At 68.9% G+C, this 112484-nt stretch carries 107 protein-coding genes, 1 tRNA gene and 2 pseudogenes (1 of these 110 running past the window's edge); 66 read left to right on the top strand and 44 right to left on the bottom strand.

Annotation, left to right across the window (positions count from 1 at the left end):
* The 3 genes from ACFQPD_RS01915 to ACFQPD_RS01905 form a co-directional block, all read right to left on the bottom strand.
* Positions 1-804, bottom strand: the 5' portion of a protein-coding gene (locus tag ACFQPD_RS01915; protein ID WP_385897849.1) for an acyltransferase family protein. It extends 507 nt beyond the left edge of the window; the window shows 804 of its 1311 coding nt (coding positions 1-804); it begins with the start codon at positions 802-804; the stop codon falls past the left edge of the window.
* 49 nt (positions 805-853) lie between these two features.
* A complete protein-coding gene (locus ACFQPD_RS01910) occupies positions 854-1309 on the bottom strand; it encodes a nucleoside deaminase (RefSeq protein ID WP_385897846.1) in 456 nt (151 codons plus the stop codon).
* A gap of 261 nt (positions 1310-1570) precedes the next feature.
* Positions 1571-3178: an alcohol dehydrogenase catalytic domain-containing protein gene (locus tag ACFQPD_RS01905; RefSeq protein WP_385897843.1), complete on the bottom strand. Its 1608-nt coding sequence runs from the start codon at positions 3176-3178 to the stop codon at positions 1571-1573.
* 139 nt (positions 3179-3317) lie between these two features.
* Here ACFQPD_RS01905 and ACFQPD_RS01900 point away from each other — a divergent pair, with 139 nt between their 5' ends.
* Positions 3318-4256 (top strand): sugar-binding transcriptional regulator, encoded by a 939-nt coding sequence (locus ACFQPD_RS01900; RefSeq protein WP_385897841.1) that lies wholly within the window; start codon positions 3318-3320, stop codon positions 4254-4256.
* On the opposite strand, the gene ACFQPD_RS01895 is transcribed toward ACFQPD_RS01900, so the two are convergent.
* The 3 genes from ACFQPD_RS01895 to ACFQPD_RS01885 all read right to left on the bottom strand — a co-directional run bounded on the left by ACFQPD_RS01895 (position 4216) and on the right by ACFQPD_RS01885 (position 7206).
* Positions 4216-4713, bottom strand: a complete 498-nt coding sequence (locus ACFQPD_RS01895; RefSeq protein ID WP_385897838.1) for a hypothetical protein — start codon at positions 4711-4713, stop codon at positions 4216-4218. The two genes, ACFQPD_RS01900 and ACFQPD_RS01895, sit on opposite strands and share 41 nt — an antisense overlap.
* A gap of 5 nt (positions 4714-4718) precedes the next feature.
* On the bottom strand, positions 4719-5795 hold the full coding sequence (locus tag ACFQPD_RS01890; RefSeq protein ID WP_385897835.1) for an NADH:flavin oxidoreductase: 1077 nt from the start codon (positions 5793-5795) through the stop codon (positions 4719-4721).
* A 118-nt stretch (positions 5796-5913) separates the two neighbouring features.
* Positions 5914-7206: an ATP-binding protein gene (locus ACFQPD_RS01885; RefSeq protein WP_385897833.1), complete on the bottom strand. Its 1293-nt coding sequence runs from the start codon at positions 7204-7206 to the stop codon at positions 5914-5916.
* 157 nt (positions 7207-7363) lie between these two features.
* Here ACFQPD_RS01885 and ACFQPD_RS01880 point away from each other — a divergent pair, with 157 nt between their 5' ends.
* Positions 7364-7549, top strand: coding sequence for a DUF5302 domain-containing protein (locus ACFQPD_RS01880; protein WP_385897830.1), 186 nt, complete (start codon positions 7364-7366; stop codon positions 7547-7549).
* A gap of 124 nt (positions 7550-7673) precedes the next feature.
* Here the strand turns inward: ACFQPD_RS01880 and scpA are convergent, their stop codons facing one another.
* From scpA to folP, 3 genes are all read right to left on the bottom strand, one after another.
* A complete protein-coding gene (gene scpA, locus ACFQPD_RS01875; RefSeq protein ID WP_385897866.1) occupies positions 7674-9857 on the bottom strand; it encodes a methylmalonyl-CoA mutase in 2184 nt (727 codons plus the stop codon).
* Position 9858: 1 nt separating this feature from the next.
* A complete protein-coding gene (mutA, locus tag ACFQPD_RS01870) occupies positions 9859-11730 on the bottom strand; it encodes a methylmalonyl-CoA mutase small subunit (RefSeq protein ID WP_385897827.1) in 1872 nt (623 codons plus the stop codon).
* A 111-nt stretch (positions 11731-11841) separates the two neighbouring features.
* Positions 11842-12729, bottom strand: coding sequence for a dihydropteroate synthase (folP, locus tag ACFQPD_RS01865; protein ID WP_385897825.1), 888 nt, complete (start codon positions 12727-12729; stop codon positions 11842-11844).
* A gap of 344 nt (positions 12730-13073) precedes the next feature.
* Between folP and ACFQPD_RS01860 the strand changes: the two genes are divergently transcribed.
* From ACFQPD_RS01860 to ACFQPD_RS01800, 13 genes and pseudogenes are all read left to right on the top strand, one after another.
* Positions 13074-13490, top strand: coding sequence for a helix-turn-helix domain-containing protein (locus ACFQPD_RS01860; protein ID WP_385897822.1), 417 nt, complete (start codon positions 13074-13076; stop codon positions 13488-13490).
* Between the two features lie 395 nt (positions 13491-13885).
* On the top strand, positions 13886-15154 hold the full coding sequence (gene urtA / locus ACFQPD_RS01855; RefSeq protein ID WP_385897820.1) for an urea ABC transporter substrate-binding protein: 1269 nt from the start codon (positions 13886-13888) through the stop codon (positions 15152-15154).
* Position 15155: 1 nt separating this feature from the next.
* Complete coding sequence (urtB, locus tag ACFQPD_RS01850) at positions 15156-16040, top strand: urea ABC transporter permease subunit UrtB (protein WP_385897817.1); 885 nt, start codon at positions 15156-15158, stop codon at positions 16038-16040.
* Positions 16037-17113, top strand: a complete 1077-nt coding sequence (gene urtC / locus ACFQPD_RS01845) for an urea ABC transporter permease subunit UrtC (protein WP_385897815.1) — start codon at positions 16037-16039, stop codon at positions 17111-17113. The genes urtB and urtC overlap by 4 nt, the downstream gene beginning before the upstream one ends.
* On the top strand, positions 17110-17916 hold the full coding sequence (gene urtD / locus ACFQPD_RS01840; protein WP_385897812.1) for an urea ABC transporter ATP-binding protein UrtD: 807 nt from the start codon (positions 17110-17112) through the stop codon (positions 17914-17916). The genes urtC and urtD overlap by 4 nt, the downstream gene beginning before the upstream one ends.
* Complete coding sequence (locus ACFQPD_RS01835; protein WP_385897810.1) at positions 17916-18605, top strand: ATP-binding cassette domain-containing protein; 690 nt, start codon at positions 17916-17918, stop codon at positions 18603-18605. The genes urtD and ACFQPD_RS01835 overlap by 1 nt, the downstream gene beginning before the upstream one ends.
* A 15-nt stretch (positions 18606-18620) precedes the next feature.
* Positions 18621-18917: pseudogene (locus ACFQPD_RS01830) on the top strand (urease subunit gamma); the annotation flags it as partial.
* 27 nt (positions 18918-18944) lie between these two features.
* A complete protein-coding gene (gene ureB, locus ACFQPD_RS01825; RefSeq protein ID WP_385897864.1) occupies positions 18945-19265 on the top strand; it encodes an urease subunit beta in 321 nt (106 codons plus the stop codon).
* A complete protein-coding gene (locus ACFQPD_RS01820; protein WP_385897807.1) occupies positions 19262-20965 on the top strand; it encodes an urease subunit alpha in 1704 nt (567 codons plus the stop codon). Before ureB ends, ACFQPD_RS01820 begins: the two co-directional genes overlap by 4 nt.
* On the top strand, positions 20965-21630 hold the full coding sequence (locus ACFQPD_RS01815; RefSeq protein ID WP_385897805.1) for an urease accessory protein UreF: 666 nt from the start codon (positions 20965-20967) through the stop codon (positions 21628-21630). The genes ACFQPD_RS01820 and ACFQPD_RS01815 overlap by 1 nt, the downstream gene beginning before the upstream one ends.
* A complete protein-coding gene (ureG, locus tag ACFQPD_RS01810) occupies positions 21623-22351 on the top strand; it encodes an urease accessory protein UreG (protein ID WP_385897802.1) in 729 nt (242 codons plus the stop codon). Before ACFQPD_RS01815 ends, ureG begins: the two co-directional genes overlap by 8 nt.
* 109 nt (positions 22352-22460) lie before the next feature.
* The gene (locus ACFQPD_RS01805; protein WP_385897799.1) at positions 22461-23135 is read left to right on the top strand and encodes an urease accessory protein UreD; all 675 of its coding nucleotides are present in this window, start codon (positions 22461-22463) and stop codon (positions 23133-23135) included.
* Positions 23132-24115, top strand: a complete 984-nt coding sequence (locus tag ACFQPD_RS01800; protein WP_385897796.1) for a hypothetical protein — start codon at positions 23132-23134, stop codon at positions 24113-24115. The genes ACFQPD_RS01805 and ACFQPD_RS01800 overlap by 4 nt, the downstream gene beginning before the upstream one ends.
* A 17-nt stretch (positions 24116-24132) precedes the next feature.
* Here the strand turns inward: ACFQPD_RS01800 and ACFQPD_RS01795 are convergent, their stop codons facing one another.
* Together ACFQPD_RS01795 and ACFQPD_RS01790 are read right to left on the bottom strand one after the other, a co-directional pair.
* Positions 24133-24504 carry a LuxR C-terminal-related transcriptional regulator gene (locus tag ACFQPD_RS01795; protein ID WP_385897794.1) on the bottom strand — a complete coding sequence of 124 codons (372 nt, stop codon included), beginning with the start codon at positions 24502-24504 and terminating at the stop codon, positions 24133-24135.
* 34 nt (positions 24505-24538) lie between these two features.
* Positions 24539-25966: an alpha-amylase family protein gene (locus ACFQPD_RS01790; RefSeq protein ID WP_385897792.1), complete on the bottom strand. Its 1428-nt coding sequence runs from the start codon at positions 25964-25966 to the stop codon at positions 24539-24541.
* A gap of 172 nt (positions 25967-26138) precedes the next feature.
* On the opposite strand from ACFQPD_RS01790, the gene ACFQPD_RS01785 reads away from it, so the two are divergent.
* The gene (locus tag ACFQPD_RS01785; RefSeq protein WP_068751966.1) at positions 26139-26567 is read left to right on the top strand and encodes a hypothetical protein; all 429 of its coding nucleotides are present in this window, start codon (positions 26139-26141) and stop codon (positions 26565-26567) included.
* Positions 26568-26774: 207 nt separating this feature from the next.
* On the opposite strand, the gene ACFQPD_RS01780 is transcribed toward ACFQPD_RS01785, so the two are convergent.
* Together ACFQPD_RS01780 and ACFQPD_RS01775 are read right to left on the bottom strand one after the other, a co-directional pair.
* Positions 26775-27851, bottom strand: coding sequence for a transaldolase family protein (locus ACFQPD_RS01780; protein WP_385897790.1), 1077 nt, complete (start codon positions 27849-27851; stop codon positions 26775-26777).
* Positions 27852-27976: 125 nt separating this feature from the next.
* A complete protein-coding gene (locus ACFQPD_RS01775) occupies positions 27977-28723 on the bottom strand; it encodes a GntR family transcriptional regulator (protein WP_385897788.1) in 747 nt (248 codons plus the stop codon).
* Positions 28724-28965: 242 nt separating this feature from the next.
* On the opposite strand from ACFQPD_RS01775, the gene iolC reads away from it, so the two are divergent.
* From iolC to ACFQPD_RS01740, 7 genes are all read left to right on the top strand, one after another.
* On the top strand, positions 28966-29964 hold the full coding sequence (iolC, locus tag ACFQPD_RS01770; RefSeq protein WP_353080759.1) for a 5-dehydro-2-deoxygluconokinase: 999 nt from the start codon (positions 28966-28968) through the stop codon (positions 29962-29964).
* The gene (gene iolB, locus ACFQPD_RS01765) at positions 29961-30836 is read left to right on the top strand and encodes a 5-deoxy-glucuronate isomerase (protein ID WP_385897786.1); all 876 of its coding nucleotides are present in this window, start codon (positions 29961-29963) and stop codon (positions 30834-30836) included. Before iolC ends, iolB begins: the two co-directional genes overlap by 4 nt.
* A 20-nt stretch (positions 30837-30856) precedes the next feature.
* Positions 30857-32737: a 3D-(3,5/4)-trihydroxycyclohexane-1,2-dione acylhydrolase (decyclizing) gene (iolD, locus tag ACFQPD_RS01760; protein WP_385897783.1), complete on the top strand. Its 1881-nt coding sequence runs from the start codon at positions 30857-30859 to the stop codon at positions 32735-32737.
* A 31-nt stretch (positions 32738-32768) separates the two neighbouring features.
* A complete protein-coding gene (locus ACFQPD_RS01755; RefSeq protein ID WP_385897781.1) occupies positions 32769-34283 on the top strand; it encodes a CoA-acylating methylmalonate-semialdehyde dehydrogenase in 1515 nt (504 codons plus the stop codon).
* Positions 34284-34306: 23 nt separating this feature from the next.
* Positions 34307-35500 (top strand): Gfo/Idh/MocA family protein, encoded by a 1194-nt coding sequence (locus ACFQPD_RS01750; protein WP_385897778.1) that lies wholly within the window; start codon positions 34307-34309, stop codon positions 35498-35500.
* Positions 35501-35588: 88 nt separating this feature from the next.
* Entirely contained in the window at positions 35589-35969 is a 381-nt protein-coding gene (locus ACFQPD_RS01745) for a phage holin family protein (protein WP_385897776.1), read from the top strand.
* 118 nt (positions 35970-36087) lie between these two features.
* Positions 36088-37215 carry a zinc-binding dehydrogenase gene (locus tag ACFQPD_RS01740; protein ID WP_385897773.1) on the top strand — a complete coding sequence of 376 codons (1128 nt, stop codon included), beginning with the start codon at positions 36088-36090 and terminating at the stop codon, positions 37213-37215.
* A gap of 209 nt (positions 37216-37424) precedes the next feature.
* On the opposite strand, the gene ACFQPD_RS01735 is transcribed toward ACFQPD_RS01740, so the two are convergent.
* Positions 37425-38288, bottom strand: coding sequence for a sugar phosphate isomerase/epimerase (locus ACFQPD_RS01735; RefSeq protein ID WP_068751976.1), 864 nt, complete (start codon positions 38286-38288; stop codon positions 37425-37427).
* 164 nt (positions 38289-38452) lie between these two features.
* Between ACFQPD_RS01735 and iolG the strand changes: the two genes are divergently transcribed.
* Entirely contained in the window at positions 38453-39439 is a 987-nt protein-coding gene (gene iolG, locus ACFQPD_RS01730) for an inositol 2-dehydrogenase (RefSeq protein WP_385897770.1), read from the top strand.
* 24 nt (positions 39440-39463) lie between these two features.
* On the opposite strand, the gene ACFQPD_RS01725 is transcribed toward iolG, so the two are convergent.
* The 7 genes from ACFQPD_RS01725 to ACFQPD_RS01695 all read right to left on the bottom strand — a co-directional run bounded on the left by ACFQPD_RS01725 (position 39464) and on the right by ACFQPD_RS01695 (position 46816).
* On the bottom strand, positions 39464-40069 hold the full coding sequence (locus ACFQPD_RS01725) for a histidine phosphatase family protein (RefSeq protein WP_353080767.1): 606 nt from the start codon (positions 40067-40069) through the stop codon (positions 39464-39466).
* A gap of 79 nt (positions 40070-40148) precedes the next feature.
* On the bottom strand, positions 40149-41144 hold the full coding sequence (locus ACFQPD_RS01720) for an ABC transporter permease (RefSeq protein ID WP_385897766.1): 996 nt from the start codon (positions 41142-41144) through the stop codon (positions 40149-40151).
* An 18-nt stretch (positions 41145-41162) separates the two neighbouring features.
* Positions 41163-42665, bottom strand: coding sequence for a sugar ABC transporter ATP-binding protein (locus ACFQPD_RS01715; protein WP_385897764.1), 1503 nt, complete (start codon positions 42663-42665; stop codon positions 41163-41165).
* Positions 42666-42727: 62 nt separating this feature from the next.
* Complete coding sequence (locus ACFQPD_RS01710) at positions 42728-43756, bottom strand: sugar ABC transporter substrate-binding protein (protein ID WP_385897762.1); 1029 nt, start codon at positions 43754-43756, stop codon at positions 42728-42730.
* Positions 43757-43874: 118 nt separating this feature from the next.
* Positions 43875-44756: a sugar phosphate isomerase/epimerase family protein gene (locus ACFQPD_RS01705; protein ID WP_385897759.1), complete on the bottom strand. Its 882-nt coding sequence runs from the start codon at positions 44754-44756 to the stop codon at positions 43875-43877.
* Between the two features lie 102 nt (positions 44757-44858).
* Positions 44859-45863 (bottom strand): Gfo/Idh/MocA family protein, encoded by a 1005-nt coding sequence (locus ACFQPD_RS01700; protein ID WP_385897756.1) that lies wholly within the window; start codon positions 45861-45863, stop codon positions 44859-44861.
* Positions 45864-45883: 20 nt separating this feature from the next.
* Positions 45884-46816, bottom strand: coding sequence for a TIM barrel protein (locus ACFQPD_RS01695; protein WP_385897753.1), 933 nt, complete (start codon positions 46814-46816; stop codon positions 45884-45886).
* Between the two features lie 314 nt (positions 46817-47130).
* On the opposite strand from ACFQPD_RS01695, the gene ACFQPD_RS01690 reads away from it, so the two are divergent.
* From ACFQPD_RS01690 to ACFQPD_RS01675, 4 genes are read left to right on the top strand one after another with little or no spacing between them, the layout of a single operon-like run.
* Positions 47131-47676, top strand: coding sequence for an ABC transporter substrate-binding protein (locus ACFQPD_RS01690; protein ID WP_385897751.1), 546 nt, complete (start codon positions 47131-47133; stop codon positions 47674-47676).
* Positions 47601-49124, top strand: a complete 1524-nt coding sequence (locus ACFQPD_RS01685) for an ABC transporter permease subunit (protein WP_385897749.1) — start codon at positions 47601-47603, stop codon at positions 49122-49124. Before ACFQPD_RS01690 ends, ACFQPD_RS01685 begins: the two co-directional genes overlap by 76 nt.
* Positions 49121-50014 carry a carbohydrate ABC transporter permease gene (locus tag ACFQPD_RS01680; protein ID WP_385897747.1) on the top strand — a complete coding sequence of 298 codons (894 nt, stop codon included), beginning with the start codon at positions 49121-49123 and terminating at the stop codon, positions 50012-50014. Before ACFQPD_RS01685 ends, ACFQPD_RS01680 begins: the two co-directional genes overlap by 4 nt.
* The gene (locus tag ACFQPD_RS01675; RefSeq protein ID WP_385897745.1) at positions 50011-50634 is read left to right on the top strand and encodes a hypothetical protein; all 624 of its coding nucleotides are present in this window, start codon (positions 50011-50013) and stop codon (positions 50632-50634) included. The genes ACFQPD_RS01680 and ACFQPD_RS01675 overlap by 4 nt, the downstream gene beginning before the upstream one ends.
* An 82-nt stretch (positions 50635-50716) precedes the next feature.
* Here the strand turns inward: ACFQPD_RS01675 and ACFQPD_RS01670 are convergent, their stop codons facing one another.
* Together ACFQPD_RS01670 and ACFQPD_RS01665 are read right to left on the bottom strand one after the other, a co-directional pair.
* Positions 50717-52642, bottom strand: coding sequence for a glycosyltransferase (locus ACFQPD_RS01670; protein WP_385897743.1), 1926 nt, complete (start codon positions 52640-52642; stop codon positions 50717-50719).
* A 21-nt stretch (positions 52643-52663) separates the two neighbouring features.
* A complete protein-coding gene (locus ACFQPD_RS01665; protein WP_385897741.1) occupies positions 52664-53338 on the bottom strand; it encodes a FadR/GntR family transcriptional regulator in 675 nt (224 codons plus the stop codon).
* A 162-nt stretch (positions 53339-53500) separates the two neighbouring features.
* Between ACFQPD_RS01665 and ACFQPD_RS01660 the strand changes: the two genes are divergently transcribed.
* Entirely contained in the window at positions 53501-54043 is a 543-nt protein-coding gene (locus tag ACFQPD_RS01660; RefSeq protein WP_385897739.1) for a gluconokinase, read from the top strand.
* Between the two features lie 94 nt (positions 54044-54137).
* Here the strand turns inward: ACFQPD_RS01660 and ACFQPD_RS01655 are convergent, their stop codons facing one another.
* The 5 genes from ACFQPD_RS01655 to ACFQPD_RS01635 are packed head-to-tail and all read right to left on the bottom strand — an operon-like array spanning position 54138 to position 60905.
* Positions 54138-55388 carry an endo-1,4-beta-xylanase gene (locus ACFQPD_RS01655; protein ID WP_385897737.1) on the bottom strand — a complete coding sequence of 417 codons (1251 nt, stop codon included), beginning with the start codon at positions 55386-55388 and terminating at the stop codon, positions 54138-54140.
* On the bottom strand, positions 55385-57694 hold the full coding sequence (locus tag ACFQPD_RS01650; RefSeq protein WP_385897735.1) for a glycoside hydrolase family 3 N-terminal domain-containing protein: 2310 nt from the start codon (positions 57692-57694) through the stop codon (positions 55385-55387). The genes ACFQPD_RS01655 and ACFQPD_RS01650 overlap by 4 nt, the downstream gene beginning before the upstream one ends.
* A 29-nt stretch (positions 57695-57723) precedes the next feature.
* The gene (locus ACFQPD_RS01645; RefSeq protein ID WP_385897732.1) at positions 57724-58587 is read right to left on the bottom strand and encodes a carbohydrate ABC transporter permease; all 864 of its coding nucleotides are present in this window, start codon (positions 58585-58587) and stop codon (positions 57724-57726) included.
* On the bottom strand, positions 58584-59591 hold the full coding sequence (locus tag ACFQPD_RS01640; RefSeq protein WP_385897730.1) for a carbohydrate ABC transporter permease: 1008 nt from the start codon (positions 59589-59591) through the stop codon (positions 58584-58586). Before ACFQPD_RS01640 ends, ACFQPD_RS01645 begins: the two co-directional genes overlap by 4 nt.
* Positions 59592-59594: 3 nt before the next feature.
* Entirely contained in the window at positions 59595-60905 is a 1311-nt protein-coding gene (locus ACFQPD_RS01635; protein WP_385897728.1) for an extracellular solute-binding protein, read from the bottom strand.
* A 159-nt stretch (positions 60906-61064) separates the two neighbouring features.
* Between ACFQPD_RS01635 and ACFQPD_RS01630 the strand changes: the two genes are divergently transcribed.
* Together ACFQPD_RS01630 and ACFQPD_RS01625 are read left to right on the top strand one after the other, a co-directional pair.
* Positions 61065-62153: a LacI family DNA-binding transcriptional regulator gene (locus tag ACFQPD_RS01630; protein ID WP_385897725.1), complete on the top strand. Its 1089-nt coding sequence runs from the start codon at positions 61065-61067 to the stop codon at positions 62151-62153.
* An 11-nt stretch (positions 62154-62164) separates the two neighbouring features.
* Positions 62165-63100 carry an aldo/keto reductase family oxidoreductase gene (locus tag ACFQPD_RS01625; RefSeq protein ID WP_068751995.1) on the top strand — a complete coding sequence of 312 codons (936 nt, stop codon included), beginning with the start codon at positions 62165-62167 and terminating at the stop codon, positions 63098-63100.
* 79 nt (positions 63101-63179) lie between these two features.
* Here ACFQPD_RS01625 and ACFQPD_RS01620 read toward each other — a convergent pair whose 3' ends face one another.
* Positions 63180-63581, bottom strand: coding sequence for a hypothetical protein (locus ACFQPD_RS01620; protein WP_385897722.1), 402 nt, complete (start codon positions 63579-63581; stop codon positions 63180-63182).
* Positions 63582-63599: 18 nt separating this feature from the next.
* On the bottom strand, positions 63600-64292 hold the full coding sequence (locus tag ACFQPD_RS01615; protein WP_385897720.1) for a hypothetical protein: 693 nt from the start codon (positions 64290-64292) through the stop codon (positions 63600-63602).
* Positions 64293-64461: 169 nt separating this feature from the next.
* On the opposite strand from ACFQPD_RS01615, the gene ACFQPD_RS01610 reads away from it, so the two are divergent.
* Positions 64462-64544: transfer RNA gene (locus ACFQPD_RS01610), tRNA-Leu, on the top strand.
* Positions 64545-64790: 246 nt separating this feature from the next.
* Here the strand turns inward: ACFQPD_RS01610 and ACFQPD_RS01605 are convergent.
* Complete coding sequence (locus tag ACFQPD_RS01605) at positions 64791-65795, bottom strand: ParA family protein (RefSeq protein ID WP_385897861.1); 1005 nt, start codon at positions 65793-65795, stop codon at positions 64791-64793.
* Between the two features lie 157 nt (positions 65796-65952).
* On the opposite strand from ACFQPD_RS01605, the gene istA reads away from it, so the two are divergent.
* Positions 65953-67488, top strand: a complete 1536-nt coding sequence (gene istA, locus ACFQPD_RS01600; RefSeq protein WP_385897718.1) for an IS21 family transposase — start codon at positions 65953-65955, stop codon at positions 67486-67488.
* Positions 67485-68228, top strand: a complete 744-nt coding sequence (locus ACFQPD_RS01595) for an ATP-binding protein (protein ID WP_385897715.1) — start codon at positions 67485-67487, stop codon at positions 68226-68228. Before istA ends, ACFQPD_RS01595 begins: the two co-directional genes overlap by 4 nt.
* A 382-nt stretch (positions 68229-68610) precedes the next feature.
* Here ACFQPD_RS01595 and ACFQPD_RS01590 read toward each other — a convergent pair whose 3' ends face one another.
* Positions 68611-70014 carry a tetratricopeptide repeat protein gene (locus ACFQPD_RS01590; RefSeq protein WP_385897713.1) on the bottom strand — a complete coding sequence of 468 codons (1404 nt, stop codon included), beginning with the start codon at positions 70012-70014 and terminating at the stop codon, positions 68611-68613.
* A gap of 272 nt (positions 70015-70286) precedes the next feature.
* Here ACFQPD_RS01590 and ACFQPD_RS01585 point away from each other — a divergent pair, with 272 nt between their 5' ends.
* From ACFQPD_RS01585 to ACFQPD_RS01565, 5 genes are read left to right on the top strand one after another with little or no spacing between them, the layout of a single operon-like run.
* Positions 70287-71078, top strand: coding sequence for a hypothetical protein (locus ACFQPD_RS01585; RefSeq protein ID WP_385897711.1), 792 nt, complete (start codon positions 70287-70289; stop codon positions 71076-71078).
* Between the two features lie 53 nt (positions 71079-71131).
* Entirely contained in the window at positions 71132-71329 is a 198-nt protein-coding gene (locus ACFQPD_RS01580) for a hypothetical protein (protein WP_385897709.1), read from the top strand.
* A gap of 11 nt (positions 71330-71340) precedes the next feature.
* Positions 71341-72081: a hypothetical protein gene (locus ACFQPD_RS01575; RefSeq protein WP_385897707.1), complete on the top strand. Its 741-nt coding sequence runs from the start codon at positions 71341-71343 to the stop codon at positions 72079-72081.
* A complete protein-coding gene (locus ACFQPD_RS01570) occupies positions 72078-73001 on the top strand; it encodes a hypothetical protein (RefSeq protein WP_385897704.1) in 924 nt (307 codons plus the stop codon). Before ACFQPD_RS01575 ends, ACFQPD_RS01570 begins: the two co-directional genes overlap by 4 nt.
* Before the next feature lie 10 nt (positions 73002-73011).
* Entirely contained in the window at positions 73012-74457 is a 1446-nt protein-coding gene (locus tag ACFQPD_RS01565; RefSeq protein ID WP_385897701.1) for a hypothetical protein, read from the top strand.
* A 207-nt stretch (positions 74458-74664) separates the two neighbouring features.
* Here ACFQPD_RS01565 and ACFQPD_RS01560 read toward each other — a convergent pair whose 3' ends face one another.
* Positions 74665-75780 (bottom strand): DUF4062 domain-containing protein, encoded by a 1116-nt coding sequence (locus ACFQPD_RS01560; RefSeq protein ID WP_385897700.1) that lies wholly within the window; start codon positions 75778-75780, stop codon positions 74665-74667.
* A gap of 137 nt (positions 75781-75917) precedes the next feature.
* On the opposite strand from ACFQPD_RS01560, the gene ACFQPD_RS01555 reads away from it, so the two are divergent.
* Positions 75918-76064, top strand: coding sequence for a hypothetical protein (locus ACFQPD_RS01555; RefSeq protein ID WP_385897698.1), 147 nt, complete (start codon positions 75918-75920; stop codon positions 76062-76064).
* Positions 76065-76074: 10 nt separating this feature from the next.
* Here the strand turns inward: ACFQPD_RS01555 and ACFQPD_RS01550 are convergent, their stop codons facing one another.
* The gene (locus tag ACFQPD_RS01550; protein ID WP_385897696.1) at positions 76075-76596 is read right to left on the bottom strand and encodes a hypothetical protein; all 522 of its coding nucleotides are present in this window, start codon (positions 76594-76596) and stop codon (positions 76075-76077) included.
* A gap of 440 nt (positions 76597-77036) precedes the next feature.
* On the opposite strand from ACFQPD_RS01550, the gene ACFQPD_RS01545 reads away from it, so the two are divergent.
* The 9 genes and pseudogenes from ACFQPD_RS01545 to ACFQPD_RS01505 all read left to right on the top strand — a co-directional run bounded on the left by ACFQPD_RS01545 (position 77037) and on the right by ACFQPD_RS01505 (position 83965).
* Positions 77037-77300 carry a hypothetical protein gene (locus ACFQPD_RS01545; protein WP_385897695.1) on the top strand — a complete coding sequence of 88 codons (264 nt, stop codon included), beginning with the start codon at positions 77037-77039 and terminating at the stop codon, positions 77298-77300.
* Positions 77301-77413: 113 nt separating this feature from the next.
* Positions 77414-78007, top strand: a pseudogene (locus tag ACFQPD_RS01540) (SCO6880 family protein); the annotation flags it as partial.
* A 49-nt stretch (positions 78008-78056) separates the two neighbouring features.
* The gene (locus ACFQPD_RS01535; protein ID WP_385897872.1) at positions 78057-78446 is read left to right on the top strand and encodes a hypothetical protein; all 390 of its coding nucleotides are present in this window, start codon (positions 78057-78059) and stop codon (positions 78444-78446) included.
* Positions 78447-78485: 39 nt separating this feature from the next.
* Positions 78486-79565, top strand: a complete 1080-nt coding sequence (locus ACFQPD_RS01530; protein WP_385897692.1) for an NlpC/P60 family protein — start codon at positions 78486-78488, stop codon at positions 79563-79565.
* Positions 79566-80180: 615 nt separating this feature from the next.
* On the top strand, positions 80181-80594 hold the full coding sequence (locus tag ACFQPD_RS01525) for a hypothetical protein (RefSeq protein ID WP_385897690.1): 414 nt from the start codon (positions 80181-80183) through the stop codon (positions 80592-80594).
* A gap of 43 nt (positions 80595-80637) precedes the next feature.
* Positions 80638-81156 (top strand): hypothetical protein, encoded by a 519-nt coding sequence (locus tag ACFQPD_RS01520; protein WP_385897688.1) that lies wholly within the window; start codon positions 80638-80640, stop codon positions 81154-81156.
* 361 nt (positions 81157-81517) lie between these two features.
* Positions 81518-81976 (top strand): hypothetical protein, encoded by a 459-nt coding sequence (locus ACFQPD_RS01515; protein ID WP_385897687.1) that lies wholly within the window; start codon positions 81518-81520, stop codon positions 81974-81976.
* Positions 81973-83436 carry a type IV secretory system conjugative DNA transfer family protein gene (locus ACFQPD_RS01510; protein WP_385897685.1) on the top strand — a complete coding sequence of 488 codons (1464 nt, stop codon included), beginning with the start codon at positions 81973-81975 and terminating at the stop codon, positions 83434-83436. Before ACFQPD_RS01515 ends, ACFQPD_RS01510 begins: the two co-directional genes overlap by 4 nt.
* A complete protein-coding gene (locus ACFQPD_RS01505; protein WP_385897683.1) occupies positions 83426-83965 on the top strand; it encodes a hypothetical protein in 540 nt (179 codons plus the stop codon). The genes ACFQPD_RS01510 and ACFQPD_RS01505 overlap by 11 nt, the downstream gene beginning before the upstream one ends.
* A gap of 172 nt (positions 83966-84137) precedes the next feature.
* Here the strand turns inward: ACFQPD_RS01505 and ACFQPD_RS01500 are convergent, their stop codons facing one another.
* A complete protein-coding gene (locus ACFQPD_RS01500) occupies positions 84138-84824 on the bottom strand; it encodes a hypothetical protein (RefSeq protein WP_385897681.1) in 687 nt (228 codons plus the stop codon).
* Between the two features lie 160 nt (positions 84825-84984).
* Here ACFQPD_RS01500 and ACFQPD_RS01495 point away from each other — a divergent pair, with 160 nt between their 5' ends.
* The 9 genes from ACFQPD_RS01495 to ACFQPD_RS01455 all read left to right on the top strand — a co-directional run bounded on the left by ACFQPD_RS01495 (position 84985) and on the right by ACFQPD_RS01455 (position 94258).
* Complete coding sequence (locus tag ACFQPD_RS01495; protein ID WP_385897859.1) at positions 84985-86349, top strand: IS1380 family transposase; 1365 nt, start codon at positions 84985-84987, stop codon at positions 86347-86349.
* A gap of 273 nt (positions 86350-86622) precedes the next feature.
* A complete protein-coding gene (locus ACFQPD_RS01490; RefSeq protein WP_385897680.1) occupies positions 86623-87669 on the top strand; it encodes an ArdC-like ssDNA-binding domain-containing protein in 1047 nt (348 codons plus the stop codon).
* Positions 87670-88286: 617 nt separating this feature from the next.
* The gene (locus ACFQPD_RS01485) at positions 88287-89618 is read left to right on the top strand and encodes a hypothetical protein (RefSeq protein WP_385897678.1); all 1332 of its coding nucleotides are present in this window, start codon (positions 88287-88289) and stop codon (positions 89616-89618) included.
* A gap of 165 nt (positions 89619-89783) precedes the next feature.
* The gene (locus tag ACFQPD_RS01480; RefSeq protein ID WP_385897676.1) at positions 89784-90377 is read left to right on the top strand and encodes a nucleotidyltransferase family protein; all 594 of its coding nucleotides are present in this window, start codon (positions 89784-89786) and stop codon (positions 90375-90377) included.
* Positions 90377-90778 carry a HEPN domain-containing protein gene (locus tag ACFQPD_RS01475; protein WP_077343723.1) on the top strand — a complete coding sequence of 134 codons (402 nt, stop codon included), beginning with the start codon at positions 90377-90379 and terminating at the stop codon, positions 90776-90778. Before ACFQPD_RS01480 ends, ACFQPD_RS01475 begins: the two co-directional genes overlap by 1 nt.
* A gap of 772 nt (positions 90779-91550) precedes the next feature.
* Positions 91551-92306 carry a carboxymuconolactone decarboxylase family protein gene (locus tag ACFQPD_RS01470; protein WP_385897673.1) on the top strand — a complete coding sequence of 252 codons (756 nt, stop codon included), beginning with the start codon at positions 91551-91553 and terminating at the stop codon, positions 92304-92306.
* 50 nt (positions 92307-92356) lie between these two features.
* Positions 92357-92800 carry a cupin domain-containing protein gene (locus ACFQPD_RS01465; protein WP_385897671.1) on the top strand — a complete coding sequence of 148 codons (444 nt, stop codon included), beginning with the start codon at positions 92357-92359 and terminating at the stop codon, positions 92798-92800.
* 37 nt (positions 92801-92837) lie between these two features.
* On the top strand, positions 92838-93611 hold the full coding sequence (locus tag ACFQPD_RS01460; protein ID WP_385897669.1) for an SDR family oxidoreductase: 774 nt from the start codon (positions 92838-92840) through the stop codon (positions 93609-93611).
* Positions 93605-94258, top strand: a complete 654-nt coding sequence (locus tag ACFQPD_RS01455; RefSeq protein ID WP_385897666.1) for a flavodoxin — start codon at positions 93605-93607, stop codon at positions 94256-94258. Before ACFQPD_RS01460 ends, ACFQPD_RS01455 begins: the two co-directional genes overlap by 7 nt.
* A gap of 20 nt (positions 94259-94278) precedes the next feature.
* Here the strand turns inward: ACFQPD_RS01455 and ACFQPD_RS01450 are convergent, their stop codons facing one another.
* The 6 genes from ACFQPD_RS01450 to ACFQPD_RS01425 all read right to left on the bottom strand — a co-directional run bounded on the left by ACFQPD_RS01450 (position 94279) and on the right by ACFQPD_RS01425 (position 99982).
* Positions 94279-95163: a helix-turn-helix domain-containing protein gene (locus ACFQPD_RS01450; protein WP_385897664.1), complete on the bottom strand. Its 885-nt coding sequence runs from the start codon at positions 95161-95163 to the stop codon at positions 94279-94281.
* A gap of 5 nt (positions 95164-95168) precedes the next feature.
* Positions 95169-96182, bottom strand: a complete 1014-nt coding sequence (locus ACFQPD_RS01445) for a zinc-dependent alcohol dehydrogenase family protein (protein ID WP_385897661.1) — start codon at positions 96180-96182, stop codon at positions 95169-95171.
* A gap of 90 nt (positions 96183-96272) precedes the next feature.
* Entirely contained in the window at positions 96273-97259 is a 987-nt protein-coding gene (locus tag ACFQPD_RS01440; RefSeq protein ID WP_385897660.1) for an aldo/keto reductase, read from the bottom strand.
* A 43-nt stretch (positions 97260-97302) separates the two neighbouring features.
* Entirely contained in the window at positions 97303-98160 is an 858-nt protein-coding gene (locus tag ACFQPD_RS01435) for an aldo/keto reductase (RefSeq protein ID WP_385897658.1), read from the bottom strand.
* A gap of 74 nt (positions 98161-98234) precedes the next feature.
* Positions 98235-99164 (bottom strand): helix-turn-helix transcriptional regulator, encoded by a 930-nt coding sequence (locus ACFQPD_RS01430; RefSeq protein WP_385897656.1) that lies wholly within the window; start codon positions 99162-99164, stop codon positions 98235-98237.
* Between the two features lie 113 nt (positions 99165-99277).
* A complete protein-coding gene (locus ACFQPD_RS01425; protein WP_385897653.1) occupies positions 99278-99982 on the bottom strand; it encodes a transcriptional regulator in 705 nt (234 codons plus the stop codon).
* A gap of 325 nt (positions 99983-100307) precedes the next feature.
* On the opposite strand from ACFQPD_RS01425, the gene ACFQPD_RS01420 reads away from it, so the two are divergent.
* The gene (locus tag ACFQPD_RS01420; protein ID WP_385897651.1) at positions 100308-101378 is read left to right on the top strand and encodes an alpha/beta hydrolase; all 1071 of its coding nucleotides are present in this window, start codon (positions 100308-100310) and stop codon (positions 101376-101378) included.
* 304 nt (positions 101379-101682) lie between these two features.
* Here ACFQPD_RS01420 and ACFQPD_RS01415 read toward each other — a convergent pair whose 3' ends face one another.
* Both ACFQPD_RS01415 and ACFQPD_RS01410 read right to left on the bottom strand, forming a co-directional pair.
* Complete coding sequence (locus tag ACFQPD_RS01415; protein ID WP_385897650.1) at positions 101683-102132, bottom strand: hypothetical protein; 450 nt, start codon at positions 102130-102132, stop codon at positions 101683-101685.
* A gap of 31 nt (positions 102133-102163) precedes the next feature.
* On the bottom strand, positions 102164-102787 hold the full coding sequence (locus ACFQPD_RS01410) for an alpha/beta hydrolase (RefSeq protein ID WP_385897648.1): 624 nt from the start codon (positions 102785-102787) through the stop codon (positions 102164-102166).
* Positions 102788-102900: 113 nt separating this feature from the next.
* Between ACFQPD_RS01410 and ACFQPD_RS01405 the strand changes: the two genes are divergently transcribed.
* The 7 genes from ACFQPD_RS01405 (at position 102901) to ACFQPD_RS01375 (ending at position 111111) form a co-directional block, all read left to right on the top strand.
* Complete coding sequence (locus tag ACFQPD_RS01405) at positions 102901-103338, top strand: hypothetical protein (protein WP_385897646.1); 438 nt, start codon at positions 102901-102903, stop codon at positions 103336-103338.
* 402 nt (positions 103339-103740) lie between these two features.
* Entirely contained in the window at positions 103741-104811 is a 1071-nt protein-coding gene (locus ACFQPD_RS01400; RefSeq protein WP_385897643.1) for a helix-turn-helix domain-containing protein, read from the top strand.
* Between the two features lies 1 nt (position 104812).
* A complete protein-coding gene (locus ACFQPD_RS01395) occupies positions 104813-105628 on the top strand; it encodes a hypothetical protein (protein ID WP_385897642.1) in 816 nt (271 codons plus the stop codon).
* Positions 105629-106180: 552 nt separating this feature from the next.
* Complete coding sequence (locus tag ACFQPD_RS01390) at positions 106181-106801, top strand: tyrosine-type recombinase/integrase (protein WP_385897640.1); 621 nt, start codon at positions 106181-106183, stop codon at positions 106799-106801.
* On the top strand, positions 106777-107199 hold the full coding sequence (locus ACFQPD_RS01385) for a tyrosine-type recombinase/integrase (RefSeq protein WP_385897638.1): 423 nt from the start codon (positions 106777-106779) through the stop codon (positions 107197-107199). The genes ACFQPD_RS01390 and ACFQPD_RS01385 overlap by 25 nt, the downstream gene beginning before the upstream one ends.
* Positions 107200-107342: 143 nt before the next feature.
* Complete coding sequence (locus tag ACFQPD_RS01380; protein WP_385897637.1) at positions 107343-109085, top strand: hypothetical protein; 1743 nt, start codon at positions 107343-107345, stop codon at positions 109083-109085.
* Positions 109024-111111 (top strand): hypothetical protein, encoded by a 2088-nt coding sequence (locus tag ACFQPD_RS01375; RefSeq protein WP_385897635.1) that lies wholly within the window; start codon positions 109024-109026, stop codon positions 111109-111111. Before ACFQPD_RS01380 ends, ACFQPD_RS01375 begins: the two co-directional genes overlap by 62 nt.
* Before the next feature lie 18 nt (positions 111112-111129).
* On the opposite strand, the gene ACFQPD_RS01370 is transcribed toward ACFQPD_RS01375, so the two are convergent.
* Entirely contained in the window at positions 111130-111549 is a 420-nt protein-coding gene (locus tag ACFQPD_RS01370; protein WP_385897633.1) for a hypothetical protein, read from the bottom strand.
* Positions 111550-112484: the final 935 nt, after the last annotated feature.

Below are 112484 nucleotides of genomic sequence, written 5' to 3'. Positions count from 1 at the left end.
CAGGAGGGCCCACTTGCCCGGGAAGGGTGTCTCGGGCGTGATGGCCATGAAACCCCACACCATCAGAGCCGCCCCGATCACCCCTGCGGCGCGGAGCACCAGCGACGGCAGGCGCTGCACCAGCCCTATGCCCAAGGCGAGCAGGCAGCCGGCCAGAAACTCCCACGCCCTTGTCACGGGGCCGTAGTAGCCGAGCGGGAAGTCGGTTCCCACCTGGATGGAGGCCAACGACCCCACAGCCAGAAGCCCCAGCAGCAGGAGCGCAACAGCCTTGGGCGACCGTCTGCTGAGCCGTCGCCCCAGCACAAGCGAGAGCAGGAGCAGCGCCGGGAGGACCACATAGAACTGCTCCTCGACGGACAGCGACCAGGTGTGGAGCATCGGGTTGCGCTCCGCGGCGGTCCCGAAGTAGTCGCCGGTGTGGTCGGCGATCACCCAGTTCGCGACGCCGACGGTGGCCCCCAGGGCCGTCTTGAACGCCGTCTCCTGGGGCCCGAGCGGCGACAGGAAGAGCAGCGACAGCAGCACCGTGACAGTGCTCGTCACGGCGAGGGCAGGTCCCAGCCGCTTGAGCCGCCTGATGTAGAAGCGGCGGAACGAGATCGTCCCAGTGGTGGCGTGCTCACGCAGCAGCATCAGCGTGATGATGAAGCCGGAGATCACGAAGAAGACGTCGACGCCGGTGAAGCCGCCGGGCACGGGCAGGCCGGCGTGCGTGACCATGACCGCGAGCACGGCGACGGCGCGCAGGCCTTGGAGGTCGCGCAGGCGACCGGTGCCGGGAGTGTCGACGGAGGAGGTCATGATTCCGAGATCGTAGGTGCTGCCGGGGCGGTTGTCGCACTGCCGAGGCTTAGTACGGGCGTCGCCCCTCGTAGCCGATCCAGGCTGCGAACGGCTCCATGGCCCGCGACCGCGGCTCATGGACGCGCGCCATGGCGCGGGGAGAGCCCGCGATCTCGTCGTAGAACGCCGCGTCGTCGAAGCCGGCCGCGGCGGCGTCGTGGCGGTCCGCCGCGAACACCACCCGCGACACCCTCGCCCAGAGCGCCGCCCCCAGGCACATCGGGCACGGTTCGCAGGACGCGTAGAGCACGCAGCCGGTGAGGTCGTGGGTGCCGAGGCCGACGGCGGCCGCGCGGATGGCCTGCACCTCGGCGTGTGCGGTGGGGTCGGGGACCGCGGTGACGCGGTTGACGCCCTCGAAGACCTGCCCCGACGGGGCTACCAGGACGGCGCCGAACGGGCCGCCGCCGTCCGTGACGTTCGCGACGGCGAGGTCGATCGCGCGCTGCAGGTGATCAGTCATCGAGCCCTCCTGGTCCTCACTGTAGTGAGTCTGGGGAGAGGGATCGCCGCCTGCGGCGACGGCTTCGAGACTCGGGCGCGACGGCGTTGCCGTCGGCCCGCGACCTCAGCGAACAGGGAGGCGGCGGCTTCGAGACTCGGGCGCGACGGCGTTGCCGTCGGCCCGCGACCTCAGCGAACGGTGGGGTGGCGGCGGCTTCGAGACTCGGGCGCGACGGCGTTGCCGCCGGCCCGCGACCTCAGCGAACGGTGGCCCGCGACCTCAGCGAGCGGTCGCCAGCAACGCCTCCTCGGCCTCCTTGGTCCACACCCCGTTGTTCAGCTTCGCCGCGACCTCCGGAAGCTTCTCCGGCATGTCGACCAGCCGCGTCAGCGGCAGGTCGTGCAGCGACGGGAACACCATGATCTTCCCGCCGGAGGTCCGGTTCATCACCGACTCGATCGCATCCCGGAACCCCGCCATCCCGGTGACGGCGTCGAGGGAGATGTGCGTGTCGATGATCCCCTCCTCGATCTTGCGCAGCACCGTGCGCATGTCGGAGACGTCCGAGCCGGAGGTGCCGAGCATGAAGATGCGGCGCTCGATGATCGCCTGCAGGTCGAACTCGCCGGTGGTGCCGGCGGGGATGCCGGCGAAGGCGTTGATGATCGCGCCCTCGGCGGCCAGGTCCACGGCCTGCGCAACGAGCGCGGGGACCGGCACCATGCACGAGAGATGCGTGTAGCCGGGCTCAAGCTTGGTGGTCCCGGTGTTGATGATGGTGAGCTCGATGCCGGCCTTCTCCGCGACCGGGCGCGTGAGCGACTCGAGGTGCGCGAGCCGGTCGTCGCTGAGGTCCGTCCCCGCGACCGTGATGCCCGCGATCCCCGACGTCAGCGCCCGCATCGTGTGCATCTGGCCCATCGGCCCGGCGGCGCCGATGATCGCGACCTTGTCGCCCTCACGGATCTCGCCGTTGGCGGGGATCCACGCGTAGCCGTCGGCCGGATCCTCGCCGGTGGTGCCGCAGAAGCGGATGAAGTCGTAGTGGACGCGGCCGATGTCGATCTTCACGGGGCCGTCGATCACCTCGCCGGCCAGCACGACGCACAGCACGCCGCGCATGCCCAGCAGACCGCCGAGCGCCTCCAACGCCGCGACATCGGATCCCCGGTACACGATGTCGTCGAACGCCTGCCCCTCCAGGCCGGCGATCCCGGAGGCGTCGATCCGCACCACCTCGGCGGGCGTGTGTGTCGCGGTGAGCTCGTCGATGCCCGCGACGTCGCCCACCACCAGCATCCGGCCCCCCGCCTTGGGGTGGTTGCGCTCCGCCCAGGCGTAGGAACCCTCGACGGTGGCCCACGGCTCGATGAGGCCGACGGCGGCCGCGGACGGGCCGTCGGAGACGTGGATGAGGAACTTCTCCCCGTCCGGCGCCACGACGCAGCGCTCGTCGACGACGACGTACTCCTGCAGCGCGCCGTCGAAGTTGTAGCCGAACGCGCCGTTCGACTTGGGCGTCTTGAGGTGCTTCCAGTCGGCCTGCACGAGCACCCGGTCGCCGACGGCGAAGTGGGTCACCTGGTCGCCGACGGCGACGATGCGGGCCACGGGCTCGTGCCCGGGAACCACCGGCGCGGCGCCGGGGTGGTAGCTCGGGATCTCGGCGAGCGCGTCCAGATCGATGCCGGAGACGACGTCGGCCTTGCGCGGGTGGGAGTCGAACGCGTGGAGCAGCTTGGTGTCGCTGAAGCAGATGCCGCAGGCCTCCACCTTGAGCAGCAGCTGGGTGGGGCCGACGGGGTCGACCGCCTTGCTCTCGTTGTGGATGAACTCATCCACCCCGGTGATCTGGATGGCGTGCTGCGTGGCCGGGATCTCCGTCACTGCTACTCCTTCGTGGCGCATGGCTCGGGCTTGTCGACACTGAATCTATGCCCGTCGCCACCGCGTGAGAAGCTATCGGCAGACGATTGGGCATCTGCCCACGGCGGCGGGTGCCGCTGGAGGCGACGAGGAGGCGCGCGTGGTACTCACTCCCGGGGCCGGGGACCTCGACCTGGCCGTGCGCGCTGCGTGGCTCTACTACGAGGACGGCCTGACCCAGGCCCAGGTGGCCGCGCGGCTGTACGTGTCGCGGCAGACCGTCGGCCGGCTGCTGGAGACGGCGCGCCAGCAGGGCATCGTGCGGATCGAGATGGACGCCAACTACCTGGCCGCCCTCGGCCTGGCCACCCAGCTGCGCGAGCGGACGCCGCTGACCGACGCCGTCGTCGTGCCCATGCTCAGCGGGCCGATGAGCCGGGAGCGCACCAACGAGCGGGTCGCGGCCGCGCTCGCGGCCTACGCCAGGCGCTACCTGCATCCCGGCGTCGTCGTGGGGGTCGGGTGGAGCGACACCGTCGCACGCGCGCTCACCATGCTCTCGGCAGAGTCGCTCGACGGCGTGACGCTGGCCTCGGCCGCCGGCACCATCGACAACGTCGCGCAGCTGGTCTCGGAGAACCCCGCGGCGGTCCGCTGCCTGCGCACGGTGCCGTCGCCGCTGTTCGTCTCGAGCGCCGAGCTGGCAGAGTCGCTGCGGTCCGAGGACGCCGTCGCGAAGGTCTTCGACCTCGCCCGGAGCGCCACCCTCACCCTCACCGGCGTGGGGGCCGTGCGGCCGGGCGGCTCCGCGGTGCGCACCGGCATGGTGACCGACGACGACGTCGCGGCCTACGCCGCCGCCGGGGCGGTGGGCGACATGATCGGCCAGTGGTTCGGCCGGCGGGGTGAGATCATCGACGGCCCGGTGTCCGGCCGCGCCGTCACCTTGGGCCTCGACGCGCTGCGGGCGTTGCCGAACGTCGTCGGGGTGGCCGCGGGTGAGGACAAGATCGACGCCATCAGGGGCGCCATCGCGGGCCGCTACCTCGACGTGCTGGTCACCGACGAGCCGACGGCGCAGGCCCTGCTGGGCCGATAGCGTGCCCGCCCAACCACGGCTTCCGTGGTGATGACGCAAGGCGCACTGGGTCGAAGGGGGTACGTGTGATGGTCGCGGGGCCGTGCGGCGGGTGCCATGACTGGCCTGGGACCCAGATGGCGCCGACGGCGGCCGCCCATTCCGGGTAGTCGCGCAGGCTCGCCACCGCGACGTGGATCGCCAGCACGCCGATGCCGCGGTCGAGCGCGGCCGCCAGCCCGAGGGGTCCGGGGGCGTCTGAGGGGAGGCGCTGATCGGTGTCCGCCCATGGGTCGCCGGCGTTGACCACGAGCAGGTCCACCCCGTCGAGGCTGGTCATGGCGTGGTCGACGTCGTCATCGACCTCGACGATGAAGCCCGCCTCGACGAGCGCCCCGGCGATCCTGGGCGTGGTCCGGTCGAAGGGGTGCCACGGGTGCGCATACCGGCCGGTGCCGGCGGCGATCAGTGCGCGCACGGCCGTCAGCTGTCCACGAGCTGTGGCCACCCGGTCGAGAAGTACTCGACGAAGGGCTCGCCGACGCAGTTGTCGCGGAGCTGCTGCTTGGAGACGGGGAACGACGGCCCGGGGTAGTGGGCGTCGGCCAGGATCCGTTCGGCGATCCGCTGATCCGCGATGGCGGCGCGCCCGACCACGACGAAGTCGACGCCGGTGGCCAGCGCGGCGGTCGCGGTGGGGCCGCTGGCCACCTTGCCCGCGATCCCGAGCCTGGTGCCTCCGCGGGGAAGGTCGACGAAGTGGCTGACCAGCGGGGCGTCGCCGTCAGCGGCCCCCTCCGGGAGCTTGGTGACGTCCCACAGGGACAGGTCGAGGTGGTCGAGGCCACCCTCGGCCATCAGCTCGCCACTGAGCTGTGCGATCTCGGGGGTGCTCAGGCCGAATCGTTCCGTCGAGAGCCGCAGCCCGAGGTGGAAGTCCGACGAGGTGGCGGCGCGGACGGCGGCGATGGTCTCGCGGATGATCCGCGACCTGCCGTGGAGGTCACCGCCGTAGCCGTCGTCGCGCGTGTTGTGGGCGGCGAGGAACTGGCACAGCAGGTAGCCGTGGGCACCATGCAGCTGGACTCCGTCGAACCCGGCACGCTCGGCTCGGGCCGCTGCGGCGGCGAAGTCTTCGATCGCTGACTCGATCTCGCCCGTGGTGAGCGCGCGGGCGCCCGTGGTGGGGTCGTCGTAGGGGGCGACGGCGGGCTCACCGGATGCGGCGGGGTCTGCCTTCGCGCCGCCGTGGTGGATCTGGACCAGCGAGGCCGCCCCCGCGTCGCGGATGCCAGAGGCCAGCCGCTCCAGACCGGGCAGTTGTGCGTCATCGCTGATCCCGAGCTGCCCGTTCCAGGCCTTGCCCGCCTGCGCCACGTAGGCGGCCGCGGTCATCACCATGCCGAAGCCGTGGCGGGCGCGGGCAAGCAGCCAGTTGATCTCGGTGTCCGAGAGCGTGCCGTCGGGGTTGGACTGCTTGTTGGTCAGCGGCGCCAGCGCCACGCGGTTGCGCCAGGCGGGGCCGTGGGAGAAGTCGAGCGAATCGGAGAGCTGCGTCACGAGACTGAGACTACTGGGCGGCCGGGAGGCCCCCGCCGCGGGCCCACGGTCCTTCCGGGATCGAAGAGAGTGAGAATCCGGGGACATGGCACCGTATGAGCCCCATCTGCCCGGAATCTCACTGGGAGGGAGCCGACGGAGCGGGCCACGGACCAAGCAGGGACAACGGGATCACTGCGACGCCGTCGCGCCGTCGGTATGCCTCCGGACCGGTGTTGAGGATGATCTTGTCGATCACCTTGTCGCCCAGACGCTCGGCGAGCCAGCGGAGGTGGCGCGTGTCGGAGTCGCCGACGGTGGATGAGAGCTTCACCTCGATCGGGAGGACGTGTCCGTCATCGCGCACCACGACCATGTCGATCTCGTGGTCGCCGTTTCTTGTGCGTAGGTGACCGACCGAGGCTCCCACAGCACTGGCGGCCACCCGGACGCACAGTGCGGCCAGTGACTCGAAGAGGTGTCCGAGCATGGTCCCGGAATGGGCGCCGACGATGCTCCCCTGTCCGTCCACCAAGGAGTCGACGGTGAGCCCGAGCAACCGCGCGGCCAGCCCTGGGTCTGCCAAGTGATGTTTCGGGGCCTGCTGAAGCCGGTTTAGGGCGCTGCCCATCGGCTGCCATGCGGGGATGGGGTCGAGCAGCCAGAGTTGAGTCAGGACCTCGCGGTAGGCCACCGATGTGGATCGGGCGGGCTTCTCCGACTCTGAAGGAGTCGCGGCGTCGAGGATCTGGGCGTAGTTGGCCGTGGTCGCGCTCGCCGCGGAGTAGGCGCGGAGCCAACGTAGCAGCGCGTCCGGCCTACGCACGGCCAGCCCTGCCTCGGGCACATCGCGGTCCACGACGTTGTGCAGGTAGGAGTCGAGCTGGAACTTTCGCGGACCGTCAGGAAGGCCCCTCATTGCGGGGAACCCGGTGTTGACGATCTCACGCGCGTAGTCCACCAACCGCAGGTCAGAGGAACCCGCTACCCGCGCACCGCCGTGGAGCAGCTCGGCGAGGCTGACGGCTGTGTGATGGCCGCGTTCGCTCAGGGTCATCGGCCTCATCCTCAACCTCCCGATCCGTCCAGCACCGGAGTGTGCAGTGGCCCCGGGGGCGGGGGAGGCGCTGCCTGCCAGAAGGAATCGGCCTCCGCTCGGGTCGCGGTCCACAGCGCGGCGGATCGTGTCCCACACAGCGGGCACCTTCTGCCACTCGTCGACGAAGAGAGGGGTCTCCCTGAGCAGAATCGATTCGGGGTCGGCCAGGACCGCCTCGCGCTGGGCCGTGTCGTCAAGGTTGATGACGCTCCGCACCCGTTGCTCGGCGGTGGTGGACTTCCCCACGGCCTTAACGCCGTCGATGGCGATGGCGGGGATGTGGGGAAAGAGCTCGTCGAGTTGGTCATCCAGGATTCTGCGCTGGTAGTCCATGGCCGGATCATACATCCAGCAGCACTTGAATCATACATCCAGCACGACTCGAACCATGCATCGAGCAGGCAGCGAATCATACATCGAGCAGGTGCTCGTGGGAGCGAGGGAGACGGTTGGGCCACGGTCCCACCGCTGCCCGCGTACGCTGGGGGCCATGTCAGAGTCAGAACAACCCGCAGAGAAGTTGGATCCCAAGGAGGCCATGCGTCAGGCCCTCGAGCGCAAGAAGCAGGCCGAGCACCTGTCCGCGTCGCAGGGCGTCGACGTCGGCCGCGGGCAGGCGCACGCGCACGGCAAGGTGGGTGGGAAGCGGCAGTTCCGGCGCAAGTCGGGCGGCTGATTCCGAAATCTTCCCCTGGGGCTTCATCTGTGCACATGCACATAAGAAGCCCTGGAGAAGATGAACGTCGATCACATGACTGTGGCCCGCCCCCCGAGGGGGACGGGCCACAGTCATGTCCGGGTCAGTCGGCCAGGCGCTCGTTCAGCTTGGTGAGCAGGTCGATCGCAGCCGCCGGGATGATGGTGCCGGGCGGGTAGATCGCGTCGGCGCCGTGCTCGCGGAGCTCGTCGAAGTCCTGGCTCGGGATCACGCCGCCCACGACGATCATCAGATCCTCGCGGCCCAGCTTGTCCAGCTCCTTCCGCAGCGCGGGCACCAGCGTGAGGTGACCGGCGGCCAGCGAGGACACGCCCACCACGTGGACGTCGGACTCGACGGCCTGGCGGGCCACCTCCTCCGGCGTCTGGAACAGCGGGCCGACGTCGACGTCCATGCCGAGATCGGCGTAGGCGGTCGCGATGACCTTCTGTCCGCGGTCGTGGCCGTCCTGGCCCATCTTGGCGACGAGAATGCGGGGGCGACGGCCCTCCTTCTTCTCGAACTCCTCGACGAGCCTGCGGGCTTCCTCGATGTCGTCGTTCGAGCCGGCTTCGGTGTTGTACACACCAGAGATGGTACGGATCTGCGCGGTGTAGCGGCCGTAGACCTTCTCCAACGCGTCCGAGATCTCGCCGAGCGACGCCTTGGCGCGGGCCGCGTCGATCGACACCTTGAGCAGGTTGCGGTCCGGATCGGTCGGGTCGGGGTTGGCGGCCGCCCAGGTGACGCGCTCCAGCATCTCCTGCGTGACGGTCTCGTCGCGCTCGGCGCGCAGCCGCTCCAGCTTGGCGATCTGCGCCTCGCGCACCGCGCGGTTGTCGACCTTCAGGACCTCGAGGGCGTCCTCGTTGTCCAGCCGGTACTTGTTGACGCCGATCACGGGCTGACGGCCGGAGTCGATGCGGGCCTGCGTGCGGGCCGCGGCCTCCTCGATACGCATCTTCGGGATGCCCTGCTCGATGGCCTTGGCCATGCCGCCGGCCTGCTCGACCTCCTGGATCCGCTCCCACGCCTTGCGCGCCAGCTGCTCGGTGAGCTTCTCGACGTACGCAGAGCCGGCCCACGGGTCAACCGTGCGGGTGGTACCCGACTCCTGCTGCAGGAACAGCTGGGTGTTACGGGCGATGCGGGCCGAGAAGTCGGTCGGCAGTGCGATGGCCTCGTCGAGCGCGTTGGTGTGCAGCGACTGCGTGTGGCCCTGCGTGGCGCCCATGGCCTCGACGCAGGTGCGCACGACGTTGTTGTACACGTCCTGCGCGGTCAGCGACCAGCCGGAGGTCTGCGAGTGCGTGCGCAGCGACATCGACTTCGGGTTCTTCGCCCCGAACTGCCGCACGAGGCGCGCCCACAGCAGACGCGCGGCGCGCATCTTGGCGACCTCCATGTAGAAGTTCATGCCGATCGCCCAGAAGAAGGACAGGCGGGGCGCGAACGCGTCCACGTTGAGGCCCACGGACTCGCCGGCGCGGATGTACTCCACGCCGTCGGCCAGGGTGTAGGCCATCTCGATATCGGCCGTCGCTCCGGCCTCCTGCATGTGGTAGCCGGAGATGGAGATCGAGTTGAACCGGGGCATGTTCGCCGAGGTGTAGGCGAAGATGTCGGCGATGATCTTCATCGACGGCGACGGCGGGTAGATGTAGGTGTTGCGGACCATGAACTCCTTCAGAATGTCGTTCTGAATGGTTCCGGCCAGCTGCTCGGGCTTGACGCCCTGCTCCTCGGCCGCGACGACGTACAGCGCCAGCACGGGCAGCACCGCGCCGTTCATCGTCATGGACACCGACATCTGGTCCAGCGGGATCTTGTCGAACAGCTGGCGCATGTCGAGGATCGAGTCGACGGCGACGCCCGCCATGCCGACGTCACCTGCCACGCGGGGGTGGTCCGAGTCGTAGCCGCGGTGGGTGGCCAGATCGAAAGCGATCGACAGGCCCTTCTGGCCAGCTGCCAGGTTGCGGCGGTAGAAGGCGTTGGACTCCTCGGCGGTGGAGAAGCCCGCGTACTGGCGGATGGTCCACGGCTGGTTGACGTACATCGTCGCGTAGGGGCCGCGCAGGAACGGCGGGATGCCGGGCATGGTTTCCAGGAAGTCCAGGCCCTGCAGGTCCGAGTCGCCGTACAGCGGCGGCACGAGGATCCGCTCGGGGGTCTGCCAGCCGGCGGTGTGGCCGGTGGTGTCCATGATGGCTTCGAACTTGGCCGCGGCGTCGGCCGCGACGGCCTCCGTCAGCTCGATGTCCGTGAAGCGGGGGACGGTCATAATCTCAGGCTCCCAACTTGGTCAGGGTGGCGTCGAGCAGCTCGACCACGTTCATGCCGTCGAACACGTTGCCGTCGACGGCGCCCTCAGCGCCCTCGCCCAGCTCCTTGATCTGGCCGGCGATCAGCACCGTCTCGGCGCCCGCGGCGCGCAGGGCCTCGGCCACCGCGACGCCTTGGCTGGCGTAGACCTTGGCGCTGGAGCACAGCACCGCGACCTTCGCGCCGGACTCGGTGAGCTGGCGCGCGAAGTCCTCGGGCGCCTCGCCCTCGGCGACGAGCGTGTCGATCCCGCCCACGTGGAACAGGTTCGACGTGAAGCCCTCGCGGCCGCCGAAGTCGCGGCGGGCGCCGAGGCAGGCGAGCAGCACCGTCGGGGCGCTGCCGGCCTCGCGGGCCGCGGCGGAGCGGTCGCGGAGGTCCTCGAAGACCTGCGCGTCGCGGACCGGCTTCAGCCCGCCGAGCTCGGGAGCCGCGGGGCGGGCCTTGCGTTCCAGCGCGGCCTCCTCGTGGTTCGGGAACATCGACACGCCCGTCAGCTGGATCTTGCGGGTGGCCAGCTGCGCCGCGCGGGCGGCGTTGACCTCATCCAGTTGAGCCTTGACGGTGCCGTCGGCCAGCGCCGCGGCGAAGCCTTCGCCGTCGAGGCCCTGGAACACGGCCCACGCCTTGTCGGAGAGCTGCCGGGTGAGCGACTCGACGAACCACGAACCGCCGGCGGGATCGTTGACCCGGCCGACGTTGGACTCCTCGGCCAGCACCACCTGCGTGTTGCGGGCCGTGCGGCGCGAGAAGTCCGTGGGGAGGCCCGCGGCGGCGTCGAACGGAAGCACGGTCTGCACCTCGGCGCCGCCCGCTGAGGCGGCGAAGCAGGAGATCGTGCCGCGCAGCATGTTGACGTAGGCGTCGTCGCGCGAGATCTGCCGCTCGGAGGTGACCGCGTGCTGGATGGCGCCGCGCTTGGCCTCGGCCACGCCGAGCACCTCGCCGACCCGCGACCACAGGCCGCGCAGCGCACGCAGGCGGGCGATGGTGGCGAACTGATCCGTGGTGGCGGAGACGCGGAACATGATCGCGTCGAACGCCTCGTCGACGCTCAGGCCGGACTCGGTGAGCGCGCGGACGTACTCGACGCCCACCGCGACCGCGTAGGCCAGCTCGTGCACGTCGCCCGCGCCGGCGTTGTGGTAGATGGTGGCGTCGACCACGATGGGCCGCACGCCGGGGTAGGGCTTGGCGAGCTCGACAGCCTTCGCCAGGACGCCGAGGTCCGCGTCGGTGCCGGCCAGGGCGGCCGCGCCGATCGGATCGACGCCCAGGTTGCCGGTCAGAGTCGCCGCGTCCTTGCCGGAGGCCGCGAACACGTCGGCCAGCGCCATGGCGGCGTCGAGCTGCTGCGTCTTCGAGGTGACATACACCGGTGCCAGGTCCAGCAGGACGTCGCTGAGCACCGCGGCGACGTCGCCGACGGCGATCGCGTCGGGATCCACGCGCAGGTAGACCGCCGTGCCGCCGCGCTCCAGGTCCGTGATGACGGCGCGGCGGGTCTCCGCGACGTCCGGGTCCTCGTGCAGCTGCGCGATGTGCCAGGCGTCCATGTCGCCGTCGCGGACCGTGGTGCCGCGCACGAACGGCGCGACGCCCGGGTAGCCGAGCTCCTCGACCCCGTCGTCCTTGGTGTACAGCGGCTTGATCTCGAGCCCGTCGACGGTGGCGCTCGTCAGGCGCTTGTACGCGGCCTCGACACTGAGCTCCTTGCCCTCGGGGCGCTTTCGGTTCAGGACCTTCAGGACCTCCTTCTCCCAGTCGCCCCGGGAAGGAGTGTCGAAGTCTGCGGCCAGGCTGATGTCGGCCGCACTGGTGGCTTGATCGCTCATCGCTCTCCGTCTTGTCTCAAGGGGTGTGCACCCACGGCTCCACACTAAACCAGCGACGGGGGCCGCGGAGTGCGGGGCGGTGAAAGGTCGGACCGAAGCGCGGTGGTACTATCAGCGACCGCGATCGGCGCGTGCCGGAGGCCGGTCACCGCGGATCGAGGCCACCATGTCGAGGACGCGCCGCGTGGCGCGCACGTCATGGGCCCGGAACACCGTCGCACCTAGCCACGCCGCCACCGCCGTAGCTGCCAGGCTTCCTTCGAGCCGGTCGTCCGTGGGCAGGTCGAGGGTCTCCCCGACGAAGTCCTTCCTGCTGATCGCCTGCAGCACCGGAAAGCCCAGCGCGACGACGCGGTCGGTCGCGGCGACCAGCGCGAGCGAGTTGGGCGTGGTCTTGCCGAAGTCCAGCGTCGGGTCGACCAGGACGCCGTCGGGCCTGACCCCGGCGTCCACCGCGCGACGGGCGCCGTCGGCCAGCACGCGAAGGACGTCCTCGACGACGGCGTCGCCCGGCCCGTAGCCGACCCCGACGGGATCGGTGCGTGGCGGGAGGCCCCCGGTGTGCGAGACGACGTAGCCGGCGTCGAGGCGGGCCGCGACGTGGACGAGGTCCGGGTCCGCGCCCTGCCAGGTGTCGTTGACCAGGTCGACGGCGCCCTCGCAGGCGAGCGCCACCTCGGCGCGCCAGGTGTCGAGGCTGATCGGGAGCCTGGGGTAGCGCTCGCGGAGGGCCATCACGAACGGGCGGACGCGGGCGATCTCGGTGGCTTCGTCGACCCACTCGCCCTCCTGCCCGGCGCGCACGCCGCCGACGTCGATGAGGTCGACGCCCTCGTCGACCATCTGCTCGGCGCGGCGGAGGGCGGCGGCGTCGTCGAGGTAGCGGGCGGAGGCGTAGAACGAGTCCGGGGTGCGGTTGATGATCCCCATCACGGCGGGGCGGGAGGTGTCGAAGCGAAGTCCGCGCAGGACGAGCGGGGCGGGCTGGGGACGGGTCACCCCGGAAGTCTAGGTGGGCGTCGCGGGGCTGCTTCGTGCTCGGACCTGCGTTGAGCTCGGAGCCGGGATCCCGTTGAGCCGGACACGGCTGTCGGCGAACTGGTTTGAGCCGGACACGGCTCTCGTTGGACTGGGTTGAGCCTGAACCCGCCTTCGCTGGGGCTTGAACGTTCGAATGTGGCCGGGAGTGCAGCGACCCCGGGATCAGGCTCAACGTCCCCCGCCGAGAGCCGTGTCCGGCTCAAACCAGTTCACCCATCTGGGCCGCTGCCAAGGAAGTGGGTGTCTCTCGGACCGCGGGGAACAACTGGGCCCGGGGCTACAAGACCTACCGAGGCGGTGAGGTGGTGGGATTCGTGCCCGCCGTGGAACGACTCGCAGTGCGTCAGATCAGCAGCCGCTTCCTGCCCCAGGACGAGCGGATCGAGATCGCCGACCTGCGGGTGCAGGGTCTCAGCGTCCGCGAGATCGGCAGGCGACTGGGACGGGCCCCGACCGTCCGTGTTGCGACGTTGACTGGTACCCGCCCCGTCGAAACCGACCAGTTCGGGCGTCGTCCACAAGCGGCCCGGTATGTGCCCAATCAGAAGCGGGCTGGCAGCGACGAGGGGGTGCGCTCACGCTTCCTGACCAGCGCCACCCGGCATGCCCAATTCGTCTCGCCGTGCTCCAAGACACGAGCCGGTCCGGCTCCATCAGAGGTAGTTCGTTGCGGTGGTGGCAATGTGAATCACAGCGAAGAGGGTTGCCGGCACGAGTGATGGACAATTCTCCAGGTAGCGCCACAGGCAGATGAAGTACTCAGCATTCTCGAAGTCTGTCACGGGCCACCATGCGCGCCACGGGTGACCCGGACAGGTCCTACGCGAACGACTCCGCGGGATCGCGGGGGCCCGATCATGCCGCATCTCCCTCGGGCGCCGTCCGGGTCCGCCAGAGACACCCCCGCCCGAGAACTTCGACGGCTCAGCTGGGTGGAGGGCAGACCCGCGGAAGGTCGTAACAGATCTTAACAAGCGGTAACACCCTTGGAACAGGACCGAGACTGCCCGGACACCTGACACTCATAGCTTCTGGATGAAGGGACGGCGTCAGTCCCGGGGGACTTCCCCCGGCCGGCCGTCCCTTTTCTGTTCAGGCACCTGAAAGGACAACCATGTCTGTGTTCGGCACCCCCCAGGCGCGTACGTCGATAGTCGCTCTCTCCCTCGTCTCCGCTCTGGCGCTCGCCGGCTGTGGTGCGCGCGCCTCGGGCACCGACGACTCCGCCGCCTCGGCTGAGTCCTGCGTCGACACCTCCGCCGACTCCATCAAGGTGGGCTTCCTCAACTCTCTCTCCGGGACCATGGCCATCTCCGAGAAGACTGTCAACGACTCGCTCAACATGGCCGCGGAGGAGATCAACGCTGCTGGTGGCGTCCTCGGCAAGCAGCTCGAGGTCATCACCGAGGACGGCGCCTCCGAGCCCACGACCTTCGCCGAGAAGGCCCGCAAGCTCATCTCCTCGGACTGCGTGGCTGCAGTCTTCGGCGGATGGACTTCCGCCAGCCGCAAGGCCATGCTCCCCGTCTTCGAGGACCAGGACTCCCTGCTCTACTACCCGGTCCAGTACGAGGGCCTCGAGGCCAGTCCCAACATCTTCTACACCGGCGCCACCACCAACCAGCAGATCATCCCCGGCCTGGACTACCTGCGCGAACAGGGACACACCAAGGTGTTCCTGGTGGGCTCCGACTACGTGTTCCCCCGCACGGCGAACCGCATCATCAACGCCTACGCCGAGGCCCACGACATGGAGATCGTCGGCGAGGAGTACACCCCCCTCGGCAGCACGGACTTCGCCACCATCGTCGGCAAGGTCCGCAACTCCGGCGCCGACGCCGTGTTCAACACGCTGAACGGCGACTCCAACGTGGCCTTCTTCAAGGAGTACACCAGCGCCGGCCTGTCTGCCGACGCGATGCCCGTCCTGTCGGTCTCCATCGCTGAGGAGGAGGTCCAAGGCATCGGCGCCGCCAACATCGCAGGTCAGCTCACGGCGTGGAACTACTACCAGACCGTGGACACCGAGGAGAACGCCACGTTCGTGACCAACTTCAAGGCCAAGTTCGGCGACGACCGCGTGACCTCCGACCCGATGGAGGCCGCCTACACCTCCCTGTACCTGTGGAAGGCCACCGTCGAGAAGGCGGAGTCCTTCGCCGTGGCCGACGTTCAGGAAGCCGCCGACGGGGTCACCTTCGCCGCACCCGGGGGCTCCGTCACCCTCAACGGGGAGAACCACCACATCGCCAAGACCGCGATGATCGGGGAGATCTCCGAGGACGGCCTCATCTACTCGGTGTGGACCTCCGAGGGCCCCATCGAGCCCGACCCGTTCCTCACCACCTATGACTGGGCCGAGGGTCTGTCGGAGACCTCCTGACATGCAGATCTTCGCCGAACAGTTGTTCGCAGGGTTCAGCCTGGGGTCGGTGCTTCTGCTCACCGCCCTCGGGCTGGCCCTGACCTTCGGCCAGTTGGGCGTCATCAACATGGCCCACGGTGAGTTCGTCATGGTGGGCGCCTACACGGCGTTCGTCATGTCAGGCATCATCGGCCACGCCGGAACCTCGTTCCTGGTTTCACTGCCGGTGGCGTTCGTTGTCGCGGGCCTCCTCGGAGTCCTGCTCCACGCCACGATCATCAGCCGCATGCGGGACAGACCTCTGGACACCCTCCTGGTCACGTTCGGGGTGGCGCTGCTGCTGCAGCAGCTGGCCCGCGACATCTTCGGCGCCCCGAACGTCGACGTCCCCGCCCCGGCCTGGCTGTCCGGCCCCGTGGTGCTGGGATCACTTGTCATGCCGAAGAGCAGGCTGATGATTCTGTTGATCTGCGTCGTCGCCGTCGGGATCGTGGCCTACCTGTTGGCCAGAACGCCGCTCGGACGCCGGATCCGTGCAGTGGTGGGCAACCGTGCGCTCGCGGAGACCAGCGGCATCGACTCGGGCGGCATCGACCGCGCGACGTTCTTCATCGGTTCCGGGCTGGCCGGGCTGGCCGGAGTGGCGCTCACCCTCCTGGGCTCCGTCGGTCCCACCGTGGGCCAGAACTACATCGTCGATGCGTTCCTGGTGGTGGTCGCCGGTGGCATCGGCAAGATCAAGGGTGCAGTCCTGGCCGCCTTCACGCTCGGCATCCTGCAGTCGTTCTTCCAGCTGATGACAGACGCGAGTTTCGCCAAGGTGCTGCTGCTCGTGGTGGTCGTCGGCTTCCTTCAGATCCGCCCGCAGGGCCTGTTCACCGTCCGCACCCGGAGCCTCGCATGATCGATCGACTCAAGTCCCCCCTCATCGCACTCGTGCTCGTCGCCGCCCTGGCGGCAGCCCCGCTTCTGCTCAGCAGCTTCCGGCTGTCGTTGCTGGCCAAGTTTCTCTGCCTGGCCATGGTCGCCGTGGGGATCGGGCTGGCATGGGGGCAGGGCGGCATGCTGACCCTCGGGCAGGGCCTCTTCTTCGGGCTGGGCGGCTACATCATGGCCATGCACATGAAGCTCGCCGATGCCGGCCCGGGCGGGGTTCCCGACTTCATGATGCTTTACGGCACAGGCGTGGTGCCGGGGTGGTGGGAACCCATGCGCTCGGGCTCCCTCACCCTCCTCCTGGTGGTCCTGATTCCGGCAGCCTTCGCGCTCGTGCTCGGCATCGGTGTGTTCCTGCGCCGCGTCCGGGGCGCGTACTTCGCCATCCTCAGCCAGACCCTCGTCGCCGCCTTCGCGATCCTCCTGGTGGGCCAGCAGCAGACCACCGGCGGCACCAACGGGCTGACGGGGTTCAGCTCTTTCTTCGGCTTCGCCCTGTCCGACCCGATCAACCAGACCACCCTCTACTACGTGGTCGCCGGGACGCTCGTCGCCATGGTGCTGATCGTCCGCCAGCTCATGCGCAGCCGCTTCGGCGAGCTCCTGGTGGCGGTGAGAGATGAGGAGAACCGGGTCAGGTTCCTGGGGTACAACCCTGCGGTCATCAAGATCGTGGCCTTCGTCATCGCCGCAGTCTTCGCGTCCATAGGGGGGGCGCTGTTCGTGCCGGTGGCCGGCATGATCTCGCCCGCCGACGTCGGGGTCGTGGCCTCGATCGGTTTCCTCGTCGGTGTGGCCATCGGCGGGAGAGCAACGTTGTTGGGCCCGGTGCTCGGTTCCATCGCGGTCTCCTGGGCCCGGACCAGCCTTTCGGAGACCTTCCCGGGGGCCTGGACCTACTTCCAGGCGGCCCTGTTCATCGTCGTGATCGCGGCGCTGCCAGCCGGTCTCGCGGGAATCTGGGCTGTGGTGCGACGCCGGATGCGTTCCCGGGAACCGCACCCCCTCGCCCTCACCACACCTCAGGAGGCACCGGCATGAGCCGCACCATCGACCCGGGCTCGGCCACGCTCGTCAACGCGGGCACGGACCCCCGCCAGGAGTATCTCGAGGTCCGGCACCTGACCGTGTCGTTCGACGGGTTCGTCGCCGTGAACTCGGTGGACCTCACGGTGACCAGCGGGGACCTTCGATTCCTCATCGGGCCCAACGGTGCAGGCAAGACCACGATCATCGACGCGCTTACCGGACTGGTCAAGGCCAGCGGCTCGGCCCGGTTCGCCGGGAACGAGCTCATCGGTCGCAGCGTCCACCGTGTTGCCAGGATGGGCGTCGGTCGCACCTTCCAGACAGCCAGCGTGATTGAGGAGCTCAGTGTCCTGGCCAACCTCGACATCGCCAGCGGCGCCGGTCGTGGCCCGCGCACGCTGCTCCGGGCCCGGGGCCCACACGTACCCGACGACGTGGCCGAGGCGCTCGAGATCATCGGCCTGACGGAGCTCCGGGAGAAGCCCGCAGGCACGCTGGCCCACGGCCAGAAGCAGTGGCTGGAGATCGGGATGCTGCTGGTCCAGAAGGCCCACCTGCTCCTCCTCGACGAGCCCGTCGCCGGGATGAGCCAGGCCGAGCGGGAGCAGACAGCGATCCTGCTCCGTGCGCTCGCTCCTCGGCACACCGTCGTTGTGGTCGAGCACGACATGGAGTTCATGCGGCAGGTGGCGGACTCGGTCAGCGTCCTTGCCCGCGGCGAGCTCATCGCCGAGGGAAGCGTCGCAGACATCCAGGCCAACCCGCTCGTCCAGGAGGTCTACCTGGGCACCCCCACCACTGAAGGAGGCCGCTGATGCTGGAGATCGACGGTGTCACCTCCGGCTACGGCCGGACCAGCGTGATTTTCGATGTGTCGCTGCGCGTTCCCGACAGGGGCATCGTGGCCGTCCTCGGCAACAACGGGGCAGGCAAGAGCACGTTGCTGCGCACGGCGAGCGGCCTGCTGAAACCCACCGCAGGCAGGGTCCGCTTCAACGGCCAGGATGTGACTCGGATGAGCGCCCACCGACGGGCCAAGCTGGGTCTGGGATACGTCCCGCAGGGCCAGCAGTCGTTCGGCGACCTCACCACGCGCGAGAATCTGCAGTTGGTGGCCGACCACAATCCCCGCGGCCACGCCAAGCTGAGCGAGGTCGTCGACCTGTTCCCCGCACTCGGTGAGCTGATGGGACGCCGGGCTGGGCTGTTGTCCGGCGGCCAGCGCCAGCAGCTGGCCCTGGCTCGCGCGCTCCTCCTGGAGCCGTCGCTGCTCATGCTCGACGAGCCCACCGAGGGAATCCAGCCATCCGTGGTCCAGCTGATCGAACGCACCATTTCGGCGCTGGCGGCCGATGGACTCGCTGTTCTCCTCGTGGAACAGCACGTAGGGTTCGCGCTGGAAGCGAGTGACAGCTACGTCGTGCTGGCCTCCGGCCGGATCCGCGAGCGCGGTGACAGCGACTCTCACTCAAGCGCCGCCGTGCGTTCCGCCATGGCCATCTGAACGGGAGACCCAGACATGCACCTCATCGGCTCCGATACGGAGAAGCTTCTCATGGCTGTGGCAGGGATGGTCGCGCGCGACCGCCTGGCGCGTGGCGTCCGGCTCAACCACCCCGAGACCGTCGCCTACCTCAGCTGCTGGGTGATCGAACGGGCGCGCGACGGAGCCTCCGTGGCCCAGCTCATGGAGGAGGGCGCCCAGGTCCTCACCGCCGAGCAGGTCATGCCAGAGGTGCCGGCCATGTTGCACGACGTGCAGGTGGAGGCCACCTTCCCCGACGGCCGGAAACTCGTCACCCTCCACCACCCGTTAGGCCACGGCGACGACGAGCCGGGCGCCGTGCGTGTCGGGGAGGGCGTTGTCGTGCTCAACGGCGATCGGCGCGAGGATGAGCGCCTGAGCCTCACGATCACCAACACGGGTGACCGCCCCGTGCAGATCGGCTCCCACATCCACCTCCCCGACACCAACGGCGCCCTCGACTTCGACAGGGAGGCCGCCCACGGATTCCGGCTGGACATTCCGTCGGGCACTTCGGTGCGATTCGAGCCCGGCGTGGCGCGAGACGTCGACGCCGTGGCGTTCCGCGGCCGGCGTCGGGTCCCCGGCATCCAGCGCAAGGGCTCCGAAGCCGCCAACCTTGATGGAGGACAGTCATGAGCTCGATCACGCGCAGCCGATACGCGGCCCTCTTCGGTCCCACCCGCGGGGACCAGGTGCGCCTAGGCGACACCGACCTGTGGATCGAGGTGGAACGCGACCTCACCGTCGGCGGCGAGGAAGCCGTCTTCGGGGGCGGGAAGTCCATCCGCGAATCCATGGCACAGGGCACCACGACGCGAGCCGACGGTGCACTGGACACGGTGATCACCAACGCCGTTGTCCTTGACCACTGGGGGATCGTGCGCGCCGACGTCGGACTCCGCGATGGCCGCATCGTCGCCATCGGGCACTCCGGCAATCCGGACATCGCCGACGGCGTGACCCCCGGCATGGAGATCGGCCCCAGCACTGATGTCATCTCCGGCGAGGGGAAGATCCTGACCGCGGGCGGCATCGACATGCACGTTCATTTCCTGTCGACCAGCCAGGTGCACGAGGCCCTGGCCGCGGGCCTGACGACGCTCGGAGGGGGCGGCACCGGGCCTTCGGAGGGGTCCAAGGCGACGACCGTCACCCCCGGCGCCTGGCATCTCGAAACCGTGCTGCGCGGACTCGATCATCTGCCCATCAACCTGCTGCTGTTCGGCAAGGGCAACACGGTCAGCGCCGAGGGGCTGGCGGAGCAGGCGCGGGGTGGGGCCGCCGCCCTCAAGATCCACGAGGACTGGGGCGCAACCCCCGGCGCCATAGACGCGGCGCTCCGCGCGGCCGACGAGTTCGGCCTCCAGGTGGCCCTCCACAGCGACAGCCTCAACGAGGCGGGCTACGTGGACTCCACCATCGGCGCCATCGGCGGCCGCAGCATCCACGCGTTCCACACTGAGGGGGCCGGGGGTGGACACGCACCAGACATCCTGTCGATCGCGTCGCTGCCCAACGTGCTGCCCGGCTCCACCAATCCCACGCTCCCGCACACGGTCAACACGGTGGCAGAGCACCTCGACATGCTGATGGTCTGCCACCACCTCAACCCGGCCGTCCCCGAGGACCTGGCATTCGCCGAGTCGCGGATCCGCGCCACGACGATCGCCGCCGAGGACATCCTCCACGACATGGGTGCCCTCTCCATGACGTCCTCCGACGCCCAGGCCATGGGTCGCATCGGCGAGGTCATCACCCGCACCTGGCAGGTCGCGCACGTCATGAAGGCGCGGCGAGGCCGGCTGTCGGAGAGCCTGCCCGCCGATAACGAGCGGGCCCGCCGCTACGTCGCGAAGTACACGATCAACCCGGCCATCGCCCACGGCATCGACCACGAGATCGGCTCCGTCGAGGCAGGCAAACTGGCAGATCTGGTCCTGTGGGAACCCAAGTTCTTCGGGGTCCGACCCTCGGTGGTGCTCAAGTCAGGGATGATCGTCTGGGCAGCACTGGGCGACCCGAACGCCAGCATCCCCACCCCGCAACCGGTCCTGATGCGCCCCGCACTCGTCGCCGACGCCGCACCCAACTACTCGCTCACGTTCGCTGCCCCGGCGGCTCTCGACGCCGGACTGGCTGGGAGGCTCGGCCTGCGGCACGAGCTCGCACCCGTCAGGCCCACGCGGGGGGTGGGCAAGGCGGACATGATCAACAACTCGGCAACGCCGGCCATCGACATCGATCCGGAGACCTTCGCCATCACGATCGACGGCGAGACGGTGGTGCCCGCGCCGGCGGACCGGCTGCCGCTGGCGCAGCTCTACTCGCTGTTCTGATGGGCCCGGCATCGGACGGCGCGTTCGGCGCGCTCCTCCTGGGTGACGCCCGGCTGCCGGTGGGGGGACACACCCAGTCAGCCGGCCTCGAGCCGGCGATCCTCGCGGGCCTCCAGGCCCGCGACGTGCCCGGGTACCTGCGGGTCCGGCTCATGACAGTGTCCCGCGTGGACGCCGCGACCCTCGCGCTGGGCATGCGCGCCCTCCGCGGGGCCGACTACGGACTGGACCTGGTGCACGCCCACTGGTCGGCCCGCACCCCGAGCCATGTCCAGCGGCGGGCGGCGGAGCATGCGTCCCACGGGTACCTTCGGTTGGCGAAGCGGCTGGATCCCCGGCGGTCCGCGGCCGCCGGTGTGCCCGCGACCCGACCCCTGGCGATGGCCCTGCTCGCCGACATCCTGGCCTGCGACCCGCTCCAGGCTGTGCGGGTGCTGCTGCACGACGAGATTCAGACCATCACCTCAGCCGCCCTGAAGCTGCTCCCGCTTGACCCCGCCAAGTCAGTGGAATGGGCCATCGCCGCCCATCCCCTCGCGGAGACCATCGCGGCAGAGGCCGCAGCGGTCTCGCACCCGAGAGACATCCCGAGCCCATCCGCGCCCGAGACCGAGGCCTGGATCCATGCCCACGCCACTACCCCACGGAGGTTGTTCAGTGCCTGACCACACACATCCCCAGCGTTCGCTGCGGCTCGGCGTCGCCGGCCCGGTCGGAACGGGCAAGACGTCCCTCATCGGGCTGCTGTGCAGCAGGATGAGCGACGAGTTCTCGCTGGCCGTCATCACCAACGACATCTACACCGACGAGGACGCCCGCATGCTCCGCGGCGCCGGAGTGCTGGCGCCCGAACGCATCCGGGCCGTCGAGACAGGGGCGTGCCCCCACACCGCGATCCGTGATGACGTCACCATGAACCTGGTCGCCGTCGAGGAGATGGAGGCTGCCTTCGACCCGGTGGACATCACCCTGGTCGAGTCGGGCGGCGACAACCTCACTGCCACGTTCTCGCCCGCCCTCGTCGACGCCCAGCTCTTCGTCCTCGACGTGGCGGGAGGTGGAGACGTCGTCCGCAAGGGCGGGCCCGGCATCTCGCGGGCCGACCTGCTGATCGTGAACAAAACCGACCTGGCTCCCTACGTCGGGGTGGATGCGGAACTGATGGTGGAGCAGGGTCGCGAGGCCCGCGACGGACGCCCCGTGCTCCCCCTGAGCCGGACCGACGAGGCGAGCGTGGACCTGCTGTGCGGCTGGGTGCGAGAGACCCTGGAGCACGTCCGCAGCGGTCATCACGTCGCCGTCGATCCGGGCCCCATGGCCCCGCACTCCCACGGCGGCCTCCCCCCGCACACGCACGACGAGGGCGAGGCGCATCATCACCACTGAGGTCACCAGGATCACGGCCGCCCGAGACGGCAGCGGGCGCCCGCGGCTGCTGGTCCGGACGGGGCCGGTCAGCGCCCGGATCACCGCCGCCGGCTCGGATCATCTCGAGGTGTCGCTGCTGGCGACGGTGGCGACCCTGCTCGGTGGGGACGACGTGCGTCTGGTGGTGGAGGTGCGTGACGGCCTGTCGCTGACGCTGAAGGACATCGCGGCAACGGTGGCCTACGACGGTCGCGGCCAAGGGGCATCGTGGATGGCTGAGCTCAACGTCGGACCCGGGGCGTCACTGGTGTGGGCGGCAGAGCCCTTCATCGTCAGCGACGGTGCGGAGGCCATGCGGATCCTGCGCGCCACGCTGGCCGACGGGGCCGGGCTCCGGCTGGATGAGACTGTGGTCCTGGGGCGCCACGGCGAACGTGGTGGCCGGGTGCACAGCCACACCCTCGTGCAGACGGCTGAGGCTCCGCTGCTGGTCGAGGACGTCGTCTACCAGGGTGCGGGGGAGGACCAGAGGTTCATCCGGGGCGGGGCGCGTTCGATCAGCACAAGGCTCGCGTTCGGCACCCAGACCCTTGTCCCAGCACCGGACGAACTGGTGATGGAGCTGGCGTGCGGCGGGCAACTGGCGCGCACGATGCATACTCGTGATGTCCGCGGGCGCACGCGGCCGTCCCTGACCGTCGACGGCATCCGGCAGGCGGACACGAGGGGGAGTGAGATGCCAGTGGGAGAACAGGTCCACACCGATGCCGCACCGGCGTACGCGGAGGGGGCCGTGGGATGAGCCTGCAGGGGGTGACCGGCAGCAGGGCGACGGTGGGTGTCGTCGCGTCGCTCCATGCGGTGGGGCTGGCGCTCCTGGCACTGGGGGTGGCCTCGGGAGGGGCCGGGCTGGTGGCCTCCGCCGTCGTCGCCTATGCACTGGGTCTGCGCCACGCCGTCGATGCAGATCACATCGCCATGATCGACAACTCCACGCGTAAGTTCGTCGCCGAGGGGAGGCGGTCGGCCGCGGTGGGATTGGCGTTCTCAGCTGGACACTCGACGGTGGTGCTCGTCGCTGCTGCGTTGGTCATCGCAGGGACTGGGTGGATCGGGTCGACGATCGACGAGGACTCAGTGACGCGGCACTTGCTGGGAGTTGTCGGTGCGGGTGTCGCGGCCACGTACCTTGCTGCCATCGCCGTGACCAATCTCCCGGTCCTCGCGCGCGCGTGGGCTGATCTTGGGCGGGCGGGTCCCGCCGGCCCGGGCGTGCATGGGGGAGTGTCGCGGGTGCTGCTGGCGCCGCTGGCGAGGGTCCGTCAACCATGGCACGTGTACGGATTCGGGCTCCTCTTCGGGTTGGGGTTCGACACCGCGTCGTCGGTGGCCGTGCTCGTGCTGGCAGTCGGCCTCCCAGCGGGCACGGCCCTGCTGGTCCTGCTGTCCCTTCCGCTTCTGTTCGCCGCGGCGATGACGCTGGGTGACTCCCTCAACGGTTTCCTGATGCTGAAGATGTACTCGTCAGCCCAGCACCGGAAACGCGCACGCTACAACGTGGTGATCACGGCGGTGTCGATCGCCGCCGCCGTCGCAATCTCATTGATCACGTTCGCGGGCCTGGCGAGCGATCTCGGAGTCCGCTGGCCTGGCATCGACGCGCTGGCCGGCGTGGATACCGACTGGGCGGGCATAGGGCTGCTGGTGTTCTTCGCGCTGATCGGCGTGGGTGCGGCGGCGGCCGTGCGGTGGCGGTCCCTCGGCCACCCGGTAGACATCTGAAGACCGTGCCGGGGGCATCACAGCCATCCCCGGTTGCGTGCCTGGCGGGCCGCCGCCACTCGGTTGGAGGCTCCGAGCTTGCCCATCGCTTCGGACAGGTAGTTGCGCACGGTGCCCTCGGACAGGTGCAAGTGCCCGGCCATCTCGCCGTTGGCCAACCCGTCTCCGGCCATGCGCAGGACCTGGCGCTCCCGGTCGGTCAGCGGGTCCGGCTCATCCCACGCGTCGGCGGCGAGCTGGGGATCGACGGCGCGGCCTCCGGCGTGGACGTCGCGGACGGCCTGCGCCAGGGCGCTGGCCGGCGCGTCCTTGAGCAGGTTGCCGACGGCACGGTCCGGGCGGCGATCGACTCCGAGTGGACGCCGACTCCCCTGCGCATGGAGGTCCACCTGCGCGCCAGCACGCCGCCCGTGTCCTGAGGCGTCAGCCGGCCCGGAGATTCACGTGGAGAGCGACGGCCCCCATCGCCGGCAGCTCGAGTTCCGCAGCTCCGTCTTCGACGACGACGCCCCCCTCGGCGCACCTGTCCCGAGTCGTCGGTGGCGCCACGGGTCCGGCGGCATCGCAGTACTCGCCATCGGGTAGCCCCGTGCTCACGCGGACCGTCGCGGGCCGCGAACTGTCGTTGACGGCGATGAGGCCCAGCTCTCCGCGGTCCCACCCCACGGCGTAGCCCTCGCGCCACATGTTCGCGACGGGGACATCGCCGACGACGGCCGCCCACTCCGCCAGCCCCAGCACGTCGCGGTGCTGGCACAGCCATGCCCCGTCCGCGGGATCCTCCGACGGCTCGGCGCACTCCACGTCCTCGACACGGCCCTCGCTGGAGGGCGGCCCGGCGTCCCGGTCCGAGAAGGCGTAGCCGGAGTACAGAACCGGCGTGCCGTAGTCGATCCCGATCAACAACGCCGTCGCGACCCGGAACTCGTCCGGGTCCTTCGAGCTCAGCGTCTGCCCGTTGCGCTCGGTGTCGTGGTTGGTGACGAAGGTGTACGCGTCGTCGGACGGTACCTCGCCGTCGCGCAGCTCCACCGCACGATGCACCGAGCCGCCGGGCACGATCCCGGCCAGGTCCTTGGCGACCTGGAACGCGAAGACCGCGCCCGCGTCGAGGTAGTCCTCCGGCTGGATGGGCTCACCCGAGCCGCGGATGACCTCCGAGATGATCCGGGGGTCGCCCTGCAGCCGGCCGACGATCGCCTCGACGTCCCCGGCGGACATGTGCTTGGCGGCGTCGATGCGGAACCCGTCGACGCCCAGGGAGGTGAGGTCGTCGAGGTAGGCCGCGATGGTGTCGCGGACGGTGTCGCTGCCGGTGTCGAGGTCCGCGAGGTTGACCAGCTCGCACTCCTGCACCTGCTGCTGATCCAGGTAGTTCTCGATGTCACCCGACACGGTGAGCGAGCACGTGTGGAAGTCGTCGCGCTCGTACAGCCCCGGATACGCGTAGTGCTCGAACTCCGTGCCCGCGACACCGACCCCGCCGTCGACGCCGGCCATGTGGTTGATGACCGCGTCCGCGATGACGTCGACGCCCGCGTCACCGCACGCCTCCACCATCTGGGCGAACTCCTCGCGGGTGCCGAGCTTCGACTCGAGCTGGTAGCTGACGGGCTGGTACGAGGTCCACCACTGGTCGCCCTCGATGTGTTCCTGGGCGGGGGAGAGCAGGACGAAGCCGACGCCGTGGGGACCGAGGACGTCGGTGCACTCCTTCGCCACCGACCGCCACGGCCACTGGAACAGCTGGACGCCGACCGTGGGCGTGGTGTCGACCGCGGGCGGCGTGGCAGGGGAACAGGCCGCCATGGCCAGGGGCAGGGCCAGCAGCAGGGCGAGGGGGCGTCGCATGGCGCCAGCCTAGATGTCCCGAAGCGGCCCGCCGGACTAACGCGGGCGATCTCGTCGGGATGGCCGCCATCTACGCCCATCCCGACGCCATCGTCCGGGTTATGAACGCCACCCCCGGCGCGTGGCCCCGGATGGGCGGCCCCGGCGTTGGTGCCGAACCTAGACTGGCCGCATGAGCAAGCTCAGCCTGATCCTCAAGACCGCCGGTGGCGCCGTCGCCACGACCGTGACGCTGGTGACCGCGCTGCGCGAGAACCCCGAGATCGCCAAGAGCCTCGACGGCCTGCTGGGCAAGCTGAAGGAGGCAGCGGCCGGGGACCACCCGAAGCGTCGCTTCGACGCCAAGATGGCGGCTATCGACACGGCGGCTGACGCCGTCGCGCAGGCGTTCCCGGAGGCGACGGAGCCCGCGGGTTGGCGTCGCCAGGCGCAGGCGCTGCGCGTGCGGGGCGAGCTGGCCTGGAGCGCGAACCGTGGCGCGGTGCGCCGCAAGGCCATGAAGTCGCTGGACGCCGAGACGGGGGAGCTGCTGCAGCAGATCAACACCCGGCTGGCCGCGCTGCAGACCGCGCTGCCGCCCGAGGACCCCCGCGCCAGCTGATGGGCGGGCCCCGGCCGGGCTCGGGGTTTGAGCAGATGGCACGGTTCGACGGACGGGTCACGCTCAGCGCGAGCGGAGGCGGCTCCGCGAACCGTGCCATCTGCTCAAACCTTGCCCCCCCGTCGCCCGGGCACGCGATGGCCCCGGTCCGTCAGGAGCGGACCGGGGCCATCGGGCGTGTCGTCTACGGCCGGATCGGCCGTCGGATCAGGGGGCGGGGATGAGGAAGTCGCGCACCAGCGAGTCGAGATCCGCGTCAGCGGCCAGGAACTGGCGCAGCGTCTTGCGGGTGGGGCCGAACAGCTCGAACTCCTCGATGCTGAGCCCGTCCACCTCGTAGGCGCGGTTGAAGTCCTCCAGGCGGCGCAGCGACTCGATGATCCGCGGATCGACGGGGACGTCGATGCGGCTCTCGGCCACGTAGTCGGAGTTGTTGATCCGCTTGGCCCACTTGAAGGGCGGGGAGATCACCAGGTCGCCGCCGACGAGCTCGCTGTACTGCAACACATTGCGGAACGCGGCCGACAGGACTCGCGAGCGGAAGCCGCGCTCCTTGAAGATCTGGTAAGCCTTCTTGATGGCCGCGACACCGGCCCACTCCAGGTGGCCGGGATCGATGAACAGCTGCGTGCGCTCGGCCTCGGACTTCAGCCAGTCGTCGAGGCGGCCGACCATGAGCGTCACCACAGGCCACATGTCGTCGATGGACTTGCCCTCGGCGACGCGGCGCTGCAGCCCGCGCTCGATGGCCTCGCCGGAGCGGACCACCTGCGCGACTGTGAACGACACCGTCACGTTGATGACGACGCCGCGGTACGTGGCCTCCTCGATGGCCTCGATGCCCACCTTCGTCGCGGGGATCTTCACGATGATGTTGGGGGCGAGGTTGTGGAACTCCTCGGCCTGGTCGGCGAGCGCCTGGGCGTCGCGGTGGAGGCGGGGGTCGGTCTGGACCGACAGGCGGCCGTTGCGGCCCTTCGACTCCTCGAAGATCGGCAGGAGCAGCTCCGCGGCCTCCACGGACATGTCCTTGATGGCCTGCCACCCGATGGCCGACTCGCCCCAGGTGGGGTGCGCCTCGGCGATGGCCTTGATGCGCGGGCCCCAGACGTCCTTGTGCTGGTTGATCGTCGTGTAGCCGATCACGGGGTTGCAGGTGGCGCCGACGCCGCCGAACGCGATGGACTGGCGGAGCTCATCGAGGTCCGCGGAGTCGTTCCAGAGGGCGGTGGGCGTGGTCCGGGCCGCGGTCAGCAGCGGTCCTTCGGTGTACTCGATGGTCATGCCATTTCCTTCTTCGACGGTGGTGCGGTCTCGACGATGAGGCCTGACACCATTGGACACCTGTATGGTTTGTCCTGTCAAGGATATGTCAGAACAAAATTCAATGCAAGGGCGGGGTGCGCCCGTCAGGCGACGACCGTCTGGTCGTAGGAGTACATGGAGGCGCGGTAGACGTGCATCCCGAACTCGACCGCGCGGTGCTGCTCGTCGTACGCCGTGCGCTGCATGGTCAGGAGCGCGGCGCCGGTCGGCTCGTTGAGCAGGCGCGCCTCCTCGGCCGTGGCCAGGCGGGCGCTGATCTGCTGGAAGCCCACCGCGACCTTCACGCCGCGCGCGCGAAGGTTCGAGTAGAGGCCGCCGCTCTCCAGTTGTTCGCGAGTCGGCGCGATCGACGCCGGCAGCCAGTTGCTCATGATGGCCAGGGGTTCGTCGCGCACCATCCTCAGGCGCCGCATGTGCACCACCTCGGCGCCGGGCTCGAGACCGAGCGCCGCGGCCACGCCGGGCGTGCACGTCTCGAGTTCCCAGTCCAACACCGTGGTGCGCGGCTCGACGCCCGACTTCTCCATGTCGTCGGCCAGGGAGGTCAGGGTCATGGGTCGGTGGACGCGGGTCGGCGTGACCTGGGTTCCGGCCCCGCGACGTCGGACGATGAGCCCCCGGTTCGTCAGCGTCTCCATGGCGCGACGGGCCGTCGGCCGGGACACGCGCAGGCGCTCGGCCATGGACACTTCGTCCTCGAGCCGGGTGCCGGGCTCTATGGCGCCGCTCTCGATCAGGCTCGCCAGGGGCTCGGCGATCTGCGCGTGCAGCGGTGTTGGGCTGGACCGATCAATCTCGATCTGGGGGATGTATGGGGCGGTGTGCGGCATTGCAGTCTCTCACTCACTAATTGACAGCATTGTAGGGGCCGGACGGCCCGATTTGCTAGGGTCATTGTCAGGAGTTTCGTGTCATTCGCCCGCGCCGCTGCGGGCGGTGACGCTGCGGCTCCCCGTTAATCCGGACGCCCTGCCGCCTGCCGGCAAGGATAACCGGGTCCGCAGTTTGTCTTGACAAATGCTCCCGCCGCGTTACGATGGGTGGGCATCACCTCGAAGAAGCGGGTTAACTCATGGGACTATTCGGCACGCGCACCGTCGATGTGCTGACGATGGGGCGCATCGGCGTCGACATCTACCCGCTGCAATACGGGGTCGGCCTCGAGGACGTCGAGTCGTTCGGTAAGTTCCTCGGTGGCAGCCCCACCAATGTCGCTGTGGCTGCCGCCAGACTGCGCAGGTCCGCGGCGGTCGTCACCGCCGTCGGCGACGACCCGTTCGGCCGGTTCTGCCGGGCGGAGATGGGCCGCCTCGGCGTCTTCGACGACTACGTCAAGGTCGACGACGACCTCAACACCCCCGTCACCTTCTGTGAGATCTTCCCGCCCGACAACTTCCCCCTGTACTTCTACCGTCGCCCCGTCGCGCCGGACCTGCGGCTGCGCCCGGACGACCTGCCGATCGACGCCATCGTCCAGGCCCGCGTCTTCTGGATCACGGCCACCGGGCTCAGCCGCGAGCCCAGCCGCTCGGCGCACCTGGCCGCGCTGGAGGCACGCGGACGGCGCCCCTTCACCATCCTCGACCTCGACTACCGCGAGCAGTTCTGGGCGTCTCCGGAAGCGGCGCGGGAGGCGATCGCCGAGGCGCTGCCCTACGTCGACATCGTCGTGGGTAACCGCCGCGAGTGCGAGGTGGCGGTGGGGGAGTCGGATCCGGAACGCGCCGCCGAAGCGTTGCTGGCGCGCGGCGTGGACCTCGCCGTGGTGAAGCGCGGACCCGACGGCGTGCTCGCGATGGATGCGGACCGCGTGGTTGAGGTCGCCGGCACCCCCATCGAGGTGGTCAACGGGCTCGGATCCGGGGACGCCTTCGGCGGCGCTCTGTGCTTCGGCCTCATCAAGGAGTGGCCGCTGGTCGACACGCTCGTCGCCGCCTCCGCCGCGGGGGCGCTGGTCGCCACCCGCCTCGAATGCTCGACCGCCATGCCCAGCGAGCCCGAACTGCTCGCCAGCGTGCGTCGGCACCCCGTCGCCACCAAGACCCGCCACCGCGTCAAGGAGAACTCATGACCGACCATGTCCTGCCCGCCGGCACCACCGGCGCCGCGCCGCTCACCGTCGACGTCACGCCCCAGAGCGCGGCCTGGACCTATTCCGGGCTGCAGATCGCGACCCTCGGCGCGGGGGAGTCGTACACGTTCGCCACCGGCGACGCCGAGTACCTCGTCCTGCCGCTCGAAGGCGCCGCCACCGTCAGCGTCAAGGACGGCAACCAGTTCGAGCTGGTCGGGCGCTCCACGATCTTCGGCGAGGTCACCGACTACCTCTACCTGCCCCGCGGCGTCGAGGCCACCGTGACGTCGGTCGCCGGCGGGCGCTACGCGCTACCGAACGCGGTGGCGTCCGAGACGCTGGAGCCGCGCTACTGCCCGGCCGACGAGGCCATCGTCGGCCTGCGCGGCGCCGGCGTCATGTCGCGGCAGGTCACCAACTACGCCATCGGCAACCCGCTCCACACCGACCGGCTGCTGGTCTGCGAAGTCATCACGCCCGGCGGCAACTGGTCCAGCTACCCACCGCACAAGCACGACGAGATGAGCGAGACCGAGCGCGAGCTCGAGGAGATCTACTACTTCGAGATCAAGGGCGACGAGCACGGCCCGGGCATGGCGTTCCACTCCACCTACGGGACCCCGGAGCGCCCGATCGACGTCGCGCTGCGCGTGTCGACGGGCGACACCGCCCTGGTGCCCCACGGCTGGCACGGGCCCTGCGTCGCGGCCCCCGGCTACGACCTGTACTACCTCAACGTCATGGCCGGCCCCGGTGGATCCGAATGGCTGTCCGTCGACGACCCCTGCTACGGCTGGCTCCGCCAGACCTGGGACGACACCGATGTCGATCCCCGCCTCCCCTACGCCACCACCCGGCACGACGCCTGAGAAAGCGAGTCTGAACCCCTATGAGCACCATCCGACTGTCGGTCGCCCAGGCCGTCATCCGCTACCTGGCCCATCAGTACACGGAACGTGACGGCGTCGAGCAACGCTTCATCGCCGGCATGTTCGGCATCTTCGGCCACGGCAACGTCGCCGGCCTCGGCCAGGCGCTCCTGCAGAACGAGGTCGCCCCCGACTTCGACGAGCCCTTCGACTACTGGATGGGCCGCAACGAGCAGGGCATGGTCCACGTCGCCGCCGCGTACGCCAAGCAGTCCGAGCGGCTCCGCACGCTGGCCGTGACGTCGTCGATCGGCCCCGGCGCCCTCAACATGGTGACCGGCGCCGCGCTGGCCACGACCAACCGCGTGCCCGTCCTGCTGTTCCCCTCCGACATCTTCGCCAACCGCGCCCCGGACCCGGTGCTGCAGCAGGTGGAGGACCCCACCAACCCCGACGTCAGCGCCAACGACGCGTTCCGGCCGGTGTCGCGGTTCTGGGACCGGGTCAACCGCCCCGAGCAGCTCATGGTGTCGCTCCCGCGCGCCATGCGGGTGCTGACGGACCCGGTCGAGACCGGCGCCGCCGTCGTCTGCCTGCCCGAAGACGTCCAGGCCGAGGTCTACGACTGGCCCGTGGAGTTCTTCGCCAAGAAGGTCTGGCACATCGACCGCCGGGTCCCCGACCGCGCTGCCCTGGCCCGCGCCGTCGAGGCGATCCGCGCCGCGAAGAAGCCGCTGGTCATCGCCGGCGGCGGCGTCAAGTACTCCGGCGCCTCCGAGGAACTGCGCGCCTTCGCCACGGCCACAGGCATCCCGGTCGCGGACACGCAGGCCGGCAAGGGCGCCATCAACTGGGACCACGAGCGCGCCGTCGGCGGCGTGGGCGCCACGGGCGCCGGATCCGCCAACGCGCTCGCCGACGAGGCCGACCTCATCATCGGCATCGGCACCCGCTACTCCGACTTCACCACCGGGTCGCAGACCCAGTTCAAGAACCCCGACGTGCGCTTCGTCAACATCAACGTCGGCTCGTTCGACGCCGCCAAGCAGGGCGCCGAGATGCTGCTGGCCGACGCCCGCGAGGCGCTCGTCGCGCTGACCGAGGCCCTCGAAGGCCACCGTGTCGACGACGACTACAGCGCGCGGATCGCCGATGAGCGCGCCGCCTGGGCCCGCGCCACCGACGAGTGCTACCACCGCGACCAGACCCCGCTGCCCGCGCAGACCGAGGTCTTCGGAGCGCTCAACGAGATGATGGGCGACGAGGACGTGGTCATCAACGCCGCCGGCTCCATGCCCGGCGACCTGCAGTGCCTGTGGCGCGCCCGCACCCCGGGCCAGTACCACCTGGAGTACGCGTTCTCGACGATGGGGTACGAGATCCCCGCGGCGCTCGGGGTGAAGATGGCCAGCCCCGACTCGGAGGTCGTCGCGATCGTGGGTGACGGCACGTATCAGATGCTGCCGATGGAGCTCGCCACCATCGTCCAGGAGCGCGCGAAGGTGATCTTCGTGCTGCTGCAGAACTACGGCTTCGCCTCCATCGGCGGGCTGTCCGAGTCCCGGGGATCCCAGCGCTTCGGCACGAAGTACCGCATGCGCGCCGAGGACGGGGGCCGCAGCGACGACCTCATCCCCGTCGACATCGCCGCCAACGCCCGCTCGTGGGGCATCGACGTCATCGAGGTGTCCACGATGGCCGAGTTCCGCGAGGCCTACGCGGCCGCCGTCGCCTCCGACACGGCGACGATGATCCACATCGAGACCGACCTGTACGGGCCCAACCCGCCCGCCACCGGCTGGTGGGACGTGCCGGTCACCTCCGTGTCCACGCTCGAGTCCACCCAGCAGGCCTACCGCGAGTACGCCGAGGCCATCAAGGCCCAGCGCCGCTTCTTCTGACCCAAGCCCCCATCGGCGAAAGGAATCCGATATGTCCACCATCACCATGCCCCACTGGATCGACGGCGAAGAGTACGTCGAGGAGGGCGTCGAGGTCCTCACCATCGACAACCCCGCGACCGGCGAGATCGTCGGCGGCGTCGCCGAGGCCAGCACCGAGCTGCTTGACCGCGCCATCGCGTCCGCCCGCAAGGCCCAGGCGGTCTGGGGCCGCACCTCGCTGGCCAAGCGCACCCGCGTCATGTTCAACTTCCGCCAGCTGCTCATCGAGCGGCAGGACGAGCTGGCCGACATCATCGTCCGCGAGGGCGGCAAGACCCGTGGCGACGCGCTGGGCGAGATCGCCCGCGGCCTTGAGATCGTCGAGTTCGCGTGCGGCATCCAGAACGCGTTGAAGGGGGAGCACACCATCGAGGCCGCCACCGGCGTCGACGTGCACACCATCCGGCAGGCCGTCGGCGTCGTCGGCGCCATCGTGCCGTTCAACTTCCCGATGATGGTCCCGATGTGGATGCACCCGATGGCGCTGGCCACCGGCAACGCGGTCATCCTCAAGCCCGCCACGCCCGTCCCGACGGTGTCGCTGACGGTGGCCAAGCTGTACCAGGAGGCCGGCCTGCCCGATGGGCTGTTCCAGGTCGTCGCCGGCGACAAGCAGGTCGTCACGCACATGCTCAACCATCCCGGCATCGACGCCATCTCGTTCGTCGGCTCGACGCCCGTCGCCAAGATCGTCGCCGCCGGCTGCGCCGCCACGGGCAAGCGGTACCAGGCGCTGGGTGGGGCGAACAACCACGCGATCGTCATGCCCGACGCGAACCTCGACTTCGCCGCGCAGCACATCGTCTCCGGCGCCTTCGGTGCCGCGGGCCAGCGCTGCATGGCGCTGCCGGTCGTCGTCGCGGTCGGCGAGGCCCACGACCCGCTCATCGAGCGCGTCAAGGCTCGCGCCGAGGCGCTCAAGGTCGGCCCCGGATCGGACCCGGCCAACGAGCTCGGCCCCGTCATCTCGTCGAAGTCCCGCGAGCGGATCATCTCCTGGATCAACGACGCCGAGGCCAAGGGCGCCAACGTCGTCCTGGACGGCCGCACCTTCCGTCCCGAGGTCGAGGGCACCGACGGCGGCTACTGGGTCGGCCCCACCATCGTCGACAACGTGCCCCTGGAGACGCAGCTCTACTGCGAGGAGGTCTTCGGACCGGTCCTCGTGGTGGTGAAGGCCGAGAGCTACGAGGAGGCCATCGAGATCGTGAACTCCGGCGCCTTCGGCAACGGCTCGGCGATCTTCACCGAGAACGGCGAGACCGCGCGCCGGTTCCAGCTCGACGTGCAGGCGGGCATGGTCGGCATCAACGTGCCGATCCCGGTGCCCGTCGGCTACTACTCGTTCGGTGGCTGGAAGAACTCACTCATCGGCGACCACAAGATCCACGGCCAGGAGGGCGTGAACTTCTACACCCGGACCAAGGTCATCACGACCCGCTGGGCCGGCGGTGGGAGCCACGGCAAGATCGGTCTCGACTTCGTGGCCAGCCACAGCCGCTGACCCGGGACGAGGAGAACACCACCATGGTCAAGCGCATCGGAGTCGGCGTCATCTCGCTCGGCTGGATGGGGCGGCTGCACACCCGCAGCTACAAGGCGCTGGCGGAGCGCTACCCCGAACTGGGGCTCGCCTGCGATCTGGTTGCCGCGTGCGATCCGGTCGACGCCACCCGCGAGTGGGCGGTCGACGTGGCGGGCTTCCAGCGCGCCTACGCCGACTACCAGGATCTGCTCGCGGATCCCGACGTCGACGTCGTGTCGATCTGCGCCCCGAACTACCTGCATCGCGAGATCGCGCTGGCGGCCGTGGCGGCCGGGAAGCCGTTCTGGATCGAGAAGCCGATGGGCGTGAGCGCGACCGAGTCGCGTGAGATCGCCCAGGCCGCGGCCGGCGCCGGATTGGCGACCGCCGTCGGGTTCAACTACCGGCATGTGCCGGCGATCCAGTACGCCCGCCAGCTCATCCGCGACGGGAAGCTGGGGCGCATCACGAACTGCCGCGTGTGGTTCATCGCCGACTACGCGTCGAGCCCAGACGGCCCGCTGACCTGGCGCTACGACCGTGCCCGGGCCGGGGCCGGCGTCGTGGGCGACCTGCTCTCGCACGGCGCCGACCTCGCTCAGTACCTCGTGGGGCGGATCTCCTCGGTGTCCGCGCTCACCGACACCTTCATCCGGGAGCGCCCCATCCCGATCGGCTCCGGAGGCGTCGGGCACTCGGGGTACACGATCGGCGAGGAGAAGGGCCCGGTCGGTAACGAGGACTGGGTCGCGGTGCTCACCCGCTTCGACGGCGGCGCCGTGGGCGTGCTCGAGGCCAGCCGCGTGTCGGTGGGGCCGCGGGCGGAGTACATCGTCGAGGTGTACGGCACGGATGGCTCCGTACGGTGGAACTTCGAGTCCCTCAACCATCTCGACGTGTGCCTCGGCCACGGCGAGGCGCCGATCCAGGGCTACACCCGGGTGATGGCCGGCCCGGGCATGCCGGACTTCGACCGGTTCCAGCCGGGCGCGGGCACGTCGATGGGCTTCGACGACCTCAAGGCGGTCGAGGCGGCGCAGTTCCTCACGTCGGTGACGACGGGGGAGCAGGTCGCGCCGTCGGCCGGCGACGGCTGGGCCGCCGCCGAGATAGACGAGGCCGTGGTGGCGTCGGCCGCCGACGGGCAGTGGCACGAGGTGCCGACCGTGGACGCGGTCACCACCTTCGGACGCTGAGCGTCCACATCGAACCGCTGACGGGCGGCTCCCCTCTACGCACCCGGGGAGCCGCCCGTCAGTTCATCGGGCGGGATAACCTCGAGCTATGAAGCTCCTCCTCCGGCTCCTCGCCTCCGCGGCGGCCACCGCGGTCGCGGTGTGGCTCGTCCCCGGCATCACCCTGACCGCCGACACCGTGCAGGACCAGGTCCTGACGCTCCTGGGCGTCGCGGTCATCCTGGGTCTCGTCAACGCGGTCGTCAAGCCGTTCGCCGCCGCGCTGGGGACCTGTCTGATCGTGCTGACCTTCGGGTTGTTCCTGCTGGTGATCAACGCGCTCATGCTCATGCTCACGTCCTGGGTGGCCGGCCAGGTGGGCCTCGGCTTCATGGTCGACGGCTTCTGGGCGGCGCTGCTCGGCTCCCTCGTCATCTCGCTCCTCAGCGCCGTGGCGGGCGCCGTGCTCGGGCTGCGCGACTCCGACTAACTCCCATTTGTACAAACAAATAAGGTCGGGTGGTGGATTAATCCGCCCCTAGTGACAGCGGTGCTCCGCAGGGCTCATACTGTGATTGTCCACACAAACTTTTGCTGAGGAGCACCCCATGGACATCCCTGCAACGATGCGAGCCGCAGTCCTCCGGGCCCCCGGTGAGCCATTGTCGATCGAGACCATCCCGACCCCCCGCCCCCGCGCCAACGAGGTTCTCCTCAAGGTCTCCGCGTGCGGCCTGTGCCATTCCGACCTGCACGTGCTCGGCGGGGCCATCGCGTTCCCCACACCCTGCGTCCTGGGCCACGAGGTCTCGGGCCAGATCGTCGAGCTCGGCCCCGCCATGCTCAACGCGGACCTCGCCGTCGGGCAGCAGGTCGCGGGCGCCTTCCTCATGCCGTGCGGGCAGTGCAAGGCCTGCCGCGCCGGCCGCGACGACCTCTGCTACCCGTTCTTCCAGCTCAACCGCCTCAAGGGCGTCCTGTACGACGGCGAGACGCGGCTGCAGGACGCCGACGGCAGCCCGATCTGGATGTACTCCATGGGCGGCCTGGCTGAGTACTGCGTGGTGCCGGCGACATCCGTGACGCCCATCCCCGACACCCTGTCGCCCAAGAACACCGCGATCCTCGGCTGCGCGGCCATGACGGCCTACGGCGCGGTCCGGCGCGGCGCGGACCTGCGCTTCGGCGAGAGCGTCGCCGTCGTCGCGACCGGCGGCGTGGGCAGCATGATCATCAAGTTCTCGAAGGTCATGGGGGCGCGGCAGATCATCGCCCTCGACGTCGACGACGACAAGCTCGTCGCAGCCACCGCCATGGGCGCCACCCACACGGTCAACCTCGCGCATCGCGATGCCCGCGAGGCGGTCATGGAGATGACCGACGGCTACGGCGTCGACGTCGCCTTCGAGGCGCTGGGCCGTGCGCAGACGTGGGCGACGGCGCTCGACATCCTCTCCGACGGCGGACGCATGGTCCCCATCGGGCTCGGGGCCGGGGTGCAGTCCGCCGAGGTGCAGATCAACCGCACGGTGCGGCGCAGCCAGTCCATCATCGGGTCGTACGGCGCCCGCACGCGGGTGGATCTGCCCGCCGTCGTCGACATGGCGGATCGTGGGCTCATCGGCGTCGACGATGTCGTCAACCAGGTCTTCAGCCTGGAGGACGTCAACGTGGGCTACCAGAAGCTGCGCGACGGGACCATGTCGGGCCGTGGCATCGTCGACATGAGCCTCTGACCCGCGTCGTTGGACGGAAGATGAGCCTGAAGCGAGGGTCGACGAGCGATCCGGGGAATATGAACGTTCCAACCGCCGCGACACCCGTCCCAGGCTCAACGCCGGTCCGCAAGCCGCGTGTCAGGCTCATCGCGAGCTAGGGCACGCGCGCGAGGGGGCGGTCACCGAAAACTGGTGACCGCCCCCCTCGTTGTCCGCGGGGACAGCGCTCAGGACGCCAACGCCTTCAGCGCCTCGAACGACGCCGCCGCATTGCTCACCGGCCCACCGTCGGCCGGAGGCTCCTCGTCGATCATGATGTCCTGCTCGAGGACCCAGTAGCCGTCGAAGCCGGCCTCATCCAAGAGTCGCGCGATCGTGGCGAAGTCGACGTCCCCCTGCCCGATCGGCACGAACATGCCGGCCTTGATGCCCTCGGACCAGTTGATCTCGCCCGGCAGCAGCTTCTTCGCCAGGTCCAGGCGCACGTCCTTCGCGTGCACGATGCCCACGCGATCGGCGTACTTCCGCACGAGCTCGACGACGTCGGCGCCGCCGCACGTGAGGTGGCCCGTGTCCAGGCAGAGGCCGACGGTGGAGTTGTCGAGGACCCGCTCCACCTCGTCGACGTTCTGCACCATCGTGCCCCAGTGCGGGTGCAGGACCGCGGTCACGCCCTTGGCGCGGCACACGTCGCTGATCCGGCTGAGGTTGGTGAAGAGCGTCTGCCATCCCTGCTCGTCGAGCACGGGGCGCGCGTCGTAGCCCTCCTGGCCCGAGTCGGCGGCCAGGACGAGGACCTCGCCGCCGGCGACCTCGAACGCCTTCAGCTCCGCCTCGACCATCGGGATGGGGTCGAAGTCGGGGTCGTGCATGACCGCGAGGAAGAACGAGCCGACGGGCTTGAGGCCGAACTCCGCGACGGCGGCTGCGCGGGCCTCGGGCTCCACGGGCAGCCAGCCCTGGGGGCCGAACTCGGTGGCCGTGAGGCCGATCTCCTTCATCTCCTTCAGCACGCGCTCGGGGCTCATCTGGTAGCCCCAGCCCGGTACCTCACACACACCCCAGCTGATGGGTGCTCCGGCGATCTTCATGTGCAGCTCCTTCGCAGCATTCTCAGCCGCCATGTGCGGCCCTGGCTCCCATTATGTCCTGCCAATATCGCCAGCACCACAGGGGTGTCGTAGGCTTGTCCCGACACTGGACAACGGGGCCCATCACCTGTTCACCCCGCGTATGTGCTGACAAGGAGACCACTATGATCCGCTTCGCCATCATCGGCGCCGGCCGCATCGGCCAGGTCCACGCCCGGGCCGTCGCCGCGCACCCCGAGGCCACCCTCACGCTCGTCTACGACGCCTTCGAGGCCCCCGCCAAGGCCCTCGCAGAGGCGCGTGGTGCCCGCTACACCCTCGACATCGACGAGGTCTACAACGCCGCCGACGTCGACGCCGTCATCATCGGGTCGCCGACCGCGATGCATGTCGAGCACATCCTCGGCTCGGTGCGCGGCGGCAAGCGCGTGCTGTGCGAGAAGCCCGTCGCGCTCGACATGGCGGAGGCCGTCCGCTGCATGGAGGAGCTGGGCGACGAGGCCCGCCGCGTCATGCTCGGCTTCAACCGGCGCTTCGACCCGAGCTTCGCCGAGATCAACGCCCGCGTGGCCGACGGCGAGATCGGCCAGCTGCAGCAGCTCACCGTCACCTCCCGCGACCCCCAGGGGCCCCCTGCGGAGTACGTCGCGGGCTCCGGCGGAATCTTCAAGGACATGACCATCCACGACTTCGACATGGTCCGCTTCTTCCTGGGCGACATCGTCGAGGTCAGCGCGTTCGGCACCAACGCCGACGAGGCCATCAAGGCGGCCGGCGACTTCGATCAGGCCATGGTGCTGCTCCGGAACGCGGACGGCGCGCTGGCCACGATCGTGAACTCCCGCACGTGTGCTTACGGCTACGACCAGCGGCTCGAGGCGTTCGGGGCCGACGGCGCCCTCAACGCGGAGAACCTCACCGCGACGTCGGTGCGGAAGGCCAGCGCCACCCAGACCCAGGCGCAGGGCCCCGTCCTCGACTTCTTCCTCTCGCGCTACGAGGCCGCCTACAGCCGCGAGCTCGACGCGTTCATCGCGGCCGTCGTGGAGGACCGGGAGATCAGCCCCAACATCGTCGACGGGGTCGAGGCACTGCGACTGGCCGAGGCCGCGACGCAGAGCGCCCGCGAGGGGCGCACCGTCCGGCTCTGACGCGGAGGCCGGGCGCGGGCCGAATCAGCGCATTTGAGCGGTGGGGCGGATGTGGTCGCCCCACCGCTCAATCGTCCAGCCCTCCGACGTCGACCCGTTCAGGACGATCCACTGCGTGTTGTGCAGGGGTGCGGCGTTCTCGAACCCGATCGACGGGTCCTGCGAGATCGCCCAGACCCGCAGGGCCGCCCCGTGGCTGACGAGTGCCACTGCGTCGTCGCCGGCCTGCTCCATGGCCGCGACGGCGTTGCTGAAGCGCGTGAGGAACTGCCGTGCCGTCTCCCCGCCGTCCAGGCCGACGTCGAGGTTGTGCGGCGCCCAGGAGTTCAGCATCCCGACGTAGACGGTCCAGTCGGTGTTCATCTCCTCGACGCCGGCTGCGATCTCCTGGATGCCGTCGACGACGACGACCTCGAGTTCCCTGGACCGGGCGAGCGGGGCTGCCGTCTGCTGCGCCCGCGTGAGGGTCGACGCGTAGAGGGCGTCGATCCGCTCGTGCGCCAAGGCCTCGACGAGCGCCTCCGCCTGAGCGAGGCCCCGGTGGTTGAGCGGGGCGCCGGGGTAGGCCGTGTCGAGCTGACGGTTGACGTTGCTGTCGGTCTCTCCGTGGCGGATCAGGATCAGGCGCATGGTTCCACCGTACCGGGGGAATGCGACAGGGGCGGGGCCGGTGGCCCCGCCCCTGCGGCGGTGAGAGGTGAGCGTGAACCTAGCGGTTCTTGCGCTCGTCGATGATGATCGCGATGACGATGATCGCGCCCTTGACGACCATCTGCATGAACGGGGAGACGTTCATGAGGTCCAGGCCGTTGTTGATGACGCCGATGATCAGCGCGCCGACCACGACGCCCCAGACCGTGCCGACGCCGCCGTTGAAGGAGGTGCCGCCGATGACGGCCGCGGTGATGGCGTCGAGCTCGAGCATCACGCCGAGGGTCGGCTGACCGGAGCCGATGCGAGCGGCCAGGATCATGCCGGCGAGGCCGGCCAGCAGCCCGATCAGGGTGTAGATGAAGAACTGCACCTTGCCGATGCTGATGCCCGACACGCGGGCGGCCTGGTCGTTGCCGCCGATGGCGTACGTGTGGCGACCGAAGCGGGTCCGGTTCAGCACGACCCAGATCACGACGGCCACAAGGATGAAGATGATCATCGGGACCGGGACGCCGAGGATGTTGCCCTGACCCATCCAGTTGAAGCCGGGGGCGAGGTTCGAGACCGGGCGGCCGCCCGTGTAGATGTTCGCCAGGCCGCGGGCCGCGGTCATCATGCCGAGGGTCGCGACGAAGGGCGGGATCCGGAAGTAGGCCACGAGGCTGCCGACGATGGCACCGATGATCGCGCCCGTGAGGAGGCCGGCGAGCACCGACACGAAGACCGGCATCGGCGGGAGGCCCGGGAACATCATAGTGTCGCTCTGGACCTGCGCCAGGCTGGCGGAGACGACGGCGACCAGCGCCACCGTGGACCCGACGGACAGGTCGATGCCCTTGGTGATGATGGCGAACATCATGCCCAGCGCGACGATGCCGATGGGGGCCACCTGCACGACGACGTTGATGAGGTTGCGCGGCTGCAGGAACGTGCCGCCGGTCACGATGGCCAGGATGATCATGAAGCCGACCAGGATCAGCAGGATCGCGTACGTCTTGGTGAACGTCTTGGCGTCGAATTTCGCCCGGGGTTCAGCTGCGGTGTCAGACATGGGTGTGGTGATTCCTTCCTAGGCGGCGGCCGCGTCGCCGCCGGTGGCCAGATGCATGATGGATTCCTGGTTCGCGTCCGCACGGGACAGCTCGCCGGAGATACGGCCCTCGTGCATGACGATGACCCGGTCGCTCATCCCGAGGACCTCGGGGAGCTCGGAGGAGACCATGACGATGGCCTTGCCCTGCTGCGCAAGCTGCGACATGAGGCGGTGGATCTCGCTCTTGGCGCCGACGTCGATGCCGCGGGTAGGCTCGTCGATCATCAGCACATCCGGCACGGTGAGCAGCCAGCGCGAGATGAGCGCCTTCTGCTGGTTGCCGCCCGAGAGGTTCTTGATCAGCTGCTCCAGGTTCGGCGTCTTGATCCGCAGCGCCTGCCGCTGCTCCTCGCTGACGCGCTTGAGGTCGCCCATCTTGAGGAAGCCCTTGGGGCTGAACTTCGGGAGGGCGGCGATCGTGATGTTGTCGCGCACGGACAGCACGCCCATGATGCCGTTGTGCTTGCGGTCCTCGGTCAGCATGCCGATGTTGGCAGCGATGGCGTCCTTCGGCTCGCGGATGCGAACCTTCTTGCCCCGGATCTCGATCTCGCCGCTCTCGGCCGGGTGGATTCCGAAGACGGTCTCCAGCACCTCGGTGCGACCCGCGCCCATGAGACCCGCGAAGCCCACGATCTCGCCGGCGCGGACGTCGAAGCTGACGTCGCGCACGAGCTTGCCGCGGTTGAGGTTACGCACGGACAGCACGACCTCGCCGATCTCGGCCTCCAGCTTGGGGAACAGGCTGGTGAGCTCGCGGCCGACCATGAGCTGGATCAGCTTGTCGCGGGTCAGCTCCTTGGCTGGCACGGACGCGACGTGCTTGCCGTCGCGGAAGACGGTGATGTCGTCGGAGATCTTGAAGACCTCGTCCATCTTGTGGGTGATGTAGATGATGGCCACGCCGTAGTCGGTGAGCCGCTTGATCATCCCGTGCAGGTGCTCGACCTCGCGCTCAGGGATGGCCGACGTCGGCTCGTCCATGATGATGATCTTCGCGTCGTAGCTGATCGCCTTGGCGATCTCGACCATCTGCTGGCGCGCTACGGTGAGGTCCTTCATCTTCGCGCGGGGATCGATCTTGATATCCCACTCGTCGAACAGTTCCTGCGTCTTGCGGATGATGAGCTTCGGGTCCAGGAGGCCGAACTTGCCCCGCTGTTCCCGGCCGAGCCAGATGTTCTCGGCCACCATCATCTCCGGCACGGGGGAGAGCTCCTGGTGGATCATCGAGATCCCGTGTTCCAGGCCATCCTTGGTGTCCTTGAAGCTGACCTGGTCCCCCGCCAGTTCGATGGTGCCGGCGTCCGGGGTGTACATCCCGATGAGGCACTTCATCAGCGTCGACTTGCCTGCTCCGTTCTCGCCCATGAGCGAGTGGACCGTGCCGCTGCGCACGTCCAGCTGGACCCCGTCGAGGGCGACCACGCCCGGGAACGTCTTGCGGATGTCGCGCATCCGCAGAATCACTTCTTGCATCTCGTTCCTCCCTGCCGAAGCCGGTGGCCGGGGCGTTCACCGCACCCGGCCACCGATGTTCGTCACTTGAAGTCGGCCATGTTCTCCGGCGTCACCAGCTGGTACGGCACGTCGATGACGGCCGGAACTGCGTCGCCGTTGTACATGGTGATGATGGCGTCCACGCCACCGGCACCCTGGCCAGCCGCATCCTGGAACACGGTCACCTCGAGCTCACCGGCCTCCATGGCTGCCAGCGCGTCCGCGGTGGCGTCCACGCCGCCCACGAGGACGTCCTCAAGCATGCCGGCGTTCTTCAGCGCCTGGATGGCGCCCAGCGCCATCTCGTCGTTGTTGGCGCAGATGATGTCGATGTCGTCACCGGACTGGATCCAGTTCTCGGTGATCTGCAGGCCCTTCTCGCGGTACCAGTTGCCGGCCTGCTCGCGCACGACCTCCATGTCCGGGTACTTGGCGACGACGTCCTTGCACCCCTGGGTCCGCAGGCGGGCAGCCTCGTTGGCCGGGTCGCCCTGGATGATGCCGACCTTGCCCTTGCCACCGGCGAGCTCAGCGAGAGCCTCCATCTCCAGCACGCCGGAGACCAGCGAGTCGGAACCGACGTAGGGAACGCCGGCCGGGAGGTCGGCGGGACGACGGTTGACGTAGGCCAGCGGGATCTCGGCATCCTGGGCCTTCTGGGTCATCGGGCCGGCCGCGTCGGTGTCGACGGGGATGACGATGATGCCGTCGACGCCCTGCGAGATGAAGTTCTCGACCTGGCCGAGCTGCGTGTCGGCCTTCTCCTGCGCGGACACGATCGTCACCTCGACGCCGGCCTCCTCAGCGCGGGCCTCGATGCCGTCGGCGACCTTCTGCAGGAACTGGTCGAGGATGGGGAAGGTCACGCCGATCTTCAGGCTCTCGCCGTCGTTGGGCTTGACGACCTCGCTCGGGGCGAAGGTCACGGTCGCGCCGGCGGAGGCCGCGGGGGCGCTGGAGTCGCTGCCCGCGGGGGCGCTCGTGGTGGGGGTGCTTGCGGTGGTGCCGCAGGCGCTCAAGGCGATGGCCGCGCTGGCCAGCAGGCCCGCGAGCTTGATTCCTTGCTTCATTGCAATGCTCTCTTCCGTGGTGGGTGCGGTGGTCGGGCGACTCCGCAGGGAGGGAGTGTCGCATCTTCGCGACACGCCAATGATGACCAGTTCCTCCTATCTATGTCAAGACAATTGCTCAGTTGTTATCGCTCCGTTGTGAAAATTCTGCCTCGAGGCGCTCCCGCATCCGGACGTGGATGGCGTCGGCCTCCTCCTCCCAGCCGAACACGCAGACCGACAGGCGGCCGTCGTAGTCGACCTCGCGCAGGTAGCCGAAGACCTCGTCCCACGGGACCTCGCCGTTGCCGATCTCGTTGTGCTGGTGGATGCGCGCGTCTACGCCCGGAGGGTTGATGATGTAGCGGTTGCCCACGTTCGCCAGGTGGTTCCAGACGTCCGCGACGTGCACGTGGCGCAGGCGCTCCCCGGCGTACTCCATGAGCTCGCGGGGGTTGCTCTTCCCCAGCGAGAGGTGGAACAGATGGGGCAGACAGAACTGGTAGTTGAACCAGTCCTTGTCCACCCCGCGCACCACCTGGACGGCGCGGTCGTTTGTCTCGACAAAATCATAGGGGTGAGCCTCGACGACGCACTCGATGCCACGCTTCTCGAAGTCGGGGATCAGCTCCTCGATCGACCGGTAGAACTGGTGCTCGCTCTTCAGCGGCTGGTTCGGGTCCCCGGAGAACTCCGTGGCCATGAGCGGCACCTCGAGCTCCTCGGCGATCTCGAGCAGCCGTCGCCAGTTGCGGACTTGGGCCTGGCGCTCCTGCTCGTCGGGGGAGCTCCAGTTGAAGACCGGGTTGAACGTCTCGATCTTCACGCCGGTGGTCTGCATGGCCTTCTTGACGCGAGCGATCTCCGCCTTGTCGACCTTGGGGTAGTGGTGCCACTCGTGGAAGTCGGCGCGTGGCGACAGCTCGATGTAGCTGTAGCCGAGGTCGGCGGCCTTCTCGCACTCCTGAGCGACGCTGAGGTGGGGGTGGTACATGGAGGGGTCGAGCAGGATCTTGACCATGGGGGCTCCTCGGGTCTGTGGGGGATGCGTGTGCCCGCCCGGGCGCGACGCCGCGGTACACTGCGGGCCGGTCCGGGCGCGCCCGGGCGGATACGTGAGAGGTCAGGCGTACAGGGCGGGGCGCTCGATCATCGTGATCGGGACCTCGCCGTCCGCGGTGAGTGCAGCGACCCCGGCGTCGCAGACCACGGCGGCGGCGTAGCCGTCCCACGAGTCCGAGCCGGTGTGCCGGTCCTGCGACACGGCGGTGATCCACTCCTGCACCTCGGTGACGAAGGCCTGGCCGAAGCGCTGGTTATGGTCCATCGTGAGCCGGTTGCGGCGCCCGAGCTTGTCGGCGCGGTGCACCAGCTCCTGGTCCCCGAGCCGCACCACGCCCTGTTCGGCCACCAGTTCGCACTGGATGTCGTAGCCGTACTGGCAGTTGACGAACACCTCGTCGTCGACCCGCACGCCGGACTCGGAGGTGAGGATCAGCACCAGCGGATCCTGCAGGTGCTCGAAGCGCAGCGAGGTTTTCTTCGGCTTGTCGACGCGCGCCGAGACGAACTCCTCGCCGAGCAGCCAGCGCATGGTGTCGATCTCGTGGATGGCCGTGTCGTTGATGGCCATATCCCACGTATACATCTCGGGGACGGTGGGGTTGCGGTGCGCGCAGTGCACCATAAGGGCCTCGCCCACCTCGCCGTCGTCGAGGATCTTCTTCATCTCGCGGTACGAGGCGTCGAACCGGCGCATGAAGCCGACGGTGACGAGCTTCTTGCCGGCCTTCTGCTCGGCCGCCATGATCTCCTCGCACTCGGCCGCGGTGGGAGCGAGCGGCTTCTCGCAGAAGACGTACTTGCCGGCCTCGATCGCGGCGATGACGTCGGGCTTGTGGGCCGGGCCGTAGCTGGCGATCATGATCGCGTCGACGTCGGGGGAGTTGATGAGCTCGGCGCTCGTGGCGTATGCGGTGCCGCCGATCTGTTCGGCGACGGCGTTGGCGTTGTCAGGGTTGACGTCGCTGACCGCGACGACGCGGCCACCGGAGATGACGGTGTGGATGCGCTCGATGTGCGCCTTGCCCATGCCGCCGGGGCCGATCATTCCGATCCGGAGAGTCATGTCCTGTGGATCCTTCCGGGTCAGAGGAGGCCGAGGCCGACGGAGGCCAGGTACTCGCGTGTCTTGATGGCGTTGGGCAGCGGGTAGGACGGGTCGCAGCCGTACATGTCCTGCTCGCAGATGACGTAGAGGTCCTTGTTGAGGTCGGCCAGCGCCTCGACGAGGGTGGGCATGTCGGGCTCGCCCTCCGGCGGCGCCACGGAGCAGCCGGCCTTGACGGCCTTGACGAACGGCCAGTCCTCGTCGTGGGCCTGCTTGACGAGCTTCGGGTCCATGGCCTTGATGTGGACGTAGGAGATCCGCTCGGGGTAGTCCTTGATGAGCGCGATGTTGTCGGCCATGCCGTAGACGATGTGACCCGTGTCGAGGCAGAAGCCGACGTACTCGGGATCGGTGGCCTGGAAGATGCGGTCGATGTCCTCGCGGGTCTCGATGTGCGAGTCGCCGTGCGGGTGCAGGACCATCTGAAGGCCGTAGTCCTCCTTCATCATGCGGCCAAGGCGGTTGGCGTTGTTGATGTAGAGGTCCCAGGCTTTGCCGTCGAGGTGACGGTCGTCGGTGAAGGCCCCGGTGTGCTCGTCGCGGAACATGGGTGGCAGGTGGACGACGTACTCGGCGCCGACGGCGGCGTGGGTCTCACCCACGGCGCGGAAGGTGCGCTCGGTGTCCGCCCAGGCCTCCTCCTTGTGCAGGATGCCCCACGCGGTGCCGGCGACGACGCGGAAGCCCCGCTTGCTCATCTCCTCCTGGAGACGCTTGGGCTCGGTCGGGAAGTAGCCGAAGGGTCCCGTCTCCATCACGGAGAAGCCGGCCTCGGCCATCTCGTCGAGCGCCTTCTCCCACGGGATCTGCGCGGGATCCTCGGGGAACCACACGCCCCACTGATCGGGGCAGACGCCGATCGTCAGGCGGGAGTATCGCGGATCGGTGTTGCGGCTCTTGTCGACAGCCATCGTCATCCTTTCGGGTTGCTCATCGTCGAGCTGACCTCAGTCTAGGTTTGTGAGGTTTGTACTGTCAATAGCTCGGGTAAGACTGTCGGATGCGTCGTTGAGTGGATCAAACCGTTGGGGCCCGACGGCTTGTGAGGACAATTCAGCCCGCCGTGGCCTGCCTGATCAGGCGGTCGAGGACGGCCACGTCGAACCCCGGTCGCTCTGGGCCTCGGGCCGGTTCGGCCGCGCGCCTCGAAGAGCTGGATGCCGTCGCTCGACGCTACCCCGATGACGGCGGTGGGGAGCGCTTCGGACTCGACGAGGGCGGAAACGTGGTCGACGACGGCGCGGGCGGTGGGCTGCCGGACGTGTGGCAGTTCTCCGACAGCTACCTGCGGCAGTACGCGGAGCCCGGCTACCTCCTCGACCTGGGGACCGTGGCCGACTACGTCGACATGGACACCTTCGAGGACGGGTTGAAGGGCACCGGCCAGCTCGACGGCGTGCAGTACTCGCTACCGACCGGCTACTCGACGTGGGCCAACTTCGTCAACGAGGATCTCATCGCCGAGCACGGCCTCGAGATGCCCGAGGGCGGGACCACCTTCGCCGAGTTCGGCGAGTGGATGTCCGGAGTCACGGAGAAGACCGGTGGGGCCGTCTACGGCGGAACCGACATCACCCAGCGCATCCAGACGTTCGAACTCGCGCTCCGGGCCGAGGGCAAGAACCTCTACACCGACGACGGCGAGCTCGGCTTCACCAGGAGGAGCTCAAGGCCTTCTGGGAGTCCGGAGCCGCGATGCGTGACGGCGCCGGCATCCCGCAGAGCAAGCTGGAGGAGATCGCGCCCAAGTCCGGCTTCGGTGCGGGGATGACCGTCAGCGAGACCAGCTGGAGCAACTTCCTGGGCGGCTATCTGGCCGACTCGGGAGCCCAGTCGATCGCGATGGTCGCGCCGCCCACAGCGAAGGAGGGCGCGAAGGACCTCTACCGTCAGGCCGGCCTGCAGATGGCCATCTCGGCCGACACCGAGCATCCTGAGGCCGCGGCCCTGTTCCTCGACTATGTCGTCAACAGCGAGAAGGCCGGCGAGATCTTCGGCACCACGCTCGGATTCCCCGCCTCCAGCAGCAAGCTCGACGGCGCCGTGCTCGTCCGGACAAGCAGGTCGCCGACTTCCTCGACTCGGTCGCTGACCGCATCGGCGACGCCCCGCCCGTCCCCGTCGTCGGCTACGGCGCGCTGGAGCAGAAGTTCTGGGATCTCGGCAAGGCCCTCGGCCTGGGTGCCGTCACCGTCGACGAGGCTGTCGAGCAGTTCTTCGCCGAGGCCGACGTCATCCTCGGGTGACCACGGAGCACCCCATGACGATCGCAACCCACGCGGCGCACCCGCCGGGGCGGGTGGCTCGACCCCCGCCCCCCGGCGCAGGCGTGCCCTGCAGCGGCGCGAGGACGCCGCCGGCTATCTGTTCCTCACCCCTTGGCTGATCGGGTTCTTCCTCCTGACCGCCGGGCCCATACTCTTCTCGCTGTACCTGGCCTTCACGAACTACAGCATCTTCGGCAAGACCGAGTTCATCGGCCTCGACAATTTCTCCCGCATGATGGACGACGAGGTCTGGTGGGGATCTGTCCGCATCACCCTGCTGTACGTCCTTGTCGGCACCCCCATCAAGCTCCTGGCCGCGTTGGCCGTGGCGATGCTGCTCAACTACCGCTCGAAGGGCACCGGGTTCTTCCGGTCGGCGTTCTACGCGCCGTCGCTCATCGGCGCTTCGGTCAGCATCGCCATCGTGTGGCGCGCCATGTTCTCCACGGGTGGCCCCGTCGACAGCTCGCTGCGCATCTTCGGCATCGACATCGGCGGCTGGGTCGGGATCCCGGCCCTCATCCTGCCCATGATGATCCTGCTGGCCGTCTGGCAGTTCGGCGCCCCCATGGTCATCTTCCTGGCGGGCCTCAAGCAGGTCCCGGCAGAGCTGTACGAGGCCGCCTCCGTCGACGGTGCCGGCCCGCTGGGCAAGTTCCGCAACGTGACGCTGCCCATGCTCTCGCCGGTGATCTTCTTCAACCTGCTGCTGGAGATGATCCACGCGTTCCAGGTCTTCGCCTCCGCCTACATCATCGGCTCGGGCACCGGGGGACCGGCGGGCGCGACCAACTTCTACACCGTCTACCTCTACACGCGAGCCTTCACCAACACCCAGATGGGCTACGCGTCGGCGATGGCCTGGGTGCTGCTGATCGCCGTCGGCATCATCGCGGTGATCATGTTCCGCACCTCGAACTCGTGGGTGCACTACTCGGGAGACAAGCGATGAGCGCCACCACCGTCGACCGCGACCGGACCGCCACCCGCACCGGCAGCCTCCGCCGCCGGCGCACGTGGACCACGGTCGCCTGGGTCGTCGCCATGGTGGCCCTCACCGCGGTCATCCTCTACCCGCTCGCGTGGATGGTGTCGGCGTCGTTCAAGCCCACCGCCGAGTTCGGCGCCAACAAGGCGTTCCTGCCCGAGAACCCGACGATCGGCAACTACTTCAAGGTGATGGAGGGCGTGGGAGGCGTGCCGCTGTGGCGGTTCTTCCTCAACTCGTTCATCCTGGCTTCGCTGTCGGTGGTGGGGATCGTCATCTCGGCCTCGCTGGCCGCCTACGCGTTCGCGCGCATCCGCTTCCGGGGCAACGGGGCCTGGTTCGCCGTCATGATCGGCACGCTCCTGCTGCCGTTCCACGTCCTGATCATCCCGCAGTACATGCTGTTCCGCCGGCTGGATCTGGTCGACACGTTCGTCCCGCTGCTGCTGGGTAAGTTCCTGGCCGTGGAGGCGTTCTTCGTCTTCCTCATCGTCCAGTTCATCCGCGGCCTGCCGCGCGACATGGACGAGGCCGCCCGGATCGACGGATGCGGCCACTGGCGGATCTTCTGGCTGATCATCCTGCCGTTGATCAAGCCCACACTCGTGTCGGCGTCGATCTTCGCGTTCATCTGGAGCTGGAACGACTTCCTCGGACCGCTGCTGTACCTGAACTCGCCCGACAACTACCCGCTGCCGCTCGCGCTGCGCGTCTTCAACGACCAGACCAGCTCGTCGGACTACGGCGCCACGGTCGCGGTGTCGGTGCTGGCGCTGCTGCCCATCCTGCTGTTCTTCATCATCTTCCAGCGCTTCCTCATCGAGGGGGTCTCGACCCAGGGGCTGAAGGGATGAGTCGGAGGTCGCGGTTCGCGATCGCCGAACCCGCGGACGGGAGCGTGCTGCGCTGGCCCGGGGCGGCGTCGAAGTTCGCGCTGCTGGGCGAGGCGCTGTGGGTCGGCATCCTCGTGGCCGTCGCGAGCCTGCCGGTGGTGACCTGGCCCGCCGCGTTCGCGGCCGGCGCGTCCCACCTGCGCAGGTTCCTGCGCGGTGAGAGCGCCACGGTGGGACAGTTCGTCGACGACGTGCGCCGGGCAGTGCCCGGGGGCGTCGTCGTCGGGGCGGCGTCGCTGCTGGTGGCGCTACTGATCGTGTTGGACATCGCCATCGCGCGCGACGGCGGGCTGCCGGGTGCGGCGGCGGTGGCGGTCGTCCTGAGCGTCGCGGCCGCGGCTGCCGCCCTCGTGGTGGTGACGGCGGCCGCGTCGTGGCGGCCCGGGCGGACGTGGTGGGCCGTGGTGGCCTCGTCGCCCGGGCGCCTCGCCCGCGATCCGTTCGCGGCGGTGATGACCGCGGTGGCACTGGGGCTCGCCGCGGTCATCACGTGGCAGTACGCGCTGTTGGTCGTGCCAGCGGCGGGGATGCTCGTGTTCGCGGTGGTCGCGGTACAGGAGAGTCGCGGCGTTCCGGCGTGACACAACTCACAGCAGCGGGCTGAAAGACGGCTGACGACGGCGAAATCGGCAACTGCTGTGAGTTACGTCACGCCACCCGGGTTCACGGCAGGTGCGGGACCTCGCCGCGCAGGCCCGTCGACGTGACGATCGTGTCCGGCTGGCCGCCGCTGTGCGTGATCGAGCGGTCGTCGTCGTGCACCGTCAGCTGGGTCCGGTGGTGGCGCAGCGCCTTGGCCACCCGCGGGCGGTACCCCTCCAGGTCGAACCAGCGTGCCGCGAGCTCACGGTTGGTGGTCAACGCGGCGAACGGGATCCCGACCTCCTCGGCCGCGGCGCGGCTCAGGTGGTGGGCGCGCACGTGGTCCGGGTGGCCGTAGCCCCCGTCGTCGTCGTAGCTGACGACCAGATCCGTGTGCATCTTCCGGAGGAACGCAACGATGTCCGCGGTCGCCTCCGCCTCGTCGGCGGACGTCAGGGACCGTTCATCGGCCTGCTCGCCCGGCCCCGCGACACCGTCGGCGATCCACCGCATGCCGGAGTCGAGGTAGCGGCGCGGCTCGTCCGCGGCGCGGGCCGGCGGCATGCCGAGATAGGCGTGGGCGTGGACGCCCAGGGAGTCGAGGGCGCCCGCGAGCTCGGCCTCGCGGCGCTGCTCCAGCGCCGGGGTCCCCGCGAGATGTGACAACGGCCCGGGGACGACGGCGCCCATCTCGCCGCGCGTGCACGTCAGCACGGACACCTTCAGGCCCTCGTCCACGAGGTGCGCGATGAGGGCGCCCGAGGCGAGCGTCTCGTCGTCGGGGTGGGCGTGGATGAAGGTGACGTGCTTGACCGCCCCGTTGGCGATGGCGCGTCGGTAGGCCTGAAGCGTGCGGTCCGCCACGTGCGCCCACGTCATCGTCTCGGCGCGCTCCCTGGCCGTCACGGCCATGCGTGCGCGCCGCTCCGGGTCGCGGAGGAGACGCAGCAGAGCCTCGGCCCAATCCCGAGGATCGTGCGTGGGGACGAGGTCGCCGGTGTGGCCGTTGCAGATCGCCTCGGTGAGCCCGCCTGCGGCGGCCGCCAGGGTCGGGACGCCCGAGGACGACGCCTCCAGCGCGACCAGCCCGAAGGTCTCCGAGTGCGACGGCACGAGCATGATGCTCGCGTGCCGCATGATGCGCGCGAAGGACTCGCGGTCCTGGCCGGGGAGGAACGTGACGTCGGAGGTCAGGTCGAGGTCTGCGACGAGGCGGTGTAGTTCCGCCTCGTAGTCCGCGAAGTCCGCGGACGCCTGGCCGACCACCACGAGGTGCGGCCGTTCCGCCTCCGGAAGGAGCGCGAGGGCGCGGATGGCGACGTCGGGCGCCTTGAGCGGCTGGAGCCGGGCCGCGAAGAGGAGGTAGCCGGGCGCGACGCGCGGGTCCGGCGTCCAGACCTCGCCGTCGGCCGGGTGGAACAGCTCGGTGTCGACGCCGGGCCGGACGATCATCACCTGCTCAGGGTCGGCCTGGCAGCGGCCGATAACGACCGCGGCTTCGTGCCGGCTGACGGCGAGGATCAGATCGGACTGCGTGGCGCAGTAGATCTCGCCGTCGAGGCGCGCGGGGGATTCCGCCGGCTCGCCGTCGCGGAGCGAGGAGTTGGGGTGGGCGGCCACCGAGTGGAAGGTCATGAGGTGCGGGATGCCCGCCTCGCGGGCGAGCGGGATGGCGGCGACGCCGGACATCCAGTGGTGGGAGTGCACGAGGTCGAAGCGGTCGAGGGACCCCAGGTTGGCGCGGAACTCGTCGATGTGCTGGTCGATCTGGCTCTTCGGCAGGGGCCGGGGCGGTCCGGCGTCGACGTGGTGGAGCACGATGCCGTCTTCGAGCACGTGCGTGGCCGGCTGGCCTGGCGACGAGCGGCGCGTGAAGAACTCCACGTCGATCCCCGCCTGCCGCAGCGCGATGGCCAGGGCCCGGATCAGCACGTTCATCCCGCCGGCATCGGCCGTACCGGCACGCTCGGCGGGGGAGGTGTGGAGCGAGATGAAGGCGACACGCATGGGGCGGAGGTTACACCCCGGTCATCGCCGGGCGAGGGCGTCGCGGACCTCGTGGACCAGGGCCCGGGCGTGCCGTTCGGCTGCCGCGCGGTCGCCGTCCGCCACGGACCTCGCGAGCAGCAGGTGCAGGTCGAGGGCGTCGGCCTCGGGCGGGCTGGGCTGCAGGCCGAGGCGGATGCGGCCGTCGAGCACCTCCGCGACGGCGCCGGTCAGCGCGGCGAACATCTCGTTGTGGGAGGCGGCCAGCAGAGCGGTGTGATAGTCGATGTCGATGCGCGCCAGGGTGGCCCCGTCGATCGTCGTGGCGGCGTCGCGCAGGTCGTGGGCCAGGCGCACGAGCCGCTCGCGCTCCGCCGGGGTCGCGCGCTCGGCGGCCAACCGGGCCGCCGCCGGCTCGACGGCCTCCCTGAGCTCGGTGAGGGACCGGAGTTGCTCGTCGCGGTGCGGCGAGTCGAGGCGCCAGCGGATGAGGCGGGGGTTGAAGCGGTCCCAGGCGTCGGGTGGGAGGACGGTGATCCCGACGCGCGGCCGCGCCGCCACGAGCGACATCTCTTCGAGCAGTCGCATCGCCTCGCGGGCGACGGTGCGCGAGACCGCGAATCGATCGATGAGGCCCTGCAGCGTGAACCCGTCCCCCGGTCGCAGCACGCCGGCGACGATGTCGGCGCCGAGCCGGTCGGCGACGACGTCGGCCATGGACGCGCGGGGAACGCCGGGCGCATGGCAACCGGGGGGCGGCGGTTGCCGTCGTGGACTGGGCCGCATGCGCCAATAGTATTACCATTGCGCCATGCAGGATCTCACTCTCCGCAGGGTCGCGGCCCGACGCGAGGCGCCGGGCGTCGAGGTGGACGCGCGATGACCTCTCCCACGACAGGGCCGGTGCACCTCGTCGTCATGGGCGTGGCGGGCACGGGCAAGTCCACCATCGGACGAGGACTCGCCGAGGTGTTCGGCCTGCCCTTCGCCGAGGGGGACGACTTCCACAGCGACGCCAACCGGCACAAGATGGCGTCGGGCGAGCCGCTCACCGACGAGGACCGCTGGCCGTGGCTGCAGTCGCTGCAGGACTGGATGACGGAGCAGGCCGCGGAGGGGCGCTCCACCGTCGTCGCCTGTTCCGCGCTGAGGCAGGCGTACCGCGACGTGTTGCGCAAGGCCGAGGGAGAGACCTTTTTCGTGCACCTCGTGCTGCCGGAGGAGGTGAACCTCGAGCGGCTCACGCTGCGCCAGAACCACTTCATGACCGACCGCATGCTGGGGTCCCAGCTCGCGACCCACGAGGTCCTGGCCGAGACCGAGGACGGGATCGAGGCGCTCAACGTCGGAGACCCGCGGCACGTGATCGCCGAGATCTCCTGGCTGCTTGAGGGGCGCTTCGGGGCGCGTCTGCACGGCTAGGGCGCCGTCGGCCGGCAGCACGAAAGCACAAAGAACTCGACCCCCGAGGCCCGCTACGGGCCCGGGGGTCGAGTTCATCGGCGTGTCGTGCAGGTCAGGGGGTCGGAGGCTCCCCGGCCGCGATCGAGAAGGCCGTGACGCGGCCGTCGACGACGAGCTCGTAGTCGCCCGCGAAGCCCTCGACGACGACGTCGCCGTTGTCGTCCGCGACCACCTGAGTCTCCGGAACCCACCACTCGCCCTTGATCAGCCCGTGCAGGGCGTGGAACGACGGCTTGGGGGAGCCGTCGGCGCGCAGGAACCCGATGGGCGCGCCCAGCCAGGCGCCGGCGTCGGTGATGCCCCAGTAGGTCACCGATTCGACGGCGGGGTGGGCCACCAGGGTCCGGTAGTGCCGCGACACCTCGTCCGCCTGCCGCGCCTCCCCCTCAGGGGTCGAGGGCCACGACGGGATCTGGTAGTCGTTGAGGTCCACGATCTCGGGCGGCATGATGTGCCCGGACACGAGGCTGGTCTCCGACATCTGGATCGGCAGCCCGAAGCGGGCGAACCGCTCCAGCACCTCGAGCGTGCGCTCCTCGCCCCAGTAGCCCTGGTGCATGTGGCTCTGCAGGCCGATGGAGTCGATCCGGATCCCGGCGGACAGGCACTCCTCGATGAGCCGCTCGTACTTGACCGACATGTTGAAGTCGTTGAGCACCAGTTTGAGGGTGGGGTCGGCCTCACGGGCGGTGTCGAACGCGAGCCGCACGATCCCCACCCGTCCCAGTTCGCGGGCCAGGGGCGTCACGGCGTTCTCCTCGGCGGTGAACTCCGGCATGATGACGACCTCGTTGATGGCGTCCCAGAGACCGATCAGCCCGGCGAAGTCGCGCACCTCCCGCCGGATCCGCGCCTCGATGAGGCGGCGCACCTCGGCGGTGGAGCGCCCGAGCAGCCACTGCGGCGCGAGTGTGTGCCACACCAGGGGATGGCCCTTGACGGTGACGCCGCGCTCCACGAACCAGCGGGCGGCGGCCTGGAGCCGCGCCGTGTCCGGTTCGCCCTCCACGGGCTCGAAGGTGCGCCAGTAGAAGGGGAGCGTCGCGGTGTTGAACACCTCCAGCCACCGCTCGGCGACCGTCTCCGCCAGGGCGGCGGGTGCCTGCCCGAAGCCCGTCTCGATCGAGTGGTCCTCGCGGTTGGCCAGCCCGATGAGGTCGAAGCCGATGTTGCCGAACCCGAAGGCGTGCCGGGTCTGCCGCACCGTGACCTGCGCGCCGGCACGACCGACGCCCACCACCGCGCTGCCCATCCGGGCGCCGTAGCGGCCCGGGTCGGCCGCGGCCGTCACCCGTGCGCTCATGCCGGCACCACCGTCGACGGCGTCACCAGCACGCGACCCTCGCCGACCACCCGGCGCTCGCCCGTCATCTCGACGGAGAGCGCGGGCAGCCGGTCCTCGGAGGACCGGCCGGCCGACAGCTGGATCTCGCCGGGCTCGACGACGCGGGCCATGTCGACGCCGGTGAAGGACAGCCGGTCCGCGTGGACCTCGAACGTCACGCGCGCGGATTCGCCCGCCGACAGGTCGACCTTGCGGTAGCCGATCAGCTGCTTGAGGGGGCGGACCACCTCGGCCCATGGGTCGCTCGAGTAGAGCTGCACCACCTCGGCGCCGTCGCGATCGCCGGTGTTGGTGACCGTCACGGAGTACTCGACGACGCCGTCGACCGGCATCGTCGGCGCCGAGACCGCGGCGTCGCTCAGCTCGAACGTGGCGTACCCGATGCCGTGGCCGAACGGGAACAGCGGCGTCGGATCGAGGTTCGAGATGCCGTTGGAGAACCAGCCCAGCGGGGGAGCCAGGTAGGTGCCCGGCTGCCCGCCGTGGTGCGACGGGATCGCGATCGGGAGGCGACCCGACGGGTTGAGCGTGCCGGTCAGCACGCCGGCCAGCACATCGGCCGCCTCGACGCCGGGCATGAACGCTTGGACGATCGCGGCGCAGCGGTCGGCGTATTCGCCGAGGGCGTACGGCCGGCCGGTGACGAGCAGCAGGATCGTGGGCGTGCCCGTGGCGAGGACGGCGTCGAGGAGTTCGCCCTGCCGGCCGGGGAGCTTGAGGTCCACGACGTCGCAGCCCTCGCCGGAGGTTCCCTCGCCGAACATGCCGGCGATGTCACCCAGCGTGACGACGGCGACCTCGGCCGCGGCGGCGGCCGCGACGGCGGCGGCAAGGTCCTCGTCGGTGCCGGAAGTGAAGCCGGTCCCGGTCGCGAACGTGACGTCGTCGCCGAGGGCTGCCCGCAGCGCGTCGTCCAGCCTGCGGATGTCCAGGCCCGTCTCGGTCCCACTCTTGGCGAGGACGTGGTTGGGGAAGGAGTAGCAGCCCATGAACGCGCGCACGTCGTCCCACGTCGGGCCGACGACGGCGACCTTGCGGCCCGCGGCGAGCGGCAGGATGCCGTCGTTGGCCAGCAGCGTCACCGACTCCTCGGCCACGCGGCGGGCGATGTCGCGGTTGCGGGGGGAGTCGAGGTCGGCGGCGGGGTCGGCCGGCGGCTGCCAGCCGTCGTCGAGGAGCCCGAGCTGCAGCTTCTGCCGGAGCACGCGCCGCGCGGCGCGGCGGACCTCGTCCTCCGAGAGGAGCCCGCGCCCGATCGCCTCCTCGATGGCCCAATAGGCGCCGGTCGAGGGCAGTTCGATGTCAAGCCCGGCGCGCAGGGCCAGGGCGGCGGCCGTGGCGTCGTCGGGGGCGACGCGGTGCATGCGGGTGAGGAACGCGATGCTCCAGTAGTCGGACACGACGGTGCCCTCGAAGCCCCACCGGTCCCGCAGCACCGTGGTGAGCAGCTCGTGGGAGGCGGCGGCGGGCTGTCCGTCGATGTCGCAGTAGGAGTTCATGATCGAGCCGGCGCCGCCGACGCGGACCGCCATCTCGAACGGCGGCAGCATGACGTCCTCGAGCTCGCGGCGACCCATCGACACCGGCGCGTGGTTGCGGCCGGAGCGGCTGGCGGGGTAGCCGACGAAGTGCTTCGGGGTCGCGACGACGCCCGCCGACTGCAGGCCGCGCACGTAGGCGGTGCCGAGCGTGCCGACGAGGTACGGGTCCTCGCCGCAGGTCTCCTCGACCCGGCCCCAGCGGTAGTCCCGCACGACGTCGAGCAGCGGCGACAGGCCCTGCTGCACGCCGACGGAGGCGAGGTCGGCGCCGATGGCCGCGGCCATCTCCTCGATCAGCTCGGGCCGCCAGGTGGCGCCCCAGGCGATCGACGCCGGGTACACGGTGGCGCCCAGGGCGGTGAAGCCGGTGAGGCACTCCTCGTGCGCCACCGCCGGGATCCGGTGCGGGTTCGCGGCCCGCACGTCGTCCTGGAAGCTGGTGAGCTTCGCCACGCCGTCGGCGACCATGACGGGGTCGGTGCCGAACACGCGGGTCAAGTGGCCGAGTCCGCCGTCGATCGCCTCCTTCCAGGGCTTGAGTTCCTGGGAGAACTCGCTCTCCATGGGGGCGACGTCGTGGTGGTCGGGGTCAGGGGCGGGGGCCTCGGTCTGGCCGGGGTGCCAGTAGGAGCCGAGCTGGTGGACGAGGTCGGTCAGGGTGAGCTCGTCCATGAGGGCGTCGAGGCGCTCGTCGATGGGCAGGGTGGGATCGGTCCAGGTCATGGGAGGTTCTTTTCCGCGCAGATGTGGGCTCAGCCCTTGACCGCGCCTTGGAGACCGCCGACGATGCGGCGCTGCATGGTGAGGAAGAAGACCATCGCGGGGATCATGCTCAGCGTGGTGAACGCGAAGACGCCCGCGGTGTCGGAGGAGTGCTCGGTGGAGAAGTCGGCCACGCCCAGCGGCAGGGTGCGCATGTCGCCCTGGAGCAGCAGCAGCGGCAGCAGGTAGGCGTTCCACGAGCCGACGAACGCGAGGACGCCGACGGTGATGAGGCCGGGCGCCGACAGCGGCACCATGATGCGGGTGAACACGCTCATGCGGCTGGCGCCGTCGATCATGGCGGCCTCCTCCAGTTCGCCGGGGATGGCCTGGAGGAACGGGCGCAGGATGACGATCGTGGTCGGCAGGGCGAACGCGGCCTGGGGGAGCGCGACGCCCCACCAGGTGTTGCTCATGCCGAGGTCCTTGCTGATGATGATGAACAGCGGGATCACCGCGACCGTGGCGGGGAACAGCAGCCCGAGGACGAAGATCATGTAGATCTTCTCGCGGCCGGGGAACTGGTAGCGCGACAGCGGGTAGGCCGCCATGAGGCCGAACGCCACGACGACGGCGGTCGTCAGGAGCGCGATGATCATGGAGTTGAGGCCGTAGCGCCAGAAGTTCGGGTTGGTGAGGACTCCGGCGTAGTTGCTCCAGACCCAGGGGTCGGGCATCCCGGCCGGGGACTCGGCGAGCTGGGCGTTGCTGCGGAAACCGCCGAGGATCGAGTACAGCACCGGGCCCAGCGAGAACGCCGCGACGACGAGCGCGATGAAGTAGACGACGGGGTTGGTGGTGCCCAGGCGACGGCGGCGCGTCGCGGCCGGTGCGGCGGCGGTGGCGGCGGTCATCGGCGGACCTTTCGCTTGTCGGAGTCGGCGGTGTCGCGGCTGAGGATGAAGCGCTGGTACAGCAGCGCCATCGTGAGCGCCACGACGAAGAGGACCACCGAGGCGGCGCCGGCGATGCCGTAGTTGCTGCGCTTGGTGCCCTCGTTGATGAGGAACGTGGCCATGGTCGTGGTGGCGTTGGCGGGGCCGCCGCCGGTGAGGATCCACACCATGTCGAAGAGTTGGAGGGCGCCGACCATGGACAGGAAGGCCCAGGTCCGCAGGGTGGGGCCGAGCAGCGGGATGGTGATGTAGCGCTGGGTCTGCCACCAGGAGGCGCCGTCGATCTGGGCGGCCTCGTCCAGCTCCTGCGGGACGCCCTGCAGGCCGGCGAGGAACAGGATGATCGCGAAGCCCAGGTACTTCCAGGTGAGCACTACCATGACGGTCCACAGGGCCAGGTCCGGCGTTCCGAGGAAGCCCTGGGCGGGCCCCTGGATGCCGAGGCCGGCGAGGATGGAGTCGATGACGCCGTAGCGGGGCTGGAGCAGCTGGAACCAGACGACGCCGGCGATGACCTCGGCGAGGATGTAGGGGATGAAGACGATGGTGCGCAGCAGCCCCTGGAACTTCATCTTGCGGTTCAGCAGCAGCGCGACCGCGATGCCCAGCGGCAGCTGGATGGCCACCGAGGCGACGACGATGAACAGGTTGTGGCCGAGCGCGCCGAGGAAGACGTCGTTGGTGAGGACCGAGATGTAGTTGCGGAGACCGACGAAGTCGGTCAGCGGGCCGAAGCCCTTCCAGCGGTACACCGAGAACTGGACTGCGCGCAGCATGGGCCACACGACGAACATGAAGAACAGGACGAGGGCGGGGAGGACGAAGACGGCGATCTCCAGCCCCATCCTCCAGTTGACGGACCGCGTGGAGCGCGGTGAGGGCGAGCGCTCGGCGCGCCCGCCCTCACCTGCTGTGGTGACCGCGGCCGCCGCCCGCTTGCGCGTGGTGGTGGCGTCGGTCATGGGTTACTTCTCCGCGTCCGCGGCCGCCTGGGTGGCGTCGACGATCTCCTGGGCGGTGGCCTGACCGGCGAAAGCGAGTGCGATCGCGTCGTTCATGGCGCCACCGACGGAGGTGCCGAAGGCGGTGTCGAAGTACAGCTGGACGTAGCCGGCCTCATCGCGGACCTCGAGGAGCTTGGCGAGAGCCGGGTCGGCCACGTACTGGGACGCGGTCGGGTTGGTCGGCAGGCCCATGTCGAGTTCGGCGAAGCCCTTCTGGATCTCGTCGGACAGCAGGTACTCGACGAAGTCGACGGCCTGGTCGGGGGCGTCGGCCGGGACGGCCCACGCGTCGCCGCCGCCGAGCGCGGCGCTCTGGTCACCCTCGCCGCCCTCGACCTCCGGGAAGGCGAACCAGCCGGTCGCCTCGCCGAGGCCCTGCTCGTCTTCGGTCAGGCCCTGCATGACGCCGGGCTCCCAGTGGCCGGCCAGCTCCATGGCGACCTTGCGCGTGGCCAGGAGGCCGGAGGCGCTGGTCGGGCCGGACTGCGCCGGGGTGGTCAGGAAGCCGGGGTTGAACGGCTCCTTGGCCACGAGCTCGGCCAGATCCTCGCCGGCCCGCACGAAGCACTGGTCCGTGAAGTCCAGGCTCGTCACGGCGTCGGAGAGCACCTCTTCCGAGCACTCGCGCAGCGCGAAGTAGTACCAGTAGTGCGCGGCGGGCCACTTGTCGCCGGCGCCGACGGAGATCGGGTCGATGCCCGCGGCCTTCAGCTTGTCGATGGCGGCGTAGAGGTCCTCCATGGTGGTGGGCGCCTCGGTGATGCCGGCCTGCTCGAAGAGCTCGGTGTTGTACCAGAAGCCGACGACACCCAGCGAGAAGGGCAGGCCGTAGGTCCTGCCGTCCACGGTCCAGCCGTTGACGGAGCCGCCGAGCTTCTCGATGGTCTCGCCGGCGGCTTCGGTCAGGTCCTTCACCAGGCCGGCCTCAACCTTGTCGGCCAGCTCGCCGCCGCCGCGCTCCATGTAGACGTCCGGCACATCGCCGCTCTGCCAGGCGGCCTCGAGCTTGGTGACCATGTCCTCGTGCTGCATGGCCTGCACGTCGATGGTGACGCCGGGGTTCGCGGCCTCGAAGTCGGCAGCGACCTTGTCGTAGTAGTCCTTGCCTTCACCGGTGTTGGAGTTGTGCCACCACGTGAGAGTGACGTCGCCGCCGCCGGACGCCGAGGCCGACGCGCCGTCGGTGGCCTCTTCCGTCGTTCCGCCGCAGGCGGACAGGGCGAGCGCTGCGCCGGCGACGAGCGCGGCGAGCTTGGGCAGTGCACGGGTCATCGTTGATCCTCCGAATCTTGTTCACGAAACTTTTCGTGAAACTCTGACTGACGAATGTCGAGCATAAGCGTAACCCCAATTAGTCTGCAAGAGCAACCAAATAGTGGTTATCGGTTCGTTAAGAAGCGGTCGAAACTTTTCGCTGCTAGGCTGTGCCGCGTGAGAACGGGCAAGGCGGTGCGGCTGCAGGACGTTGCGCGACACGCGGGTGTGTCCAACGCGACGGCGTCCAAGGCCCTCAACGACCGGGGCGGGGTGTCGGCGGAGACCCGGCGCCGCGTGCTCGCTGCCGTGGACGAGTTGGGTTACGAGCCGGTATCGGTCGAGTCGACGCCCTATCCGCAGATCGCCCTCGTTGCCGACGACCTCTCGACCAGCTACACCCTCGAGATCCTCAAGGGAGCGATCACCACCTCGATGTCGCACGGGGTGGCGCTCAGCACGTTTTACGTACCGGAATCCGCGCCGGCGACCACCACCCCGGTGCCGCTGGGCGACGACTGGCTCCAGCTCATCAAGGCCAAGGGCTTTCTCGGCGTCATCGTCCTGACGGCACGGCTCTCGGAGCATCAACTCGCCAAGGTGCGCGAGCTCGGGCTGCCGCTCGTGGCGATCGATCCGGCGAACGCGCTTCCGCCGTCGGTCATGAGCATCGGGGCCACGAACTGGAACGGTGGCGTCGAGGCCACGCAGCACCTCATCGAGCTGGGGCACCGCCGGATCGGGTTCATCCAGGGGCCGTCCGAGTCGGTTCCCGCCTCCGAGCGCCTCCACGGGTATGTGTCGGCGCTGCACATGAATGCGGTGCCGATGGACTCCACGCTCGTCGTCCCCGGCGGCTACACGCACGAGGAGGGTTTCGAGGCGGCCCAGCGCCTCCTGTCCCTCCCCGAGGCTCAGCGCCCGACCGCGATCTTCGCGCCGTGTGATCCCGCGGCCATGGGGGTCTGCGAGGCCGCCCGCCAGCGGGGCATCGCGGTCCCGGAGGAGCTGAGCGTCGTGGGCTTCGACGACACCTTCCTCGCCGGGCTGGCTGTCCCGGGGCTGACGACCGTGCACCAGCCCCTGCAGCGCATGGGCGCCGCCGCCGTGCGGCGCCTGCTGGACATCCGGTCGGGTCGCGCCGTCGAGACCGGGCACGTCCGCCTCGCCACCCGGCTCGTGATCCGGGCGTCCACCGCCCCGGCAGCGGAGCCAGGACTAGGCTCGAAGGGAGCCCGGCCAGCGGGCCGCGCGACGACCCGATGAAGGAAGCGACGATGAAGACGTTCAACCTCGGCCCCACCGATCTCTCCGTGCCAGCGGTGGTCACCGGCGTGATGCGCATCCAGGACAAGACCGACGACGAGGTGCGCGCCCTGTACGACGCCTCGCGTGAGGCGGGGGTCGACTTCTTCGACCACGCCGACATCTACGGCGACGGTGCGTACCACGGCTGCGAGACTCGCTTCGCCGAGGCGCTCCGGCTCTCCCGGGCGGAGCGCGAGGAGATCACGCTCCAGACCAAGGCAGGCATCGTCAAGGACGGACCGTACTTCGATTTCTCCTATGAGCACCTGGTGGCGCAGGTCGACGGATCGCTGCGCGCGCTCGACACCGACTACATCGACGTCCTGCTGCTGCACCGCCCCGACGCGCTGGTGGAGCCCGAGGAGGTCGCACGGGCGTTCGACGAGCTGTCGGCCGCCGGAAAGGTGCGGCACTTCGGCGTCTCGAACCACACGCCCGGCCAGATCGACCTGCTCAAGCGCTACGTGACGCAGCCCATTGTCGCGAACCAGCTCCAGCTGTCGATCACGCATGCGCCGATCGTGGCGCAGGGCGTCGCGGCCAACATGGCAGGTCTCGACCAGTCCATCTCGCGCGACCTCGGCATCGTCGACTACTGCCGCCTCAACGACATCACCGTCCAGGCCTGGTCGCCGTTCCAAGCGGGGTTCTTCACCGGGGTCTTCCTCGGCAACCCGGACTACCCCGAACTCAACGCGGTCATCGACCGGCTGGCGGCGAAGTACGACGTCCGGCCCGAGGGGATCGCCACTGCGTGGATCACCCGCCACCCGGCCAACATGCAGGTGGTGCTGGGGACGACGACGCCGGAGCGCGTGACCTGGTCCGCGGCAGGCGCGGACGTCGCGCTGACCCGGCCGGAGTGGTACGAGCTGTACCGCGCCGCGGGCTACGTCGTTCCCTGATCGACGTCGAAACGACACGGGAAGCGCCCGACCCTCCCGAGGGTCGGGCGCTTCCCGTGACCGGCGCCGGCTGTGGCGGTCAGCGGGTGTTCGGCGGGATCGGTGGCACGATGCCGATGGGGCCGTCGGTCGGGTCGATGCGCTCGCCGTCGGCGCCCACCGGGTTCCCGTCCTCGTCCACGCGCCGGCCCTCGTGGTCCACCCGGTTGCCGAACTCGTCACGCCAGTAACCGTCGGCGTCGGGCTCGTGCTCGATGTCCATCCCGGCCATCGCGTCCGACCCCAGGGGCTCGGGCTCGGGCGGGCTGGCGGGGCTTGCCGGCGAGTCGGGGGAGTCCGGCGACTCGGGGGAGTCGGGGCTGGAGACGGCCGGGGCGTAGGGATCCGGCGCGACGGCCGCGGCGCTGGGGTCCGGGCGGGTCGCGGGGTCGGCGAACTCGTTGGAGGGAGCGGCGATGAAGTCGTCGTTCGAGCTGGTCATATCGGTACTCCTTCTCGGTCAGCGGTCTTCGGGGACAGGGTTGCCGTAGGGGTCGAGGCGACGGCCGTGCTCGTCGCGCGGCACGTCGTCGGCGGCGATGTCGCCGACGCCCCGGTGCCCGTGGCGCTCACGATGGTCGTCGGTCTGGGGCACGTCGTGATCTGGGCGCGCGGCGTCAGGCGTGCCGTGGTCGTGGTGAGCGGTGTGGTCCGCCTCGTCGTCGAGGTGGACGTCGTCGCGCCGGTCATGGTCCTGGGGGGCGTGGCGTTCGTGATCTGCGTCGTGTTGGCCGGAGTCGCGCACACGCGGGTCGATCTCGTCAGCTTTGCGGAGCTTCTCCTCGCGCTCGCGCTCCAGCTCATCCAGGGCGTGCCGGCTGTGCCTGGCCTCGTCGTCGCGAAGTTCCGCCTCCTCGGCGGCGAGAGCCGCCCGCTCCTCCGCCTCCGCTGCGGCCTGTCGGAGCTCCTCCGCGCGCTCGGTCTCGGTCAGGGCGTCCTGGCGCACGGCCTCCGCCCGGGTCGTCAGGTCCTCGGCGCGCTCCTGGCGGGCCGCCAGCAGTCGGTCGTTCTCGTGGGCGCGTTGGCGCAGGTCGTCGGCCCGCTCGATCCTCGCGCCCTCGCGTCCCCGTGTCGCCGCAACGATCGCGGCGATGATCACCGCGAGCACCACGACGATGATGATCACCCATACCCATAGTGGCGATTCCGGCATGGTCGTCCTCCTTCAGGTAGAACTGATGGTCTATCCACACTAGACACCGCCCGGTGCTGGCAGGTGGAGTTCGGGAGATCCGTGGCCGGTCGCCGACGGGCCGCAGGTGCGATTTGCGGTACGTGGCGGAGGCCGTGCTAATCTTTGGCGTCGGGTCGCAAGGCCCGTTGCGCGAGTGGCGGAATGGCAGACGCGCCGGCTTCAGGTGCCGGTGCCCGCAAGGGCGTGGAGGTTCAACTCCTCTCTCGCGCACAACGATGTATGGTCCCCTGGCTACATCAAATCCCCTCTGACAAGGACTTCGGTCCTTCTCAGTTGTGGACTCCCATGGACACGGATGGCCTTCGGAGGCCTCCCATTCCCCACGGTTCCCCACGTATTCCCCACGACATCCCGGGCGTGGGGAACGTCGTCGGCGTCGCCCACTGTCCGTCGGCTCTCAGCACGTTGGACTGGGGCGACCAGGGCACGCTGAGGATCTTGGAGGCAACGGTGCGGCTACAGCTGCGCTACTAGACCGTTGATCGAGTCGACGCAGTTCTGCAAGTACTCGGCCTTTACCTGAACCCTTCGCCCCATGACGTCCAGCCGGCCCGGCTGTTGCTTGTAGAAGGGACATCCGCGGGCAAAGGAGACCACGCCAGCGGTCTGAAAGTCCCTGATCTCCACCATGACGTCGCGAGTTCGGTTGGCCGTGAACATCTCGGGATTCTGAGCCATGAGAGCATTCACGTCCAAGTCGATCGACCGAAGGACCGCGCTGTAGGCCGACGCCGCGACGACGTACTGAGTCAGACGGTTCTTCGCAATGACGTGCACCTGCGGAAGGGTCCGGCCTTGGGCAGCGAGCTTCGTGGCGAAGGCATACTGCGTGTAGATCTCCGAAGGCAGCTTCAGCCCGTACACCAGAGAGAACGCGTTCTGGATCGCCCTCCGCGAGGAGTCGTCCGCCATCACGGGTAGAATCAGGCGGTCCGCCGTGGCGAGTGCAATTTGCGTGTACATCGAGAACGACGGGTTGGCGTCGATGAAGATAGTGTCGTAGCGGCCCTCAAGCGTCGCAACGAGATCCTTGATCCAGTCGATGACCCGAACCCAGGTCGGCGTGTTGGGGATTTGGGTGTTTGCCAAGGTCGAGACCGCGTTTGCCTGGAGCTCAAGGATCGGGTCGCCCGCGATCAAGTCGATGTTCTCCGGGACAGCAGCGTTGTAGTCCGAGGGATGTGAGATGTAGGCATCCGGATCGATCGCCGGAGCGGTGTAGGGGTTAGGAAGGCGGGCTTCGAAGTAGCCACCGAGCGTCCGGCGGGTGGGTTCGTTCTGCCTGGCGAGAAGAGTTTCGCTGCCCTTGCCCGTAAGTCCACCGAACAGGAGCTCGGACAGGTTTGCCTGCGGGCAGACGTCGATAGCCAGCACGCGCTTGTCCGGATTCTGGTGGGCGTAGAAGGTCAGGGACTGGAAGCAGAGACTGGTCTTACCAGTACCGCCCTTGTTGCTGCATATTGCGCTGGGTGAGAGCCGGTGTTCCGCTGTGGGGTGAGCCAGTGTTCCGTTGACGGCTGGGCCATGGTGACGCCGCGGTCGGCCGCGGTTTCGCGTGTGGGAGGTTCGTCGGGTCCGTGCCGTTGGGGCACGGTCGTGACGAGAGGGGTCGCCTTCGATGGTCGACTACAAGAGGATTCTTCAGCTTCGTGCTGAGGGGGTGAGCCAGCGCGGGATCGCTGACGCGTTGGGGTGTTCACGTAACACGGTGGCGGGGGTGTTCGCTGCGGCGGACTCGGCTGGTGTCGGGTTCGGGCAGGTTGCGGACCTCGGGGCTGACGAGGTCCGCGCCCTGTTGCTGCCGGAGCCGGTGAGGCCGGACTCTGGGCGGGCTGCACCAGATTTCGAGTATGTGCACCGGGAGTTGGGTCGGCCGTCGGTGACATTGCTGGTGTTGTGGAACGAGTATGTGGCGAGGTGCCGTTCGACGGGCGAGGTGCCGTACCAGTATTCGTTCTTCAACGAACAGTACCGCCGCTGGATGAAGTCGACGGGGGCGTCGATGCGGATCCAGCGCAGCCCCGGGGAGTCGGTCGAGGTCGACTGGGCCGGGGACCCGATGTGGTTCGCTGACCCGCTGAGCGGGATCCCGACGCAGGCGTGGGTGTTCGTGGCGGCGTTGTCGTTTAGCGCCTACACGTATGTGGAGGCGTTCACCGATATGACGCTGTCGTCGTGGATCGAGGGCCACGTGCATGCGTTCGAGCAGTTCGGCGGGGTGGGTCGGCTGCTGGTGCCTGACAACCTCCGCACGGGTGTGTCGCGGGCGGATCGGTATGAGCCGGCGTTGAACCCGGCTTATGCGCAGTTGGCGGAGCATTACGGCACCGCGATCGTCCCGGCCCGCGTGAAGCGTCCCCGCGACAAGCCGGTGGTCGAAGGCAGTGTCCGGTTCGTCGCCGGGCAGGTCGCCGCGGTACTGCGTGATCGTCAGTTCGTCGGGTTGGCGGAGCTGAACGAGGCTATCTTCGACGAGGTCGCCGCGATCAACGCCCGCCCGTTCCAGAAGCGGGAGGACTCCCGGCTGGTGGTGTTCGAACGCGACGAGAAGCCGCTGCTGGTGCCGCTGCCTGCGATCGGGTTCGAGCTGGCCGATCTCCGCAAGGCGAAGGTGGGGCCGAACTATCACGTCCAGGTCGACCGGAACTTCTACTCGGTCCCCGCGAGGCTGATCGGTGAATCGCTGGATGTCCGGGTCACCTCCAGCATCGTGGAGGTGTTCGACGGTGTCGAACGTGTCGCGTCCCATCCGCGGTTCAAGGGGGTCAGGGGCCGCTACTCGACCCTGCCCGCGCATATGCCGGCCTCCCACGCGAGCCGGCTGGTGGACTGGTCACCGGAACGCTTCGAACAGTGGGCCTCGACAGTCGGACCGAACACGCAGGCCGCGATCCTGGCGATCCTCGGCTCACGCAAGATCGTCGAGCAGTCCTACCGGTCATGCCTGGGAGTGATGTCTCTGGCCAAGAGAGCCGGAGGCATGGCGAGGCTCGAGGACACCTGCGGCCGCGCGTTGGCGGCCACCCCGGCGCCGTCCTACACGCTGATCAAGAAGCTGTGGGCCGGCTGGACACCCGCCCCGACCCCGCCGCCGCCATCGCTGGGTGATGCCGGGTTCGTCCGCGGCGCTGACTACTACGGGAGCCGGGCATGATCGACATCGAAACCCTCACCCGGCTCAAGACCATGCGGCTCTCAGGGATGGCCGAGTACTTCGAGAACCTCGCCGACACCACCACCGCGGCCTCGTTGAACGGCCCAGAGCTGGTCAAGCAGGCCGTCGACTGGGAATACGAACGGCGCCGCGACAGCAAGCTGCACCGACTCCGTCGGCAGGCCGGCCTCGCGCAACCCGGAGCCGACATCGCCGACCTCAAAGCCATGCCCGGACGCAGCGTCGACGCCGAGTTGATCAGCCGGCTGGCGATCGGCTCCTACCTGGTCAAACGCCAAGACGTCATCCTGCAAGGACCCACCGGAGCCGGGAAAACCTACGTCGCCTGCGCCCTGGGGAACAAGGCCTGCCAGCAGTACCGCAGAGTGCTCTACCTGTCCGCCGATGAACTGTTCGACCGGATCACCATCGCGGAGCGCACCGGCGACAAGAAACGCTGCCTCGACACACTGGTCAAGGTCGAGCTGCTGATCATCGACGACTGGTTCCTCACACCGCCGAGCCGGCCCCAGGTCCAGCAACTCCACACCCTGATCGACCGACGCCACAAGAGGGCCTCAACGATCTACTGCACCCAGCTGCCGCCCGGTCAATGGCACGACCGGATGGAAGAGAAGATCCTCGCCGACGCCATCGTCGACCGGATCACCACCAACGCGCACGCCACCGTCCACAATTGCGACGACTCCATGCGCAAACACTTCACCCAGCTCGAGTGACCAAACGTTGGGGGCCGACCAGCCGTCGGCCCCCAACGCCCCACGGTCCACCCAGGCCCGTCGCAGTGGCTCAGCGCCCCCCGGAACACTGGCTCACCACACAGCGGAACACCGGCCCTACCTGAGCGCAATATCCAGTTGTTCCAGAACGCGTAGGACAGGGTCATCTCGTGCCTCTCATGGACGCTGGGTACTCGTGCAGTGTACACCATGTACGTACGGACAGTACTCAATGGCCGATCTGGAAGGCTTGCCAAGCGGAGCGAGCGGCGAGAGGCGTCCGCGCAGCGCTACATCCAGGGCGGCGAGCACCGCCAGAAGCCGCAAGTGGGGCCCGGGGCAGTCTCGGCTGAACCCTGCGCTTCAACGACTTCAGCGTGGGTCAGGAGGGGAGTCCGGCCTGGTTCATAGCCGACATGAGGGCGGGGCGGCGGCGGTAGGCCTCGCGTAAGCGGATGATCTCGGCGTCCGCCTCGGCTCGGTGGCCTGCCGTGTCGTGGAGGGCGCGTGCCTTGACGAGGAGATCGACGATGGCCGGGTACCGCTTGGAGTCGGGTGTGGTGAGGGACTCCAGTACCTGAGCCAGGCACAGGCGGCCCGCCCGGAGTGGGAAGTCGTCTTCCGAGGCGTCCACGAGTTCGCGCCACGCGTGGCCAGAGCCGAAGGCGTCCGCCGCCTCCCACGCGTGTGTGACGTTCCCGTCGGCGAGGTGGAGCCTGACGAGGTGGGCGCCGCCGCTGCGACGTGCCCGCTGGGTGGCCTGCTCGAACGCCCACGTGCGTAGTTCCTCCTGGCGCCCGGACCGTTCGGCCACGGAGCTCAGCAATCCGAAGGCGTCCACGCTGAGGTCGCGGTCGAACAGCGTCCGCGCGATCGCGAGGGCGGCGTCCGGACGCCCACCCTCCAGGTAGGCGTCGACGGCGTCCTGGACGGGCACGATGGTGGGTCCCGCCCGCCAGGCGACGTCCACGCAGCCTTGGGTGACGGCTCGGTCCAGCCAGGCGAGGACGTCAGTCGTCCGTCCGGCGTCGCGCAGCCGGCGGAGGATCTCCGGGTAATACGGGTGGTCACCTCCGGACAGCAGCGCGACGGCCCGTTCGATGTCGCCGTCGTGGTCGGCCAGTTCCAGCAGCATGCGGTCGGTCTCGCTGCGGTAGGGGTCGGCTGCCGGTCCACCGCCGCCCAAGGTCGCGACGCTCGCGCGGTAGGCGTCCCAGGCGGGCTCGTCGAACGCATGGGCCACGGCGTCCAGCGCGAGCGACGGCCAGCCGCCGGACTCGACCCGGAAGCCGACCAACCAGCGGGCGAGGCTGACCGGGTCCGGGTGCCCTGCGACCGCCCGTCCGAACAACGTCGACGCCCGTTCGGCCACCTCGAGCAGGGCGTCGGCGTTGTCGGCGTCCCGTGCCAGGTCGCCGAGCCGGGTGAGCAGGTGCTGGAGTACTCGGCGCACCACGGGGTGGGCGCCGTCGTCGAGGTGCCGCTCCAGTTCGTCGACGACCTCCTCGACCGCTTGGACGCCGTCGTCGACGTCTTCGTAGAAGGGGTCGTGGTAGTCGAGGTCGACTCCGGCCAGCGCAGCGTCGACGGCCGCCAGGAGTTCGGAGGCGGTCGGTTCGTCCTCGGGTGTGGCGCGCAACTGTAGCGAGCGCATGGCCTCGGGGCTGTACCCCGCCATCTCGAGCACCAGCGACTGCAGCGCATCACGGTCCATCGAGCGCAGGAACCGCTCGACGTCTGGCGTGACCGGATACCGCACGCCGCCGGGCCCGATCACGTTCTTCACCCGCTGATTATCGCGAATCGTCCGCGCGTGGCCGGCGCGGTCCGCGTCGCTTCCGTGATGTCAAGAGGCGGACTTCGCGAGTGCTGGCGCATCGCCAGCCTCTGTCAGATGTGTCAGGGGCTACGCGGGGCAACACGGGGCCGACTGGGCGCTTTGGCCGGTGTTGGCCGCGTCGTGGGTCGCGGTTCGATGCCGCGAAGCCCTGTGGACTACGAAAGGAACAACGTCCGATTGGTGATCTTCCCGCATACCCACGCGGAAGGACCACGGCCATGAACATCACCGAGATGTTGGGTTTGCAGGACGAGCGGATGGAGTCCGTCGTCAAGGAACACTGGGCGGGATGGGTCGCCTTCGAGCCCCGGCTGGGGGTCGTCCACGACCCCGCCGGGCTGGACGCCTGGAGGCGAGCGGCCGATCCCGCAGTGGCCAACGGCGTCCTGCTAGGCCTGGCCCGGCTGGCGGCGTTCGACGGCGCCGACGACCGGGACGCCGCACTGGTGCTCGCGTGGCTCCTGCTGCCGACCGCCTTGCGCGTGCGCCGACGGTTGGGTCTGGCCGACGACCGGGTCGACGAGGTCCTGGCCGCCCAGCTGTGGGTGGAGGTCCGGGGGCTGCCGTGGCGGCGTCCGCACTGGGTGGCGGCGAAGGTCGCCGGTCAGCTGCGTGAGGGCGTCCTGCTCGACTGCGGCGCCGCGACGCACCACCAGCCGCGCCGGCTCTCGACCGTCTCGCTGGGCCCCGTCGACCCGGCCGACGACCGGCTCGTCGACGAAGGCGATCCGGCGGCCGAGCTGGCCGAACTGCTCGCCTGGGCGTGCGCCGAGGACGTCATCACCGACGAGGACCGCGAGCTGCTGGTCAGTCTCATCGAGACCGCGAAGACCCTCCAGGCCGATGGCCGCGCCCGCGAGGGCGGAGTGGCCGGCCTATCGAGCCGCCAACTGAGCGCCGTCGTGGCCCAGGAGTGGGGCGTGTGCGCCCGGACCGTGCGGCGTCGCACCGCTCGCTGCGTGGCGGCCCTCAGCGAAGCCGCCGGCGATTACCTGAACGCCGTTGGCTGACTGTCCACCGATGACGGGCGCGGCCCGTTAGGGATGGCGGAGGTGATGCCGAGATGACCAGCACCCCGGCCGACGTGGCCGCCCTGTTGAAGATCGCGGCCATGGAGCCGGAGACCCTGGACGACCTGGACGGCTGCCTGCGCAGACTCCGCGACGTGCAGAAGGCCAGACGCGAGCTGGCCAAGGTGCCCCCGGACATGCTCTTGTCCGGACTGCTGGATCGGCGGCCTCGGGGCGGTGATCCGTCGTGACCGCGCACAGCGTGGCAGAGCTTCGTGAGGCGTGGCGCGCGATCGAGGGGGGCGAGTTCGCCCACCGGCCCCGATCCGCGCCCACAGCCCGAAGCGCCGCGACCGTCTGGACGCCGGCGCCAAGTGAGCGGGTGGTCGCCGTCGTGGGCTGCGCCGGCGGAGTGGGGGCGTCCACGGTGGCGCTGGCGCTGGCCACCGCAGCCGCAGTGCCGGCGCGGGTGGTGGAATGCTGCCCGCCGTTGGCGTCCGGCTTCTCGGCCGCGGCCAATGCCGAACTGGGAACTTATGGCCCGTGGCGCCGCGGCAGTCGTGGCGACGTCCTGTTGGAGCGCCCTATCGCGGACGAGGCGATCGTGCCGGTTCCGACCGAGTCATCGGTCGAGTGGACGTTCGTGGACACCAACTGGACTTCTGGGTCAGGAACGGGCACGGGGTGGCTCGGGTCAGTACTGCGCACACTGGACGACGTCATCCTCGTCACGGATGCCACGGTGCCCGGGGTCCGCCGCCTGGAGTCCTGCGCCGAGCTCTTGGGCCGCGACGCGTTCGGGGTGGTCCGGGGACCCACATTCAAGCGGTGGCCGCGTCCGGTCAAGGTCGTTGCGGCCGGGATACCCGCGCTCGTGCACCTGGCGGACTTTCCACTCGACTCTCGCCTGCAGGTCACCGGCCTGACTCCCGACCCGCTGCCCGCCCCGCTGCTCGAGGCGGCCCAGAACGTACTCGCCCTCCTCCGAAAGGAACCGACATGAACCCTCTGCTCGTCCCGCTGAAGATCTGCCCGGTGGCGCCCACGGGCGTCGCCGCCTACACCGACCAGATCTCCGGCATGGTCCTGTGGTCCGTGCTGTGGCTGTTCCGGCGTCGCCCGCCCCGCCCGACGAGCTCAGCCGAGGTCGTCCCTCTCTCGCGCACTCAGATGCTGGGCGTCCTCGCGGGGCTGCTGCTGGTGGGCGGCGTCCTGCTGTACGGGTTGGGCTACACCTTGGTCTCCGGCTTCTCGGCGGGAACCGCGCGCGACGGCGTCCAAAGCAGCGCTCATTCAGACGTCGACCCTGCCCAGCGGCGAGACCTCATCGCCGCAACGCCGATGGCCGAGGTGGCCCAGGACGCCGGCCTCACGCCGGGGGTGGCGATCTCCCTGACTCCCGCGATCAGGCTGCCCGATGCCACGACAGTCGGCGCGAGCGGTGTGCCGTCCGGCTTCCCGCACACCCCCGAGGGTGCGGCCGGCCAACTGGCGGCCATCGAGGTGCGCGTGCTGTCCGCGATGTCGCTCCCGTTGGCCACCGAGGTCTACCGCGACTGGGCGATGCCCGGCGGAGTCGGCGCCGCCGACTGGTCCCAGACCCGCAACGTGCAGTCCTTCCTGACCCACGCCCGACAGTCGTCGAACCAGTTGGACCCCGGCACCCTGGTCAGCGTCACCCCCGCGGCTATCCAGATCAAGGGGACCGACGGCCCTGACTGGGTGGTCGCCTGCGTGCTGCTCGACGTGCGCGCCGCACTGAAAGCGGAGGCCCGCATGGGCTACGACACCTGCGAACGCATGCAGTGGACCGGCGGCCGATGGCTGATCGGCCCAGGCGCCCCACCCGTCCCGGCCCCCTCGACCTGGCCCGGTTCGGACGCCTCCGTCGAGGCCGGCTGGCAGCCGGTCGCCTCCAACTGAAGGAGCACCCATGCCCATCGATCCGTTCGGCCTGCTCGGCTCGGCCATCGCCAACGTGGTGACCGACAGCTTGACCGCGGCCATGCTCGCGCTGTGGAACGCTGGCCTGTGGGTGCTCCGTGCCGTCCTCGAACTTGAGGACGCGATCCTCACCCCGAGCCTCGGCGAAGACGGACCCGTCGGCGAGCTGTACGCGACCACCTTCTGGATCGCCCTCGCGCTGGTCGGGATCCTCATGCTCGTCCAGGTCGGCGTCGCCCTCGGCAAGCGGGACGGGCACAGCATCGGCCGGCTCCTCGTCGGCGCAGCCCAGTTCGGCTTCGTGTGGTTCGCGTGGGTGGGCTACGGCGTCACCCTGGTCGCCGCCTGCAGCGGCCTGACCAAAGCCCTCATGCAGTCACTGCTCAACGTCACCCGCTGGAGCGAGTGGGAACCCTGGGAACCGTTCACCGCCAGCGACATCACCAACGGCACCGTCGCCGTCATCCTCGGCATCATGGGGATGCTGCTGTGGCTCGCCGCGATCGGACACACCCTGGTGATGGTGGCCCGAGCCGCCTCCCTGCTCGTGCTGGCCGCGGTCACCCCCATCGCGGCGGCCGGGCTGGTCACCGACTTCGGACGCGGCTGGTTCTGGAAGTCGTTCCGCTGGTTCCACGCCGCCGCCCTCACCCCGCCCCTGATGGTGCTCGCGCTCGGCATCGGCGTGAGGATCACCACCGAGGTTGCGGTCGGCGGTGAGGACGATGTCCTCAAGTCGATCGGGACGGCGTTCGTCGGCGTCGTGCTCATCTGCGTGTCGTCCTTCTCCCCGTTGGCGCTCTACAAGCTGTTCGCGTTCACCGATCCGGGCAGCACGTCCGGGTCCGCCTTGCGCGCGGGGCTGGCAGCCGCCGGTGGCATCGGCGGCGTCCTCGCCGGACGCCAGACCGGCAGCAGCGCCGCCACTACGACCGACGAGGCCGGACGCACCGCGGGCGAGGATGGAGCCGCGGCGACCACGATCGGCCGATTCGCTGCCGGCATGGGCCCCGTCGGTCAGGCGTTCTCCACCGGCATCGGCGTCATGACCGCCGTGGGTGGGACCGCCGCCGCCATGGGCGCCGATCAGACCAACCAGATGGGCGTCGGTCACAACAACTTCCCGCCGGACTACTCGCGCCGCGGGGTCCGGGACGCCTCCGGCCAGCCGAGCAACGGCGGCGGCGACAATGCGCCGGGCGATCCCTTCAACCCGGACGATCCCACCGTGGACAACTTCACCAATGGCCTCGACGGCGGAGACTGGGGAGGCCCACCCCCGGACGTCGCCGCGGCCGGCTCGGCCCCCTCCGGGGCGGGCGCGTCACCGCACGCTGGCAAGCTTGCAGGCGCCGGGTCTGGCGGCGGAGCGGCCGCGAAGGACGCCATCAGCGGCCCCGAAGCGGTGGAGGCCGCCGAGGTGGCGGCGCTATAGCAATCCGAGTGTCGGTGAAGCTTGAGCGGCCTGAAATGTCGCTCTCTCTTGAGCGTCGACCGGCCCCTAATGTCACTCACGAGTTCAGATCCCCGTGGTTCTGAGGGAACTCCTTCACCTTGGTTGGAATGCCCTTGCCAACTGTCTGCAGTGCCGCCCTCAATTCCACTTGGGCGTGGTGATGGCCGCCCCTGGCCTCCAAGCGATCTACGATCGCCGGCGAAATGCGTCAAGCAGTGCGTGTGCGAGCGAATTGGCGACCTCGTCGGCGCCGCGGTCCAATGCCGCAGTCGATACCGCCTCGTCCGGCTCAACGCGAACCGGCTGCGACCCGAACCCTGACATCGATGCGGAAGTCCGGGCGACACCAGTCACCCTGCCCTCGGCCACCATGGAAGTAGTCCCCCCGAGGGCAATCCCGATCGCGACGTCACCGCCGGGCACCATACGAAGGGACCCGATCAGCCGGAGCCCCCCGGCCACAGTCGACCTGAGTGCCGCCTGGTCGAGTATGGAGCCGAGTCCGTCGGCAGGCAGTGACCAAAGCAATGACACTTGTCCAGCGGCGTCAACGCGTGCTGTGGTGAGCGCACCATCGCGTGGCTCGCCCCACCGGCGGTTGTCCGGCTGGGGCAGTTCCACGACAGCAGCGTCGTTGTCGATGAAGGGTTTGGCGCCTGCCGTAATTGACAGCGTCCCTGCGCTTCGCAGCGACGAGACGAGGAGATCGGGCAATTCCCGCAGCTGTCGCATGGACCGGGTTTCGGCGTTCAGCGGTACGACATGCAACTCGAGCCAAGGCGCTGATGTGCTGCTCGTGCCTTGACTTCCCTCCGGGTGCCAGCGGACCTCGACCGGTGCGCGCAGTGGGGAGTACGTGAGCGCTGGCGGCTGCGACTCAAGGCTGCGAAGCGCCTGCACAACCTTGGTCTGCAGATCCGCTACGTCGGTGAACTCAGCATAGAAAGCGCCATGACCGTAATCACCGACAACCCTCGCGAACTGCTCCTGCTCCGGTTCAAACTCGACGTTCTTCTTCCGAAAGACGAGCCGCGGAAGGCCCTTGGCGACGGCCGCCACCCACTCGTCGTGTGTCGCGGACTGCCCTGTCTCCGGAAAGACGTGCCCGTAGTGGGGACCCAGCACGAGCAAGTAGGCGTCGCTGTCGTCAACGCCGCGCAGGCATGCCTCGCGGCTTGGCATCGCCTTCGCCCCGAAGTCCTCGAACCTTCTGGGTTCGTGCCCCAGCGCCATGACCAAACCGGGGAGTGCATCCCGCTCTGCCTCGAGGCCGCGTCGTACGCTGCTGATGAACACCTTCATGAGGCCTCCTGACCGAGCCCGGCTGTCTAGGATGGTGGACTGTTGAAACCGCCACCCTATTGCGGGCAATGACTTTGACGTGGGTCTATCGATGGACGGGAGCAGTTGTGGACGACTTGACGCCCAAGCATGTAAGAGTGCGGGATCGGGACGACATCGGTGACGTGATCCAGTGGGGTAAGAATCTCGGGTCGAACCCAGCGATCTACTGTGCGGTCATCTACTTCCCGGAGACGGGGGAGTGCCGCTTCTACGCAATCGACCAGGTGTCGCGGGTTGAGTAGCGGCCAGTTGTCAACGTCGTGCTGATGCCGACCGCCACGCCGCAGTCAGAAGGGCTATGACTGGAGCCGGATCCGGCGCTCGACGCGACCGGCGTGGGCTCCGCAGCGGGATCTCTATGGCGTCTTGGCCGAACTTGAGCGCGTAGACTGGCGGATCGCCTGTACTCGCGATGTCGACCCAGTGCCATGTGTCGCCCCCCATGCCGACCTCTGTCACGAGAGTCAACGGGCGACGCCATGCGACGAGCGTCCTTGGAGTCATTGACTCCGACTTTCGGTTGAAGCTGACACGCGGCTGATCCCAGACATCGTCGTCGTGCTCCGCGTGCAGGTAGCAAACCGCCGCCTCGGTGACAGCGACGAAGACGTAGCGGGTGCCAGGGACCCCTGCGCCGCTCTCGAAGGCGACGTCCAAGTACAGGTGATCCTCATCGGCAAGAAGTGCTAGCCACCTTGTCACGAGGACGTGCGGCGGCCTGGAGGGGAGTCCGGCTGCCATAAGCACCTCCGCAGCACTGTCCGTATCAATCATTTCGTTCCCCCTCGCTTGTCATGTTCCCGCAAAGCCCCTGGTGTGCACCGTCGGCGCGCCGACTTCGCATGAGGAGCGCACTGAGCTCACACACGGCGGCCTAGATGTACTGACCGCCGAGATGCTCCCGCCGAACCCCCTAAGGGCGGTGTCTGGGGCGTCCAGTGGGACCGTGTCATGTCAGGTTGTTCGCTCGTGAGGTAGCGCGTGGCCGCATGACAACCAGGCAAGGGACGTATCTCGAGGATCGTAGAGACCCCGGATCGTGCACCGCTCAGATGACTTCGTCGGCCACTCCGACCACTGAACGTGACGCTCGTGACTGGCGGACGCATTGCCCACACCCCGACCGGGCACTGAGGTTGTCCACGAGACGGCGCCAGCCGCCGTTATGCCGGCGAGTGGCCTCGTGGTCACCGGACCTGACAGGAAGGCCTCGCATGGATGACTGGACCGACCCATACCCCAACTCCGATGACCTTGACTTGCTCTTGTCGCAGCCCGTGCTTCTGGACGAGGTGTGGGGCGCAGTTGAGGACCGCCTGCGCGTCGCCCGCGCCGGGGCTGCTGCGCAGGCGGAGGCCCCCCGAGTGGGGACGGACATCGAGCAATCCCAGATCTGGGACAGCGTCGACGACGGTCGGGACGCCCTGCATGTCCCGCTCCCGTTCGCGACGCCGCCCGGCGTCGCGCTGACCTTCTGAGCGACTGGCCACGTCATGGCAGCGGTGTACGACGACTACGGCCCGGACCGGGTCGGCTTCTTCTTCGGCTTGACCGGCCCCCGGCTGCCGGCCTGACCCTCGCAGTCATCCCCGTGTTCGTGGCCGCCAACCAGCAACGCTGGCTGCTCGCAGCCCAGCTCGCCGCGATCGCCACCGTGGTGACGGTGCTGGTCGTCGTCCCCGTTCGCGGACGCTCGGCCACCGGGTGGCTCCTCGCCAGCCTCAGCTTCACCGTCGGCAGGGCGTTCGGCTGGACGTCGTGGCGCAGCAAGGCCGCCACCGGAAGGGCCGAAGCCCTTGAGCACGCGGACCTGCCCGGGGTGATGACCGGCATCGAGGTCCACGACGGCGGCCCGAAGGGTCCGGCGCAGACCCGGTACGCGATCATCCAGGACCACGGCCTGCGCACGTGGGCGATGACCGCCGCAATCAGGCACCCCGGCGTCGGCATGGCTGAGGGCGACCGCCGCGACCAGTACGGCCGCGGCCTCACCGAACTCCTCGACGTCGCCGCGCGGGCGTCCCTGATCAGCGATGTCGTGTTCCTGGTTCGCACTGTCCCCGACGACGGGGCAGAGCGGCAGCAGTGGATCGCCGCGCATCGGCGTCCCGACGGCCCCGAGCTGGCCCGGCGGATGAACGACGAGCTCGCCACCGCCTTGACGCGCGCCGCGGTGCGCACTGAGGCGTTCGTCACGTTCGTGGTCCCTGAAACGCGGATCGCGAAGCAGGCCCGTGAGCGGCCTCGAAGCCGTCAAGAGCCTGGACGCCGACATGCGGTTCTCGCGCCGCGACGGCGAGATCCAGTTCGTCGTCGGCCACAAACCCGGCGACATGCTCACCGTCGGCGAGTCGACCTCGGCCGCGACCGCGATCGCCAAGGAACTGCTGAACCTGGCCGACCTCAAGATCCTCCACGGGCAGGACCCCAGCGTCGCCCGCGAACTCGCCGACCTGCTCGAGCTCGGCCCCATCGCGGAGCACCTGATGGCCGACTGGGCCACCCAGCGCAAGGGTCGCGCCCTGTGGTGCGTCGGCAAGCAGATCTACAAGGTGCAGACCGTCCTGCATCCCGCGGCCGCCGCGTTCACGTACACCAACCAGGCCATCGACGGTGCACGGTAGGCGTCGAAGTTCACCAAGGATGACCGAAACGAGCTCACGATGAAGGTTCTTGCCTGGGCACTCGCACTCGCACTCTCACTCGGCGCCCTGCTCACCGTCCCGCTCGCGTTGGTGTTGTTCTTCGCCACGCTCGCCACCCCGGCGGTCGCAGCGAACGCCTGCACCCCGCCTGCGTCCGCGATCGGTCTGCCGCAGCCCGGCAGCCCTCGTCAAGGGAGCCTTCACAACCCTCCGTCCGAGATCCCGGCCGCCGTCCAGGCGCTCTACGAGGCAGCCGCAAACCGGTACGGGCTGCCCTGGACCTTGCTCGCGGGTGTCGGCATGGAGGAGACGAACCACGGCCGCAACAACGCGACGTCCAGTGCCGGCGCTCGCGGCCTCATGCAGTTCATGCCGGCCACTTTCGCCTTCTACGGTGTCGACGGCAACGGCGACGGACGGGCGATCATCACCGACAACGCGGACAGCGTCCACTCCGCGGCCAACTACCTGGTCGCCTCGGGTGCGCTGTCGGGTCCCGACGGCGTCCGGAAGGCCCTGTTCGCCTACAACCATGCGCTTTGGTACGTCAACGACGTCCTCTACTACGCGGCCGCCTACAGAGGTGGCGACGTCGCTGAGAACCCGTGCGTCACCGACGACACAGCCACCTCCGGCACCCCGCTGACCGGGACCGGCCCGGCGACGGACGCCGTCCACGCCGCCCTCCGCTGGATCGGCACCCGCTACAGCTGGGGCGGCGGCACCCCCAGCGGACCTTCAACCGGCATCTGCTGCTCACCCGGCGGCCAGGACGGGCGTGTCGTCACCGGGTTCGACTGCTCGGGACTCGTCTTGTACGCCTACGCCCAGATCGGCGTCCGATTGCCGCACTTGGCTCACGACATCACCTACAACTCGGGCGGTCAGGTCATCCCGAGGGACTTCGCGCAGATGAGGCCGGGAGACGTGATCGGCTTCTCCTACACACCCGGAGGCCGCGTGTTCCACGTTGGTATGTATCTGGGTGACGCCCGCATGGTGAACTCCGACGGCAGCGGCGTCTCCATCGACAGCCTCACCACTGGGTATTACAGCCGCCTCACCTGGCGCGTGGTCCGTCTCTCTGGCGCCCAGTGATGGATCGTGGCGCATGGGCTCAAGGTCACGCGTACGACAACTGCGGATTACCCGGCGGACATCAGCACAAGGATGTCTGGGCGCCGCTTGCCCCAAGGAAGCTCACCTCATGGCCGCGCACGGAGCGTTGAGCTCCGCGAGTCACAGAAGTCCAAGCTTTGCTGCATGGCGGCACCGGAACCGACCGGTGCACTGTCCAATGGCAGCGGCCAGCCTCGTCGCCACCACTCGCGCCCGTTTGCGCGAGATCGCCTCTGGCATCTCTGAGCTGCGGCAGCCGCTGTGGAAACCGCTCCAGGACCAGCCAAGGTGGCCGGAGTGGCTCCCGCGGCGGGATGGACGCTCCCACCTCGCCCGAACGCGCATCAGAGCGCACGCCTCGGCGCGTTGAGATCCCCAGCAACCTTGAATGCTCCAAGGCTAAGTCGACACGCCTGCTCAGCGGTTAGGTCAGCGCTGGCCAGATCTGCACAGACACTGATGAGTGCCCAGTGAGACGCATCACGAGGCGACGAGGGCCACGACCCAAATCGCCCAAGCTTTCAAAGCTTTCAATGGCGCGAGAGGGGTGTAGAGTGATCGCAACCAGTGTCCATGCCCCAAGAGGAGGCAACCATGGCGTTCGAAGTCTTCCAGAAGGGAAGCGCTCCGCTTCCCAGCGTGCCCAGCGTCACGATCCAGAAGAAGGGCCTGTTCTCCCTGAACGAAGCGGCACAAGTCATGCTCGGCAACCCGAAGGCCGTTCAGTTCATGTGGGACCCTGAGCGTCGCGTGATAGGGCTGAAGAGTGTTCCAATCGAAGATCCGAACGCCTATCCAACCAGGCACCAAGGCACGGTTGGAGGACGATCCGGCCGCGGCCCCGTGCTTGTGGCGGGCACGCTCTTCACGAAGTTCATCGATCTGGACACCTCAATAGCGCGAAGGTGGGTTCCAGTGATGGAGGGCGAGGTGTTGATCATCGACTTGAACCAGCCGGGGCAGACGGTGATCGCCAACCGCAACCGAAAGCAGATGGAACAGGAGTAGTCGCTCAATGGCTTCGGATCCACCTTGGCCGAGGGGCAGCCACGTGTTCGTCGATGAGTCAAAGTCTCGCGACTACACCCTCGTGGCGGCCATCGCTGTGCCTAACGACCTGACAGCGGCGCGTAGCGGCGTCTCGCGCCTTCGCCACAAGGGCTCAAGTTCCATCCACATGACCAAGGAAAGCCCTGGTACTAGGAAGCGCATCTTGGCTGGCCTGGGCGCACTGCCTGTCTCGGCGTATGTGGTGCAGTGCGCCAATCCGGGGTTGAGCGAGCTCGAGCGCCGCTTCACTTGCTTGGAGCACCTGCTCGAAAGGTGCGACGAGGCCAGTGTCGCCAGCCTCACCATCGAACTGGACGAGTCCATCCGTAAGCACGAAGAGCAGTTCCTTCTGGAGGCGCGCCGACGGATGGGCCTGTCAGACGAGTTTCGATACCATTGGAGGCGCCGAAACGAGGAGCCGCTGTTGTGGGTGGCCGACGCTGTCGCTTGGAGCTACGTACAAGGGGGTGACTGGCGCAACAGGGCGCGGCCCCTGCTGAGGGGGGCATTCAGGATCTGAACGCGCGAAACCCGGCTCACCAACCTCCGGATGGCTGCCGGGTTCACTTCACCGGAGCTCAACGCTCCGTGCACTCTTAGGGTACTCGTTTGTCGGCCCTTCCGCAACGAGTCTACGAGAGTCGCTGGGCCTTCATGCGCATCTCGCAGGAGGGTCGTTCCTGGAGCAAGGTTGGAGCCCACGCGGAGTCGGACACAGGCGCCAACGCCATGCTAACGGAGGGCTCCGCTTCGCTGCCCTTTGGCAAGCAGCGTCCCACCGGGAACCCCTTATCTAGGTCCTTCACTGTGGTAGTCGTGCAACCCCATTGTCCCCGAAGGCATCCCTCATCCCGTTAGGGAGGGTGAGCATAAGGAGCGACATGCAGCGGGAGCGCGTGCAAGACCAGTACCCATGGACGTGGGAGATTCCCTTGGCCGTCGTCTGCGCGATCGTCGTGCTTGGGGTCGCAGTCTGCCAGGCGGGCCGGTCGTTCGCGAACTGGTTCGCCGGCGCTGGGTGGCGATGGCCCGCCGCGGGCGATCTCGTCACGAGTCTCCCGGGCTTGTTGGCCGGTGACGCGGCCGCCGGAATGTCCGGCGTCCAGCACGCGGCCAGCACCGCCTCCCTTTGGGGGTGGATGACCGTCGTCGGTCTGCTTACGATCACGGCGTCCACCGTCGTCTGCGTGTGGGCGTGGCGCCAGTGGGGGCCGGGGCGGATGCGCGGCATGGCGACGATCACCGAAGCCCACGAACTCCTCGGCGAGTACCGGCTGTTCAAGGTGCGGCACGTGGTCCGACCTGACCTGTACCCCTCAGCCAGGAAGGCCAACAGATGACCGCCGCCCCAGCCGTCGTGCCCCGAACGAACCGGGCCAAGCGCTTCGATCCCGCCCAGGTCGGGTGGCGCATTGGCGTCGGCCACCAGCCGAGGTCGGGGGCGTTGTGGTGCCCTTGGGACCGGACGGCCGGCGTCATCGGCCCGCAGGGGTCCGGCAAGACGCTGGACCTGCTAACGCCGGCGCTCATCCACGCCCCCGGCGCCGCCCTGGTCACGCTCACCAAACCCGATGACCTGCTCCTGTCGCTGCCAGCGCGCTCCAAGGGCGGCCGGCCCTGCGTGGTGTTGGATCCCTTCGGTCTCGTCCCTGGCCTGCCCGAGCTGGTGTGGGACCCGATCGCCGGGTGTGTCGACCGCATGGTGTCCGAACGCCGAGCGAAGGCGTTCACGGCGGGGACCATCCACGGGACGAGCCACGGGTCGGGTGACGCCGCGGCTCGGTTCTACGCCGCCGAGGCCGCGAAGGTGCTGATGGCGTTCTTCCACGCTGCAGCGCTCACCGGCAAGACCCTGGATGACCTTCTGGCGTGGGTCGCCAAGCCGTTGTCGACCTCCCAGCCGGAGGAGATCCTGCCCCGACACCCCCATTCCGATCCCTTGTGGGCGGGTCTCCTGCAAGGCGCGCTGCGCGGAGACGAACGCACGAGCGCCAACACGATCACCACAGTCCAGCAAGCCATGTCGCTCTTCTTCCAGGACGACATTCGGCGCCGCTGTGTGCCGTCAGTGCGGCGTCCGGCCACGAACGTCGCCGACATCATCCGTGAGCGTGGGACCGTCTACTTGCTCGGTCGTGAGGATCCGTACGCATCGGCCTCCCCGTTGATGACCGCGGTGGCCGAGCATGTCCTGGACACAGCGCTCCAGCAGGCCAATGCCAGCCGGCACGGGCGCCTGTGCCCACCCATGCTGGCCTGCCTGGACGAGTTGCCGTCGACCGCGCCGCTTCCGACGCTGCGGACGCGGATGGCGAACGAGCGTGCGCTCGGGTTGTCGTTCATCTATGCGGCCCAGACATTCCGGCAGTTGGCGGCGATCTTCGGCGAGCAGGAAGCGCGAGCCCTCGTGGGTCTCACCAACGTGTTGGTGTGGTTCGGCGGCTCGAAGGACGTGTCGTTCAACCAGGAGGTCTCTGACCTGGTCGGCCGCGTCCGTGTCCCTCGATCCTCGTGGCAGATGGGAGCGGGCAGGGGACGGACGATTCACTCCGAGGAGATCCCGATTCTGCGTCCCGAAGAGCTCCGGCAGCTGCCCAACAAGCAGGCGCTGGTGATCGCGGAGAACGCCCGACCGATCATCGCCCGGCTGCACCGGTGCATCGAGGGACGCGACGGACAACGACTCCTCGCCCAGCAGCGAGCGCTTCGCGAGCAACTCGCCGCGGGAGACACCGGAGTGCGCGACGTGGAGGCGCGGACCGCCGCCGCCCTGGTGGAGGCGCAACGCCATGGCTGGTGACCCGACAAGTCCGGCCGGGCCGCTGGTGTTGGGCTTCCCGGCTCCGGGCAGTCGGGTCCAGAAGGCGTACCACGATCTATGGGAGGCCCAGAACGGCAGCGAGGAGCGCAAGAAGAAGCTGGGCAACCCCGCCAACCTGCCGCGCCCGTGGGACCCGACCACCTGCCTTGACCGCGGCCTGCGCTGGGAGGTCTGGCTGTGGCTCGACCAGGTCGCGGAGTGGATCAACACGGAGTACGTGTGGGAAGGCTCGGGAGGCGGGTGCATCCCTCACTGCTGGCCGCTGCATCCGCACCTCGTCCACGAGCTGGCCGTGGTGGCCGACCAGCGCCGGCGAGCCGGCCACGCGCCGACGTCGGACGTCCTAGAGAACTGGCACCGCTACGTCCTGCCCGGGTTCATCGACCGGATGCGGCAGCGGCTCAAGCAGTCCTGCGACGACGAGCACCAGCCCTGGCCCGCCCGCAGCCACTACACCCGCCACACCAGCGAGGACGCGACGGCGCAGCGGGTGCGCGCCTTCGAGTGAGACTTGGTCGCGTTCGCCCGCGACGAGGATGCACGGTCTCCGCGGCAGCAACCCACACTCCTCGAGGGCGGGGACCTGATCGACCCGGCGACGGGCGAGGTCCTTTACTAGAGCGGCTCGACAACCCCCCGTGCAACGTCTGCCCGGTCGTGGGCCGAGACGCTTTCCGGCATCAAGGGGTTGCGTGCGGGGAGGGTGCTGCTGTCGTCGTGGGAGCCACCGTGGTGGACACTGTGCTCGGTGTCGGGGCGAGTACTCCGGTGTGATCTGCCAGCAGGACGCCAACCTGCAGTGCGACGGCTCCGATGATGAAGGTGAACGCGCCGACGCGATAGAACCACCGGAGCTTGTGGTCGGAGTGCATCACTGCGCCCCCGGCGACCCGCTCGGTGCCGGTGCGGCCAGCCAGGAAGGCGATAAGTCGCCCGACTTTCTGCGGGCTCCGCTGGGTGATGCCTGCGGTCATGTGTGCCTCGGGGAGGTACTGCGCGATGGCCTTTTCGAACTCCTCACCTTCCGAGACGGCTGCCTTCAGCAGGGGGTGGTACCACAGGCGATCTACGAAGTAGAAGGCGTACCAGAGGATCAATCCGAGCACCAGGACGGCGCTGCCGAGGCTGATCGGGCCGAGGGTCGAACCGTCTTTGGCTGCAACTCCTGCGGCCCCAAGTGCGAAGGTGGCGACCGTGAGGGCGAGCCCTCGGATGCGCCACTCGATGTCGTTGAAGTGCTGCTGAACCTCCACTGACGTCTTCCACAGCGAGACGTAGTGCCCCAGCGCCTCGTTGGGGCTCAGGCCCACGGGGTCGGGGGTGGGTCGGCAGCGCCGTCCGGGACACAGACGCTTCTTGTCGGCCATGAGGTGAGCCTAGCCTCGATCGTTCATGGCGGAGTGAGCGACGCGTGCTGTAGATAGGCCGGAGTGCCTTCTGACTACGGGATACTTGGACATGCGACTGTTCAAAACCCCTGAAGCGGAAGGCACTCCGTAGGTGAAGCGTACTTCGTGGTCCACCGGTATGTCCGTGACCGGCGATGGTGGCGCGGTGATCGCCCACCCCGGCAGCATCGGGCTGAGGATGCTGGCCGAGAACACCGGCCTGACCGGAGCCCTGTCGACGGCGATGGCCCGGCGTTCGTTCATCCCCTCGGTGCATGACCGTGGCCAGGTACTGACCGATGTCGCGGTGCTACTCGCCGACGGCGGCGAGGCGATCTCCGACATCGACGTCCTGCGCCACCAGAGGCAGATCTTGGGGCCGGTCGCGTCTGCTCCGACGGTGTGGCGGGCGTTGGACGAGGTCACCGACGCCAGGCGCAGGAAGATCCAGGCGGCCCGGGCCCGCGTCCGTCGCCACGTCTGGGCCCAACTGACAGCCGCTGGCGGTGTCCCGGCCTCGAAGGTCGCCGGGACCGATCTCGGCAGCACGGTGGTGTTGGATGTCGATGCCACGATCGTGGTGACGCATTCGGAGAAGGAGTTGGCGTCGCCGACGTTTAAGAGGACGTTCGGGTATCACCCGATCGGTGTGTGGTGCGACAACACGGGCGAGTTCCTCGCCGCCGCGCTGCGGACAGGCCGGGCCGGGTCGAACACCGCCGCCGACCACATCCAGGTCCTGGGCGAGGCGATCACCCAGATCCCGATGCCGTATCGACGCAACCTGTTGATCCGCTGCGACGGTGCCGGCGCCTCTCACCAGTTGCTGGACTGGCTCCATGCGCAAGGCCAAGTCAGAGGCAGGACGCTGCACTACAGCGTGGGGTTCACGATCGGCGAGAAGGTGCGTGCCGCGATCACCGAACTTCCCGCAGGCTTGTGGTCCCCCGCGCTCACCGCTGAAGGTGAGGTCCGAGAAGGCGGGGACGTCGCCGAACTGACCGGACTGCTGGACCTGACCAGTTGGCCGGCCGGGATGAGGGTGATCCTGCGCCGCGAACGCCCCCATCCCGGGGCTCAACTGTCGCTGTTCGAAGCCCACGACGGGTGGCGGTATCAAGCGTTTGCCACCAACACCACGAGCGGCACTCTGCAGTTCCTGGAGGCCCGGCATCGGGCGCATGCCCGGGTCGAGGACCGGATCCGTCACGCCAAGGATTCTGGGCTGGGACGTTTCCCGTCTCGCGAGTTCGCCATCAACCAGACCTGGCTTGCACTGACGATGATCGCCGCCGATCTGGTGGCCTGGCTCAAGATGCTCGCCCTCGACGGCGACCTCGCCAAAGCCGAACCAAAGGCACTCAGGTATCGGCTGCTGCACGTCCCGGCAAGACTCGTTCACGGCGCCCGACGGCGACGACTGCGTCTACCCAAGACCTGGCCCTGGGTCGAGCACCTGGTGGCCGCGTTCGCCCGGATCGCCGCGATCCCACCACCGCACTGACCCCACCCCGTCCGCACCAAGCCGAGGAAACCTGGAGAACCGCCCACCGGCAGCGTCAGCCGGCCAACAGTCACGCCCTCACCCGGCCCAGTGTTCAGATCGGGCGCCGACAGCCCAGCTGGCAGCTCTCAAGCCGCCTCATGAAAGAGGGAGGCTTATAGGGGCCATGCAGCTTGTCGACTCAGGTGCACCGAATGAGTCGGTCGAGGCTCTACTGGACCACATCGCCAGTTTGCGCGAAGGCCGCGACTGATGGCCGGGTACCGAAGGCCTGTGAGCGAGGCAGAGAGGGCCACGGCTGCGGAGGCTCGGCAAGCGACGCTGGACAAGCTCCACACCAAACTGAGCGATGGAATCCTCGCACTCAACGACCCGCAGGCCTGGCAGGCATGGCTGAAGTTCTCAAGCCAGTTTCACCGCTACTCGTTCGGGAACTCGCTACTGATCATGCTTCAGGACCCGAACGCCACTCACGTCGCCGGCTATCAGGCGTTCAAGGCGATGGGACGCCAGGTGCGCCGGGGGGAGACCGGCATCAAGGTCCTCGCCCCGATCACTCGCCGAGAACCCCGCCTCGACGACGCCGGCCAACCGGTGCGCGACGACCAGGGCCGAGTCGTGCACCGGACACACGTCGTCGGGACGAAGCCTGTCACGGTGTTCGACATCCGGCAGACGGACGGTCCTCCTCTGCCTGACCCCAAGATCGGTGAGGCGACCTTTCTCACCGGGCAGGCCCCCGTCGGACTGTGGGATCGCCTCCAAGGCCTCCTCGAGGAACGGGGATTCGACGTACGTCGCGGCGCGGACCTCGGGGGGCCGAACGGCTACACCGACTTCGGCCGCCGGCTCGTCATGGTCCGCGATGACGTCGACGACGCCCAGGCCGTCAAGACCCTCGCCCACGAAGCCGGTCACGTGATCCTCCACCCAGACCAGCAGGGCCGCGACTGCCGGGGCATCCTCGAAGTGGAAGCCGAATCGGTCGCGTACATGGTGACCAGCGCCCACGGGCTCGACTCCAGTCAGTACACCCTCAACTACGTCGCCGGCTGGGCACTCAACGCGGTTACCGAGCAGCGTGACCTCGCCGACATCCTCCGCAGCACGGGCCAGCGTGTCATTGGCGCCGCAGACCTCATTCTTCAGACCACCCAGCCGGCTCCGACCATCACCGATAGCGCGCTCGATGCTCTGGAAAGTGACATCCGAGTTCAGACCGACCCCACGCGCTGGGAGGCAGCCTCCATCGGCCATGCCATCACCCCGGAGCCGCCGACCGCGCCTTCGCCGGCACTGGTCCCCTCAGTGGGCCGCTGACCATGACGATCGCGATGGACGCGCTCTCCTCACCTGGCCCATGCGACCGCGTTGTGTCCTCGACGCGCCTCTTGCCGCACGATCTCAAGCTGAACGTTGCCCGCGCCTTCTTGTTGCTGCGAGCGGTCGGTGTCGGACTTGCCAGGCCTCACGGCGCCCAGGAGGGAGCCGGACCTGCACGCGTCCCGATCCGCTGGCTCGCCAGTGATCCCGGGGTGGGCCCCGCCTATGCTGAAGGGCAGCGATGGACCCGAGATCCGCGCGGATCTCGGGTTCGGAGCGATTCCCCACGTATTCCCCACGACAAGGTGACGACATGGCGAATGCCCATCATAACTCCTTGTCAGGAGGTCATTATCGGCTGACAGAAGAGCAGCTTCAACTCCTCTCTCGCGCACAAAAGTGCCTCTGACTAGGGCAAATACAGGAGATCGGCGAGAGGTGAGAACCTCTCGCCGATTCTCTGTATCTGGGGCTGGTTCGCCTTTGGCAACGGGTGACACTCGGGGACGCGGTGCCGATCGCCGTCGCGGACAGGCTTCGTACCTGGTTGGGGGATCGTGTTTCCCCACGGGTTCCCCTGGGGAATGACGATCCCATCTCGGTAGGGTGGTTCCATGACCAGAGCCTTCGATGATCCGCACGCAAAGGCAGCGCTGGCGGCGGCGGGCGTCGTCCACAAACCAGGAATGGCCCGGGATGTGCTGCGCGATCTTGCGCCGTTTCTCGCCGAAGAGGGCGTCGATCTGGACCGCCCAGTGGTCCCGGACCTCGAGACCCTCAACGCAGCGCTCGCTCGGGCGACGGCGAGCTACAACCAGAGCCTCCCGGCCGCCCGTCTCCCGAAGCTGACCCAGGCCGATCGCTCCCTTGTGCGCGAGTTCCGGCAATGGCTCCATCGGCAGCCTGAGAGCGCGGCCCCGAGCCCTGGGGATGAGGCCGACCTGTTCAGCGAGCTGCTCCGGGTTGCCCGGCAGCAGAGCATCCGGCTACGCACACCTGCCGGTGTCGAAGATCTCGTCGCACTGCTCCTCGACGATGGCCCGGTGCAGGACGACGCCACGGCTGCCGCCGTTGAGACTCTCCACGACTATGTCCACTTCCAGCGTGAGACCAGCGTGGATCCGGTGGCCTGGGAGGAGATCCACGACCTCTTTGACGATCCGCTTCCGGGAGCCGAGATCCTTGAAGCGGCCATCGTCGAGGGCGATGAGCTTCCTCTGGATGAGCGCAGGGCGGCGCTCGCGGCGACGCAATTGGTTGCGAAGGTGACGGAGCTGTTGAGCTGGGTCGGGTCGGGACGGAAGGTGGCTCCGTCGGGCGGCGTCCGGCGGGCCGACATTGCCACCGCCGCCGGGTTCCTGGGCATCGCGGCGGTGGGCGTAGACAGGATGCCCCGGCACGCTCCCGATACCCCGGCGCTGATCGAGATGGAGCCCGATCCCTCGGCATCCTCTGCCATCCACGCCCGGTCGATGAAGGATGTTCCCCTGTTGCCTTCCTGGTGGCGCGCGCTGATGGTCGCCGAACTGATCGAGGTGAGGGGGACGATGGTGGGGCCGGGACCGTCCGCGGCGGGGTGGACGGCCGAGCCAACTCCACCGCTGGAGGCTGCAGAGACTGTGGTCGGTGTAAGCCTCTGCGAGTACGTCTGTGAGGATATGGGGAACCGATCGGCGATCCATGCGGGCCCCGTGGCCGCGATGACGGTCGCCCGACTGCTCGCGGCCTTGGACTCACAGGTCACGCTTACGCTCGACGACGGAGACGACTTCGACAGGCACATTGACGCTCGGGCCAGGAAGGATCTGGATCGGCTGGCGCGTGTCGGCCTCCTCACGGGGGACACCGATCAGGGATTCGTCGTCCCCGCCGCACTCCGTAGCACTGTGGCCCGCGGCGTCCTGGCGGCCATTGCCGTTCTCGGTGGCGCAACCGATCTCGACTGAGAACTGGGCGTGGGCCGATCGCGAGGGTCCTGTCTCGCTGGGGGTTGGCCTCAGGTGGGGGCGGGTCTTCGGCTTGACGAGCCGGTCGCTTGGGTCTCAGTGGCCTAGCCGCGTGATCACCCCAAGTGACTGGAAGCACAGTCATGTGACAGGTAGACTGGTCATATGCGATTTGAGGCTGCGTTCGGGGGCTTGATCCCGGGTGCGAGCGGGGCGGTGCTGGCCGTGCTGCTGCGTACGGGTGTTCCGCTGACCGGGCGGCAGGTGCATGGCCTGGTCCGCGATCAGTGCAGCCTGTGGTCGGTTCAGCAGGCGCTGGCCTCCCTCGCCGATCTCGGTGTGGTGGAGAGCCGCGCTGTGGGTCGGGCGATGGTTCACACGATCAATGAGGACCACTACGCCATCCAGCCTTTGCGGGTCCTGCTCGATCCGATTGCTGCGCTCCGGGAGGCGGTTCGGGCTGTGGTCGGGTCGAGTGTCGATGCGGTGGTCCTGTTCGGGTCGGTGGCGCGGGGGGAGGCAACGGCCGAGAGCGATGTCGACTTGGCAGTCCTTGCGCCCTCGGGCTGGGAGGGTCGGACGGAACTGGAAGACGCGGTCCGCACTCGGCTGGGCAACGACTGCGATGTGCTGGTGTTCACACCGGAGGAGTTCGGGCGGCTCGCGGGCAGCGGCGAGGAGCCGGTCGTCGCTCAGATCGTCGCTGACGGGGTGGTTCTGCTCGGGTCGCTCCCGCAGGCGACGGTTGGTGTGGCGTGATGGCGACGCTCGAACACCGCAATCACGCACGCAGCTTCCTGAGGAAAGCCGAGGAGTACCTGGCCTCCGCGGAGGCCAATCTGAATGCGGAGCGGTACACCGTTGCTGCGGGGGATGCCATTCACGCGGGCATCTGCGCCAAGGATGCCATCGTCACTCAACTCACCGGTTCGACGGTGAAGGGCAAGGATCACGCGCTTGCCGCGAAGGAGCTTCGTCGGGCACTGGGGCAGCGACCGGACGCCGCCGGTGCCGAGAAGGGACTCCGTGAACTGGTGTCGAACAAGGCTGACGTCGAGTACGGCGTCAGCCTCATGTCTGCTGTGAAGGCTGAGGCGCTCGTCCGTCGCGCTCGGAGCCTGGTCGAGATCGCCGTCCGCGTCGTCCGCCTCAACGGGTGACGGTCGCCGCGCCGATGCCGAACTCCCGTGCCGGCTGCACGGTTGCTACGCTTCCGCCTGTTCCGTTCCATGGCGCCGAGGATGCAGCCGTTGTGCGCCAATCTCGGGATTGCCGTTGACCGCAACGCGCGCAGTGGCGGCTCTACACAATTCCCCACACATTCCCCACGACAAGGTGACGACATGGCTCAGGCCCATCAAAAGACCTTGTCAGGAGGCCATCATCGCTGGATAGCAGAGAGCTTCAACTCCTCTCTCGCGCACAAAAAGCACCTCTGACTAGGGGTTATACAGGGAAAAGGCGGGAGGCGAAAACCTCCCGCCTTTCTCATGTCCCGATGTTGTGACGTGCTGCTGGCAAGGGGGAATGCGTTGCTGAGGTGAGCGGCGGCGCCTCGGGCGGCGCGTTCGTCCCCCACGCGTGGGTCGTGTTCCCCACGCATTCCCCACGTGTTCCCCACGGAATGGCCCAGCCGGCCGTATTGCACGTGACCCCGACGAGGGTTGTCCGGCGGCGTGCGGGTTTCGTGTGGACGACATCCAGGAATTCAGGTGGAGTCAGCCGGCCGCTGGTGGTGGCGGCATGGGGCCCGCCGGGGAGGTCAGCACCGGCGAGGGGCGTACTTGCGACGAGTCTGGGGGGTACTGGCAGTACCCGCACCAACGTGAGCTTGTTCGGCTCGACGGAACCGCGTTGCATGGGAACTGTACGAACGATGAGAGGACCGTGACGCCTGCGGCTCCCACAATCGTTCTGACCAGGAGGAGACCCATGCCCATCACCGACGCCGCGCACACGAAGCACGCGGTGCTGTTCGGTTCCCACACCTCCTCCCTTGCTCGGACGGACCCCGAGTTCGTGGAGGTGTTCGACAACTTCGCGTTCGACGAGGTCGCCTCGCGCAGCCTCCTGCCGGTCCAGCTGCGGCTGGAGGTCACCCTCGCGGCGCTGATCGCGCTGGGCGCGGTGGCGGAGTACCGCGTGATGCTGTGCGCGGCCCTCAACGTCGGGGTCACCCCCGTCGAGGTCAAGGAGGTGGTGCACCACGCCGTGCCCTACTGCGGGCAGGCCCGGGTCTTCGACTTCCTGCACGCCACCAACGACGTCCTGACCGAGCGGGGAATCGAGCTGCCGCTGGAGGCCCAGTCGACCACTACGCCCGCGACCCGCCGGGAGGCTGGCTTCGCCCTCCAGACGGCCATCTTCGGCGACCGGATCCAGGCCGGCTACGACAACGCGCCAGCCGACGAGGTTCACCTCCATGAGTTCCTGAGCGCGAACTGCTTCGGCGACACGTGGACCCGCGGTGGGCTCGACGTGCCGACCCGGGAGCTGCTCACCTTCGCGATGCTGAGCGCCCTCGGCGGCTGCGAGTCGCAGCTGAAGGGCCACATCGCCGGGAACGCCAACGTCGGCAACGGCCGCGCGCTTCTCATCGATGTCGCGACCCAACTGTTGCCGTGGATCGGGTACCCGCGCACGCTCAACGCGCTCGCCTGCGTGCGCGAGGTGCTGCCCCCGGCCTGACCCACCCGGGGGCCCACCACCCCCACCGTCACCCGACGAGAAGGAAGACCATGGAGAAGTACCCCACCCCGACGACCCGCAAGGGACCGGCCGACACCTTCACCGGTGACGTGTTCGTTGACGGCATCGCCGACGGCGGCGACCCGTCCCGTCTGGTCGCCGCCCATGTCCGCTTCACCCCCGGTGCCCGGACCCACTGGCACAGCCACGCGCTCGGCCAGACCCTGCACTGCACCGACGGCGTCGGCTTCGTCGGCACCCGCGACGGACGCGTCCTCGTCCTGCACCCCGGCGAGACGATCTGGACGCCGCCCGGCGACGAGCATTGGCACGGCGGCACGACCGACCACCTGATGTGCCACCTCGCGCTCCTCGTCGCACCCGAAGAGGGCGACGCCACCACCTGGCTCGAAGCGGTCACCGAGGATCAGTACCACGCTGCCCACTCGCTGCTCGGCGCGGATCGCGCTGCCGCCGGCATCGACCAGCCCTGACCTTCGACCGCGATCGGCGTCCCATCAAGGAGAACCCATGAGCCCCATCACGACTGTTCTGGTTGTCGGCGCGACTGGCAGCATCGGCCGGCACGTCGTCGCTGAAGCGTTGAACGCGGACTACACGGCGCGGGCGCTGGTCCGCGACCCCGCCCGCGCGAGCCTCCCTGCCGGCGTCGAGGTCGTGGTCGGCGACGTGACGCGCCCCGAGACCCTCGCCGCTGCCGTCTCGGGGGTGGACGCCATTGTCTTCACCCTCGGCTCGAACGGCCAAGGCAGCCGCGGCGCCGAGACCGTCGACTACGGCGGCGTCCGCAACGTGCTCGAAGCGCTCGGCGACGCCCGCCCGCGGATCGCGCTGATGACCTCCATCGGGGTCACGAACCGCGCGGGTTCGTACAAAAGGTCGACGCAGTCGGCGGACTGGAACCGTCGCTCCGAACGGTTGGTGCGGGCGAGCGGGCTGCCCTACACCATCGTGCGGCCGGGCTGGTTCGACTATCACAGCCCTGATCAGCAGCGGATCGTGATGCTGCAGGGCGACACCCGACACACGGGCAGCCCCGCCGACGGGGTCATCGCCCGCCGCCAGATCGCGCGGGTGGTTGTGGCCGCCCTCGCCTCGCCGGCGGCTGAGCGCAAGACACTCGAGTTGGTCGCCGAGACCGGCGTCGAGCAGGTCGAGCTGGAGCCCGTGTTCGCCGCCTTGGAAGCCGACCCCGCTGGCTCGCTCGACGGAGTCCGAGACGCCGCGAACCAGCCGCTCGAGGACGAACCGGACCGCGTCCGGAAGGACCTGGCCCGATGGTGACCCGACGCGACCTGCTGACCGGAGCCGTCCTCGGTGGCGTGGGCATGGGCCTTGCCGGCTGTGCCCCGGTGACCCCCGTCGTCCCTGCCCGAACCTCGGGGAACCCCACGCAGGCTGACCCAGGATCGCGGACGCTCGTCGCGGTCTTCTCCCGCGCCGGCGAGAACCACTTCTACGGGGGGCGCACGTGGCTGGAGGTGGGCAACACCGAGGTGGTCGTCAGCCTCCTGGCCGAACTGGTGGACGTGGACGTCTACCGGATCGTCCCGGCCGAGCCATACCCGACCGACTATGAGGAGACGGTCGCCCAGAACACCCGTGAGCAGGACGCCGACGCTCGGCCTCGGATCGCCGACCCTCTGCCAGATCTCGCCGGCTACGACCGAGTGGTGCTGGCCAGCGGTGTCTGGAGCGTGCGGCCGCCCATGATCATGCGGACGTTCACCGAGGCCCTCGACTTCACCGGCAGGACGGTGTACCCGTTGACCACCCACGCGGGCAGCGGGCTGGGGCGGGCGGTCGAGGTCTACCGCCAGACCTGCCGTGGGGCGACCCTCGGTGAGGGGCTCGCCGTCCGGGGTGAGGAAGCCGGAGCTGCCGAGCCCGAGGTGCGGGCCTGGCTACAGCGGGTCGGCCTGCTGGGCTGATCGTGGCCCGCGGCACTCCATCAGTCCTGAGTGGCCGTCGCGGGGTTCGTGGCCGGCTCGGCGGTGCGGGTCGGAGTGGTGGCCCAGCTGGCGAGCAGGCTGAACGCCTCGGCGGAGGGGGTGCCGGGTTCGGCGACGTACGCGTTGAGGCGCAGGCCGGCGTCGGCGGCCAGGTCGAGGGCTTCGTAGGCGAGGGTGAGGTCGCCGACGACGGGGTGGTGGAACTTCTTGACCCCGGTGCGGTGCAGCCGGACGTCGTGCCGGGCCCACAGCTGGGCGAACATCTCGCTGCGGGTCGACAGTTCGCCGACGAGTGCGGCGAGGCCCTGGTCGTAGGGGTTCTCCCCGGCCAGCGAGCGCAGCAGGGCGGCGGCCTCGGCGGCGACCTTGTCCCACTCGATGAAGAACTCGCGGGCGCGGGGGTCGAGGAACACGAACCGGGCCACGTTCGGGCGTCCGGGCATGTCGTACACCGGTGCGTACAGGGCGCGGCCCAGGGCGTTCGCGGCGAGCAGGTCGGTGCGGTGGTTCCGGACGTACGCGGCGGTGCCGGTCATCGAGTCGAGCAGCCACTGCACCGCCGGCCGGACGGGACGCCGCGGCGTCCCGGCGGGTTTGCGCGCGGACGCCGTGCGTGCGAGTCCGAACAGGTGAGCGCGCTCGGCGTCGTCCAGCTGGAGGGCGTTCGCGACGGCTTCGAGGACCTGCTCGGACACCCCGGCCAGGTTGCCGCGTTCGAGGCGGACGTAGTACTCGGCGCTGACCCCGGCGAGCAGGGCGACCTCCTCGCGGCGCAGCCCCTTGACGCGCCGGTTCGTCCCCCAGGCGGGCAGGCCCGCCTTCTCGGGGGTGAGCCGGGCCCGCCGCGACGACAGGAAGTCGCGCACCTCGGTCCTGATGTCCATGCCCGTCACGGGCGGAGCAGGGTCTTGATGGCACGGCGTTCGTCCATCGCGGCGTAGGCCTCGGCCACCTGCGACAGGGGCAGGTCGAGGTCGAACACGCGGCCGGGGTTGATCTGCCGGGTCCACACCAGGTCCAGCAGGTGCGGCAGGTACGCCCGCACCGGCGCGGGACCGCCCTTGAGGCCGACGTTGCGCCAGAACAAGCTGTCCACGGGTAGATCGCCGTGGGGGACACCGAGCAACCCGATCATCCCGCCGTCCCGCACGCTGGCGACGGCCTGCAAGCGGGCGTCCTCGGTGCCGACGCACTCGATCACGGCGTCCGCGCCGATCCCGCCGGTCAACTCCTTCACGGCCGCCACGCCCTCTTCGCCGCGCTCGGCGACCAGGTGGGTGGCGCCGAACGCGGTCGCGATCCGCTGGCGGTCGGCGTGCCGGCTCATCGCGATGATCGTGGTGGCGCCCAGCTGGGCGGCGGCCAGGACGGCGCTCAACCCGACCGCCCCGTCGCCGACCACGACCACGGACGAGCCTTCCGTCACCCCGGCGGAGATCGCGCCGTGCCAGCCGGTGCACATGACGTCGGACAGGGCGAGCAGGCTGGGGATGAGGTCGTCGTCGGGCTGTCCGGGGGTGGCGAGCAGGGTGCCGTCGGCGTTCGGGATGCGGATCTTCTCGGCCTGGCAGCCGTCGTAGCCGCCGCCGTGCTGGCAGGAGGCGTGCATGCCCTTGCGGCACAGCGGGCAGGTGTTGTCGCTGTGCAGGAACCCGCCGACGACGAAGTCGCCCGGCTTGACCGTGGTGACGGCGTCACCGACGGCCTCGACGATCCCCACGTACTCGTGGCCGATCGGGGTCGGCTTCGCCACCGGGCTGATGCCGCGGTAGCGCCACAGGTCCGACCCGCACACGCACGCGGCGACCGTGCGGATGACGGCGTCCGTGGGTTCGACGATGACCGGGTCGGGACGCTCCTCGTAGCGGACGTCGCCGGCGGCATGAATGATGGCTCCTCGCATGGCACCCATCTCACCCCATCCCGGGGCGATCAGGGAGTTTCCCGCGTGAGGGGTACTGGCAGTACCCCCGAGCACCGGCGTAAGCGCGGGTCAGCGGTCGATCCAGCGTTGCATCTGTTCGGGGTAACGGTCGCCGTGGAGGTCGATGCGGTCGGAGGCCTGGGCGAGGTCGGCGAGGTCGTCGGCGGCGAGGTGGAGGTCGACGGCCCGGTTGTTCTCGCTGAGGCGGTGGAGCTTGGTGGTGCCGGGGATGGGGACGATCCAGGCGTGCTGGGCGAGGAGCCACGCGAGGGCGACCTGGCCGGGGGTGCCGCCCCGGCGCGTGGCGACGGTGGTGACGGCGTCCACGAGCGCCTGGTTGGCGGCGCGGGCATCCTCGGTGAACCGGGGCAGCTTGCTACGGAGGTCGCCGTCGTTGAAGGTCGTGGCGGTGTTGATTGCGCCGGTGAGGAAGCCCTTGCCGAGGGGGCTGAACGGCACGAAGCCGATGCCGAGCTCGACCAGGGTAGGCAGGATATGCGCCTCGGGCTCGCGCCAGAACAGGGAGTACTCGCTCTGCAGCGCGGTGACCGGCTGGATCGCGTGGGCTCGCCTGATGGTGCCGACGCCGGCCTCTGACAGGCCGAAGTGCTTGGCCTTGCCCTCGGCGATGAGTTCTGCGACGGTGCCTGCGACGTCCTCGATGGGCACGTTCGGGTCGACGCGGTGCTGGTAGAGCAGGTCGATGGCGTCGACGCGCAGCCGGCGCAGCGAGTCGTCGACGCTGGTGCGGATGGTGTCGGGGCGGCTGTCGAGGCCGGTGGAGCTGGTGCCGTCGAAGGAGAACCCGAACTTGGTGGCGATGACGACCTGGTCGCGGACGGGGGCGAGGGCTTCCCCGACGAGTTCCTCGTTGGTGAACGGGCCGTAGACCTGGGCGGTGTCGAAGAAGGTGACGCCCTCGTCGACGGCGGCACGGATGAGCGCGACGCCGTCGACGTGGGTGGACGCCGGGCCGTAGCCGTGGCTCAGGCCCATGCAGCCCAGCCCAAGGCTGGAAACCTGCAGGCCGCTCGTCCCGAGGATGCGGGTGATCATTCGTAGTGCTCCTTCGTCGGGGTGCGGTCGGGCGCCGGCGGGCTCAGTTGATCCGGACGCCGTTCAGGCGGCTGACCATGGCGGGATCGCGGTGGTCGAAGGCGACGCTGGCGCCGGTGTCGAGGGCGGCGATGCGCGCCATCTCGTCGTCGGTGAGCTGGAAGTCGAACACGTCGAGGTTCTCGGCCATCCGCTCGGGGCGTGACGACTTCGGGATCACCACGACACCACGCTGGATCAGCCAGCGGAGGGTCACCTGGGCGACGGACTTGCCGTGCGCCTGGCCGATGGCGGTAAGCGTGGGGTCGCTGAAGATGTTGTTCTTGCCCTCGGCGAGCGGCCCCCAGGATTCGATCTGGACGCCGCGGTCGATCATCAGCTGCTGGTCGTCGGCCCGCTGGAAGTAGGGGTGGGTCTCGATCTGGTTGACCGCGGGGGTGATGTCGTTGTGGTCGATGAGGTCCACGAGCCGGTCGGGGTAGAAGTTGGACACCCCGATGGCCCGGATGGCGCCCTGGCGATGCAGGTCCTGCATCGCGCGCCACGAGCTGTAGTAGTCGCCGAACGGCTGGTGGATGAGGTAGAGGTCGAGTTGGTCGAGGCCGAGGAGGCGCAGCGAGGTGTCGAAGGCACGCTTGGCGCCGTCCTCGCCGCCGTCGTGGATCCACAGCTTGGTGGTGATGAACAGCTCGTCACGGGGCAGTCCGCTGGCCTTGATGGCCCGGCCGACCGCTTCCTCGTTGCCGTAGGCGGCGGCGGTGTCGAGGTGGCGGTATCCGGCGGCGAGGGCGTCGGTGACGACGCGCTCGGTCTCGTCGGGCGGCACCTGGAACACGCCGAATCCGAGGATCGGCATGGCGACGCCGTTGTTCAGCGTAACGGTGGGGATCTGGATGGACATGGTGGAACCCTTCGTGGTGGTGATCATGCCGACCGCTGTCGCGGTCCGGTCTGGGTGGGATGGTGCGAGCTGGGTCATGAGGACGAGGTGGGAGTCGAGGTGGTGGGGTGTGGTGCGTTTCTCGTCTGGCCCCCGTGGCCCGCGTCGCGCTCCTGGATTGCGTCGCTGGCGGCCCAGCTGGCGAGCAGGTCGAGTGCCTGGTGGGAGCGTGAGCCGGGGTCGGCGGTGTAGATGAACAGCGCCAGGCCGGGGTCCGAGGGCAGGTCGAGGCCTTCGTAGGCGAGGTCGAGGTCGCCGACGACCGGGTGGCGCAGCCGCTTGGTGCCGGTGCGGTGCAGGCGGACGTCGTGGGTGGCCCACAGGGTGCGGAACTCCTCACTGCGGGTGGACAACTCCCCGATCAGGTCGGTCAGCGCCTTGTCGTAGGGATTCCGGCCGGCCTCGACGCGAAGCGCCGCGACACTGTCGCGGCCAGTGGCCTCCCAGTCGCGGAAGAAGTCGACGGCGTCCGGGTTGAGGAACCTGAACCGGGCGAGGTTGACCGGAAGGACGGCCTCGTCGAACAGGGGCGAGTTCAGCGCCCGGCCGAGCAGGTTGGTTGCCACGATGTCCCCGCGGCCGTTGCACACCCACGCCGGCGACAGTTGCGCGTCGAGGATCTGCTGGATGCTGGCCCGGACCCACCGCACCGGGGGACGCCGACGCGCGGCCGTGCCGGAGCTCGCGGCCCGGGCGAGGTCGAACAGGTGGGTCCGTTCGGCCTCGTCGAGCTGCAGGGCGCGGGCGACGGCGTCCAGGACGCTGTCGGAGGCTCCGCGGATGCTGCCCCGCTCGAGTTGGGTGTAGTACTCCACCGACACCCCGGCCAGCTGGGCCACCTCACTGCGTCGCAGGCCGGCAACGCGCCGGGTGCCAAGCCCGGCCGGGATGCCCGCCTGCGCGGGGGTGACCCGGCCGCGACGCGAGACCAGGAAGTCGCGTACCTCGCTGCGGTGGTTGTCCATGACGTCGACCCTACGGACCCGCTCCGGAGTGTGGGAGATGCTGTCAGCACCCCCCTCGCCAGTACCCCCCAGGGCAGCAGCGCCGGAGCGTGGCAAGTCCGCCGCGGAGCGTGTCAAGCCTGCTCCTGCTGCTGGTCGGTTCTCCGGGCGGCCTGTTCGGCGGTGCGGGTGGCGGCGAGGCTGGCGAGGAGGGCGAGCTTGTCGGCGGTCGGGGTGCCGGCGGCGGCCGTGTAGGCGATGAGGGTGAGGTCAGGTTCGCCGGGGAGCTCCAGGACGTCGTAGTCGAGTTCGAGCAGGCCGACGTCGGGGTGCCGCATCCGTTTGGTGCCGGTGCGGTGCAGGCCGACGTTGTGGTTGGCCCACAGGGCCCGGAACGTGTCCGATCGGGTGGACAGTTCCCCGATGAGGTCGGTGAGCGGCTTGTTGTAGGGGTTGTGGACGGCGGCGGCGTGCAGCGCGGCGACGACGTCACGGGTGACCTGTTCCCAGTCGGGATAGAAATGCTGGCCGGCGGGGTCGAGGAACGCGAACCGGGCGGTGTTGGGGGCGGTGCCCGTGGCGCGGGCGAACGCGAAGACGGGGGCGTGGAGCTCGCGGGCGAGGGCGTTGGCGGCCACCATGTCGATGCGGCTGTCGCGGAGGTAGGCGGGCACCGTGGTGAGCGCGTCGAGGATCCGCTGCAACGAGGGGTGGACCGGTGGTGGTGCTGCCGGGGCGCGTCGCCGGCGGGTGGGGGTCTTCGCGGCGTGGGCGAGGTTCCGCAGGTGGAGCTGTTCGGCGTCGTCGAGACGCAGGGCGCGGGCGACCGCATCCAGCACCGCGTCGGACGCCCCGGCCAGGTTCCCGCGCTCAAGGTGGCGTAGTACTCCGAGGACAGGCCGGCGAGAGCGGCCACCTCGTCGCGGCGCAGGCCGGGGACCCGGCGCCGCCCGATGCTGGGCGGCAGCCCGACGTCGGTGGGGGAGAGCCGGGCCCGGCGGGAGGCCAGGAACTCCCGGGCTTCGTCTCGCTGGTCCATGACCCCCACGGTAGGCGCCCACCGTCCGCCCAGCCATGTGCTGGCAGTACACCCATCGGCAGCACCTCGCGGCCCGGGGGGAGACGTGGTGGGCTGGGAACGAGCGGACGGAAGGAGCACGAGCCATGCGGACGCCGACACCCATCTCTGCTCGTCAGGGCGCGCGCAGGCGCAGGGCGGGACAACGCCTGCTCGCTGTGATGGTCGGGCTGCTGTGGCTGGCCGGCTGCTCCGACGCCGGACCGCCCGCACCGGCGTCGGTTCCGCCGCCGGCCCCGGAGGCGTCCGCGTCGGCGTCGGGCGTCGAGGGGGGCTACGCGCCGGTGGACGCCGACACGACGTTGGTCGACGTGGTCAACCATCCGGCTTTCGGCCGGTTCGGGCGGTTCCTGGTGCCGAACGGCGGGGGACTGCCTGACGACGGGCGGACGCTGCGCGACGTGGGTGACCTGCTGCCGTACCACAGCCACGTCGACGTCGGCACGAGCGTGGACGTGGTCAACGCGCTGATCGGCGCCGTCGACCGCGGGCAGCCTGTCTTCCACGACATCTACCCCGACGCCGCCCGTGCGGCCGACCCGAGCAGGCAGGACACCGGCCTGTTCTACTTCGAGGGCGAGCCCGGCGCGCCGTTCGCGATCATCAGCGCCGGCGGCGGCTTCTCCTATGTCGGCTCGCTCCACGAGAGCCTGCCCCACGCCCTGGAGCTGAGCCGCCGCGGCTATCACACGTTCGCGTTGCAATACCGCACCGGCGGGCTGCAAGTGGCCGCCGAGGACCTGGCCGCCGCCCTGTCGTACGTGTTCGCGCACGCCGACGAGCTCGGGCTCGACACCTCGGGCTACTCGCTGTGGGGCGGATCGGCCGGGGCCCGGATGGCCGCCACTCTGGGTGCGCGGGGCCCGGCCGCCTTCGGTGGCGACCCCTTGCCCCGTCCCGCCGCGGTCATCATGCAGTACACGGGCTACACCGACGTCTCCGGTCAGGACCCGCCCACCTACGCGTGCGTCGGCGAGGACGACGGCATCGCCAGTTGGCGCACCATGCAGCGCCGCGTCGACGCCCTGTCGGCCGCGGGCGTGCCGACCGAGTTCCACCGGTATCCCAACGTCGGCCACGGCTTCGGCCTCGGCATCGGGACCTCGGCCGAAGGCTGGATCGACAGCGCCGTCGCCTTCTGGGAACAGCACCGATGAACACACCCACCCACCCAACCATCCGAAGGACCACGACGATGCGCACGATCGGCAGGACCTCTGCCGCGCTGGCGTGCGCCAGCCTGCTGCTCGCCCTCACCGCCTGCTCCGGCGCCCCACCGGGACCGGTCACGCCGCAGCCGCCGGGCAGCCCCGCAACGGCCGGACCCGGAGGAACCCGGATGCCGCCGACGAAGCCCACAGCGTCGAGCGGGGGTGCCACGGTCGCCGTCGCGGCGCCCGACCCGACGCGGTCGCAGACGCTGTACCTGTGGGAGGAGGGCAACGTCCCCGCGACGACCGTCTACACCGAGAACACCGGCGGATACGCCGACGACCCTGACTTCCGCCCCACGCTCACCAGCGTCCCCGTCCCGGCCGGGACGCCGAGCAGCAGCCTCGATCCCTCGCCGGCGACTCCGGCCACCACCACCGACCGGTCGGTGTCAGCCGCGATCACCATGGCCGGCCGGCGCACCCTGGGGGCCTTGCAGGTCTCCAGCATCGGGCTGGGCTGCCAGACGATGACCGGCACCCTGTACGGGCCCGTGTCCAGCAGGGACGACATGATCGGCATCATTCGCAGCGCCGGTGGGGTGCTGCCGGCCGGGGCTGTGGCGGTGCACCCGACCGTGCCCAGCAGCAGGGGGGTGGCGGCGAGCCCCGTGGCTCCGAGGAGGAAGCGGCGTCGACCGTTCGCAGCGGGCGCGCTCGGCTCCGCGTTCCGTGGCTCGTCGGCGTGGTGTGCGTTCATGAGGGCTCCTTCGGGGGGGTTCGTGGTGGGGTCAGTTGGCCTGGAACACGTCGGTGAGCCAGTCGTCGTAGGCGGGGATCCAGCCGCCGGTGGCGCCGTAGCCGTGCGGCATGCCGTCCAGGGGGACGGACTCCACGGGGACGCCGGCCTGCCGGAGGGCGTCCACGCAGAGTTCGAACTGGCGGACGAACGGGTCGCGGGTGCCGTAGCTGAAGTAGGTGGGGGGCAGGGCGGCGGAGCGGAACTTCTCCACGTCGGTGGACGCGACGGAGAGGCGTCCGTAGAAGCTGTAGACCATGCCGGCGGCGGCTTCCGCGTATATCTGGTCGAGGGCGTCGGGCCGGTAGTCGGGGTCCAAGGTGCCGCCGTTGACGGCGCCGGCGAAGTTGAGCAACATCTCGCCGGCCAGGATGCCGCCGGCGGAGAAGCCCATGACGGCGATGTCGTCGCCGTCGAGGCCGTAGGCGTCCGCGTGGGTGCGGACGAACCGGACGGCCCGCGCCAGGTCGAGGGCGCCCTCCTGCTGGGTGTAGGGCACGAGCCGGTAGTCGACGACGAACGACTGGTAGCCGCGTCGGCTCAGTTCCTCGGCCACCGGGAAGCCCTCGCGCTGGTTGCCGCGGAAGCGGAACGCGCCTCCGGAGTTGAGGAGCACCGCCCCCTTGACCGTACAACAACACGAGTCCGGACGACAGCGCGAACTTCAGCCTGGCTCTCACTCTCAACCAGAACTTCCATCGCGAGCTCCTGAACGACCTCCTTCCCGCGGTGGAAAGCAAGTACTCCACCCATGCGGAGGACGTCTCGGAGAAGGGTCTCGCGTCCTCTCGCGGCCATCGCGGATTCGGCGGCTTCTCCATGGGCGCCGTGGCCACCTGGCGCACCTTCCAGAATGGTTTGGATTACTTCCGCTACTTCCTCCCGATGAGCTGCGGGACGTCGCTGGACCCGGAGAACATTTTCATGGCCGCGCAGGACCGGGACAAAGCCGACTACTTCGTGTGGGTCATCACCGGAACGGAGGACTTCGCCCGAACCTACGACGAAAATAGGGCGAACCTGATGCGGAACTCCCCGTACTTCGCCGAGACCGCAGACGAACAGAACGGAAACTTCGCCTTCCACCTCAAGCAGGGATACTCCCACGACGGGCGCGCGGCGATGGAGTACACCTTCAACGGTTTGCGGTGGTTCTGGAACGGGTGATCGATCAGGGTGGCCGCCACGATTGCGGGTCACCGCAGCGGCGCGGCTGCCATGGACCTGCTGGACGCGGAGGCGGGCCTCGTCCGCCGCCCGCTGACCCGCCAAGACGACGACTGAAAGGGCGTGTGAGGCCCGGCGCGGAGCTGTCCACGGACAGGAGAAGGCGTCCGTTATGTGAGTGACTGCCTTGATGAGCGGGTGACAGGAGGCCGCGCGGTGCGGAGCGACGTGGAGGACCGGGCAGCGCCCGACGTCGACGCGTCCACCTCGCCGATCTCTGTGGGGGATACGGCACTCGGTGCCTTCCGGGGGGCGCGCCGGAGTCCAGACTGTCCCGGAGACTGGGGGAGGCGCCGTCGGCGCTTGCCCGTCTTTGTTTCTAGAACTAGACTGTTTTGCCTCATGAGAAATCCGCGGATTGCAGAAACGGTCATGCTCGAGCAGGGTCTACGCCGGATCGCGGACCTGCTGCCCCCCACATGGGACGCGACCCTGACCGTCGGCGAGGGCATGGTGGGAGACGTGCTGGTCGTGCTGCGTGGGCCGGCCGGGGTGGGCGTCACCTACAGCGTCGAGGCAAGGCGCGCGGGCGGGTGGTCGCTTGCCGGTACGGTCGCGACACTTCGCGAACGTCAGCGTGAGTCGGGGCTTCCGGTCTTGTTCGTCTCGGACTACCTCGGGCCTGCTACGCGCCGTGCCTTGGCCGAGGCGGGGATCAGTTACGTCGACGCGACGGGCTGGGTGCGCTTGGTCTCGGACGACCCGTTGATCCTGCTCACGGGTGAGGGTGCCGAGCGCTCCCCTCGTGCTCCGGAGTCCGCTGCGGTAGTCCGGTTGAACGGGGTGGCTACCAGTCGCGTGATCCGCGCCCTGTCCGAGGTCGAGGTGCCGGTCGGTGTCCGGGAGTTGGCCAGTGTGGCGCAGGTGTCGCCCGGGTCGGTGTCTAAGCTGCTCGTCACTTTGGCGGCTGAGGGGATCGTCGACCGGGACGCCCGCGGCGCCTTGACCGGCGTCCGGCGTCGCTCGTTGCTGCGGCGCTGGGTGCAAGACTACGGATACGCCACCACCAACCCTGGCCTGGGGTACTGGCTCGCGCCGCGAGGGCTGGCCCAGGTCACCGACCGGCTCGCTAAACAGGAGGGTGTGGCGGTCACGGGTTCCGCGGCTGCCCGCCGGCTGCTGCCGCCGGACAAGACATCGGTGGTCCCGTTGCGACTGTTCGCTCTTTACGCGGCGTCGCCCCGCAGGCTGGCTGAGCAACTGGGCTTGGTGGAGGCGGACGCGGCGACCGCGAACGTGGTCATCGTCGCCCCCCAGGACCAGCGGATCCTCCCCCAAGCGGGTGAACCTGTCGCTCTCGCGCCCACAGCGCTCGTGCTGGCGGACCTGTTGACCCTGCCCGGCCGTTCGGACGCCGAGGCCGAGCAGTTGATGGACGCCCTCGCCGCAACCGACCCATCGTGGAAGGAGTGACATGGACGCCGTCGCCCCCGAGTACGTCGCCGCCCGCCGCGTCCTCCTCGGCGCCCTCGAAGCAATGACCGACCACCTCCCGAGCCTCATCCTGCTCGGCGCCCAAGCCGTCTACCACCACACCGGCAAGACGGACCTCAACGTGCCCTTGATGACAACCGACGCCGACCTCGCCATTGACACCCGCGGGCTGGCGGACGTCCCCGAGATCGGCGCGGTCCTGCGCGGTGCTGGCTTCGTTCCCGGCCCCAACCCCGGTCACTGGGTCGCAGCCACCGACGTCGCCGTCGACCTCATGGTCGTCCCGCATCAAGCGGGCACGCACCGGGAGTCGGCGCGTGCCGCACGGCTCGCGCCCCACGACAGGCTGACCGCCCGGATCGCCAGAGGCCTCGAGCCCGCCTTGGTCGACCACGAACGCGTCAACATCGGTGCGCTGGAACCGGTCGACGACCGCACGTTCGACCTGGCCATCGCCGGCCCGGCCGCCCTGCTGGTGGCCAAGGTCATCAAGATCAACGAACGTCTCGGACAGTCCGACCGCCAGCCGGACAGGCTCAAGGAGAAGGACGCCCTCGACGCCTTCCGCCTCCTCCAAGCAGTCGCCACCGCCGACCTCGTGCTCGGACTGACCAAGCACAGGGGCGAGCTCAACGCGGCGGCCGTCGCTGATGAAGCCGTCCAGATCCTGCGCTTGCACGCGACCTCACCCCGAGGCCGGATCGCGCTCCTCGCGGCATCCGCGGCAGGAGGCGACGCCACGGTCGCCCCCGCGTTTGCCGCCCTCTGCAACGACCTGCTGGCAGCCCTGCGATGAGCAACGAACCTTTCGCCAGCGACCCTCTCGTGTCCGCCTATGCTGAGGGGCAGCCTTGGACGCGTGTTCCGCGCGCGTCTGCGGTTCAGAATCATTCCCCACGCATTCCCCACGGCAAGGTGACGAAGTGGCAATCAATCCGCATAAGTCCTTGTCCGGGGGTCATTATGGGCTGACAGAAGAGAGCTTCAACTCCTCTCTCGCGCACAACGATGTATAGTCCCCTGACTACATCAAATCCCCTCTGACAAGGACTTCGGTCCTTCTCAGTTGTGGACTCTCATGGACACGGATGGCCTTCAGAGGCCTCCCATTCCCCACGTATTCCCCACGGTTCCCCACGTATTCCCCACGACATTCGGGGCGTGGGGAACGTTGTGAGGGTCGCCCGCTGTCCACCCGACCGTCTTTGAGCCCGTTACGGAGCGTGACGGGAGGGGCGCATCATGGGTAAACCACGTGCCAAGGCCAAGCGCGGCTTCGGTGAGGTCGGCCAGCTGCCGAGTGGGCGGTACCGGGCGCGCTACACCGGCCCCGACGGCGGCCGGCACAGTGCTCCGATCACGTTCGTCGCCCGGATCGACGCTGAGGCTGGTCGACCAGGAACGGATGATCAGCCGCGGCGAGTGGGAACCGCCGGCCCGTCAGGTCCGGGAGGTGCACGAGGCGCCGCTGCTGCTGGGTGAGTACGCCGCAACCGTGGTGGTCCGCCGCCGGATTCGACCCGGCACGGCGGCGCTGTACGCGAAGCTGCTCCGGTTGACCATTCTCCCGACCTTCGCCCGCCGGCCTCTGGGCGAGATCACCGCCGCGGAGATCTCAGCCTGGTACGCCGGGATGCGGACGACGCCCACCCAACAGGCCAACGCCTACGGGCTGCTCAAGTCGATCTTCGAGGAGGCCGTCGAGGAGAGGCTCGTGGAGGTGAGCCCCTGCCGGGTGAAGGCGGGCACCCAGAAGGAACGCGCCCGCGTGATCGAGGTGCTCACCGTCGATCAACTAAACCGCTACCTGGCTGCCGTGCCCGAGGCGCGGCGGGTTCCGCTGTTGCTGGCCGGATGGTGCGGTCTGCGTTCCGGCGAGGTGCGCGGGCTCCGCGTGCGTGACCTGGATCTGGACATCGGTGTGGTGCATGTCCGTCAGCCGTTGTGCGACTCAAGGGGCAGCTCCTGATCGGCCCACCCAAGACGGACGCCGGGGTCAGGTCGGTGTCGATCCCTCCCCATCTACTTCCGGCGTTGCGGGAGTGGGCGGCGCGCCAGCCGGTGCGTGAGCGGGAGGCGTTGCTGTTCCCGGCCAGGGATGGACACTCTCCGCTCAACGACAGCGTCCTGCGGGTGGCCCACAACAAGGGCAAGGCGGCCATCGGCATGCCCGGCCTGACGGTGCACGGTCTGCGTCACACGAGTGCGACGCTCGCAGCGCAGTTGGGGGCCACCCTCGCCGAACTTCAGGCGCGGATCGGGCACAGCACGCCGAACATGGCCATGCGTTACCAGCACGTCGCCGCCGAGCGTGACGCCCAGCTGGCTGCGCGGATGTCTGCGTTCGCGACGGGTCGATCCGGCTGAGTCGCAGTGGGTCTGCTGGTACCGGCCCTCCGTGCCCCTCTCGGGGACGACTTTGGGCGACCAGCCTGTCGGTTTGCACGGCTATCGTGGGGCCAGACTCCCAGGGAGGGATCTCGAACCGCTACTAGGCTCGAAGGTGGCACATGGGCAAGGGGCGACAGAACCGCAGACGCGCCGCCCTGTGCCGATACATCGGCCAGTTCGACTCGGAGAGCCTCTGGCTCCTGCTGGCCGCCGCAGGCGCGTCCCCCGCAGTCAGGCACAAGTGGGTTCGCGTTGGCCACCTGGTTGAACTCGCGTCCAAGACGACGGGCGTGGCTGGCAAGCCTGCGGACCCCCACGTTCTCCACGACCTCCTCGAACGAGCCGCTGAGTCGATCGGCACTATCGACATGTACGAGGACTACCTCCCTGAAGATCCTCGCGACGACGTCCGGATCCGGATTTCGGACTACACGCTGCGCATCGGTCCCGGCGACATCGAGCGGCCGGTCGCCGATGTGGACCGTGCATTGATGGTTTCGAAGGCGATCGATCCGATCCTGATCGACTGCATCGGCTTCGGGGTCCGAGACCTGCTGGACATCGTTCTTGGCTACCAGGACGCGGCGATCGCCATCGTCGCCGAGTCATGGCCGGGAGGCGACCTCGACCTCGACGCAGACACTGTCGTGACAAAGGAGGAACTTGCGGCCGCGGAGCGACTCCTCACGCTCGGCACACCGGCACATCTGCTCTCTACTGAGCGGCACCACCTTGCACTGAGCTGGATCACCTGCACGTCCGCGGTTCTGTCCTACGACCCCGGCTCGCAGCAGAGCCCAGTCGGACGCTTTCTTCGGGTTGAGGACCCGGAATGGTTGGAACCGCGCTGGTTGCCGCTCCACTTCATTCCTGGCGCCTTGGGTCGCGCAGTTGGCGAGCTTGCGGCGCAGGTGGCGACGGATCCGGATGCGCGCCGACGGTTCGCAGAAGCCGCGGCGGCTGAGGTCCGCGACGCCCTGTGGCGGTTCGGTGACGTCTTCGGTCCACCCGATTTTGAAGGGACTCCGATTGCTTCGCCGCGCAACGTCGTCCAGTGGGCATCCTCGGCCACTGGAAGACACTCTGTTCTCGTTCAGGTCTTGAGTGAACTGAGCGTCGAGCTGTTCGAGGTGCCGGACGAGCCGGAAGCACTGCGCGCAACGCGGTCCGCCGCGTCCGATCCCGCCAACCCTGGCAAGGTCGCCATGTCTTATGGCGAGTTGACGATGCGACCCGGCGCCGAAGTCGTCCCCCTTCTCGTCGTGGCGAGTCCAAGCCATATCGCAGCGTTCGCGCGACCCGGGCTGCCGGCGCTCTCGTTGGACGACCTGCGATGGATGTCGAAATCGGCGGACTCCGAGTTGGACCTCTTCAACTACTGCCGCGACATGTCCCGACCCGACCTCCCACGTTTCATCGGCTGGGAAGCCATCAACATCTGGGAGTGGTGGCGATCGAACGGCAAGAGCTTCTTCTCCGGAGGTCGGGCGCCCAGTTTGATGTCGATCACGCCTCACTGGGGAACCGCCGAATGGGTCCTTGCCGCGAAGCGCACACCCGTCGAAGTAGCGCTTGCCCGCTTGGGCTTGCCAGCTCTGCGAGACCTTGATGCCGACCCCGAAGATGATCACGCCGGCCCCCGACTCCTCGCCGGACGCATCCGAGCCGCCAAGCCAGTGAAGGCCACGAAGGGGCTCCACAGGTCGCCGGACGCGATTGGCTGGGCCGTCCATGTCAGCGAGGTTCCTGTTGCCGTCGAAGCGCTACAGAAGGGCTGGCCGGTGGACAAAGTTCACGTTCTTGTCCGACCTTGCCATCGGCCTCGCCTACTCGTTCGAGGAGATCACCGATGTCTGGGTTGAGGCTCACAGGGGCACCAACGTTCGCGGGTACATCTTCAATCTGGTGACCGCCTCCTCGGGCGGCGATGTTCTCCGCCTTCTCCGTGCGTCACCCTCAACTGCGTCCGGTCCACTCCACGAGCCGGACGTCGTCTTCACCGTTGAGGTCGAGGTCGATCTCGGTCCAACCCCGGACGATGACTTCGATCCGACCGCGGCGTTCCAGGCGTCGATGGCAGCGGTGATCGCTGACGCGGCCCGTGCAGCTGGCGTGCCCGCAGATACGAGCGACAACATCAAGGCCGCGATACTGAGCGGTCCACCGACGTTCGCAGTGGAGACGCTCCGCCCACTGACGTCCAGGAACGACTTCAGCAACCCCGTCGCCCTCAACGAAGCCCTCGTCTCGGTCGTCGGCCGCAAGGTCGCTCAAGCCGTGAACAATGCCGGCCTCAAACCCGGGGAGTACCGCGGCGCTCCTGCAAAGGAAATCGACCGGGACGTGCTCGCACCTACCGCCCTCGCCCTTCTTGATGCTGCTCTGGCGGGCCACTCCATGGACGAACTCCTGCAGTTCGGGATGGAGCAGATCGAACGGTGCCTCGCGCGGAAGTCGCGAGAGCAGATGGCCGCCAAGCATGCGACCGACATCTTGAGCGTAAGTTGGGACCCGCTGGAACGCCTGCACGCTTCCGAGAACGAACTGACCACCCTGAGACGCTGCATCGAGGTGGCGATGGAAGTAGCGCTGCGAACCGCCCCGACCGGGTCGACTCCTGTCGACGACCTCACCTGGGGGGAGATCCTTGCCGCAGCCCGTGTGTATCTCGCGGCCACGACGCGCAGCGAAGCGATTCACCACCATGTCGGCGAAACCGTTCTGGAGATCAGCACGTCGTTCGAGCTTTCGACGAAACCGGCCGCCTCGATCCCTGGCGACGGGACGGTCTCGGGCAACGGGTCCGGTTACAGCTTCGACAACCACGCCTACGCCCGCGCCCGACTCGCGCCGAACCTGAGATACAGCAGCGCCCACAACGTCGACGCAAATGATACTGCGATCGAGGACGCGGACCGCGCTGACTCAGGACCAATCCCAGCGGGCATCAACGAGGCCATGCTCGACGCATCCGGAGCATCCGCGACTGACGTGTTCGGCGTGCTCACCACCGCCGGAAGCTGGCCCCTCGAACCTGCGGATCCCGATGCCGCCGTGGTCTCCGCAGACGCGCTGGCAGATCGGGTGGCGGAGCACATGATTCAACCCGAAGGCGTGACCACTGCGGTCGCCAGGAAGCGCACTCTCGACGCGATCAAGCACCTCACGAGCACTTCAGCCGAACTGTCGGCTACCGACTGGAAGCCTTGGCAGGCCCGCAGCCGGAAGCGCAGGGTGCTGATTCAGCCGCTCGCGCAACGGTCTGACGGCCTGCTCGTGATGTCTCCTCGACTCTGCATCGCCACAGCGAACATCTACCTGCGGTACCTGAAGCAAGGTCAGCTGCCCTGGAGCCAGCCGGCGCCGCCGGCGGCGTTGAACACGGCGTTGGAAGCGGCCCGCCTTGCGCGCAACAAGGCGCTCGAGCGTCAGGTCAGTAAGGTCCTGGAGGACGCAGGCTGGAAGGTGATTTCGAGCATCAAGGAGACAAAGCCGGAGAGGCTGGCGGTCCCCTCGCTGCAGACTGAGATCGACGTCGTCGCGGGGCGTGCTGGGGACCCGAACATCTGGCTTCTCGAGGTCAAGGACCCTTCCGATGTGTTTGCGCTTGCAGATATTCGTCGGATGCTTGATCGCTTCTTCCTGGACGACAAGAAGCCTTCGTACGCAACGCAGTTGTCCCGGAAACTCGCTGATCTCGCTCCGCACGCGGACTCGGTCGCATCGGCCCTTCGGCTGCCTGCCGCTGACCCGGCAGTTCCGTACCGTGTACGTGCCATGTTCGTGACCCGCGAGCCAACTCCGGCGCAGTTCGTCGGCGGACCGTTCCCGTTCACCCCCCTCACGAACCTGATCGAGACGCTGGAGGAGCCTCCGGCTCAGCCGTAGGCCTCAGGTCGATTCGACCTACGACCTCGTCAGACTCGCCTCGGCCAGGTCAGCCACGTGGCTCAGCGCCTTGGTCAGCTTCACCGTCATGTGGGCGAATGCTTCCAGCGGCGCCATTCCATCGATGCCGAGCTTGGCACTCGCGGCACCGGCCTTCAACCCGCCAAGGTGAGCGACCCCTCCTGCGGAACGGAACGCCTGGAGGGCGGCGAAGACCTCTGCAGCGTCTTCGGTGTCGCCCAACGATGAAAGCAGGCGGCGCAGGAGCGCGATCGACTTCTCACCAAGCTCGCCTCCACCGAGGAACTTCTTCAACGGCGCAGGGTCGATCCCGTCGACCAGCGACTTGGTGAGAGTGATCGTCGGCGCGGTGAGTGCAGAAGGATCGTTGCTCGTCGGACCAAGCAGCGCCTCGAACTCGGCGGCCGCCAGGATCAAGCTCGCGCCAGACCGGCGATCCGAGCAGCGCACTGGTCGCCTCGGCTGCCCTGCGTCGGGCTCGCCGGAGGTCGCCCAACGGGTCGGGCGACCCAACGGACTGGTTCAGGAAGTCCCGCCGGTACTGGGCGGACCCATCGCCGGGCTGATCATCGCAGTGGTCGCCATCAAGGAAGGCCGCCAGGCATGGCGCGGCGAAGGGTGCTGTGGCCCGATCGGCAACCACGGCCACACCGAAGGAGGAACCGCCTGCGGCTGCTTAGACGACGCAGAGGCCTGCAGCGACGGATGCTGCACTGCAACGGATGACCAAGCGCGGGCAAGCTCGATAGAATCCCCGGGCTCAGCGACCCTGCTCACCTGGCGCCAACCCATAAGCCCACGCACAAATAGCACACGTCCCAGATCCTGACCGTGCGGCCCCAATCGCCTTGATCTCGTGGGACACGGTTGTCATCGGCCTCTCAGGCATCCGACTCTGGGCTGATAGAACGCTGATGACAGCCCAAGCAAAGACCCCCTCGGCATGACCGCCGAAGGAGGGCAGCGATATCACGCAGCTCAAGGGGCCGGCTGAAACGATCCGTCGCCCGAGTCTTCTTGAGACTCGGAGCGCACCTTCCGCCTCCGACCCATCGACACGACCAGGATATTCGACACGCGTCGTGGTGCCAGCGGAGGCGGCGCCTGCTCGCCTTCGACAACCGAACCCGGGACCCCAGGTCCGCGGGAGGCCGGCGCTCGGCTCTGATCGCCTCCATCGCGGGATGGGAGGCCGCAGGTGCCCTGCAGCCGAAGTGGACGACATCGTGATGCCTCATGTCAATACCTCCGGGTGAACTGATCGTTGCCTCAGCAGTGAACCTCCGGTTCGCCAGGTCGTTGCCTCACCTGTTTCCTCCGGTTAGCCGGTCGCGGTCCGGCGTTGCCGGGCG

The sequence above is a fragment of the Tessaracoccus sp. O5.2 genome, from assembly GCF_964266725.1.
In the GTDB taxonomy this organism is placed as follows: Bacteria; Actinomycetota; Actinomycetes; order Propionibacteriales; family Propionibacteriaceae; genus Arachnia; species Arachnia lapidicapta.
Note: the sequence above shows the minus strand (reverse complement) of the source record. Positions and strands in the feature narration are given on the sequence as shown.

Excerpts from the sequence above, each read along its gene's own strand:
- ACFQPD_RS01640 (WP_385897730.1), bottom strand. The coding sequence starts at position 59,591 with ATGACCGACGCCACCACCACGCGCAAGCGGGCGGCGGCCGCGGTCACC.
- ACFQPD_RS01725 (WP_353080767.1), bottom strand. The coding sequence starts at position 40,069 with ATGCGCCTGATCCTGATCCGCCACGGAGAGACCGACAGCAACGTCAAC.
- ACFQPD_RS01720 (WP_385897766.1), bottom strand. The coding sequence starts at position 41,144 with ATGTCTGACACCGCAGCTGAACCCCGGGCGAAATTCGACGCCAAGACG.
- ACFQPD_RS01470 (WP_385897673.1), top strand. The coding sequence starts at position 91,551 with ATGCCCATCACCGACGCCGCGCACACGAAGCACGCGGTGCTGTTCGGT.
- ACFQPD_RS01615 (WP_385897720.1), bottom strand. The coding sequence starts at position 64,292 with ATGCCGGAATCGCCACTATGGGTATGGGTGATCATCATCGTCGTGGTG.
- ACFQPD_RS01755 (WP_385897781.1), top strand. The coding sequence starts at position 32,769 with ATGTCCACCATCACCATGCCCCACTGGATCGACGGCGAAGAGTACGTC.
- ACFQPD_RS01545 (WP_385897695.1), top strand. The coding sequence starts at position 77,037 with ATGGATGACTGGACCGACCCATACCCCAACTCCGATGACCTTGACTTG.
- ACFQPD_RS01430 (WP_385897656.1), bottom strand. The coding sequence starts at position 99,164 with ATGGACAACCACCGCAGCGAGGTACGCGACTTCCTGGTCTCGCGTCGC.
- urtD (WP_385897812.1), top strand. The coding sequence starts at position 17,110 with ATGAGCCGCACCATCGACCCGGGCTCGGCCACGCTCGTCAACGCGGGC.
- ACFQPD_RS01700 (WP_385897756.1), bottom strand. The coding sequence starts at position 45,863 with ATGACTCTCCGGATCGGAATGATCGGCCCCGGCGGCATGGGCAAGGCG.
- ACFQPD_RS01570 (WP_385897704.1), top strand. The coding sequence starts at position 72,078 with ATGAACCCTCTGCTCGTCCCGCTGAAGATCTGCCCGGTGGCGCCCACG.
- ACFQPD_RS01670 (WP_385897743.1), bottom strand. The coding sequence starts at position 52,642 with ATGCGTGTCGCCTTCATCTCGCTCCACACCTCCCCCGCCGAGCGTGCC.
- ACFQPD_RS01790 (WP_385897792.1), bottom strand. The coding sequence starts at position 25,966 with ATGCGACGCCCCCTCGCCCTGCTGCTGGCCCTGCCCCTGGCCATGGCG.
- ACFQPD_RS01415 (WP_385897650.1), bottom strand. The coding sequence starts at position 102,132 with ATGAACGCACACCACGCCGACGAGCCACGGAACGCGGAGCCGAGCGCG.
- urtA (WP_385897820.1), top strand. The coding sequence starts at position 13,886 with ATGTCTGTGTTCGGCACCCCCCAGGCGCGTACGTCGATAGTCGCTCTC.
- ACFQPD_RS01775 (WP_385897788.1), bottom strand. The coding sequence starts at position 28,723 with ATGCCGCACACCGCCCCATACATCCCCCAGATCGAGATTGATCGGTCC.
- mutA (WP_385897827.1), bottom strand. The coding sequence starts at position 11,730 with ATGAGCGATCAAGCCACCAGTGCGGCCGACATCAGCCTGGCCGCAGAC.
- ACFQPD_RS01505 (WP_385897683.1), top strand. The coding sequence starts at position 83,426 with ATGGCTGGTGACCCGACAAGTCCGGCCGGGCCGCTGGTGTTGGGCTTC.
- ACFQPD_RS01525 (WP_385897690.1), top strand. The coding sequence starts at position 80,181 with ATGGCGTTCGAAGTCTTCCAGAAGGGAAGCGCTCCGCTTCCCAGCGTG.
- ACFQPD_RS01595 (WP_385897715.1), top strand. The coding sequence starts at position 67,485 with ATGATCGACATCGAAACCCTCACCCGGCTCAAGACCATGCGGCTCTCA.
- ACFQPD_RS01465 (WP_385897671.1), top strand. The coding sequence starts at position 92,357 with ATGGAGAAGTACCCCACCCCGACGACCCGCAAGGGACCGGCCGACACC.
- ACFQPD_RS01745 (WP_385897776.1), top strand. The coding sequence starts at position 35,589 with ATGAAGCTCCTCCTCCGGCTCCTCGCCTCCGCGGCGGCCACCGCGGTC.
- ACFQPD_RS01580 (WP_385897709.1), top strand. The coding sequence starts at position 71,132 with ATGACCAGCACCCCGGCCGACGTGGCCGCCCTGTTGAAGATCGCGGCC.
- ACFQPD_RS01585 (WP_385897711.1), top strand. The coding sequence starts at position 70,287 with ATGAACATCACCGAGATGTTGGGTTTGCAGGACGAGCGGATGGAGTCC.
- ACFQPD_RS01515 (WP_385897687.1), top strand. The coding sequence starts at position 81,518 with ATGCAGCGGGAGCGCGTGCAAGACCAGTACCCATGGACGTGGGAGATT.
- ACFQPD_RS01400 (WP_385897643.1), top strand. The coding sequence starts at position 103,741 with ATGAGAAATCCGCGGATTGCAGAAACGGTCATGCTCGAGCAGGGTCTA.
- ACFQPD_RS01620 (WP_385897722.1), bottom strand. The coding sequence starts at position 63,581 with ATGACCAGCTCGAACGACGACTTCATCGCCGCTCCCTCCAACGAGTTC.
- urtC (WP_385897815.1), top strand. The coding sequence starts at position 16,037 with ATGATCGATCGACTCAAGTCCCCCCTCATCGCACTCGTGCTCGTCGCC.
- ACFQPD_RS01625 (WP_068751995.1), top strand. The coding sequence starts at position 62,165 with ATGAAGACGTTCAACCTCGGCCCCACCGATCTCTCCGTGCCAGCGGTG.
- ACFQPD_RS01660 (WP_385897739.1), top strand. The coding sequence starts at position 53,501 with ATGACCTCTCCCACGACAGGGCCGGTGCACCTCGTCGTCATGGGCGTG.
- ACFQPD_RS01445 (WP_385897661.1), bottom strand. The coding sequence starts at position 96,182 with ATGCGAGGAGCCATCATTCATGCCGCCGGCGACGTCCGCTACGAGGAG.
- ACFQPD_RS01450 (WP_385897664.1), bottom strand. The coding sequence starts at position 95,163 with ATGGACATCAGGACCGAGGTGCGCGACTTCCTGTCGTCGCGGCGGGCC.
- iolC (WP_353080759.1), top strand. The coding sequence starts at position 28,966 with ATGGGACTATTCGGCACGCGCACCGTCGATGTGCTGACGATGGGGCGC.
- ACFQPD_RS01665 (WP_385897741.1), bottom strand. The coding sequence starts at position 53,338 with ATGGCCGACGTCGTCGCCGACCGGCTCGGCGCCGACATCGTCGCCGGC.
- ACFQPD_RS01650 (WP_385897735.1), bottom strand. The coding sequence starts at position 57,694 with ATGACCTGGACCGATCCCACCCTGCCCATCGACGAGCGCCTCGACGCC.
- ACFQPD_RS01695 (WP_385897753.1), bottom strand. The coding sequence starts at position 46,816 with ATGGCTGTCGACAAGAGCCGCAACACCGATCCGCGATACTCCCGCCTG.
- ACFQPD_RS01485 (WP_385897678.1), top strand. The coding sequence starts at position 88,287 with ATGACCAGAGCCTTCGATGATCCGCACGCAAAGGCAGCGCTGGCGGCG.
- ACFQPD_RS01475 (WP_077343723.1), top strand. The coding sequence starts at position 90,377 with ATGGCGACGCTCGAACACCGCAATCACGCACGCAGCTTCCTGAGGAAA.
- ACFQPD_RS01495 (WP_385897859.1), top strand. The coding sequence starts at position 84,985 with ATGTCCGTGACCGGCGATGGTGGCGCGGTGATCGCCCACCCCGGCAGC.
- ACFQPD_RS01750 (WP_385897778.1), top strand. The coding sequence starts at position 34,307 with ATGGTCAAGCGCATCGGAGTCGGCGTCATCTCGCTCGGCTGGATGGGG.
- ACFQPD_RS01675 (WP_385897745.1), top strand. The coding sequence starts at position 50,011 with ATGAGTCGGAGGTCGCGGTTCGCGATCGCCGAACCCGCGGACGGGAGC.
- ACFQPD_RS01680 (WP_385897747.1), top strand. The coding sequence starts at position 49,121 with ATGAGCGCCACCACCGTCGACCGCGACCGGACCGCCACCCGCACCGGC.
- ACFQPD_RS01685 (WP_385897749.1), top strand. The coding sequence starts at position 47,601 with ATGCGTGACGGCGCCGGCATCCCGCAGAGCAAGCTGGAGGAGATCGCG.
- ACFQPD_RS01440 (WP_385897660.1), bottom strand. The coding sequence starts at position 97,259 with ATGATCACCCGCATCCTCGGGACGAGCGGCCTGCAGGTTTCCAGCCTT.
- iolD (WP_385897783.1), top strand. The coding sequence starts at position 30,857 with ATGAGCACCATCCGACTGTCGGTCGCCCAGGCCGTCATCCGCTACCTG.
- istA (WP_385897718.1), top strand. The coding sequence starts at position 65,953 with ATGGTCGACTACAAGAGGATTCTTCAGCTTCGTGCTGAGGGGGTGAGC.
- ACFQPD_RS01880 (WP_385897830.1), top strand. The coding sequence starts at position 7,364 with ATGTCAGAGTCAGAACAACCCGCAGAGAAGTTGGATCCCAAGGAGGCC.
- ACFQPD_RS01480 (WP_385897676.1), top strand. The coding sequence starts at position 89,784 with ATGCGATTTGAGGCTGCGTTCGGGGGCTTGATCCCGGGTGCGAGCGGG.
- ACFQPD_RS01565 (WP_385897701.1), top strand. The coding sequence starts at position 73,012 with ATGCCCATCGATCCGTTCGGCCTGCTCGGCTCGGCCATCGCCAACGTG.
- ACFQPD_RS01460 (WP_385897669.1), top strand. The coding sequence starts at position 92,838 with ATGAGCCCCATCACGACTGTTCTGGTTGTCGGCGCGACTGGCAGCATC.
- ACFQPD_RS01815 (WP_385897805.1), top strand. The coding sequence starts at position 20,965 with ATGGGCCCGGCATCGGACGGCGCGTTCGGCGCGCTCCTCCTGGGTGAC.
- ACFQPD_RS01910 (WP_385897846.1), bottom strand. The coding sequence starts at position 1,309 with ATGACTGATCACCTGCAGCGCGCGATCGACCTCGCCGTCGCGAACGTC.
- ACFQPD_RS01885 (WP_385897833.1), bottom strand. The coding sequence starts at position 7,206 with ATGGACTACCAGCGCAGAATCCTGGATGACCAACTCGACGAGCTCTTT.
- ACFQPD_RS01780 (WP_385897790.1), bottom strand. The coding sequence starts at position 27,851 with ATGACCATCGAGTACACCGAAGGACCGCTGCTGACCGCGGCCCGGACC.
- ACFQPD_RS01735 (WP_068751976.1), bottom strand. The coding sequence starts at position 38,288 with ATGAAGATCGCCGGAGCACCCATCAGCTGGGGTGTGTGTGAGGTACCG.
- ACFQPD_RS01530 (WP_385897692.1), top strand. The coding sequence starts at position 78,486 with ATGAAGGTTCTTGCCTGGGCACTCGCACTCGCACTCTCACTCGGCGCC.
- ACFQPD_RS01420 (WP_385897651.1), top strand. The coding sequence starts at position 100,308 with ATGCGGACGCCGACACCCATCTCTGCTCGTCAGGGCGCGCGCAGGCGC.
- ACFQPD_RS01785 (WP_068751966.1), top strand. The coding sequence starts at position 26,139 with ATGAGCAAGCTCAGCCTGATCCTCAAGACCGCCGGTGGCGCCGTCGCC.
- ACFQPD_RS01655 (WP_385897737.1), bottom strand. The coding sequence starts at position 55,388 with ATGAGCGCACGGGTGACGGCCGCGGCCGACCCGGGCCGCTACGGCGCC.
- ACFQPD_RS01740 (WP_385897773.1), top strand. The coding sequence starts at position 36,088 with ATGGACATCCCTGCAACGATGCGAGCCGCAGTCCTCCGGGCCCCCGGT.
- ACFQPD_RS01800 (WP_385897796.1), top strand. The coding sequence starts at position 23,132 with ATGAGCCTGCAGGGGGTGACCGGCAGCAGGGCGACGGTGGGTGTCGTC.
- ACFQPD_RS01835 (WP_385897810.1), top strand. The coding sequence starts at position 17,916 with ATGCTGGAGATCGACGGTGTCACCTCCGGCTACGGCCGGACCAGCGTG.
- ACFQPD_RS01380 (WP_385897637.1), top strand. The coding sequence starts at position 107,343 with ATGGGCAAGGGGCGACAGAACCGCAGACGCGCCGCCCTGTGCCGATAC.
- ACFQPD_RS01645 (WP_385897732.1), bottom strand. The coding sequence starts at position 58,587 with ATGACCGCCGCCACCGCCGCCGCACCGGCCGCGACGCGCCGCCGTCGC.
- ACFQPD_RS01550 (WP_385897696.1), bottom strand. The coding sequence starts at position 76,596 with ATGATTGATACGGACAGTGCTGCGGAGGTGCTTATGGCAGCCGGACTC.
- urtB (WP_385897817.1), top strand. The coding sequence starts at position 15,156 with ATGCAGATCTTCGCCGAACAGTTGTTCGCAGGGTTCAGCCTGGGGTCG.
- ACFQPD_RS01635 (WP_385897728.1), bottom strand. The coding sequence starts at position 60,905 with ATGACCCGTGCACTGCCCAAGCTCGCCGCGCTCGTCGCCGGCGCAGCG.
- ACFQPD_RS01510 (WP_385897685.1), top strand. The coding sequence starts at position 81,973 with ATGACCGCCGCCCCAGCCGTCGTGCCCCGAACGAACCGGGCCAAGCGC.
- ACFQPD_RS01715 (WP_385897764.1), bottom strand. The coding sequence starts at position 42,665 with ATGCAAGAAGTGATTCTGCGGATGCGCGACATCCGCAAGACGTTCCCG.
- ACFQPD_RS01560 (WP_385897700.1), bottom strand. The coding sequence starts at position 75,780 with ATGAAGGTGTTCATCAGCAGCGTACGACGCGGCCTCGAGGCAGAGCGG.
- ACFQPD_RS01710 (WP_385897762.1), bottom strand. The coding sequence starts at position 43,756 with ATGAAGCAAGGAATCAAGCTCGCGGGCCTGCTGGCCAGCGCGGCCATC.
- iolG (WP_385897770.1), top strand. The coding sequence starts at position 38,453 with ATGATCCGCTTCGCCATCATCGGCGCCGGCCGCATCGGCCAGGTCCAC.
- ACFQPD_RS01820 (WP_385897807.1), top strand. The coding sequence starts at position 19,262 with ATGAGCTCGATCACGCGCAGCCGATACGCGGCCCTCTTCGGTCCCACC.
- iolB (WP_385897786.1), top strand. The coding sequence starts at position 29,961 with ATGACCGACCATGTCCTGCCCGCCGGCACCACCGGCGCCGCGCCGCTC.
- ACFQPD_RS01395 (WP_385897642.1), top strand. The coding sequence starts at position 104,813 with ATGGACGCCGTCGCCCCCGAGTACGTCGCCGCCCGCCGCGTCCTCCTC.
- ACFQPD_RS01455 (WP_385897666.1), top strand. The coding sequence starts at position 93,605 with ATGGTGACCCGACGCGACCTGCTGACCGGAGCCGTCCTCGGTGGCGTG.
- ACFQPD_RS01705 (WP_385897759.1), bottom strand. The coding sequence starts at position 44,756 with ATGGTCAAGATCCTGCTCGACCCCTCCATGTACCACCCCCACCTCAGC.
- ACFQPD_RS01435 (WP_385897658.1), bottom strand. The coding sequence starts at position 98,160 with ATGTCCATCCAGATCCCCACCGTTACGCTGAACAACGGCGTCGCCATG.
- ACFQPD_RS01500 (WP_385897681.1), bottom strand. The coding sequence starts at position 84,824 with ATGGCCGACAAGAAGCGTCTGTGTCCCGGACGGCGCTGCCGACCCACC.